At 35.9% G+C, this 81,471-nt stretch carries 71 protein-coding genes, 3 tRNA genes and 1 other annotated feature (2 of these 75 cut by a window edge); of the genes, 19 read left to right on the plus strand and 55 right to left on the minus strand.

Annotated elements, in window-relative coordinates:
* From AC6IWN_RS16585 to AC6IWN_RS16600, 4 genes are all read right to left on the minus strand, one after another.
* A protein-coding gene (locus AC6IWN_RS16585) for an ABC transporter permease (protein ID WP_497988890.1) crosses the window boundary here: on the minus strand, positions 1-948 show its beginning. Its footprint begins 1,152 nt before the window's first position; only the first 948 of its 2,100 coding nucleotides appear in the window; the start codon lies at positions 946-948; its stop codon lies off the left edge, out of view.
* Positions 949-1,426: 478 nt separating this feature from the next.
* The gene (gene glmS, locus AC6IWN_RS16590) at positions 1,427-3,247 is read right to left on the minus strand and encodes a glutamine--fructose-6-phosphate transaminase (isomerizing) (protein WP_497988891.1); all 1,821 of its coding nucleotides are present in this window, start codon (positions 3,245-3,247) and stop codon (positions 1,427-1,429) included.
* Between the two features lie 659 nt (positions 3,248-3,906).
* Positions 3,907-5,700, minus strand: coding sequence for a heme NO-binding domain-containing protein (locus AC6IWN_RS16595; RefSeq protein ID WP_497988893.1), 1,794 nt, complete (start codon positions 5,698-5,700; stop codon positions 3,907-3,909).
* Between the two features lie 209 nt (positions 5,701-5,909).
* Positions 5,910-6,056: a hypothetical protein gene (locus AC6IWN_RS16600; protein WP_497988895.1), complete on the minus strand. Its 147-nt coding sequence runs from the start codon at positions 6,054-6,056 to the stop codon at positions 5,910-5,912.
* A gap of 222 nt (positions 6,057-6,278) precedes the next feature.
* On the opposite strand from AC6IWN_RS16600, the gene AC6IWN_RS16605 reads away from it, so the two are divergent.
* From AC6IWN_RS16605 to AC6IWN_RS16620, 4 genes are read left to right on the plus strand one after another with little or no spacing between them, the layout of a single operon-like run.
* Positions 6,279-6,722: a LytTR family DNA-binding domain-containing protein gene (locus AC6IWN_RS16605; RefSeq protein WP_497988897.1), complete on the plus strand. Its 444-nt coding sequence runs from the start codon at positions 6,279-6,281 to the stop codon at positions 6,720-6,722.
* A complete protein-coding gene (locus tag AC6IWN_RS16610) occupies positions 6,719-7,213 on the plus strand; it encodes a hypothetical protein (protein ID WP_497988899.1) in 495 nt (164 codons plus the stop codon). Before AC6IWN_RS16605 ends, AC6IWN_RS16610 begins: the two co-directional genes overlap by 4 nt.
* The gene (locus AC6IWN_RS16615) at positions 7,200-8,048 is read left to right on the plus strand and encodes an ABC transporter ATP-binding protein (RefSeq protein ID WP_497988901.1); all 849 of its coding nucleotides are present in this window, start codon (positions 7,200-7,202) and stop codon (positions 8,046-8,048) included. Before AC6IWN_RS16610 ends, AC6IWN_RS16615 begins: the two co-directional genes overlap by 14 nt.
* Entirely contained in the window at positions 8,045-8,737 is a 693-nt protein-coding gene (locus AC6IWN_RS16620; RefSeq protein WP_497988902.1) for an ABC transporter permease, read from the plus strand. Before AC6IWN_RS16615 ends, AC6IWN_RS16620 begins: the two co-directional genes overlap by 4 nt.
* A gap of 108 nt (positions 8,738-8,845) precedes the next feature.
* Here AC6IWN_RS16620 and amrS read toward each other — a convergent pair whose 3' ends face one another.
* The 4 genes from amrS to AC6IWN_RS16640 all read right to left on the minus strand — a co-directional run bounded on the left by amrS (position 8,846) and on the right by AC6IWN_RS16640 (position 12,611).
* Positions 8,846-9,673: an AmmeMemoRadiSam system radical SAM enzyme gene (gene amrS, locus AC6IWN_RS16625; RefSeq protein WP_497988904.1), complete on the minus strand. Its 828-nt coding sequence runs from the start codon at positions 9,671-9,673 to the stop codon at positions 8,846-8,848.
* On the minus strand, positions 9,670-11,055 hold the full coding sequence (amrA, locus tag AC6IWN_RS16630) for an AmmeMemoRadiSam system protein A (RefSeq protein WP_497988906.1): 1,386 nt from the start codon (positions 11,053-11,055) through the stop codon (positions 9,670-9,672). The genes amrS and amrA overlap by 4 nt, the downstream gene beginning before the upstream one ends.
* Before the next feature lie 340 nt (positions 11,056-11,395).
* Entirely contained in the window at positions 11,396-11,923 is a 528-nt protein-coding gene (locus tag AC6IWN_RS16635) for a spore maturation protein (protein ID WP_497988908.1), read from the minus strand.
* Between the two features lie 82 nt (positions 11,924-12,005).
* Entirely contained in the window at positions 12,006-12,611 is a 606-nt protein-coding gene (locus AC6IWN_RS16640; RefSeq protein ID WP_497988910.1) for a nucleoside recognition protein, read from the minus strand.
* Between the two features lie 384 nt (positions 12,612-12,995).
* On the opposite strand from AC6IWN_RS16640, the gene AC6IWN_RS16645 reads away from it, so the two are divergent.
* Positions 12,996-13,253: an AbrB/MazE/SpoVT family DNA-binding domain-containing protein gene (locus AC6IWN_RS16645; protein ID WP_497988912.1), complete on the plus strand. Its 258-nt coding sequence runs from the start codon at positions 12,996-12,998 to the stop codon at positions 13,251-13,253.
* 110 nt (positions 13,254-13,363) lie between these two features.
* On the opposite strand, the gene rsmI is transcribed toward AC6IWN_RS16645, so the two are convergent.
* The 15 genes from rsmI to AC6IWN_RS16720 form a co-directional block, all read right to left on the minus strand.
* Positions 13,364-14,203 (minus strand): 16S rRNA (cytidine(1402)-2'-O)-methyltransferase, encoded by an 840-nt coding sequence (gene rsmI / locus AC6IWN_RS16650; RefSeq protein ID WP_497988914.1) that lies wholly within the window; start codon positions 14,201-14,203, stop codon positions 13,364-13,366.
* A gap of 38 nt (positions 14,204-14,241) precedes the next feature.
* Positions 14,242-15,000, minus strand: coding sequence for a tRNA1(Val) (adenine(37)-N6)-methyltransferase (locus AC6IWN_RS16655; RefSeq protein WP_497988916.1), 759 nt, complete (start codon positions 14,998-15,000; stop codon positions 14,242-14,244).
* Positions 14,990-15,904 carry a PSP1 domain-containing protein gene (locus tag AC6IWN_RS16660; protein WP_497988918.1) on the minus strand — a complete coding sequence of 305 codons (915 nt, stop codon included), beginning with the start codon at positions 15,902-15,904 and terminating at the stop codon, positions 14,990-14,992. The genes AC6IWN_RS16655 and AC6IWN_RS16660 overlap by 11 nt, the downstream gene beginning before the upstream one ends.
* The gene (holB, locus tag AC6IWN_RS16665; protein WP_497988920.1) at positions 15,897-16,892 is read right to left on the minus strand and encodes a DNA polymerase III subunit delta'; all 996 of its coding nucleotides are present in this window, start codon (positions 16,890-16,892) and stop codon (positions 15,897-15,899) included. The genes AC6IWN_RS16660 and holB overlap by 8 nt, the downstream gene beginning before the upstream one ends.
* A gap of 57 nt (positions 16,893-16,949) precedes the next feature.
* The gene (locus AC6IWN_RS16670) at positions 16,950-17,390 is read right to left on the minus strand and encodes a YaaR family protein (RefSeq protein ID WP_497988922.1); all 441 of its coding nucleotides are present in this window, start codon (positions 17,388-17,390) and stop codon (positions 16,950-16,952) included.
* A gap of 69 nt (positions 17,391-17,459) precedes the next feature.
* Complete coding sequence (locus AC6IWN_RS16675; RefSeq protein WP_497988924.1) at positions 17,460-18,047, minus strand: nucleoside/nucleotide kinase family protein; 588 nt, start codon at positions 18,045-18,047, stop codon at positions 17,460-17,462.
* Positions 18,048-18,069: 22 nt separating this feature from the next.
* Positions 18,070-19,500, minus strand: coding sequence for an aminotransferase class I/II-fold pyridoxal phosphate-dependent enzyme (locus tag AC6IWN_RS16680; protein WP_497988926.1), 1,431 nt, complete (start codon positions 19,498-19,500; stop codon positions 18,070-18,072).
* Between the two features lies 1 nt (position 19,501).
* Positions 19,502-21,415 (minus strand): substrate-binding and GGDEF domain-containing protein, encoded by a 1,914-nt coding sequence (locus AC6IWN_RS16685; RefSeq protein WP_497988928.1) that lies wholly within the window; start codon positions 21,413-21,415, stop codon positions 19,502-19,504.
* Positions 21,416-21,632: 217 nt separating this feature from the next.
* Positions 21,633-23,549 (minus strand): substrate-binding and GGDEF domain-containing protein, encoded by a 1,917-nt coding sequence (locus AC6IWN_RS16690; RefSeq protein WP_497988930.1) that lies wholly within the window; start codon positions 23,547-23,549, stop codon positions 21,633-21,635.
* 226 nt (positions 23,550-23,775) lie between these two features.
* Positions 23,776-24,330, minus strand: coding sequence for a hypothetical protein (locus tag AC6IWN_RS16695; RefSeq protein WP_497988932.1), 555 nt, complete (start codon positions 24,328-24,330; stop codon positions 23,776-23,778).
* Positions 24,317-24,538: a hypothetical protein gene (locus AC6IWN_RS16700; protein WP_497988934.1), complete on the minus strand. Its 222-nt coding sequence runs from the start codon at positions 24,536-24,538 to the stop codon at positions 24,317-24,319. The genes AC6IWN_RS16695 and AC6IWN_RS16700 overlap by 14 nt, the downstream gene beginning before the upstream one ends.
* A 45-nt stretch (positions 24,539-24,583) precedes the next feature.
* A complete protein-coding gene (locus AC6IWN_RS16705; protein WP_497988936.1) occupies positions 24,584-25,537 on the minus strand; it encodes a RelA/SpoT-related domain-containing protein in 954 nt (317 codons plus the stop codon).
* A gap of 135 nt (positions 25,538-25,672) precedes the next feature.
* Positions 25,673-26,164, minus strand: coding sequence for an acetolactate synthase small subunit (gene ilvN, locus AC6IWN_RS16710; RefSeq protein ID WP_497988938.1), 492 nt, complete (start codon positions 26,162-26,164; stop codon positions 25,673-25,675).
* Between the two features lie 38 nt (positions 26,165-26,202).
* On the minus strand, positions 26,203-27,927 hold the full coding sequence (ilvB, locus tag AC6IWN_RS16715) for a biosynthetic-type acetolactate synthase large subunit (RefSeq protein WP_497988940.1): 1,725 nt from the start codon (positions 27,925-27,927) through the stop codon (positions 26,203-26,205).
* Between the two features lie 66 nt (positions 27,928-27,993).
* Positions 27,994-28,297: a binding site (T-box leader), on the minus strand.
* Positions 28,298-28,358: 61 nt separating this feature from the next.
* Positions 28,359-30,386 (minus strand): YhgE/Pip family protein, encoded by a 2,028-nt coding sequence (locus AC6IWN_RS16720; RefSeq protein ID WP_497988942.1) that lies wholly within the window; start codon positions 30,384-30,386, stop codon positions 28,359-28,361.
* A 203-nt stretch (positions 30,387-30,589) separates the two neighbouring features.
* Between AC6IWN_RS16720 and AC6IWN_RS16725 the strand changes: the two genes are divergently transcribed.
* Positions 30,590-30,829, plus strand: coding sequence for a hypothetical protein (locus AC6IWN_RS16725; protein ID WP_497988944.1), 240 nt, complete (start codon positions 30,590-30,592; stop codon positions 30,827-30,829).
* Here AC6IWN_RS16725 and dhaS read toward each other — a convergent pair.
* The 8 genes from dhaS to trmB all read right to left on the minus strand — a co-directional run bounded on the left by dhaS (position 30,826) and on the right by trmB (position 41,610).
* The gene (dhaS, locus tag AC6IWN_RS16730) at positions 30,826-31,416 is read right to left on the minus strand and encodes a dihydroxyacetone kinase transcriptional activator DhaS (RefSeq protein ID WP_497988945.1); all 591 of its coding nucleotides are present in this window, start codon (positions 31,414-31,416) and stop codon (positions 30,826-30,828) included. The two genes, AC6IWN_RS16725 and dhaS, sit on opposite strands and share 4 nt — an antisense overlap.
* A 96-nt stretch (positions 31,417-31,512) precedes the next feature.
* On the minus strand, positions 31,513-32,805 hold the full coding sequence (locus AC6IWN_RS16735; RefSeq protein ID WP_497988947.1) for a LysM peptidoglycan-binding domain-containing protein: 1,293 nt from the start codon (positions 32,803-32,805) through the stop codon (positions 31,513-31,515).
* 154 nt (positions 32,806-32,959) lie between these two features.
* On the minus strand, positions 32,960-36,112 hold the full coding sequence (locus AC6IWN_RS16740) for a discoidin domain-containing protein (protein ID WP_497988949.1): 3,153 nt from the start codon (positions 36,110-36,112) through the stop codon (positions 32,960-32,962).
* A gap of 342 nt (positions 36,113-36,454) precedes the next feature.
* Positions 36,455-39,553, minus strand: a complete 3,099-nt coding sequence (locus AC6IWN_RS16745) for an Ig-like domain-containing protein (protein ID WP_497988951.1) — start codon at positions 39,551-39,553, stop codon at positions 36,455-36,457.
* Between the two features lie 390 nt (positions 39,554-39,943).
* Positions 39,944-40,016, minus strand: a tRNA-Lys gene (locus tag AC6IWN_RS16750).
* A 273-nt stretch (positions 40,017-40,289) separates the two neighbouring features.
* Positions 40,290-40,607: a thioredoxin gene (trxA, locus tag AC6IWN_RS16755; RefSeq protein WP_497988953.1), complete on the minus strand. Its 318-nt coding sequence runs from the start codon at positions 40,605-40,607 to the stop codon at positions 40,290-40,292.
* Positions 40,608-40,751: 144 nt separating this feature from the next.
* Positions 40,752-40,892, minus strand: coding sequence for a hypothetical protein (locus tag AC6IWN_RS16760; protein WP_497988955.1), 141 nt, complete (start codon positions 40,890-40,892; stop codon positions 40,752-40,754).
* A gap of 79 nt (positions 40,893-40,971) precedes the next feature.
* On the minus strand, positions 40,972-41,610 hold the full coding sequence (gene trmB / locus AC6IWN_RS16765; RefSeq protein ID WP_497988957.1) for a tRNA (guanosine(46)-N7)-methyltransferase TrmB: 639 nt from the start codon (positions 41,608-41,610) through the stop codon (positions 40,972-40,974).
* A gap of 273 nt (positions 41,611-41,883) precedes the next feature.
* On the opposite strand from trmB, the gene AC6IWN_RS16770 reads away from it, so the two are divergent.
* Entirely contained in the window at positions 41,884-42,501 is a 618-nt protein-coding gene (locus tag AC6IWN_RS16770; protein WP_497988959.1) for a flavodoxin family protein, read from the plus strand.
* Positions 42,502-42,661: 160 nt separating this feature from the next.
* Positions 42,662-44,068, plus strand: a complete 1,407-nt coding sequence (locus AC6IWN_RS16775; protein WP_497988961.1) for a D-alanyl-D-alanine carboxypeptidase family protein — start codon at positions 42,662-42,664, stop codon at positions 44,066-44,068.
* Here AC6IWN_RS16775 and AC6IWN_RS16780 read toward each other — a convergent pair whose 3' ends face one another.
* The 10 genes from AC6IWN_RS16780 to AC6IWN_RS16825 all read right to left on the minus strand — a co-directional run bounded on the left by AC6IWN_RS16780 (position 44,069) and on the right by AC6IWN_RS16825 (position 53,087).
* Positions 44,069-44,878 carry a hypothetical protein gene (locus tag AC6IWN_RS16780; protein ID WP_497988963.1) on the minus strand — a complete coding sequence of 270 codons (810 nt, stop codon included), beginning with the start codon at positions 44,876-44,878 and terminating at the stop codon, positions 44,069-44,071.
* A 127-nt stretch (positions 44,879-45,005) separates the two neighbouring features.
* On the minus strand, positions 45,006-46,421 hold the full coding sequence (locus tag AC6IWN_RS16785) for a sensor histidine kinase (protein ID WP_497988965.1): 1,416 nt from the start codon (positions 46,419-46,421) through the stop codon (positions 45,006-45,008).
* A 65-nt stretch (positions 46,422-46,486) separates the two neighbouring features.
* Positions 46,487-47,173 carry a response regulator transcription factor gene (locus AC6IWN_RS16790; protein ID WP_497988967.1) on the minus strand — a complete coding sequence of 229 codons (687 nt, stop codon included), beginning with the start codon at positions 47,171-47,173 and terminating at the stop codon, positions 46,487-46,489.
* A gap of 16 nt (positions 47,174-47,189) precedes the next feature.
* On the minus strand, positions 47,190-47,852 hold the full coding sequence (phoU, locus tag AC6IWN_RS16795; RefSeq protein WP_497988969.1) for a phosphate signaling complex protein PhoU: 663 nt from the start codon (positions 47,850-47,852) through the stop codon (positions 47,190-47,192).
* Positions 47,853-47,917: 65 nt separating this feature from the next.
* Complete coding sequence (gene pstB / locus AC6IWN_RS16800) at positions 47,918-48,676, minus strand: phosphate ABC transporter ATP-binding protein PstB (RefSeq protein ID WP_497988970.1); 759 nt, start codon at positions 48,674-48,676, stop codon at positions 47,918-47,920.
* A 56-nt stretch (positions 48,677-48,732) separates the two neighbouring features.
* Complete coding sequence (gene pstA / locus AC6IWN_RS16805) at positions 48,733-49,617, minus strand: phosphate ABC transporter permease PstA (protein ID WP_497988972.1); 885 nt, start codon at positions 49,615-49,617, stop codon at positions 48,733-48,735.
* Complete coding sequence (gene pstC / locus AC6IWN_RS16810; RefSeq protein ID WP_497988974.1) at positions 49,604-50,542, minus strand: phosphate ABC transporter permease subunit PstC; 939 nt, start codon at positions 50,540-50,542, stop codon at positions 49,604-49,606. The genes pstA and pstC overlap by 14 nt, the downstream gene beginning before the upstream one ends.
* 88 nt (positions 50,543-50,630) lie before the next feature.
* A complete protein-coding gene (locus AC6IWN_RS16815) occupies positions 50,631-51,521 on the minus strand; it encodes a phosphate ABC transporter substrate-binding protein (protein ID WP_497988976.1) in 891 nt (296 codons plus the stop codon).
* Between the two features lie 434 nt (positions 51,522-51,955).
* Positions 51,956-52,029: transfer RNA gene (locus tag AC6IWN_RS16820), tRNA-Arg, on the minus strand.
* A 167-nt stretch (positions 52,030-52,196) separates the two neighbouring features.
* Positions 52,197-53,087 (minus strand): DUF3881 family protein, encoded by an 891-nt coding sequence (locus AC6IWN_RS16825; RefSeq protein WP_497988978.1) that lies wholly within the window; start codon positions 53,085-53,087, stop codon positions 52,197-52,199.
* Between the two features lie 477 nt (positions 53,088-53,564).
* On the opposite strand from AC6IWN_RS16825, the gene adhE reads away from it, so the two are divergent.
* Positions 53,565-56,195, plus strand: coding sequence for a bifunctional acetaldehyde-CoA/alcohol dehydrogenase (adhE, locus tag AC6IWN_RS16830; protein ID WP_497988980.1), 2,631 nt, complete (start codon positions 53,565-53,567; stop codon positions 56,193-56,195).
* A gap of 343 nt (positions 56,196-56,538) precedes the next feature.
* Here the strand turns inward: adhE and AC6IWN_RS16835 are convergent, their stop codons facing one another.
* The 14 genes from AC6IWN_RS16835 to rpmH all read right to left on the minus strand — a co-directional run bounded on the left by AC6IWN_RS16835 (position 56,539) and on the right by rpmH (position 69,473).
* On the minus strand, positions 56,539-57,051 hold the full coding sequence (locus tag AC6IWN_RS16835; protein WP_497988982.1) for a DUF4446 family protein: 513 nt from the start codon (positions 57,049-57,051) through the stop codon (positions 56,539-56,541).
* 129 nt (positions 57,052-57,180) lie between these two features.
* Positions 57,181-58,059 (minus strand): ParB/RepB/Spo0J family partition protein, encoded by an 879-nt coding sequence (locus AC6IWN_RS16840; protein ID WP_497988984.1) that lies wholly within the window; start codon positions 58,057-58,059, stop codon positions 57,181-57,183.
* Between the two features lie 21 nt (positions 58,060-58,080).
* Entirely contained in the window at positions 58,081-58,917 is an 837-nt protein-coding gene (locus tag AC6IWN_RS16845; protein ID WP_497988986.1) for a ParA family protein, read from the minus strand.
* A gap of 474 nt (positions 58,918-59,391) precedes the next feature.
* Positions 59,392-60,039, minus strand: a complete 648-nt coding sequence (locus tag AC6IWN_RS16850) for a response regulator (RefSeq protein WP_497992219.1) — start codon at positions 60,037-60,039, stop codon at positions 59,392-59,394.
* Positions 60,029-61,141 (minus strand): sensor histidine kinase, encoded by a 1,113-nt coding sequence (locus tag AC6IWN_RS16855; protein ID WP_497988988.1) that lies wholly within the window; start codon positions 61,139-61,141, stop codon positions 60,029-60,031. Before AC6IWN_RS16855 ends, AC6IWN_RS16850 begins: the two co-directional genes overlap by 11 nt.
* 310 nt (positions 61,142-61,451) lie before the next feature.
* On the minus strand, positions 61,452-61,928 hold the full coding sequence (locus tag AC6IWN_RS16860; protein ID WP_497988990.1) for a GNAT family N-acetyltransferase: 477 nt from the start codon (positions 61,926-61,928) through the stop codon (positions 61,452-61,454).
* Between the two features lie 89 nt (positions 61,929-62,017).
* The gene (rsmG, locus tag AC6IWN_RS16865) at positions 62,018-62,746 is read right to left on the minus strand and encodes a 16S rRNA (guanine(527)-N(7))-methyltransferase RsmG (protein ID WP_497988992.1); all 729 of its coding nucleotides are present in this window, start codon (positions 62,744-62,746) and stop codon (positions 62,018-62,020) included.
* Between the two features lie 34 nt (positions 62,747-62,780).
* Positions 62,781-64,676: a tRNA uridine-5-carboxymethylaminomethyl(34) synthesis enzyme MnmG gene (gene mnmG / locus AC6IWN_RS16870; RefSeq protein WP_497988994.1), complete on the minus strand. Its 1,896-nt coding sequence runs from the start codon at positions 64,674-64,676 to the stop codon at positions 62,781-62,783.
* Positions 64,677-64,734: 58 nt separating this feature from the next.
* Positions 64,735-66,111, minus strand: a complete 1,377-nt coding sequence (gene mnmE / locus AC6IWN_RS16875) for a tRNA uridine-5-carboxymethylaminomethyl(34) synthesis GTPase MnmE (protein ID WP_497988995.1) — start codon at positions 66,109-66,111, stop codon at positions 64,735-64,737.
* Positions 66,112-66,313: 202 nt separating this feature from the next.
* Entirely contained in the window at positions 66,314-67,147 is an 834-nt protein-coding gene (gene jag / locus AC6IWN_RS16880) for an RNA-binding cell elongation regulator Jag/EloR (protein WP_497988997.1), read from the minus strand.
* 14 nt (positions 67,148-67,161) lie between these two features.
* Positions 67,162-68,367, minus strand: a complete 1,206-nt coding sequence (locus tag AC6IWN_RS16885) for a YidC/Oxa1 family membrane protein insertase (RefSeq protein WP_497988999.1) — start codon at positions 68,365-68,367, stop codon at positions 67,162-67,164.
* A gap of 76 nt (positions 68,368-68,443) precedes the next feature.
* Positions 68,444-68,656, minus strand: a complete 213-nt coding sequence (gene yidD / locus AC6IWN_RS16890) for a membrane protein insertion efficiency factor YidD (protein WP_497992220.1) — start codon at positions 68,654-68,656, stop codon at positions 68,444-68,446.
* Between the two features lie 32 nt (positions 68,657-68,688).
* Positions 68,689-69,042, minus strand: a complete 354-nt coding sequence (gene rnpA, locus AC6IWN_RS16895; protein ID WP_497989001.1) for a ribonuclease P protein component — start codon at positions 69,040-69,042, stop codon at positions 68,689-68,691.
* Positions 69,043-69,338: 296 nt separating this feature from the next.
* The gene (gene rpmH, locus AC6IWN_RS16900) at positions 69,339-69,473 is read right to left on the minus strand and encodes a 50S ribosomal protein L34 (protein WP_497989003.1); all 135 of its coding nucleotides are present in this window, start codon (positions 69,471-69,473) and stop codon (positions 69,339-69,341) included.
* Positions 69,474-69,985: 512 nt separating this feature from the next.
* Here rpmH and dnaA point away from each other — a divergent pair.
* From dnaA to AC6IWN_RS16950, 10 genes are all read left to right on the plus strand, one after another.
* Positions 69,986-71,335 (plus strand): chromosomal replication initiator protein DnaA, encoded by a 1,350-nt coding sequence (gene dnaA, locus AC6IWN_RS16905; protein ID WP_497989005.1) that lies wholly within the window; start codon positions 69,986-69,988, stop codon positions 71,333-71,335.
* Between the two features lie 264 nt (positions 71,336-71,599).
* Positions 71,600-72,709, plus strand: coding sequence for a DNA polymerase III subunit beta (gene dnaN, locus AC6IWN_RS16910; protein ID WP_497989007.1), 1,110 nt, complete (start codon positions 71,600-71,602; stop codon positions 72,707-72,709).
* Between the two features lie 28 nt (positions 72,710-72,737).
* Positions 72,738-72,947: an RNA-binding S4 domain-containing protein gene (locus AC6IWN_RS16915; RefSeq protein ID WP_497989009.1), complete on the plus strand. Its 210-nt coding sequence runs from the start codon at positions 72,738-72,740 to the stop codon at positions 72,945-72,947.
* 47 nt (positions 72,948-72,994) lie between these two features.
* A complete protein-coding gene (gene recF / locus AC6IWN_RS16920; RefSeq protein WP_497989011.1) occupies positions 72,995-74,083 on the plus strand; it encodes a DNA replication/repair protein RecF in 1,089 nt (362 codons plus the stop codon).
* A 150-nt stretch (positions 74,084-74,233) separates the two neighbouring features.
* Positions 74,234-76,144, plus strand: coding sequence for a DNA topoisomerase (ATP-hydrolyzing) subunit B (gene gyrB / locus AC6IWN_RS16925; protein WP_497989013.1), 1,911 nt, complete (start codon positions 74,234-74,236; stop codon positions 76,142-76,144).
* A gap of 118 nt (positions 76,145-76,262) precedes the next feature.
* Positions 76,263-78,884, plus strand: coding sequence for a DNA gyrase subunit A (gyrA, locus tag AC6IWN_RS16930; protein ID WP_497989015.1), 2,622 nt, complete (start codon positions 76,263-76,265; stop codon positions 78,882-78,884).
* Positions 78,885-78,938: 54 nt separating this feature from the next.
* Positions 78,939-79,781 (plus strand): fumarate hydratase, encoded by an 843-nt coding sequence (locus tag AC6IWN_RS16935; protein ID WP_497989017.1) that lies wholly within the window; start codon positions 78,939-78,941, stop codon positions 79,779-79,781.
* Positions 79,782-79,951: 170 nt separating this feature from the next.
* Complete coding sequence (locus tag AC6IWN_RS16940) at positions 79,952-80,494, plus strand: Fe-S-containing hydro-lyase (protein WP_497989018.1); 543 nt, start codon at positions 79,952-79,954, stop codon at positions 80,492-80,494.
* Between the two features lie 140 nt (positions 80,495-80,634).
* Positions 80,635-80,722: transfer RNA gene (locus AC6IWN_RS16945), tRNA-Ser, on the plus strand.
* Positions 80,723-80,961: 239 nt separating this feature from the next.
* A protein-coding gene (locus AC6IWN_RS16950) for a hypothetical protein (protein WP_497989020.1) crosses the window boundary here: on the plus strand, positions 80,962-81,471 show its 5' end (the start). 945 nt of this gene lie beyond the right edge of the window; only the first 510 of its 1,455 coding nucleotides appear in the window; its start codon is at positions 80,962-80,964; the stop codon falls past the right edge of the window.

Below are 81,471 nucleotides of genomic sequence, written 5' to 3' on the forward strand. Positions count from 1 at the left end.
ACGTCCATCCTTTATTGCCATATTCCCTTCTGCAAAGCGCATAATGGAGGACATATTATCCGTATAAACTACATCAAACGTATGTAGATCGGAATTCGTGAGTTCTATTATTTCATTTAGCGGCGTAAATTTCTTAGTCTCAAGATAGTTTTTAGGTTGACCTTTAACCGATTGAATCGCTTCACACCACTTATCTGTCAAAGGATCACTAATATATAACGATATGGAATCAGACAAAGGATCATAGCGCCCGACAAATACATATCGGTCGCCTAACGTAAGTTTTTTAATAAATTCAGTATCATACTTAAACCTATCATCATAGCACGCAATCATTCCATTATTTGAACCGATGCCAATCCCATTACCTCGCTCAATTTTATTGGCCCAGGCATGAATTATGATTTTTTTATCTTTAATGGAAGCTGGAATCTTTCCTGCCAGTAAATTGCCTCCTTCAAGTATTAAATCATTATAGCTAAAACCTTCAATTTTCACCCCATACTTAACTTCAGATAATGTACCTTCAATAATAAAACGTGAAGTATAGTTATAGTAATCTGTTCCCTCATTCATTCGATAATACTTATCGGAAACACCGGGTGTCATGTAGCGAGTACTTAACGAAGAAACATATGGGAGTTCTGATAATGAACTGATTTGTTCTTGTGATAATGGCTGATATAAATAACTAGAATTGCCTTTTGACAGATGAGAATACATGTATTTATCTTGTGGAAGTGCAGGATGTGATTCAGGAGCCGGTGCAATCTCTGCAGTGCCTATGCCACGGTATTCTTTCGTGACATTTTCGATTTCTTTGTTTGTAACTGAATACTCACTTACCCGAGAAAAGAGCACAAAGGTTACAGCCGCTAGCAATAAAAAGGTGAGGAACGTTTTAAATGGTGTTCGAAAAAGTGTTTTAATTAACTGTAAAGGTCTCATCACATACTCTCCATTATTATACTATAGTATTTTATTTGTTAATCGGTAATTGCCTCTGTGATACAAGTACATGTGCATATATAACTATGCATAACTACGCAAAACTTTTTATCTCATGTCACTTCTTGTATTATTCTGCTAATATTATACATTTAATATAATGTTATATCAATAGACGAGAAGGAATAATTTGTATAATCTGTATGCCTATGTTTTTCTATACTAATATTATTCATATAACATTTCTAGCAGTGCTTCCATATAGATGCAATGAGCGGTTCCTGCATGACGATGAATCTCAATAAAAGAAACAATTATTGTTAATAAAGTACAATAAATATCCTATACATTTATTGTACAAAAAAAGGAACACATGATTATGTATTCCTTTTTTTATATCGGTGTTTTAAGTTATCGAATAATTATTTGGTTTTGAAACTCTATTTTACAAACACAGTATTTATTTTATATACCAAACCTACTCAACCGTAACAGCCTTCGCTAAATGTCTCGGCTGATCTACATTGTAGCCACGGTGCACACAGGAGTAATATGCTAATAACTGTAGTACTATCGCTGCTGTAAATGGTGTGAAGTCATCCTCAATCTTAGGTAATACTACATGGTAATCATATACGGATGCTTCCACCTCAGCCTCACCATTCGTGATCATAATTACTAACGCATTTCTTGCCTTTACTTCACGAATGTTAGAAACCATCTTAGAGAATACCTTTGTCTGAGTAGCTATCGCTACAACCGGTACTCCTTCTGTGATTAAGGATAAGGTTCCATGCTTTAATTCTCCGGCTGCATATGCCTCGGAGTGGATATAGCTGATTTCCTTAAGCTTGATTGAACCCTCCCAGCATAAGGCGTAGTCAAGTCCTCTTCCGATAAAGAATAGATCCTCTTTATCAATCAAATTCTTACAGATATCCTCCATTACACCATCTAATTTTAATGTTTCTTCAATTGCTGTTGTTACATTCTTTAAGCCCTGTGTCCACTTTGCACATTCTTCCTCTGTTATAGTGTTACGAGCGATCGCAAATTTGAACGCGAACAGGTATAAACAGGAAAGCTGTGATGTGTATGCCTTGGTACTTGCAACTGCAATCTCAGGTCCCGCCTGTGTATAGAGCACATAATCACTTTCTCTGGCTATAGTGGATCCCTTCACATTTACGATAGAAAGAGTGGTTGCTCCTACTGACTTGGCAAGGCGAAGTGCTGCAAGCGTATCCGCAGTCTCACCGGATTGTGAGATTGTAATAACTAATGTATTCTGATCCATAATCGGATCTTGATAACGGAACTCGGATGCTATATCTACAATTACCGGAATACGAAGAAGCTTTTCAATCATTGCTTTCCCTACCAAACCAGCATGCATTGCAGTACCGCAAGCGGTGATAATCACACGATTTACATTCTCAAAGATGGAGTCCGGAATATTGTCACCGGTAAAATCCACAACACCGTTTTTCATAATTCTTGGTGTGATCGTGGAGCGGATGGCATCCGGTTGTTCATTTATTTCTTTCAGCATAAAGTGAGGGTAGCCGTTCTTTTGCGCTGCTGTAATATCCCAGCTTACATGAAGCATGGTAGGTTCTACAATTTCATCATCAAAGTTAGTTAAGGTAATTCCTTCCTTGGTTAATCTTGCAATATGCTTCTCCGGAAGTACAAAATAATCCTTAGAGAATCCGATCAATGCAACCATATCAGATGCAATTACGGAACCTTCCTTTGAATAACAAGCTACCAACGGGCTTGCGTTACGTAAGCAATAGATTACTTCCGGCTCATCTGCGAATAAAATACAGAATGCATATGCGCCTTCTAACTTTGCTTCTGCCGCTTTTATAGCCTCTATTGCATTTCCTTGATATAGACTGTCTAATAATAAAGCCACGATTTCCGTGTCGGTTTGAGACACAGGATATCTTCCTGTTGCTGCTAACTCTACTTCAAGCTCATGATAATTCTCTATAATTCCGTTATGAATTAATGTTACTTTTCCATGAGTATGTGGGTGCGCATTACCATCTGTCACTCCACCATGAGTTGCCCATCTTGTATGGCCGATACCGGAGGTTCCGGATATATCACTTTTTGAAGCCTTCTCCATCAATTCAGTTACCTTACCTGCCGCTTTAATGGTTCGAATATTTCCTTGATCGAACATAGCAATTCCTGCACTGTCATAACCACGATATTCCAAGGTCGCAAGTCCTTCTAATAGTATATTTTTAGCCTCGAGGTTACCTGTATAACCTATAATTCCGCACATAAATATCCTCCTTTTTGTCGCTATGAAACGACATAAATATTTTATTTTCAACGTTCTTTAATAGAAGAATTCGCAGTACAAGAAAGCTTCGTCATAATTACGAAGTCAGACTAATACCTAATTCTTTTTCCTGGTTATGCCGCTATTGTTCTACGGTTGCCCATAGATTTTCTCGACATATGACGTACCCTAGGTATACGAGAGAGCATCCGCCGAATACTTCGATAACTCTCTACCTCGTCGACCTCCAAATAACCTTGAGCATAATATGCTCCGTTCCCAATAGAGGTGCATGGCGCTAATACAAAACATTTCTGTTAGTCAGATCTTGGGTTGATCCTGTTAATAGTTACTATGATATCACATTAACATTCTATGCAGCGTTCCCCCTTCCTGCCATTCTTTCTTATCATTTTATCAAATAAGATCTGTTGACAATAAAATGTTCACGTGATGTTACTATGTTATCATTCAGGCCCATAAAAGTCAATGTAAACGGGTATGATTTCATTGGAAAAGCCACCAATCATAGTAAGAGAACTTCTCCCTCGTGGGATGAAGGTAAACTTATCATGATCGATGGCTTTTCCAGTTTAACTTATCTTTTATCTAAAATACTCTCTTTATCCTCAGTTAAATTACAACGTATCGATACTTTATTAAATCTTATATTTGCTCAGATCTTCCTGGAAATTCTTAATCATCAAATCAAATACATTAATCTGATGGGATAATTCATTAATCTGATCCATATATATTGCAACATTGGAGCTTGCTTCTTCCGTTGCTGCTGAATTCTCTTCTGCAATTGCTGCAAGGCTGTGCATATTATCAAAGATGGAGGAGATGTTATCCGCTTCCGTTTTTAGTTCCTGAGAAGTTTCAATCATTAAATCAGATACGGTCTTAAGGTTCTGATTTGCTTGACTCGATACATTAACCGCACCGGTAAGCTTAACGCCTTCCTTCTCTAAAACATTGTACTGTACATCAATATCGTTTACAACACCACCAATACTTGTTACAAATTCTGTTAAGTTATCATTTATTTCAGAAACTGCCTGGTTTGTTTCAACAGAAAGTCTTCTTACCTCTTCTGCAACTACAGCGAAGCCTTTTCCTGCATCCCCGGCTCTTGCTGCCTCAATTGAAGCATTTAGTGCCAATAGATTAATCTGCTTCGCGATTGCCGATACAATTGATACAATCTCGGTAATACCAGCTGCATTTTTCTGGAGTTCATTACTGTTTTCTTTAATCATTCTAAATTCATTCAAGACATTGTTGATTTCCATCGTAGTATTATGAACATTTGTAAAACTACTTTCCAGATTGGACATCGCAACTTCGATTTTATCCTTATTATCCTGACTTGCGTCGGATATTCTGGTAACATTCAAGATACTTTCGTTCAGTATAGATACGGAATTCTCTGTATCCTCCGCCTGAGTCGTAGCCGCTATTGCAACTTCATCAAGTACCGCAGTGATATCATTGGAGGTATCCTGCATCGTATGTGCAATCTCAGTAACAGACTGATTAAAGGTATACATCTCATCTACAATTGCATTGAATCCGATAAAGTCCTTTTGAACAGTTCGTTTAATATCATTCAAAGCATCAAAAAGTGCTTCATTCTCATCCTTCGATTGAACAACAAGATATTCCACAAAATCGCCGGAGCTAAGTCTTTTAAGCTCCTTCATTAATAACTTTTGAGGTCGATTTAACAAGGTGGTACTTGCCAATGTAACTAGCAGGGTTACTCCACCGAGTATCAATGCATCAATTTTATTGGATACAACTAATAATCCAATTAAAGTTACAATCGCTGTATTAACGATTGCTGCCTTTGCTGCTACATTTTTAAGAAATCCAAAGGAAAGCACTTTGTTTATGTGATATTTCTTTGTGAATTGAATCTCATTTTCAAAAGTCAGCTTAATCTGTACACCCTCTTGATTTTGTTCCACTAATTCCAGATCAATCTTCTCATTAAAATAAGCCGCCACGCCATTAATCAATCCGAATAAATAGTCTTGCATTCCACGATTGGAACGATAAGTAAATATTATCTCATGGGAAGAAATCGGCTTAACATCAAGTATTGGAGGTTTTGCTCCCGCAAATCTCTTCATAACAATTACATGTACATCGTTCATTGATTTTAAAAATTGATATGCTGATTCATGACGGAAAAATCCAGGGTAGTTTTTGCTGAAGGTTTTTATATTCTGCTCTCCCATAATACCCCAAATTTCTTTATGATCTTTACCTACTTGACTCCCCACATGATCAACAACTCCGGTTGCTACCTTATCGTCAACGTCCTGAAATGGTGTAAATATAACGTCATGAGACAGATTATTAGCAGCTAGTGCTTTATTAACCACTTCATTACCATATAAAATACGACAAGATTCTATCCAAGATGAAACTACAGTCCCCTTCATCCTTTACCTCCTTTGTTGATTTTTACAATATATTATCATATTATACCACATTTTAAAATTAATCAAGTCAATTAATAATAAGAACCATTACTAATTGAGGAATTATTATAATATATTGCAAATTATTTACTCGGTATGATAATAATGATAAATTGTCATTGGTTAAGGATGAATCTACTATGTTTCTTCTCAGTCTCAGTATTTACTATTTAGTATTTAGTATTTTGTCTTCCTGTTCCTTCTCTTTTTGCATTATGCTGTTGATTTTGATTCTCCGGCTTATGTGATTTGGTAATACTATTGAATTCATTCTCCTCTTTTTGTTCTCTTAATTTTTCTCTTTTATCTTGATCCATAGATTGCCACCTCTTTCACTTTCTAATTGTTCTGATATTTATATATCATCCATCATTATTATTTGAAATTGATTTAAAAATATGTACTCGTTACAACTCTATAAAAATTAATAAATTATTCTATTTTATGAAACTTAGTATGTGTTTTCTGCAGATTAGGTATCCTTTGTTGATAAATTCTGGAAGAATTAGTATAGTAAAATCATAAGGAGGTGCAGTAATTTGAGAATTCATATCAATGAAGATCCTAACGTGACAGAGCTTGAGATAACCATTACTTGTAATCGCATCAACAGCGATGTCGAAAGTATTATATCCAAGCTTCGCGTTATGGATTTGAAGTTAACCGGCAAGAACAATAACCGAACCTATATCCTGGATGCCGCAAAAGTTCTCTATATCGATACCGTAGATAAAAAGACCTTTTTTTACACAAAACAGGATGTGTACGAAACAGACCTTCGACTATTTGAACTGGAGGAGCAATTAGCTGCACTTGACTTTATCCGGGCAGGGAAATCCTGTATCATCAATTTTCATCATATTCAATCGATCAAAGCTGATATAGATGGCAAATTATTAGTGATGATGAGCAATTATGAAAAACTGTACGTGTCCAGACAATATGCACAAAATGTAAAAAAGAAGTTAGGGGTGAAATCATGAATTATAAAAATCATGAAAAATATAATTTTATTGCACAAGTAATGATACTATTTGCATTTGATATACTCTTTCTTATCATTATTGCTTCATTATTTGGTGAGGGAGCGAAAGAAATCTCTACGTTATATTCTTTGGGTTCGAAGGGGTTATCCATGTCCACCTTATTAGAGTTTTTATTAAACTCTTTTATCGTTATATTTTTTAAAACGATATTTTTCTCAGAATATATATTTAAGCACATGATGGCATTATGGCGGACAATACTTATGTTATTTAGTATTTTTTCCTCTAGCATAGTCTTTATCATTGTATTCGATTGGTTTACGCTAAATAATTTAGAGGCCTGGATTGGTTTTATATTATGTTTTATGCTTGGATTCTTCGGAAGTATGATCTTTATGATTATCAAGACAAGGATGGATAGTAATAAATACGATGAACTTTTATCGAATTATAAAAACGAGCATGGAGGGGTTGATGATGCAGAATAGTATTAACATTCAAAAGGTTTCAAAATCGTTTGGAGAAAAGAGAATTTTAAATGAGGTCACTTTACAGGTTGCCGAAGGAGAAATCTTTGGACTGTTAGGGCCCTCCGGCGCAGGTAAAACAACTTTAATCAAGATATTAACTGGTCAACTATCCTATGAGGGTATATCAGAAATTCTAGATCAGCGCTGTAATCGGCTAAACCGGACTATTTACTCAGAGATCGGAATGATGCTAGACAGTTCAGGAACCTACGATCGCTTGTCCTGCTATGATAATATGCTGCTGTTTGCTAAACTTCATGGGGTAAATAAGGCTATGATACATAAAGCTCTTAAACAGGTAGGGTTAACCGATAGTAAAATCCCCGCAGGCAAGCTGTCTAAAGGAATGAAGCAGCGATTGGTGCTGGCACGCTCAATTATGCATCACCCAAAGATCCTCTTTCTGGATGAACCAACCAGTGGTCTTGACCCTTCCACCGCTGAGGAAATCCATAAACTTTTATTAACGTTAAAGAATGAGGGCTCCACCATATTTTTGACCACACATAACATGGAGGAAGCCTATCAGCTCTGTAATCATATCGCTCTTCTTAATGACGGGAACATCGTAGAATTTGGTGTTCCTGAGGAGATATGCAGAAAGTATAACTCACGTAATAACGTGACTATATTAAGTAAAGATGGTAAACGAGTTACCTTAACCAATCATCCCGATTCCGCTGAGGCGATCGCTACCTACTTTTTAGAGAATAATGTGGAAGCAATTCATTCCTCTGAACCAACCTTAGGAACCGTCTTTATGACTTTAACCGGAAAGGAGTTAAACGTATGATTCGTATACAAAACATTCAAGCTCTTTTTATAAAGCAAATTAAAGATTTCTTAAAAAACACTCCAATTCTGGTACTGTTTCTCGTTTATCCCATCATTGCGATTATGATGACAAGCGCTATGGGAAAACAATCTGGAGCCGGAGAATTTATAACCATCTTTGCAACAATGCACTGCGTATTTTCCCCTGCTGTCTCAGCTGCATGCATTCTCGCTGAGGAGAAAGAGCAACATACACTACGCCTTTTGATTATGTCTAATGTAACACTTAGAGAATACTTTATCAGCATCGGTGGTTTTATTTTGATTGCCAATCTGATCACTGGGGTCAGCTTTCTATTTTTACTAAACTATGATTTAGTCTCATCGCTAATCTTCATGGGTTCTTTGTCAATGGGCAGCTTAATCTCCACAATACTCGGCTTTTGTATCGGTTTATATGCAAAAAATGCTTCCGCCGCCAATGGCTTGGCCGTTCCCTTCGGTATGATATTCGCTTTTTTACCTATGCTAGCAAGCTTCAATAAGGGCATCGAGTCAGCATCCCGCTTCACCTTTGGCCAGCAGATAACATATCTTCTAAAAAATAATCGAATAGATGTATTCGGAGTCATTATCATTACAGTCAACATAATGATACTAATCTGTTTAGCAACTGTACTATACAGAAAAAACTTAACTGAGGAGTAACTTATAGAAATAAGGATATATGTTTTGCATTTCTAATCAACACTTTAATCTATGAATATTAACAAAAAGATATTAACACCAGAGCTTCTACACTCGAATTATCAAGATTTAACAGTTACCTTCATAAACATACTTCAGATGCTTTCGAGCTACTTCTGCAAGACGATATACCTGATCGACCGGAGTTGCCTCCTTATCCGACATCTTCCACCGAGGAAAAAATCGGGAGATATGGAGCACAATATCCGGTCGTATTCCTGCAATCCAACCACTTAATCGTTCCATCTCCTCCTCCGAGTCATTCTCCTTAGGTACAATCAGTGTTGTAACCTCAACATGCGTTGCCTGAGCCGCCAGCGCAATTGTACGCTTTACGGTCTCTAAATCTCCACGAAGCTTATGATAATATTCTTCTGTAAACCCTTTAAGATCTATATTGAAGGCATCGACAATCGGTAATAGCTCCAACAAGGGCTCTTCACAGAGATAACCATTCGTAACCACAACATTCTTAAGACCTTGCTGTTTTGCAAGAACAGCACAGTCTCTGACAAATTCAAATCCAATTAACGGCTCATTATAAGTATAAGCGATTCCGATATTCCCAACACTCTGATAATACAAGGCTTTCTCCACTAATTGATCGCAGGAAAGAGCCGCACTTTCAACCCCCTCATTACCCACCATTGAGATATCACAATTTTGACAGAAGGGACAGTTCAGGTTACAGCCGTAGCTACCCACGGATAGAATTTTACTTCCCGGATGAAAGTGGTATAGTGGCTTCTTCTCAATCGGGTCCAGTGCCATGGCAGTAATCCTGCCATAGTTATCACAGATTATACACCCTCCTTGGTTTTTTCTACCCTTACATAGACCGGTATGACCTTCTTCTATCTTGCAGTGATGTGGACAGATATTACATTCCGTTCTCATTTATGTCTCACCACCTCAAAACGCTCCATCGTATACGCTTCATTATCATAGATGCCGGCCTTTTTTCTTGCAATATCAATCTGTTGATCGACGGAATCTACCCCCTCCAAGTTTGGTAAAAGCAATCCTCTCTTTCTTCCTGAAGTTACAATAACACCATAGCGGTGAACATCTAGCTCCTCTTTTGAATGGATCGGCTCCGGCTCTGCGAGCACATCCACGCTATATACCAGTTCGTCAAGTTCCTTTTCCGTTACTGGTGGAAATCTCGGATCCTCTAGGCCCGCACTGATTGCATTCCGAAAGATTTCATTAGCCACACTTGATGTAACCGGTGCAATCGTACCGATACACCCCCTAAGGCTTCCATGTTTCTTGAGGGATACAAACACTCCTGCCTTTTTATTCATCAGCTCCCCCGGTAAATCCTGTGGAAGCTTTGCATGTTCGCCGGTTACAATGTAAGTCTCTAAGGAAGTTCTAGCTAGATGCACGTAGATATCCTCTGTTCTTTGACGTTCTTTTGCTAGTGCTCTTTGCTTTTCTTCAAATATCTCATCGAAATTCCTGCTCTCTGCTTCCCCTGTTATCTTAAACTCACAGATCGCATAACCCACACCAAAGGTTCCTTCATAGGATAGAAAATCAGTGGTAACAGACTTTCCGGATAATGCCCCCGCCATAATAACAAAGGATCTCAAACCACACTCTGCTGCAGATTCACATACATCCGGGGACATCTCAAGGAACTTCAAAAAATCTCCCTCCTTCATCGCCTCTGTGACTTCTCTGTCAAATTCGGGCCCTTCTTTTGTGAATCCGTAAGGTCCCTCTTCTTTTAGCTTGTGTGATAGATCCCCGCTGGCAACAAATACAATTCTCCGGTTCAGTTTCATCGCAGTTTTTTCTATGCACTGACCCAATCGGTAATGCTCTGTTAAGGCTAGGCCCGAGAGTCCGATTCTTACCAGTTCATAATTGTTCAGATATTTATTGATAAAATATAATGGCACCATTGTTCCATGGTCAAGAGCAGCATCCTTTTCACCTAAAGTACCTGCCTCCACTCCTACACGTTCTGCACACCCCTCCAAAGCCTCCACAAATTCTTCATCGTATGTGACATTAAAGGAGATATCCTTAGCACCGAATCTTGCAAAATCTCCTTTTGCGCCATCTCCCGGTGAAATATGAAAATAATCCGAGTACATAATGGAATGTGGAGTGGTAACTATAATTGTATCCGGCTTTAGCTCTTTGATTCTTTTTGCAATTTCATGATAGCTATCGACCGTTTGACTTACCTTCTTCTCTTGGCCCTTGCCCACTTCAGAGATGATGAGGGGTGGATGTGGCACAATAAATGCACCTAATAGTGGCATATTACTACCTCCGATTCTTTTTAACTTTTGCTTGATTTTCTTAATTCTATTTTTAACAGAATCTCTGATATTATCATATCGATATACTTCTTGTCCTATTTTTAACTTAACTCATACTTTATATTATTCTTTATATTTCCATTATAATAGTTTTTCTATCTTTCGAAAAGAGAGGAAATCACATGACTCGTGTCAGGTTCAACTAATATAAAACAAATCGAGACAAGCTTGTAAATCAACATACTATAATTCAGTTTCAAATAGAAATCTCCAACGGAAAGATACTTCTACCCATAAGCAAGGGAACAAACATCCTTCAATTGGAGATTTTATTAATTAACTAAAATACCAGGTTTGTAATAATGGTGCTGGCTACCACACCGCTGATCATCGCTACCAAGCAGCCCACAAGCGTATATCTCGTCTTCTTAACCCCGGCAGCCATAAAATATACCGCTAATGTGTAGAAGATCGTCTCCGTGCTGCTCATGATGATACTTGCAAGTCTCCCAAGATAAGAATCCGGTCCATGCTCCTTGAATATATCCAGCAACAGGCTATTGGCCGCCGAGGAAGAAAACATTTTAATAATTACAAGCGGAACCAGCTCTGACGGAAAATGCAGAAAGCTTGTAACAGGCTGCAAGATTCCAGCCAACCCATTTAACACCCCGGATGCTCTGAGAATTCCGATTGCAACCATGAGTCCAATCAACGTAGGAAGAATATCAAGAACGATCTTAAATCCATCCTTTGCCCCTGTGATAAAATCATCATATACGTCCTGCTTCATCAGAAGCCCCATGCCAATAATATAAAATAATATGAACGGAATCATATAATCCGATATGTAGATGAGAAATCTCATAGTTCAGATTTCCTTTCTCCTATTTGTTCTATTGTATGAGCTCCCGTTTTTACATATGTCAGTTCGTATAAGGTATGCAACATTACTTTGAAGGCCGTGCCGCATCCTTTTTCTTCGCGATATTCCTTGCCGTCACTGCAAACAGCACACCCACTATGGTTGAACAGATTGTAGCAACAAGCCCAGCTCCCAGAATTTCTGCCGGGTTAACCGAACCATATTGACTGCGGAATGCAATAATATTAACCGGTATTAGCTGAAGAGATGAGATATTTACTATTAGCAGAGTGCACATATCATAACTCGCCACATCTGAGTTTTTATTTAATTCCTTAAGTTCCTTCATGGCCATGAGTCCCATTGGGGTGGCGGCCCAACCAAGGCCCAATATATTTGCAATCATATTAGAAGCAATATGTTCGTTCGCCACATGACCTTTGGGAACATCAGGATACAAAAACCGGATTATGGGCATAAGTCCTCTTGTCATTGCTCCAATTAACCCACTTTTTTTTGCTATCTGCATTACACCGGTCCACATGGACATAATACCAAGCATTGCGATACATAATAGTACCGCTTCTTTTGAAGAATTAATTGTTGCTTTACTGATCTCCCCGATGTTTCCGTTTATCACTCCGATCGTAACTCCGAGAACAATCATATATCCCCATAAATAATTAAGCATTACGCTTTCTCCTTCAATTTTCATATAAATATACTTAAAATAGTATACGTTTTTAACAAAATTTTATGACTATCTTTGTAATATATTTTACATGATAGTACATATTATCCCAAATTGGCTCATTTTCTTCCTGATTTATGGTATTATGTGCATCCCTTTTCCATATATTGCTTATATTGTGCTATCTTTTGACAATTATTTTAGTTGACTATAATCAAAAGCTATGATATCTTAAATAAGGTTTATACAAATAATGTAATAAAGTTATCATAATTAATATTGTTTATTAACATGATTAATTAATGGTATCTTTCTTTATTTGTAGGACTTATATGATACATATTCTATTTTATTCCCCAATACACTAGAAAAAGGAGGCATACCATGAAGAGCACTGGTATTGTTAGAAGACTCGACGAGCTTGGAAGAATTACACTTCCTATCGAGTTAAGAAGAACGTTAGACGTTAGCGAGAGAGATCCATTGGAGATTTTTGTTGATGAAGGTAGAATTATCCTTCAGAAATATGAGCCAACTGATATCTTTAACGGAAACAAAGATAACTTAATTGAATTCCAAGGAAAGAAAGTTTCCAAGGAGACAATTATTGAGCTTGCGAAGATTGTAGGACTTATTCAATAGTACTTCAACCAACTAAGGTTTAAAAAAGAGCTGTTGCCAAGCAGACATCCAAAGGATAGCATTTATGCATCCTATTCGGTTGACTGTTCGCAACAGCTCCTTTTATCTTGCTAATCCAGAAGGCTTTGATAGATGTCACGTTTACTCACGCCTCTGTCTTTTGCAACCGCTTTCATCGCCTCTTTTTTATCAAGTCCTTTATCAAGATATATTTTCATATGTTCATTGATGTCCAATCGTTCCCACTGTTCCTGCTTTTCCTCTTCCATCTCCTGAACGGATCTTCCCTCCATAACCAGAACGAATTCTCCCTTCGGCTCCTGAAGCCCGAATGTCTGACATGCTTCCTCTAGAGTTGTCACCAATGCCTTCTCATACTTTTTAGTCAGTTCCTTAATTACGGTAATCTTACGATTCCCCAAAGCGTTGTATAACTCCTTCAGTGTCTTATTTAGACGATGAGGTGCCTCATACAGGATAATGGTTCGGGTTTCCGTCTGGAGCTCCTCTAGGATACGTTGTAGTTCTTTCTTATCCTGTGGCAAAAATGCCTCAAAGCAAAATCTTCTCGTAGACAGTCCCGACAGAGTCAGAGCCGTAACTGCTGCACACGCTCCAGGTAATGAAGTAACCTCAATCCCTGCCGCGTAGGCTTGTTTGACAAGCTCTTCACCGGGATCAGAGATACCGGGGGTTCCCGCATCTGTAATCAAAGCGATATTTTGACCCTCTAATAGCTGTTCTACTAGATATCTTGCTTTCTCCACCTTGTTGAACTCATGATAGCTTGTCATCGGTGTTTTAATTTCAAAATGATTGAGTAGTTTGATGCTGTGTCTAGTGTCCTCCGCAGCAATCAAATCTACTTCCTTTAAAATCCGAACTACACGAAAAGTAATATCCTCTAAATTACCAATCGGTGTTGCACATAAATATAATATACCGGACATTCAAATCGCCCTTTCTAATTAGAGTAAATCAAAACCACTTAGTATCCGTAGATTTCATAAATCTCATCTGTATAGACATTCGGTTCTTTATATACGATTAAAGGTGACTCCACTTTTACCATGGATTTTGCACCCTTAATACATTCCAACAATACCATATTGGGTTCTTTATCCACGTAGGGATATACTAGTTTCATTCTCTTAGGCTCCAGCTTATAATCCGTCAGCGTCTTTATAATCTCCACCAGGCGAAACGGTCTGTGGACCAAATAGAATCTGCCGTTTGGCTTTAATAATCTACTTCCTTCCCGAACAACATCCTCCAGAGAACATAGGATTTCATGACGGGCAATTGCTTTCGCTTCACCGGGATTTACAATTCCATGATTATGATTCATATAAGGTGGGTTACTTGTAACAACATCAAAGGAAGCCGGCCCAAAGCGGGCCGAGGCTTCCTTAATATCACCTAACACTATGTCTACTTTATCTTCCAGCTTATTTAGCGCAACACTTCTTCTCGCCATGTCAGCACTTTCTTCTTGAATCTCCAACCCAGTAAAATGCTTTCCCTGGGTTTTTGCCTCCAAGAGAATGGGAATGATGCCGGTTCCCGTTCCCAAATCAATCACTCTTTCACCCTGATTTACCTTTGCAAAACCGGAGAGTAATACAGCATCCATACCAAAGCAGAACTTTTTGGTATTTTGAATAATTTTATATTGATTCCTATGAAGGTCATCCACCCTTTCATCAGGCTTTAATAGTCCCTCCATCTCCAAATCTTTATTCATCATCAAGCAGGGATTTCCCTTCCTTCTTCTCTAACAATTCGAGCACCCTTAATTCCTCATCATCAATTGGTGATACGCGCTCTTTTCTCTTCTTTTGTTTGAACTTAAGGTCGTCCACCTTATACTCACGAACTTCCTTTTCATCATTTTCTAATGTAACAATCACTTTAACCAATTGCTTTAGGACACTTACGCTTTGAACTTCACCCCTAAGGTTATCATTCGTTGTAACAAAGTCTCCTACGTTAGGAAGCTTGCTGTTAAGCTCCTCATAAGCCTCTTCCTCGTTCTTAAGGCAGCACATTAACCTTCCACAGACACCGGATATCTTTGTTGGATTTAAAGATAGATTTTGCTCTTTCGCCATCTTAATGGATACCGGGGCAAATTCTGATAAATGGGTATGGCAACAAAGCGGTCTTCCACATATACCAATACCACCCACAATTTTTGTCTCATCCCTGACACCGATTTGACGAAGTTCTATACGTGTTTTAAATACCGCAGCTAAGTCCTTAACCAACTCTCTAAAATCAATTCTTCCGTCTGCTGTAAAGTAGAATAACACCTTATTGTTATCAAAAGTATATTCGGAATCAATCAGCTTCATCTCTAGACCATGCTTCTTGATCTTCTCAAGGCAGATATTAAAAGCTTCCTTTTCCTTCTCTTTATTCTTCTTTTCAACCCCATCATCCTCATCAGTAGCCTGACGAATCACCGGTTTTAACGGTTGAATAATCTTATTATCCTCAACATCTCTAGGCCCTAAAACCACATGCCCATACTCTATTCCTCTGGCAGTTTCGACAATTACATTGTCCCCCTGCTTAATTTCATAACCTGCAGGATCAAAGAAATAAACTTTTCCTGCCTTACGGAATCTAACTCCAATTACATTAACCATTGCTATTCTCCTTTATTGACAGTAGCATAAGTTCGATTGCAATATCAAAATTAACATTTGCTTTCAATCTAATCTTTGCTTTCTCCATAGCTTTTAATATTTTTTCTACGCCTTCATAGCTACGTATGCTGGCTTGTTTATTAATATAGGACAATTCCTCTTTGTATAATAAGAGATCAGGATTCTTTGTTGCCTTAAACATCAACACATCCCTGTACCACATTATCATTAAGTCGATATAGTCCTCAATATTATTCTTGTTCGTTGTTAGGAATTTTAAACCTGATACAACCTCATATAGTTCCATCTCATCGATAAACTTGAGGATGTGTAATACATTGCTCTTCATCTGATCAAAGTCCTCTGATGAAGCATACTTTAAAGCTTTTCCAACATTCCCTCCAGAAAATCCGGCTGCTACTTCCGACATATAATCCGGTATCTGATATGATTTCATCAAAAGAGTCTGAATGGATTGTTTATCAACCGGCTTCAGATTTAATACAACACATCTGGATAGAATTGTAGGTAAGATGGAGCTGATGTTCTCAACCAACAGAAGGATCACTGCGTATTCGGGAGGCTCCTCCATGGTTTTTAATAGTGCATTCTGGGCCTGTTCCGTCAGCTTATCCGCATCATCGATGATATATATTTTGTAAGGGCTGCTATACGGTCTTACATGAATGTCACCATTCACCTGAACTCTGATATCGTCAACGCCTATGCTTGCTTTTTCATGGGTTACCCATATCACATCGGGATGGTTTCCAGAATCTATCTGCATACAGGATTTACATCGGTTACAGGATATAATTCCTGCCTCCTCACATAGTAGGGTCTTTGAGAATGCGGTTGCCAAAGATTTTTTTCCCATACCCTCTTCCCCATGAAATATATAGGCATGAGAAACCTTATTCGATATAATAGCGTTCTGTAAGTGCTGCTTGATACTTTCGTGTCCGATAATTTGTTCAAAGCCTTGCATTTTCATCACCTGAGCCTTTCGATTAAGAATAAATTTATAGCAAATATCTACTTGGGCTTATGTTAAAATATCTAGTAGCATCCCTCTGATCTCATCAATTTTATTAAGAATTGCTAAATGATCCTTTTCATCTTTTATCAATTCTTCTGCCAATTCGTCCAGATTTTTATCCACCAGTTTAATCATTGCATATACTCGATGCCTTCCCTTTTTATCTAGAAAGTTCTCTCTTGAAAATTTATGTGAGCGATTTACAATTTCATTCATAAACTCTCGTATTAATTCCCTATAATGCCTCATGTCCTTGACGTCCATGTGTTTGGCAATTTTCTTACCATGTGCTGATATCTCATTCAATATGGCTTTTAAGGTGTTTTGCAATTCCTGTTCCTCTATATGAGAAATTAACGTAAATTTAAAATTACCATCATTCTCCGGAACCGGAGCTTTCGGTTCCACTGGATTAATCGGCTGAGTTTGGTTTATTTTAATATCCATGTTTCCCCTCCAATCGCTTCCGTAACAATATCCGTGCTGATACTAATCATATCATACAATTTCCAAACATTACAGCAATTTTTTAACATCTCGGATAATCTCCTGCAAGCATTCTTCTATGTCAATGTTCTCATATCTTTTGATTATGCCGTTCCTCCTCAGATTATCTTCTGAAAAGTCTTCCTCATCAGCCAGGAATCGTCTGCACATTTCAGCATATTTGGGCTGTCCCTGTATTTGTTCTCTTTTTATGGCTCTCATTAAGCGAAGTCCGTCCTCAACTTCCACATAGATCGGCACCACTTTCTCTTGACCAAAATACTCACGAATCTGCTCATAGGTTTCTAATGTTCCTATCATAAGATAATTTGCTACTTCCAGATTGATTTGTCCGTCATTTACCGTAAAATAGTGCCATATTCCATGCACCGTATGATAGGAGCGATGTTCAATTATCTTCTTGTTATTATTAAGCTTTTGCAATGCCTCTTCATCCACAAAATGATATTCTACTCCATCGATTTCTCCCACCCGAATCGGTCTTGTTGTATACATTACGGCTGTTTTTAAATTAATATCGTCGCACTCTAGCAATCTCTTATATATGGTGTCTTTTCCTGTTGCACTCTTTCCCATTACAATAAAGATCTTTGACATATATTATCCTTTCTGTCCCTTATTATTCCCTGTCTTTATGCAAAACTTCAATCTCGTTATTTTTACCGAGTCCCGTAATATTTATGTTGTTTTGAATAATTGACTGAATATACTCCACCGTTTGTATATCAATTCTCTCCCCCGGTACTAAGATCGGTGAACCAGGCGGATACATACAGATAAAAGAAGCGCATATTCTTCCCACACTATCTATTAGCGGAATCCAATCACTCGGGGTCTCCATCGCTTCTGATATCAGCATCGCGCACTCCGGTTTTATGGCTTCCATTCTAGTCTTATTATTCGGTAATCCTATTGACATGTGTTCATCTACTGAAAGAAGCGCTTCAGATAATCGCTTAAATCCTTCCGGTTGATCCCCAATTGATGTCATGGCTAATATATATTCCGGTGTTTCCATCTCCATTACGATGTGATACCTGTTATATAGAATACTCTGTAATTGATGTCCGGTCATATTGGTATCACGAACAGAGATTGTAATCTTTGAAGGATCTACATCAAAAACTCCGTTTTGATCGATAAGATCACGTTTTAGAATGCTCAGATGTTTTAGCTGATTCATCTTTTGATAAAATTCAGTTAACTCAAGGTAGTACGTATTAAATAACTCATCTCTCTTTTCTTCTAATATATTAATGCATCGTTCAATACCTGCCATCAGGAGATAAGATGGGCTACTGCTTTGATAAACAGCAAGGTATTTTTGTATTCTAGGGTTTAACTGCTCCACATTGGAATGTAACACTGCCGTCTGAGTAAGGGAGGGAAGTGTTTTATGAAGACTTTGAATTACAACATCTGCTCCTAATTGAATAGCACTCTTTGGGAATTTCTTATGAAATCCAAAATGAGCACCATGTGCCTCATCCACCAACAGATATGCTCCATGCGTATGAACGATATCTGCAATCTCTTTAATATCCGACACGATTCCTTCATAGGTTGGAGAAGTAATAACCACTAACGAGATGTCCTTATGTTTTATCAACAACTCCTCTATGTCATGGGCCAGAATTCCACCGTACACTGACATACCTTCGATTTTAGGTGGATAATAATAAACCGGTTGTAATCCTCTTAACTCTATTGCATGATAGACTGACTTGTGGCAATTCCTTGCAACAATTACTCTAGCTCCATAATTCGTTAAAGCAGATATTCCAGACAGAATCCCGCAGGTACTCCCATTCACAAGGGGGTATGACTTCTTTGCACCGTATAAGGCAGCAATCCGAAATGATAAATCCTTTAGAATTCCCTCTGCCTGATGAAGGTTATCAAACCCTTCAATTTCAGTGATATCGATGGCATAAGGGTTGATCATCTGCATCAACTTCGTATTGCGCTTGTGACCCGGCATATGCATCGGATAATAATCCAGTTTGCTGTTCTCAACCAGTTGATCGTATAAATTATCCTTTGCTTTCATGCTATTCCTCACATTTATTTAATAATCGGTTTGGTCCCTTTTGATACTTTTGCTTATACATTTTTGAGTCCGCTATAATGATACAATCCTCAATTGTGATAGAATTGCTTGGCTTTATAATGCTTATGCCATAGCTGACTTTTACCTTAAAATCATAGCCGTTGGCTCGATTGAATTTATCGATATCCTCTTCAAATTTTTGAATAAATCGGTCTGCTTTATCCTGATCATAATTCTTACCGATAACCACAAACTCATCTCCGCCGACCCTCATGCAGATTTCACCTTCAGTCGCTGCATATCTTAATGCATCCGCAGCAACTTTAATTGCGATATCTCCTTTACCATGACCATAATTGTCATTAATGTGCTTTAATTTATCCATATCAGCAGTGAATACCATCAAGTTGTTTTCTTTTTTTATACATTGTTGAAGATACTTGTTTCCCAGAGTTTCAAGGGCTCTTCGATTATACAGATTAGTCAGCTCATCCTTAATAGACATATCCTCCAGCTTAGTCACCAACCGATTCAATTCGTTATGAATTCGGATGTTTTCTAACGTATTGCATATATTTATCAACCAGCCTTGGTAGGAGAATTGATATCCACCACCATCTTGAAAGCTGATAGCAGTATAACCAAAGCATACCTCCCGATAATGTATCATATTAAAAAAGAATATCTGCGGATCACTATCTCCATAAATCGGTGGGAGCAAATGGGGGCTTAAAAATTCCGTTTTCTCAAGCCACTTTCCGTTTTTTAGGCCCACTTCCATTATTATCTCTTTTCTATCGGATTGCTTAAGAGTTTCCCCTTTGGCATAAATATCCCAGTCCTTATAAAGCATCATATAAAAGCTGGAAAACCCTTCATTCATGTTCGTATAACTGGAAAGTCGCTTGTCCAATCTCTCTAAGGTAGTGATGCTGGTCAACTCTACTGACATCAATGCATTATTATAATTATCTTTTTCTAAATCTTCTATTTTACTTATTGTACGATTTCGCTTCGTTGTTTTTTTATAATTCTTAATATGTCTTTTACAACCACAGGATTCCCTGATGATTGGTGATGTATCCAGATAGGATATCTTATCCTGTGGGATTCCCTCGTTATGGTTATGTATTTTATTAACCGCCTCAACGCCCATATCATAATTTGGCATATTCACCGTGGTAATAGGTGGATAAAAATCTTTGGACAATAATATATTATCACAGCCTGAGATCGCAATATCATCCGGGATTGATATACCGCGCTTGGACAACTCCGTACCTAATGCGATGGCCATATAGTCATTACCACATATAATCGCCTCCGGAAGCTCCTCTTCTCCATCAATCCATTTCTCAACTGCCCGTTTGGGTGATGTTTTCCAAAAGTCTCCATAATAAACTCTTTTTTCTTCAAACGGTATATTATTTTCTTCTAAAATACATTTATAAGTATTTAATCTCTTACTGGATGGCGTATTATCTTTCGGCCCAGTTAAGAAATTAATTTTTTTGTAGCCATGATCTACAACAAAATGTCGAATGATATCTTCAAGTACGATATCGTCATCAATTAATATATTATAGTATTCATCCAGTTTTTGGCGTACACTAACCACAGGGCAACTACATTCCCTCCTGATATTCTCTACAATGCTGTTCAAAAACTTTGGTACATACATCGTATCAGGAAGTAATATAATACCATCTAACGTACTATATTTGGGTAGGTCAGCAATACTACGTTCTCCAATCTCGTATTGAAAATCGCCATATCCCAAAAAGTTTGTAAAGAACGCAACATTATAACCAAGTTCCACTGCTCGAGCGCATACCCCTCTGCAGACCTGATCCTGGTATTCCTGAAATTGTTGCGTAACAAAAACACCAATCGTTCTTCTTTTGTTCCCTAACATACACTTCTCCTAATGCCCATAATAGGTGACGCGATTTCATTGACGGGTTATACAAATACTATATTATTACTATATAACAATTTTCCAATAAAAACAAGTTTAACCCCTTATATTCATCCAAAACAACCCATATGGAACGTCGTTATCAGACAAAAAGAGAAAAGCGATGCGGCTCCTAATTTTACTGGGATACCTGCATCGCTTTTGTCCGATATTTTTAAGTAATATTCATGTTTATTTCTAATTTGTTTGAGGCTTTTTCATACTTTTGTTGATACATCAGACTATCAGCAACTCTCATACAGTTCTCTATGGTAGTATCGTGATCCGGTATAATCATGTAAAATCCATAGCTGACAAATACTCTTACATCATGTTGTTGTATTGTATTAAACCGATCAAGCTCATTAACAAAACGATTAATGAACTTATTAATCTTTCCATCATCATAATCAAAGCCGATTACCATGAATTCATCGCCGCCTAATCGAATACAGATCTCATCATCATCGGCTGCTTTTTGAAGAGCAACTGCAATTACCTTTAAAGAGATATCACCATAAAAATGTCCAAAGGTATCATTGATGTATTTTAATCGATCCATATCTGCAATAAAAACCATCAATTTCGATTGCCTGTCCACACATTGACTTAAGTACTTTTTTCCCATTGTTTCAAGCACTCTTCGATTATATAGCCCTGTCAGCTCGTCCCTAACTGACATATCCTCTAGCTTATATACAAGACGGTTTAACTCCGCATGAATTCTCACATTCTCCAGCGAATTGCTAACATTATTTAGCCAAGCAGGAAAAGTTCTCATAAAGGTTTGTATCCGGTTAAAGCTGATTCCTACGTATCCGAAGCAGTGTCCACCATGATGTAGTAATGCAAAGAAATAATTAAGTGGCCGGTCTTCAACGAACTCCTCCGGCAATAGTGCCTTTTTCTGTACTTTTAGTTTCGTATAATGAACATCATCCTTGATCCCTATCTCTGCAACAAATTCACTACCTAATAGAGCGGATTCGTCAACTTCATACGAATTATATTGATCCCAATTCTTATGCAGACACATAAAAAATCGATTGAAATTCAAATTACTGTTTACATAGATCCATAGTTTCTCTATAATATCATCTAATTTTGTCAAGCCTGTCAAATCTGTGGACATAAATGCATTCTGTGCAATTTCTGCCTGCAAAGTTTCACGTCCGTATATTAGGTTACTTCTTCTTGTATTGCTCTCTTGATACCAATTCTTTGTACATCCACAGGAATCCCGGTATAAGGTAATCGTATTCAAATAGGAGTCATGAGGTTGTGCCACACCCGTATTATGTTTATGAATTTTATTAACTGCTTCGATGCCCATCTCGAATATCGGCATCTTCGCTGTAGTGAGTGACGGGCTATAGTCAATCGCATCGTCGATATCATCACACCCGGAGACTGCTATCTGACCTGGTACAGCAATTCCACGCTCCTCAAGTGCTTTACATACCGAGATAGCCATGAAATCATTTGCACATATAATCGCCTGTGGCAACTCCTTATTACCGTCCAGCCAGCATTCTACTGCTTTCGCTCCAGAGTTCTTCCATAAGTCTCCATAATAAATCCTCTCGTCTTCAACCAGAATATTATGTTCTCTTAATACCCTTTTATAATTCTCCAACCTCTTGTTTGCAGCAATGTTATTCTTTGGACCGGATAAAAAATTTATTTTAGTAAATCCATGAACTTCTATAAAATGATGGATAATTTCATCTATTACTGTATCGTCATCAATCAATACACTATAATAATCTTCCATTTCCTTACGTACCGTTACAATAGGGCAATGGCACTTCTTGTGAATAGAATTTTTATATTTTTCTATCAATCCAGGAAGAATCATAATGTCAGGTGTAATAATAATCCCTTCAAGTTCCTCATAATTAGGAAGATCAACAACATGGATTTCACCTGCATCATAAGAAATCTGGCCAAAACCACCAGAGTTTGCAAAAAATGCCACATTATAATCAAGCTCGTTGGCTCTTTTCATAATCCCACGACTTAAGGTATCTTGATATTCTTCAAATATTTGGCAAATAAGTACGCCAATTGTTTTTTTATTATTTCCGAACATACCATCCCTCGATTCTTTAAGATCGTGCACATAAACAGAATTAATAGTATAATTATAAATATATATCATTTTTATCTTGATTTCAATAGAAGTGTGTGGTATACATCGCTATTTTGCTGTTTTTCTTCATCATTCGATAAATTTTGTCGCAAAATTAGGGCTATTACAAAATAATTGTTTATTATGTAACAGCCCTATGCGTTTACTTTTATAAATTTTTATCAGTTTAATCCTGATAATCTTCAGAATACTGGATCGCCTTCCCAGCTTTAAATGCGAACAGGATGGTTTCGATTGCCTGTGCCGTGATAACACGGTATTGAAGAAAGTACATCATATTATCTACAAAATCGATATAGTCTGATTTCTTTTCGTCCAGAATTAAAGTAGATATATTCTCATTATTTAAACATCTTAGCAAATATCCGGTAACAAACCGTTCGTTTGCAAAGGTTAAGTTATAATCCTCTAAATTATCCTTTACAATCATTAAAGGCTTTCTTTTAATTAGCCAGTACGCAGTATAAGAATAGATCTTCGTAGTACTAATTCTATCGATTCCATGAAATTGCTTTAACCGGTCAATATCTACAAAGTAATCAATAATCATCTGATTCAGTGCATTCTTAGAAATGGCCAAATAATCTTCATAATGATGACGCTTTATAAATTCAGTCATGTAATCCCATATTGTTGCATATCGATTCTGTATTCTCTCTTCACCAAAGGTATCAATTAAATACTGATATGTCTTGCTATTAAAGTTCTTATAATTGTCCATTGTAAGCCACCGTCCTAGTTTCAACATAGTTATAATATGACATCGTTTTAAGATACTTTGTGTAATTCCTAAAATCAATGTTTTCGCTCTCTAGCGTGTAGTCCTCATAATTATTCGGTAATACATGCTTTGATAACGTACCGTTCTTTATTGCAGAGATAAATTCACCGGCCGCGGCATCAGCTTCCTTACTATGATCAATAAACATATCTTCCCCTACCTTTCCGTTCTATTTCCTGATCTCTGTTTCATATTAATACAAATCATTGATATCCTTTACTGATTTTGAGGCGATACTTCGACTATGCAAATTATCATATTTTCTGCTTTCAATGAATTCATAAGTCGTCTTTTCTATACTTTTCTCAAGTGCTTTCTTATTATCCACCTTCTCATTCGGTACAGAAAATATTGATTCATCATAGTAGTCATGCATAAACATACTCAGCTCATCCGCCACCTCAGCGACCTTACTTAACAAATTAGAAGTACGATTTAGTACCAACTTCTTATTCCCTGCATAAAGCTTATAAACAAAGTCATGATCATTCTCACTCCAGGCCTCGTCAAACAACGTTCGAACCTGAAGCTCTATATAAGTACCAAGATAATTGATAATATAGTGATTACTACTATAGCCAGGGTTATTTTTTTCAAAATCAAAGATATCACGACCCTTCAACTCATAGCATTTGGTATTCTCCTCGTAACGGTAAAATACCTTCGGACGTTCTGCTAAAAAGGGGTAGTCGGCTTTTCCGATATAATCCTTCGCACGATTTTTAACGTACTTTTCTGTCCCTCTAAAGTAAAGATGCCAGATCAAATCATGAATTTCTTCCCATTGATAGCGATGACGAATTAAAATTCTGGCGCCTAATAGATCCATAATAACCTTTTGGTAAGTATCCTTAGTAATATTAGCATAATCCAGATCAGTGAAATCACTGCATTTTTTTTGAACAATCTTAACAATCAGACTCTCGGGACTTTTCATACGGTAACGCATGGAGTGCATCGCTGTCGGTGTTCCAAACTCTTCAATAAAGGAAGCGATAATCCTCTTTAAGCTTCCGTTTTGAATCTTCTGTTCATAATCCTCATAAATATCCTTGAGCGTATTCCACAGATTCGGATCCAATTTTTCAAGCTCGCAAAACTTGTCGGTTATCTTATTCTTTTGTAAAAACTGTTCTTTATTATCCACTCAATCACCACTTTTCCTTGAATATGCAAAAAAAGCAAGGATGGGTCTTCGTCGCTCCATCTTTGCTCGTCCATCGTATTATACCACAAAAGCTGGTAAATGTTAAGACGGAACATAAAAATGTGACAGGATTTTTCATTTTTTTAAGGTTTCTATTGCAACACTACCACCTCTAACGATTTCTATACGGTTGCAGTAATATTGATTCAACAACTTTATCAAATCATTATTCTTATCTTCGCTCTGTACACACTCTAATAATATACTGTTTCTTGCATAGTCCGTTATCGTAAGTCCATATATGTTTGCTATTCGAATAATCTCTTCCTTATCCGACTCGTTACAGTGCATTACCTTCACATATAATAATTCCTTCCTATGGGTTGGAATATCCGTATAGTCTACCACTTTAATAACCTCAACCATTCTGTTTAGCTGTTTTTTCATCTGCTCAAAGGTCATATCGTCACTGGTTAATCCAATCGTCATCCTCGATATCGTAGGATCCTCTGTCTCACCTACCGTTAAGCTGTCCAAATTATATGATTTGCCGGAGCATAGTCCGGATATCCTTGCTAGAACACCAATTTCATTTTCTACAAACAAACAAATCCATCTTTTCTTCATACATAACCTCCAACATGCAATATATTAATAAATATCTATTAACAATCCATAATCATATCCGTAAGCGGTTTCCCTCCCGGAACAATTGGTAATACATTTGCTTCTCTCTCAATCATAAATTCTATAATCGTTGGGCCAAATTTGTTCTGCTTTGCCTGGGCAAAAGCCTCTTCCATTTCTTCAATTCGTTCAACGCGAATACCTTTTGCATCGTAGCTCTCTGCCAATCGAATAAAATCCGGTGAGTACTTCGGACAACACTGATCCGGGTTCATACAATCTCTATTACACCGTCTTCGATATCTAAGGCAGGTACCAGAATATCGCTTATCAAAGAACATCTCCTGCCACTGACGTACATTTCCTAGGTAGGAATTATTAAAGATGCAAATAACAATCGGCAATTCTAATGCAACAGCTGTTGCCATCTCCTGAATATTCATCTGTATTCCGCCATCACCCGTTATACAGATAACGTGCTTTTCCGGATTGCCAAGCTTTGCTCCAATCGCCGAAGGTAGACCAAATCCCATCGTTCCCAGCCCACCGGAAGTAATCAGTTGTCTATTTTCATCTAGCTCAATATATTGTGTTGTCCAAAGCTGGTTTTGGCCCACATCCGTAGTTATAATGGACTTCTCATACATACGGTTGATACAAGTAATAATAGCTTCCGGAGTAAGCCCTTCATAGCGATTCATATGAATTGGATATTGTTCTTTCCATCCCTGAATTAATGAGCTCCACTGAGTTATATCACAGGGCTTCGCTTCTTTCAGCATTTGCTTCAATGCATTCTTCGCATCCGCAACCACTGGGTAATCCACCTTAATATTTCTTGAGATAGAAGCCGAATCAATATCAATATGGACAATTGTTGCATTTTTAGCAAATTCACTGATCTTACCAGTGATTCGATCATTAAACCGGGTGCCAATCGAAAACAGTACATCACATTCACTGATTGCATGATTGGAAGCATAGCTGCCATGCATTCCGATGTTGCCGATATAATTTGGATGACTAGTTGCAATTGCCCCCCTTCCCATAATTGTGGTGATAACCGGAATACCGGTAATTTCAGAAAATCTAGTTAATTCCTTTGAGGCTCCTGATATATTTACTCCTCCACCGATCAGCAATACCGGCCTTTTCGCCGAATGTAAAACTTCCATAACACGTCTTATTTGCCCTACATGAGCACTGCTGTTAGGCTTATATCCCCGAATCGTTACGTTTTCCGGGTATTCACTGTCACCGTATTCCTGCTGGATGTCCTTCGGAATATCAATAACTACGGGACCCGGTTTTCCGCTTCTTGCGATATAGAAGGCCTTTTTTATGATCATTCCTAAATCTTTTCGATCTCTAACAGTAACCGCGTATTTGCATATGCTTCTGGTTATCCCGACAATATCAACCTCCTGGAAGGCATCGTTGCCGATCAGGTTTGTATATACCTGGCCCGTAAAGCATACTAATGGTACGCTGTCAAAGTTAGCCGTAGCAATTCCGGTTACCAGATTCGTAGCCCCAGGCCCGCTGGTAACCAGACATACTCCGACCTTTCCGGTAGACCTTGCATAGCCATCTGCCTCATGAATCAGTGCCTGTTCGTGTCTCGGCAAAATCACATCGATATCCGGATCGTTGTACAGGGCATCAAAAAAATCAATTGCCATTCCTCCAGGATAACCGAATAGAGTGTTTACACCCTCTTCTTTTAATGCTTTTACAAATAATTCAGTGCCTCTCATTTCCATATGGAATCCTCCTTTTCTTAACCTTTATTTTAGTAAATAAAAAACGCCCTAAGCTAAATCACTTTAGCTTAGGGCGAATATGTCATCCGTGTTACCACCTAAATTCAGATCGAATACATGGTATTCTATCTGCACTCTGCCAGTACGGATATAAATGGGTACTGACTTGAATAATCCAATCAGTACGGATATTACTATCGATACCGTTTTCCTTGTAACGGTGGAAACTCCGTTGAAGTCTACTAAAGATTTCTCTCGTTCGGTTCACTGCTCAGAGGCTACTTCACTAATATCCGAATGAAGATTCACACCAACCATCTTCTCTCTGAAAATCAGAATACTAACTACTTCTCCTCGTCATTGCCTTTATCTATATTCATATTTTTTACAATTCTATCATTAGCCAACCATAAATGTCAACCTTTTTTTATCTATTCGAATTGCACTGGCATTGCAACAGAATTTTTTGCGCTTCTTCTGCTTTTTACAACGGATAAGATAATCGTTAAAGACATAAATACTACTAATATTGCAAATAGTATTCCACCATTTCGAAGTACTTCACTCGTATCTGGAGAAGTTATTGCCTGTTTAAATAGTGCAACCGAATAAGTCATAGGCATAAATGGGAAGAGCTTGTTGAATAACTTCGGAACCGTCTCCATTGGGAAGGTTCCTCCGCAGGAAGTTAACTGAAGGATTAATAATACGATTGAAAGCAACTTTCCAACATCCTTCAAATGAACCATTAAAAACTGAACGATTGATATAAATACCAAGGATACTAGGCAAAGAGAGCCATAATATAATCCAACATTATCCACCTTCAGGCCCAAACCGAATTGAATTACCATTGCTAATGCAATTGCCTGAACTAATCCGATTATGAGAAACAAAAAGCTTCTGGCAACCTTATGTCCGGAGTCTCTAGATAGTATTTTAAACTTTCCTTCTGTATCAAGATAGATGCCTACGAACAGAATTAAGGCTCCTACCCATAGTGATAACGACATAAAGTATGGAGAAAATGCTGTACCGTAATTATTAATTGTGGTTACATTGTTTTGATCTACTGAAATAGGTTTTTCTGCATATGAGGACAGTCCGTCCAGTTTACTTAATTCTTTATCAGAATCCGTAATCGCAGTATCTACGCCATCCTTTGCTGTTGTAATACCGTCTGATAACTTCTTAGATCCTTCATTTAAATCTGACGCACCTTTTGCGATGTCCCCCGCTGCATCAGAGATCTTTCCGGTTGCACTGTTAACTTTATTCATACCGTTGCTTAATGAGGATGCACCCTTTGATAATGCATCGGAGCCTTCCTTCGCCTGATTAACACCGTCCGATAAGGTTGCAAGTGCACTTTTTAATTCCGGAAGACTTTGGCTTCCCTGTGATAATTGCCCGGTCGCTAATTTTATTTGTGAAGAAGCTCCTTTTAATTTCGTGCTTGCATCTTGAAGTGCCTTGATATTTTGTGCATTTGATGGATCCGACATTTTGATTACAAAGGCACGGAATGTAGGGTCAGCCATAATAGCCGGATTTACTTTTGTTACATATTGAGTTAAAAAGCTTGCTGTATCGTTTGCGGATGATATAAGCGCATCCACTCCTGTTGTATACAGGGTAAGGCTGGTATCAAAAGTCTGTGCACCGGTAGCGAGTTTTTTCGCACCTTCGCTCAGTTGATTTATATTTGCTGTACTGTCTTTAATCTGTTTTGCACCCTGCTGTAATTGCGCTAATCCTTTATTTAAATCAGATGCGCCGCTTGACAGTTGATCCGCTCCTTTTTTCGCTGATGTTATCCCAGCGCTATAATCCTTGAACTTTGTGTTAAATGTATCCGTACCATCACTTAAAGTATTAGATCCGTCCTTTAAATCCTTTGATCCGTCTTCCAATTTCCCTAATCCACTCTGTAGATCAGTCAGCTGATTTGGTACATCTTTTAGCTTGTCGCTAAGATTCTGAACGATTTCCTTATTCACATTGGAACGGGTCTCTTCCTCGATCTGAAGTACCGCTCTGCTTAATATCTGGCTAGCTAAATAGTTACGTTTTTCATTTGGTGAGTAGATAATGTTTGCGGTATGCTTATCTTCTGTACTAGCTGATGCTATATTACTAGAAAAATTATCAGGAATTGTTAACATAGCATAGTACTTTGTTCCTTCCGTTCCTACTTTTGCTTGTTTTTCATCAGTAAAAACAAATTTTAGCGTCCCATCCTCTTTTAATCTATCACACATTTCTTTGCCCAGATTGCGTTGTTCCCCATTAATCAGGGCACCCTTGTCGTTGTTAACAACCGCTACGGGTAGGGAGTCCAGCTTAGAATATGGATCCCAAAAAGCTCCTAAATAGAAGTAACTATATAGAAGCGGTACGATTATGACTGCTAATATGACAGCCGCACTAAATATCCTTCTCTTTGTAAATATTTTCATCCTCTATACCTCCAATATTTCGTTGTTGGGAAGTATATCACGCCTTTATAGGAATGTAATTAGACAGTAAATTTATCATGTATAAATTTTAGACAAAAAAAGAAATCTGACGAATTTTTTGACAGATTCCTGGTTTTGTCTATAGGACATAGAATTTATTATGATTATACTTGTATTAGAAATAATTCTTCGTGGAGGTTATTATGCTACTGGATGGCAAAATCAAACGAGTGGTTCTTATCGCTGCTGTAGACATCTGCATACATCGAGAAAAAATTTCTCCAAAAAGATGTGCACGTAATATTATCGAGCTAGGTACCTCAGCTTATCCCGATAAGCTGACCTCAAAGGAAAAGAACGATTTATACAATCAGCTACTTCCTGCCCTAACAGGTAAGGATATAGGGGCAATCCACACCTTGTTTTCTGATGCATTTTTTTAATGATCACTCTCTTGATTTTTCTTTCTTTCAAAATATCTTGTTATTGCAAACTTACCGGTACCAAGTGCCAGATTTCTAAGTTGTGAAGCGATATATTCTGGGGTTTCCTTCATCCCCTTCGAGACCCACGATGTTATGGTTCCGGTTATTCCATAAGAATAAAATTCAGCTATAAACCGAATCTCATCTTCATCCAGTTTGACATTTCTCTTTGCTATTCTACCAATAATTTCACAGAAAAGCTCACTAGTAACTTTCAACAAATACTCCTCGAATTCATTTTTAACTGAGGCTTTCAACGTATTCACATAGAAATATTCTTCCTCCTTCATTCGTTGTAGCATCTGAAGTACCTTCTCAGTACAATTATCATAGGTCAATTGGTCAGTAACTAATAAAATTAATTCATTATAGTAAATCCAGTTGACTAGCTCAAATTTATCTTGAAAATGATAATAGAAAGTTTGACGATTTAAGCCACAAGCTTCTGTGATATCGGATACTGTTATTTTATCAAAACTCTTCTTCTTTGCTAGTTCCTTCATCCCTGCAGCAATTGCTTTCTTCGTTATTAATGATTCGGACATAGTAGCACTGCCTTTCTGTTGCTCATTGATTCTTAATTGTATTATTCTTAAAATTTTGCTTTAGTTATTATAACATAGTTTCGAAAAAATGTCAGTTTATAATAACGTCTCAATTAGATACTGAGAATTAATGACGCTCCAAAGCTGAGGGAAGTAATTCATGATATTCCAGATTGCTGCTCCTCTATTACTATTGCTATTAATTAAACTCATAATTGCGTCCACTGTTCTTGCATCTACAAACCATACAATATGCTTACGAAGAATACCATTCTTATTCTCGGTATAGCGAAAATATGGTGTTTGAGACACCTCATCAAATTGTATAACTGCACCTACATTGTTTGCCAGTGTAATTACCGATTGAATAGATAACGATTTTGTTTTCGTAACTCCGGATACATAAGGAAGTTCCCAATCATAACCAATAGTCGTAATACCGACTTCAGATTTTCTTGAGGGAATCTTTGTATTCACATAATCCACAAAGTCCGAAATATTTTCATAAGACTCAACGGGAGCCGGTGGGCCATAGGTATATCCCCAATTAAAGTTAAGTAAAGTAAATCCATCCACTGTCTTACCCAATTGAGTATAGTCTATTTGCTCAAACGTTATGAAATTTCCTTCATATACAAAATTCTCTGATAATGTGATAAATATTGTATATCCTTCCTCATGCAAACGTCTTGTAAATAACTTTGCCATATTTTCATAGTACGGGCGGCTATCTTCAGTTATGAATTGATTCGTCAAATTAATACCTTTGTAACCCTTGGTTTTTAATAGCCGTAATATATTATCAATTATTTTTTTGATATTAGCATCGCTATAAATCAAACCATAGGCTGCATCCACACTTCCGATGCCCTGCAAATTTAAGGTTGAAAGCATCATAATTGGTACAACACGATATTCTTTTGCTAAGTTTATAATTTCATCATCATCATTTATATCAGCAATTTCTCCATCGTCTAAAATTCGATAGCCAAATACCGTTAAATATGTGAGAAAGGGTAATGTTTTCTTTAATACATCCATATTAACAAAAGGATTTACGTATCCGTTTGTTGTAACCCTTCCCTTAAGACTACCATAACTTATTACCAGGGTTTCACCTGGATAGATGTATTTTCTATCATTCAAATATGGGTTATTTCTTAATAACTGTAGTAAGGTTATACCATTTTCCTCTGCTATCTTGGATATTGTATCCCCTTCCTGCACAGTATAAGTCCTAAGAGGATTAGCTATAACAAGTGCCTGCCCGTGGACCAAATTCGTGGTTTCTGCCAATCCGTTATCCTGAAGAATTCGGACTGCTGAGATATTATATTTTTGAGCAATAGTTGAAATCGTATCGCCAGGCTGGACTATATGTATTATCATAACTGACCTCAATATTATATTAATAATATTATTAATATAATATGTACAGAAAGTCCATTTATTCGAATCATTTAGCATGAAAAGCTTCCTCAAAAACGTTTAACCCACATAAACAATCATTGGTATTCCAAACATATCCGTTTAAATCATATTTTTATTTTACTGTAACTGTTATTGTATTGGAAGTGAATGATTTGCCGTTAAGAGTAACTTTTGCTTTGATTTTTACTTTTCCCTTTTTTTTCGCTTTTAGTTTGCCGGCTTTGTCTATTGTTGCAATCTTTTTATTCGAACTACTATATTTTACATTCGCTTTTGTGATATCCGCTAACGAACCATCTTTTAGTTTTCCTGTTATAATAAATTGTGTAGAGCTTCCTTTTTTTAGCGTCGTTTTGTTTGCTTTTAATCTCACTGAAGATGGAGCATTATAGCTAAACACGATTTGGTATGATTTTACTGTTTTTTTGTCTTCTGCTGTGACCGTTATTGTAGCAGTTCCAGGTAATTTCTTTGGCATTTTTACTGAAACAGTTGCTTTCTTATTTTTAGCTGCTACCTTTAAAGACGGTTTCTTTTTTGAATTAGAAGGTAATAAAACAGTATATTTCGTCTTCTTTCCGTCAAATATGGATAACGCTTTCTTATCAACCGAAATCCCCTTCAATGAAGTGTCATTACTGGGAACATATATTTTAACTGAGTTCGATAAAATCTTCTCTCCGCTAAGTGTTGCAAGTAAATTTATGGATGTAGTTCCTGCGTGCTTTGCTGTTATTAAGCCCGATTCATTTACTGTAGCAATACTGGGGTTTGCGCTGACATATTTTATTGAAACCGGCGATAAATTCGCTGTTTTTCCATTTTTTAAAATACCCCTATATGTAGTCTGAATCGATTTTCCTAAGAATAATTTAGAAGCGGTTGGAACCAAATTTATTTTTGATAGTCTTTCACCGCTTACCGTCACGGAGATACTAGTCGTTAGGGTCTTTCCATCCGGGTTTATAACATCCTTGGGTAATATTACAGTACCGCTTACGTTGAAGGTTTGTTCCCTTCTTACTTTAACATGATAGGAACTGCTTTTTACATTCCATACCACATCGGTTAAGACAACGCCATTACTTGTATTTATGAAAACTTTATTCGGTAATTTTAGCTCCTTAATAGTCTTTCCGGTGCCGTATGGTAGTCCGTTAATGGGAGAAGGATTAATGCAATTCTTAAATATATTAGCTCCGTATACCTCAAGTTCATAAAGGTTCGCAATCGAGGACGTCTTTTCATCATAATTGGAGGGTGTATTATAAAAAAGTTTAATGTATCTTACCCGTGTTCTATCAAAAAACCGGTCAGTGATATTGGATACATTACAAGGCACTGTATCTAAAGTAGTCCAACTACTCCCATCCATACTACCCATCAGCTGATAGCTTTTGGCATTCTTTGATATGGTCTCTCCGAATCCACCCGGATTCTTTACGATCCATCTGGATACATCAAATGCTGTACCAAGATCCACTTTAATCCATTCCTTGCCGGAAGCTGATGTAGAGGCCCACTTAGTCATATTTTTGCCATCAACGGCTTGTCCCGCAGTATAAGACTGTGCTGAAGTGCTGGCAGTAATACCTTGCTTTTTTAATACTAGGTTGGTAGGTGCATCATTGGTCATCAATGTTTTAACGATTAGATTATTACTTGATTTTGATTGATTACCTGCGATATCCTTTGCCTTTACTACAAATTGATAAGTCGTATTCGGCTTTAAGTTTTTAACTCTAAATTGATTGCTTCCATGGGTTCTTCCAATTAAGTTCCCATTATTATATACTTCATAACTCGTTACACCAACATTATTAAATATAGATGTGAAGTTATCCGTGGAGTCCTTCCATTCTAAATCAACTGATGTATTGGTCTTATGTAATAATACGAGATTTTGCGGAGTAGTCGGTGGTTGCTTATCAGTTGATATATTTGTAGCGGTAAAACTATGTATTGTAGTTGACCAAACTGTTGATTTTGTGGAAAAATCCCTACCGTTTATAACAATCCGGTTATTATAAACATCCAAAATAATTCCTTCCGGTTTTTCGCCATCGTTCTTTGCACCTTTTCCTGCACATCCGTTTTTTATCATGGTACAGCCTTTTGCATTATACAATACGCCCCCCACTGTAATTTCATTATGGATATGACCACTGATTAGAATACTTTGAGGATATTTACCTAAAACTTCTATTAGTTTTCGGTCTTGAACCTCATCGCTTATTGATACATTATTTATTTGTTTCTGTGTTAAGGTCTGACTAATGGGTTGATGAAGAAATAGAAAAATCGGCTTGCTTAGGTGAGCGTCCTCTTTTAGTTTTTCCGCCATCCAAGCTATTTGATTATCAGATATATAAGCATCATCCTTGTTACCACTTTCTGTTGTTAAATATAAGAAGTGATATCCGTTAATCCATTTGTCATAATAAGGTTTGCTTGCAGTGATACCCATTCCGGTTCCATTGTTAAAACGGTTAACTGCCGTAGAAAAGTCCTTATATTTAACATCATGATTACCCATTACATAATTAACAGGAATTTTTGTATTCGCGCTCATAATTGCTTTTAAATTAGCATACTCCGTATCACTGCCGTTATCTGTAATATCACCAACTACCGAGATCACGCTACATTGATTGTTATTTGCATCTTGTAACGCACGGATTAGGTTCTCCTTTTGAAAAGTGGAGGAAGTAATCGTTGAAGAAGATGTCAAATGCAAGTCAGACATGGACATAAAACTAAATTGAAACCCTTCTGCAGCTTTTGATATTACTTTTACGTGTGCAGTAAGTGGTATATTGTTCTTATTTTCAATATTCTGTGGCAGCAGTACTGTCCCCTCTACCTCAAATGCTTGTTCCGCTTTTACATTCGGCTCATAATTCACACCCGATAGAATCCATTCAATCTCCACATCTTGTTCTCCTAAAAGCGTGGATATTTTAACCGTTTTGGGTAAACCAAGTTCATTTGCATCCTTAGGGGTGCCGTTTTCAACTGTTATTACACCTTCCGGATTAATGATACTTAATAGATTGTCATTATTATCACCTGTATCCTCCGGAGTTTCAATCGTTTCCTCAGTCTTAGCTGCATTCGTTTCACTTCTAGTGACAATTATGTTATTTACATTAATTTCACTGGAGTTTGCTTTGGCTAGTGTTGGGGGTTGTGTTGACGTTATAATTATAGTTAAGCACAGGATGGTTACCCATATTCTCTTTATTCGTATTATTGTTTTATTCATTCTTAATATCCCTTTTTTTCTAGTTTTTCCATTTAATCCTTTATATAAAATTATAAAAAATTAATATCAAATGGTCAATTGTAGATATTGAATGAAATCGAACTGAGATTTATGTTAATTTTTGGTGTTAATTTTTCGTGTTTAATTGTGTCTCCTGTAAATCTATAAATTAATATTATGTGATTCTTATAATAATAAAAAGTGGCTTCGACATATTATTCGAATGAATATTTTCAACCGAACTAATATGGAAGCCACTCCTTATTATATCCTTTGTATATTTCTTTTGTTTAATTTACTAACCGTTTATACTTATTGATAAATGAACTATATTATCTAATATCATGATACCGTAATTTTAATTGCCTTTGATTTATAATTTGAACCGTTTAATTTTATCTTTACACTAATTTTGGTGATACCACATGCTTTTGCTTTAAGCTTTCCATTCTCATCCACACTTGCGATTTTGGAATTAGAAACAGAATATTTCAGCTTTGCATCAAACAGGCTCACTTTATTCTTCTTACTGTCAAGACCGTAGGCTGTTAATTTCATTGTTTTTCCCTTTTGAAGTGTGTCCGGATCTTGATCTGGTTGTAAAAACACCCCGGACAACTTAGTCTTAATAAAGTTAATTTTATAGTTCTTCGTTGTTATACCATCTTCTGCTATAACTGTTATCTTAACCATCTCTGAATTTGGTGGACCATTTATTTTTATTTTCGCTTTGTTACTATTTGGCTTTGCCTTAATCTCAGGATCCATTTTACGTTTTTGTGGTATCCAAACATTATATTTGGTGACCATTTTATCAAATCCTATAATCTTTTTCCCATTAATTGTTATATATTTTAATTTCGCATCATTACTCGGTACATGAACTTTGATATAATTTGATTTTACTTTTTCTCCATTTACCGTAACAATAACATTAATTGTGGTATTTCCTGCTTCCTTTGCAGTTATCATACCGTTATTATCAATTGATGCTACTTTTGAATTTGAACTTTTATATTGCATGGTAACAGGCGATAAACTTGCAATCTTGCCATTCTTTAGGGTTCCCTTTACGCTTATTTGCAAAGTTTTCCCTATTGTCACCTTATTCTCATTCTGATATAACGTGACTTTAGATAATTTTTCATTACTAACTGTTACGTTGATTTTCGTTTTTAGTGGAATTCCATCTGGATTGATGACACCAAGCGGTAGTTTGATTGTTCCGCTCACTGTAAATGTCTGCGTGGTAGATAAGTCGGCATTATAGCAAGCATCATTCACATTCCAATTTACATCCGCCACAAAATCACCGGCACTGGTCTTGATTGGTAACTTTAACGGTAAATTAAGATCCTTAGCTGTCTTTGCCGAACGACTGGGTAATTCTTTTATATCAAATGGATTACTATAACCTTTTAATATATTCGCACCATACACTTCAAGTTCATAAAGTTTCGCTGTTTCTTTTGAGGAAGCAGACTGTTTATAATTACAAGGCTCATCAAAATATACTTTAAGGTACCTCACTGCCGCTCTATCAAAGTATCGATCTGTTACGGTGGATACATTCTCATATACACCATCTAAATAAAACCACCCTGCTCCATCAATACTTCCCATCAGTCGATAGCTTTTCGGATTCTCGGATTGCGCTATTCCCTGTCCGTTCGAGTTTTTTACCACCCATCTGGATATATCATACACAGCTCCCAGATCCACCTTAATCCATTCAATGTCCTTTGCCTTTGTAGATGTCCACTTCGTTGTGTCATCCCCGTCTACGGCCTTATTGGGCCCACATCCCTTTTCTGATGTGCTGGCAGTTACCTTTTTATTCAATGCCAGGTTAATCGGAGCATCGTTACTATACAAGGTTTTCGCTTTTATCGGTTTTCCGGAATTTGATACGTTTCCCTTCACGTCTTTTGCCTTGATGGTAAATACATGCTTGGTGTTCGGTTTTAATCCTGTTACGGTAAAGCTATTTGATCCATTCGTCGATCCTACACAGATATTGTTATCATAAATATCATATCCGGCAATTCCGACATTATTGTTCATGGATGTGAAATTGTCCTTAGAGTCATCCCACTTCAGTGCAATTTTTGATTCTGTTCTATGGGTTATGGTTAAATCGGAAGGGATGGACGGCGGTTGCTTGTCCTTAGCTCGATTTGTCTTTGTGAAATTATTAATAGTCGTTCTCCAGATAGTTGAACTTTTACTGAAATCTCTTCCATTAATAACTACGGAGTTCTTATAAATATTTATGATAAAGCCTTCCGGATTTTTTCCGTCATTCCCCGCGCCAAGGCCCGCTGATCCGTCTCTTAGCATGGTACAGAATTTTGTATTATAAATGGTTACATCTGATCGTAATTCATTATGAATATGACCGCTGATTAGAATACTCTGCGGAAATTTACCTAGTATTTCAAGAATCTTACGGTCTTGTACAGCGTCACTTCCCGATACCTCATTCACATACTCTTGGGGCAAGGTTTGTCCTATCGGTTGATGAAGAAATATAAAAATGGGCTTTTCCAAACTCGATTTTTCATTTAGTTTCTCATTTAGCCACTCCAATTGTTTGTCAGAAATATATGCGATGTCCTGATTATCACTTTCGGTACATAGATATATAAAGTGATACCCATTAATCCACTTATCATAATACGGTTTATCGTATGTGAGTGGCATTCCGGTACCTATTGAAAACCGTTCAACTGCTGTCTGAAAGGATTCCTTCCACCTTGCATCATGATTACCCATGATATAATAAGAAGGTATGCTTGTATTTTCTTTTATTATACTTTGAAAATTACTATATTCCTTCTCATCCCCGCCATCCGTCAGGTCCCCTACAATCGAAATTGCACTGCATTTATTTGATTCCGCATCTTTTAACGCCTTTATAAAATTATTCTTTTGATATGTGTTTGATTCAAGTGTTGAGTCTTTGGTAATGTGCAGATCCGAGATTGACATAAAGCTAAACTTATATCCATCTCCTAAGACGGTTACATCAATTGTAGTCTTTAAGGATTTATCATACAAATTAATAACATTTTTCGGAAGCAGCACTGTTCCTGTTACGGTAAAGAATTGCTCCTCCTTCTTATCTGGATCATAGCTTACATTACCCATATCCCAAATCACCTCCGCATATTTATCTCCTCGGAAGGTGTCAATCTTAACATTCTTAGGTAGTCCAAGCGTATCAGCACGCTTTGGTGTTGCATTCTTTACCTGTGTGATTCCCTGAAGTTTAGGAATACCAATAAATATATCATCACTGCTTATTATGTTATCTGCCATCTGGGTTTGTTGGTTCTTATGATTACCGGTTGCAATTACCTTTGGCATAACTGTTAATATACTACTTAATGTCAAGGCTAATAATAATGGGATAATGATTTTTTTCGGTAGCTTAATCATTTTAATCATCCACCTTTTAAAATTTTCTAATTTCGCCGTTTATACGTATAGAAATAAAAAATCAGTTAATAATGTAGATTATATTAAAATTTTTACCGAATTTAGCTTTATTTATACTATCTAAAAAATGGAGAAGGGTTTAGCGACCTGCACCGCCACCTCGAGGGCTTTGTGAATGTGTATATCGCGACCTACACCGCAACCTCGAGGGCTTCGCCCTCTTCGGTCGCGTTGGCTTCGCCAATACAAGAAAAGGAAAGAGTACTCTCCTGAAAGCAAGCTTTCGGTGAGTATTCTTTCCTTTTCTTTGTGCAGGTCTCGCTTTTTACGCGCAAGAAAAAAGCACCGACCCCGCAGCTCTTGTGTCTGCAAAACCGATACCTTTGTTAGTGCGCCTCCAGGGGCTCGAACCCTGGACACCCTGATTAAGAGTCAGGTGCTCTACCAACTGAGCTAGAGGCGCGTTTTTTTTAATTCGTGAACGCAAAAGTTATTATATATAATTCAAAAACAAATTGCAAGCGTTTTTTTATAATTTTTTAAAAAATATATTCTTTTTATGAAAAAGGTAAGAAATACCGAGCTTTTGTGGTGTTTCTTACCTTTTATCACCATATTATTACATGGTGATTCCGATAATAGTCATTTTTATCCATGCATTTCCTTGGTTCTTTTTTTCTTTGTTTTTATCCTTATTATTCGGTCCCCCAAATAACCAAAAAACAAAATATTACTATTATAGATGAGCGTTTAATTTATCCTGAAGTGTTTTTTTAGGAACCGCTCCAACGATAGTATCTACCACTTCACCACTTTTAAGAATTAATAATGTCGGAATAGACATTACTCTGTATTTCTCTGCGGTTGCAGGATTTTCATCTACATTTAATTTACCAATCTTGAATTTGCCTTCTAATTCTACTGCTAACTCCGCTACGATTGGAGCCACCATTTTACAAGGTCCACACCAGTCTGCATAAAAATCTACCAGTACAGGGATGTCCGATTCTAACGCTTCTGTTTGAAAATTCGCATCTGTAAATTGTAAAGCCATAGTTATAATTCCTCCTATCTTTTTTCAAGCCAGATTATGCTATCATAGCTTATACTTATCCTATTGTATTAGTATCTCTGTTCTATCACTTATTATGTGATATGGTTACTATATTATAAGCCAATCATAAATACAAGCACCTTATTATCTTTTCTTCTTTTTTACTGAACTATTTAACATATTAGATACTTCATCCCAAGAGGATTTCAGCTGAAAGATTTTTTTATCTATGCTTCGATTCGCTCCTGTCATTTTTGCCACTTTGTATTTCCAATTTGGTTTCATGGGGCACCCTCTTCCCTCTTTTTATCATTTTATGATAATTAGTAGGTTTTAGCACCCTCATTTAATATTAATATTAGAATTACTTTCTATATGCTACTAACCGGTGAATAGGATTACCCAATGCTGTAAATCGTTCTTCATATTCAGTCATAACATTACCTTCCGCATATTCACTATTATGAAGGTCGAACGTAACGTCTTTAAGCTCCCAACCGGCTAGTTTGATATCCTCTAAGGAAAAGTCGAATAATGCTCGATTATCGGTCTTAAACATCACCTCTCCGTCATGTTTTAAACATAAATTATAGCGAGCCATGAACTCTTTTGAGGTTAATCTTCTTCTTGCATGACGATCCTTGGGCCATGGATCCGAAAAATTAAGATAAATTCTTGATAACTCTTCTTTCTCAAATATATTATTGATATACTCCGCATCAAAACGAATAAAATACAGATTATCTAGCTCTACTTCACTCCTTTTCTCTAATCCTCTCAGTAGGACACTCGAGTACTTTTCAATCCCTATATAGTTTACATTGGGATTCATAGAAGCAAGTTTCATAATGAATTTACCTTTTCCCATTCCAATCTCTACATGGATTGGATTATTGTTTTGGAACAGTGAATTCCACTTTCCTTTATATTGTTCCGGTTCCTGAACAACGTATTCATTTGCTGCAACACTTTCTCTGGAACCCTTTATATTTCTTAATCTCATGATATTTCTCCTTGCAATTATTCATTCAAATTTTATTATAGTGATAAAGCGTCTGTTCGTCAATTCTTGTATTTTCGCTTTCTTTTTATTTCGACAATTACTCTCTTTTCACTATTTAAATTTGGCTATTTTATATGTTATTAATGTCAGTTTTGTATTCCAAATCATGTTAGTATGTAGTATACTATAGGAAGCTCAAATGATATACGAATTCTATTAAGAAAAATTAAATTATTATAGACGGTAAGCAAATATAAAATGACGGAGGTTACTATGAAAATTATTGCAATTAACGGAAGCCCTAAACCACAGGGAAATACATATTTAGCATTGAAGACAGTTTGCGACGAGCTCGCAAATCAAAATATAGATTGTGAGATAATTCATGTAGGTAATATGGATCTGAAGGGATGTATCTCCTGCGGACAATGTAAGGATGGACATTGCCGTTTTTCAGATGACAAGATGAAGGAAATCGTAAATAAGATTTATGATGCAGATGGTTTAATAATCGGTAGTCCTGTTTATTATGCCGGTATCGCTGGTACCTTAAAATGTTTTTTAGATCGTTTATTTTACCCAACTCGTGGCCGTATGCGTCTTAAAGTTGGAGCAGCGATCGCTGTGCTGAGAAGATCAGGTGGTGTTGCTACCTTTGATCAGTTGAATCATTATTTCCTAATCTCTGATATGATGATTGCGCCTTCAAACTACTGGAATGTAGTTCATGGTGCTGTTCCGGGCGAGGTGCTCCAGGATGAGGAAGGAATAACAGTTATGAAGGATCTAGCTGCAAATATGGCGTGGATGCTTAAAATCAAGGACTACAGTAAGGAAGCATTTCCTGTTCCTGAACCGGGTCCCCGTGCCAGAACCAATTTTATAAGATAGTTGGATTTCATATCTGTTTATCTTATTACTAAATTAACGTTTATCTCTTGGAATAATCTGCATAAATATTACAAATATTATACCGAGAGTGTTTCTTTTATAATATTACGTCATTATTCGGTATTGGCTAAATATTGTTATAACAATTTAGGAGGTCTATATGAAGCGAAAATTAATTGCTATCTTTAGCATGATTACTATATTATCTATGAATCTAGTTTGGACAAGCCCTACTCCGGCGTCGGCAGATGAAAAATGGCCGAAAGGGCCTTCTGTATTTGCAGAATCTGCGATTGTTATGGATGCCTCAACGGGCCTGGTCTTATATCAAAAAAATATGAACGTACAACGTTATCCGGCAAGTATTACTAAAATCATGACTGTTCTATTAGCTCTTGAGAACTCCTCTCCTGGTGATACCATAACCGTTTCTCATAAGGCAGTATACGATGTTGAGGCGGATAGTAGCCGTATCTGGATCAATGAAGGCGAAAAGCTCACCATGCAGCAATGTCTATACGGTATCTTATTAGAATCCGCTAATGATTGCGCTTACGCAGTAGCAGAGCATGTATCAGGTAGTATAGAGAATTTTGCTAAGTTGATGAATGAAAAGGCAAAAAGCCTAGGCTGTAAAAACACTCATTTTACTAATCCACATGGTTTACAGAATGATCAACATTACACCACTGCCTATGATATGGCATTAATCACGCAAGAGGCGCTTAAGAATGAATCCTTCCGCAAAATATTCAGTACAAAAACCTATCAGATCCTTCCAACTAACAAGCAAAAAGAGACTAGATATTTAAGAAATCATCACAAGATATTAATGAATTACAGTTATCACTATGATGGCGTTGTGGGTGGCAAGACCGGATATACCTCCACCTCTAAATATACCCTCGTTACGGTTGCGAAAAGAGGTGACATGGAGTTAATCTGTGTCATCATGAAGGATGATACCGCACCTCATCAGTACAATGACACACAACGTCTATTAGATTTCGGCTTTAATAATTTTTCAACTTATTCTATCTCTGATACAGAAGGGATCTCTGCATTAAATGAATCACCGATGTTTACTAGGTATAATCCTCTTTTATCCGGTACTAACACACCGGTGGAAACAGATAAGAATGCCTTTGTTGTGCTACCGAAATCAGCCTCTATCTCTGATGCTAAAAAGGAAGTGACTTTTTTTACAGAGAGCCAAAACGATACATCATCAACCACTACAAAGAGTGATAGTAAGGTGATTGGTAAGATATCCTATACCTATAACGACAAATATGTAGGCGGAACAAATATCCTATATAAGGGTACAAATTTACCAACTTTAATAAAGAATGATACCATATCAAAAAATCCTACTAACCCAACTTCGAAATCCTCTTCAAAAAGCAGTTTCCGATTTATAATCATTGGATGTGTTGTAGGATTCATTGTAGCCTGTGCTGTGTTATATTATATATTTCTTGAACGTCCGCGATTAAAAAGAAGAAAGGCTTACTATAAAAAGAAAGCCTCTCGCCGATTTAAAAATAACAATTATTTAAATTTATAATTAATGACTGTATGATGCAAACAGAGCAGCTATCTCATCTGCAGATAGAGCTTTGTTTGGATCATCGTATAATGGCGTCACCGTGCTATTCTCTTCTTCCTGATGAACGTCTTCTGTAGTTGAAGTCTGTTCTAGTTCTTCGTGTGATTCTGTCAGTTCCTCACGGGTAACAGCAACCTCATCTTGAAAATCATTATTTTCTTCTATTAAATCGTATCTCTGACTTTCACTATGCGTTTTCTTTAATAACTCTTCATTTTGTTCCAATAGATTAAGAATTCGATTTATCTTACCATCGACATCCATCTTATCTCCTAAGGACTGCACCGCTGATATTAATTCCTTGGTATTCTCACGATTATAATGAAGTTGATAGTTAATAGCCTTCTTCTGTCCTTCTAATGATCTTCTTTGTAGCTCTGCAACCAAATATAAGGCAGAGGAATTATTGCTTTCTAACGTATCGATACGATTAGTAATTTCTTTTAAATGGCTATTTAATAATTCACTACTCTTTTTAGTCGCTGTATAAGTTGCCTTTTGAATATTGGTTAACTCCGTCATTCGGGACTTCCAATCATCCATCTCATTTGAAACAAGTTGATTTACGTATTGTGATAATTTTTCTTGCTTTCGTTCAATACTATCGCGTATTTCTGCAAAGAAAAGATAACCTGTTAATAAAGAAACCAGCCCAAAACCTATGAAATTTAATAATTCACCCTTTAAAACAAAAATACTATAAGCTTCAGCAAATAATGCCGCTAAAAAACATACTCCAAAGAATACACAATTTAATCTTCTTCTCATCTAGGATGCCCCCGTCTATGCATTTGATTTACTACCCCTAATGATCAATGCCTACAACGAATCGAATTAGGAATTTCGTCCTAACATTGATACTATAGTAGTATATCGGAATAAACTGAGTAAATATTTACACCTTATGCTCGCTATTATTCTGAATTAACGGTATTCTTACTGTGAATTTGGATCCCTCCATCAATTTGCTTTCCAATTCAATGCTTCCATTATAGTAACCAACGATATGTTTAACGATAGACAAACCTAATCCTGTGCCGCCCACTCTCTTGCTTCTACCCTTATCAACTCGGTAAAAGCGCTCAAATACTCTTTGCTGGGAATCTTCCGGTATACCCATTCCGGTATCCTCCACAATAATGATAACATCCTTTGTTTCTGAGGTTACAGTCACGCTAACCTTTCCATTAGGTTTGTTATACTTAATCGCGTTAGAAATCAAATTGGTAAAAAGCGCTCTAAGTTGTTGAACATTGGCATGCATGCTTATTGGTCTGCAATTCATCAATAATTCTACCTGATATTCTTTTGCAAGTGGTTCAAAGGATTTACATACCTCACGAACTAACGGGCATACCCTAACGTCGGATATCACAACTTCTGCTTCCTTTGTTTCTAGCCTTGATATCATAAGAATATCATTGATGAGATTTGTCATATTACCAGTTTCTTTTTTAATTCTGGATAAAAAGTCCCTTTTCATCTTCTCGTCCGCTACCATATTATTCTCTATTAGTTCCAAATATCCGCGAATCGAAGTAAGTGGGGTTTTTAGCTCATGTGAAGCATTTGAAAAGAATTCCTGCCTAATCAGTCTCTCGAACTCAATACGGTTCATGGATTCCTTCACTGCTTGAGACATCTGCATCGTAGTTGCAGCGATTACATTCATTTCATCATACTGATAATGCTTAAAATGAAAATCGGGCTTTTCTTCTTTGAGCTTTAGCATCTCCTCTGCAATTTCATGCAAGGGTTGTGTTACAGACTTTGCAAAGCGGTTTGCTAATATAAGTGATAAAAACAGGGTAACACCAATGCTGATTAATAATGCAGGAACCAATGCGCTTAAATATCGTTCAATTCCGGAAAAAGGAACTGCAATACGAATATAATAATTCTTATTATCCGATATGGCTGCCACATACAACATGGACTCTTTTAATGTTACGGAATCTCTAATGGCATAGCCCGTTCCTTTTCTTTTTGCTTTTTTAATTTCTTCACGATTTAAGTGATTTTCCATGTGAATGATATCTTTTACATCACTATCAGCCAACACTTTACCATTTAAATCAACAATTGTAAATCGTGTGGATTCATTCCCTTTGATTTTTTTAAGATCATTGATCTGTGCCTGTAAATCTCCGTTATAATCCATTCCATGATCTGCTATTCTCACGGAATACAACATATCTTCTTCTGTTTTATCCAGAAGAATATTGCTCAACACAATCTCCAATATACTTGCACTCAGCAAAAGTGCTAATAACAATATTAATATAAATCTTTTAAATATCGCCTTTTTCATGTAACCCCCTGTTTATATCTTAATGTAACAAATGCTGATGCAAAAACACTTACATCAGCACCCTTTTAATTATCTGCTTTTACAAATCGATAGCCAACACTACGCACTGTTTTGATACAGTCAGTGCCGACTCTTCCGAGCTTTTGGCGTAACGTACGGATATGACTGTCTAGTGTTCTGGTCTCTCCGTCATAATCATAGCCCCAGATCTGATTCAACAATTCATCCCTGTTTACCACTCTGGAATCATGTTCTATTAAGTATAATAATAGCTCATATTCTTTAAATGTCAATTCTACTAATTGACCATCATTTCTTACCTCACGGGTCTGTGTATTAATTGTAACGGAATTAATGTTTATATAAAAAGCACTTTCTTCCCTCACAGAACGACGGAGTAACGATCGAATTCTCGCTGCAAGCTCTAATACACCGAAGGGCTTCGTAATATAGTCATCCGCACCAACGTCCAATCCCATGACTTTATCCAATTCTTTGTCTTTTGCAGTCAAACAGATAACGGGTACATTTTTTAACTGTGGGTCTTGACGGAGCAAACGAATTGCGGATAAGCCATCCATTCCCGGCAGCATTAAATCAAACAATGCCAAATCAGGCTTATCCTCCTTCATATCAAGTAACGCAGGTTCTGCCGATTCATAAGCTTTAATCTTATAACCAAATCCTTCTAATGCTACCTTTAACAATTCCCGTATACTTTCATCATCCTCAATAACATATACTTTTTCCAAATGGAATCCCCCCATTTTATAATATTCTGATATTATTTACGGATCCTGTTTCATTAAATTCGGTCCATTCACAGATGTTTACGGCGTGGTCACCAATACGTTCAAAATATTTTGCTATCATTAATATGTCTACACATTGATCGACATGTTCATTCGAAGCACGAAGTAACAATGCTACTTCTTCCTTTACTTTATCAAAAAGATCATCTACAATATCATCCTTTTTAGCAATTTCTTTTGCTTTCTCCGTATCAAGACTTGTAAAAGCATGAACTGAATCATGCACCATCTGCTTTGCTGCTTTACCCATATCAGGAATATGCTGTACCAGATTAAATAATGGTTGTCTTTTATCTCGAATGATAAGCTCAGCAATATCAGCTGCATGATCACCGATACGTTCCATATCTGTTACTACTTTAAGAGCGGTAGTAACAACTCTTAAATCTCTTGCAACTGGCTGTTGCTTTAATATTAGGGATAGACATCTGGATTCGATTGTCTTTTCTATATCATTAATGGTTCGATCTTCTTGTATAATCTCATTTGCAACGGCTTCATCTTGAGATTCAAATGCAATTAAAGTTTTCTCAATTGCAGATTCAATCAGTTGTCCCATTTCATGTAAATTATCTTTTAGTAATTGTAGTTCATGTTCAAAACTCATTCTAGCGGTCATAAATAACCTCCTTAATACTAATTATAGTTGATGTTTCTTTTATAGTCAAATAGCAGACTACTGAATCAACCAAATCTACCGGTGATATAATCCTCTGTTCTCTTATCCGTAGGTCTGGTAAATAAGGTGTCAGTAGTTGCGAATTCAACAACTTCACCGACAAGGAAAAATGCCGTATAATCTGAAATACGAGCAGCCTGTTGCATGTTATGGGTAACGATAGCAACCGTATACTTTTCCTTGAGATCGGACATTAAGTCCTCTATCTTTAAGGTGGAGATTGGATCAAGCGCTGAAGTTGGCTCATCCATTAATAGTACCTCCGGCTCTACTGCAAGTGCTCTAGCGATACAGAGTCTTTGCTGCTGGCCACCGGATAAACTTAATGCTGATTTTTTTAATCGATCTTTTACTTCCTCAAACAGAGCTGCACCAATTAAACTCTCTTCCACAATCTTATCAAGTTTTGCCTTTGATTTGATTCCATGAATTCTTGGACCATAAGCAACATTATCATAGATAGACATCGGAAAAGGATTTGGCTGTTGGAACACCATACCTACTTTTTTTCTCAACAAAGTAGTATCTACCCCGCTATCATAGATATTTTCTCCATCCAATATAACAGAACCATCAATTGTAACATTAGGAATCAAATCATTCATTCGATTTAATGTTTTTAAAAAAGTAGATTTTCCACAACCGGAAGGACCAATAAAGGCAGTTATCGCTTTTTCTTTAATATTCATGTCAATATCTTTTAAAGCATGGTTTGTTCCGTAGTGCAAATTTAATGCTTGCGTTATGATTTTATCTTTATTCATATATCCTCCATCTAAACTCCACACGTATGCGCCGGGAATTTAATTATTTATATAGTCTATTGCTTATTCACGTTAAGTTTATGTGCTAAGAACTTCGTAAGCATATTGATACCAAATACGATGACCAGTAAAACCAATGCGATACCAAAGGCCTGTTCGTACTTTGCTTTCTCCATCCATAAGTATAACTGTATTGTAAGTGTACCACCCGGCTGTCCTACCTTATCAATCAAACCCTCACCGTAGTTTCCTAATCTCGGAAGAAGATAGCCACTACCAGCAGTGAATAATAAGGCTGCAGATTCACCTACAATACGTCCAACTGAAAGAATAATACCTGTTATAATACCCGGCATAGCGGAAGGAATTAAAATTGTTCGGATCATATACCATTTTGTAGCGCCGATACCGAGAGCGCCGCTACGATAACTGGAAGGTACGGTCTTTAAAGCTTCCTGTGTACTTCTTGTGATGAGCGGAAGCACCATAATTGCTAAGGTCAACGAACCGGTCAATATGGAGAATTTAAAACCTAATGTAGCACCAAAGAACACGAAACCGAATAGACCAAATATAATAGACGGAATACCTGCCAAAGTCTCAGTTGTGAATTCAATAAGTCGCACTAGTCTTCCCGGTTTAGCATATTCATTTAAGTAAATTGCTGCTCCGACACCAAATGGTACCGATATTAATAATGTAATTAATATGATATAAATTGTGTTAACTATATTACCTGCAATACCATAGGTCTGTCTTAAGCTACTCGTGACGGTGGTAAGAAATGACCAATTAACAGCTGAGACACCACGGAAAAATACATAACCTACAATTCCGGCAAGGATAAGGATCGATACTGATGCACATAAATAAATCATTACATGCGCTAATGTATCCAGTGTTCTTGAGCGCTTGTCAAATATACTTTTAGTTGTCGGCATCCTTCTTACCCCCTTTCATTATTTTATTAAGAATAAGATTAATGACCATAATGAATACGAATAAAACTAGACCGATTGTAAACAGTACTTGTTTGTGCGTACCGGATGCATATCCCATCTCACTAACAACTGCGGTTGTAAGAAATCGAACTGAACTAAATGGAAGCGGAATATTTACACCATTACCGGCTACCATGTTGATCGCCATAGCCTCACCGATTGCTCTTCCGACACCAAGTACGATTGCGGTTACAATACCGGATTTTGCTGCCGGAATAATCACCTTAAAAATCGTCTGAATATGGGATGCACCAAGCGCTAAAGAAGCATGTTTATAGTGACTGGGTACTGCTCTTAATGCCGTCTCACTGATATTAATAACAGTAGGAAGTATCATAATCGCTAAAACCAACACTGCAGATATCAGATTAGACCCTCCAGTAAATTGATGATCCGGTGAGTTTTTAAATATAGACATTTCTATTTTATAAATTAATGGGCTTAAAATCAAAATACCCAATAAGCCATATACAACAGAAGGGATGCCTGCTAATAATTCAACAGCAGGTTTAACGATATTAGCAAGACGTTTGGGTGCAGTTTCTGCCAAAAAAACTGCGGTCATAAGTCCAATTGGTACACCAATTGCTATCGCCATAGCAGTACCTACGATAGAAGTAAGTATTACATATAGAATACCGAAGCTTGGGTTCGCAGCCGTTGGTTTCCAAACGGTTCCGAATAATATGTCCTTTAATCCTACCTTAAATATAGCTGGCGTGCCACTAATAATCATATATAAAGTAATTGAAAATACTGCAACTACCGCTAATAATCCGCAGGCTACAAATATAACATGTGCGATTCTTTCTACGGTGTTCTTTGTTTTATAATTTCCTATAATAGAAAAGCTCTTATCGCTCATATAGTCTCCTTGTTATTTACTTTTGAACAACTGTAGGAAGAATTATCTTGAGTGATAATTCTTCCTTAAAGTATGCTTATATTAGATATTAGTCAATTGTTACTAATCCAACACTCTTTACAAGCTCCTGACCATCAGCTGATTTCATAAAGTCGAAGAATGCTTGAACTAATTCGCTCTGCTTAGCGATCTCACCTTTTGTTGCCATTACGAAAGGACGGCTTAATAAGTAAGTTCTTGATTTTACGTTTTCTTCAGTAGGTTTAACATTATCAACGCTAACCGCATTCACTGTATCATCAAGGACATCAAGTGATACATATCCAATTGCTCCCGGAGTTTTTAATACTTTTGAATAAACACCACCGGTGCTGTTGATTTCGTTAGAATACTTACAAGCATCTTTAATCTCAAGGAGTTCTTCAAATGCATCTCTTGTACCGGATCCTGCCTCTCTACCTATTACTACGATTGGCTGATCAGCTCCACCGATTTCTTTCCAGTTCTTAATTTCACCCTTATAAATTTTTGCTAACTGATCTTTTGTAAGATTTGCTACTTTGTTTGCTTTGTCTGTAATAACTGCAATACCATCAATCGCTACAATATTCTCAACTGCGCCTTTGCTCTTTTCCTCATCTTTTAAGCTTCTTGAGGAATCTCCGATATCAACGGATCCTGCTAGCAGTGCTTCAATTCCGGCGCTGGAACCGGTGAATTCAGCAGATACTTGTACATCAGGATTTTTCTCCATAAATGCTTCTGCGGCTGCGTTCGCCAATTTTTCCATTGAAGTGGATCCTGCTAAAGTAATTGATCCGCTTAAGTTTTTATCTGGACTCTTTGTTGCTTCTGTGCCTGGTGTATTATTATTATCTGATTTGTTTGAATCTTCACTTTTGTTCCCGCATGCAGCTAATGCTCCTGTAATCATAACTAGTGTCAAAAATAAAACTGCTATTTTTCTTAAATTCTTCATCTTAAATCTCCTTTTTCATTTACAATGTTCTCTCTGATTACAATACTAAGTTAACATGAATAAGCACACGTAAATACCACACTTTTGTATTGTTTCTGTGAAATCCATGTAAAGTGGTATAATTAAGTATACATTTGGTATTATAAATAGATTTAGAAGTTCTATTCGTAGAAAACAGAAAAGATGCAGCAAATTTATCGATATACAACGACTAAATTTACAGCATCTTTTCTATTTTCTAAAATATTGAAAAAAGTATCTTATGTCCTGATTCTAAGTTATTATACTTAACATACATAAAACAAATCTTTAATTATAACCATAACACAATCATATGCATATTATCATGAATAATTTGCGTGACAGGAATCTCAGGTTAATAAGGGCTTATAATACCCTAATTAAAGTTATCTTTCAAACCTCGATTCAAATAATGTGCTTGACGGGATTCGAACCCACGGCCTTCCGCTTAGGAGGCGGACGCTCTATCCTGCTGAGCTACAAGCACGTAAACAACATAGTTATTCTACTATTTCCTACCCGGTTAGTCAATGATTAAATGATAAACCAGAAATGCAAAAATGAGCTGATGTATAATATTAATTCCAAAACAAATTAAAATAATTTCAATCGGAATAAATACCTACAGCAGCTCTTTTATATTAAACATAATTATTATTTTTCATTTTCTGAAAAATCTATCTTACCCTGCATCCATATATTACCCTTAAATCTTCTTCCAACAGCAGGTTCCCCTAAAAGATCTTCCTTATTAATACATACACGAAAACTCAAATCATTACACATTAATTGCAAATCATATATTTCTTCTGTGGTGATCTGATTGGTAATCAAATTACTTTCCGTAATCGTTGCGATAATACTATAATTATCTGACTCTGATCCGAACGGAATAAATGATGTATCCACGATTGTATAGATGTCTTCTTTCTTAGCTCTTCGGGATACCATCGCATAAGTATCAATATCATCAATTGTTAAGCTATCAATTGCCTCCTGATTACCCTTTTTTGCTTCAGCAATCAGATTATTACGGTATTTCGTCTCGGCGGTTATGTTTCGTACCTGTATTTCATCCTTTTCTATAGGTAGAAGAATTCTTCCATCTAAAGACAATGCGGCCAAAGTAATTGAAAAAGGTGTTGTCAACGGCATATTCTGCTTTTTCTTCTCCAAAAACTCAATTACATTCTGCAGGTAAAAAATCAATGAAACCCCAAGTCGAAAATCATCACACATTCCGGTGTATGCCTCAGTATCTACTCTTTTATTAATACCAACCTCTTCCCTGGTGCTGACATTCTGACCATAAAGACACGGAAAATAATGTTCAATTTGAAACTTATTATTTTCATCCATCTCCCCACGGAGTGTTATGCCCATCCCCTCGGCATATTCCATTGTCAGCTCGGTGAGATTCTCCTTCTCTCCAATCTGAATTAGGCGCATTCGTGTGGGATGATCAATAATATCTTCAAATAGAACATTTAAATCCATTCTATTATTAATGTTGCTAAAACCTATTGCTCTCATAAAACTATGCATTGTTATCACTTCCAATCATTACTGAACAAACTCATTATATTTTACGTTCCCTATATCAATTTCATGTAATAATTATTTATATCATATTTTATTCATACTGGCAATAGATTCGTATGGTATTACTTTAATCCACCTACTAAATCATAAGTCTAAATATAATCCACAAAATTTTACAATTCATGCACATATGTTTATAACTTCTTTTCAATTTATTAATTCATACTCTTTTTTAATATATACCTGTTATTATATGGAAATTTAAACAAAAATTTATATATTACTCACATGATTTTTATGCATGATATGTTAACTTTTATCATACAACTAACAGTGTTGTATATCTTCGATATTTGTTTACAAATAAAATAGAAATATTTGATTGTTATATGTTTAACAATCTTATTTGTGAAATAATAATTGTACTTTATATTAAAATGATATTATGCTATGTATTTAACAATCTAGGGAGGAATGAACATGTCCAGTGAAAATCTGAAACAACCCACTCCTAAGGAGCATGTTGATAGTTTGGTAGCCAATGCAATTCAAGCTTTAAAAGACTTTCTAACTTTAGACCAGGAAACTATTGATAATATCGTTCATGAGATGGCGTTGGCGGGTCTTTCAAAGCAACAGATACTCGCAAAAATGGCCGTTGAAGAAACGGGAAGAGGTATTTACGAAGATAAGATAACAAAGAACATCTTTGCTACTGAATACGTATGGCACTCTATCAAGTATCAAAAGACTGTCGGTATAATTGAAGATAATGATGAAGAAGACTACATGATTGTGGCTGAACCTGTCGGAATTGTGGCAGGCGTAACTCCGGTTACAAATCCAACTTCAACCACTATGTTCAAATGCCTCACCTGTATAAAAACCAGAAACCCAATTATCTTCGGCTTCCATCCAAGTTCACAACAGTGTTCTAGGGAAGCAGCTAGGACATTATATGAAGCAGCAATAAAAGCAGGAGCTCCAAAGAACTGTATTCAATGGATTGAATATCCCTCCATCGATGCAACAAGAGAATTGATGAATCACCCTGATGTATCTATGATTTTAGCAACCGGTGGTTCCGGCATGGTTAAGCAAGCATATTCCTGTGGTAAGCCGGCTCTCGGTGTAGGCCCGGGTAATGTCCCTTGCTTTATTGAAAAAACAGCTAATCTAAAACGTGCTGTTAATGATTTAGTATTATCTAAATCTTTTGATAACGGTATGATATGTGCCTCAGAGCAGGCTGCTATTATTGATGCCCCTATTTATAAAGAAGTTATAGATTTAATGAAGAAAGCTGGCTGCTATTTTGCGACCAAGGAAGAGATTAAATTATTAGAGCCAATCGTAATAAACGAAAAGACTGGAGCTGTTAATCCTGCCATTGTTGGTCAACCTCCGGTGAAAATCGCTGCTTTGGCCGGTATAGAAATTCCTGCTCAGACTAAAATATTATGTACCGAACTAGACGGCGTTGGTCCGGAGTATCCATTAAGTAAAGAAAAATTATCTCCTGTACTAGCGATTATAAAAGCAGCAAGTGCGGAAAAGGGACTGGAACTCTGTGAAAAGATGGTTGAGCTTGGTGGTCTAGGACACTCTTCCGTTATACATTCTTCAGATGAAAATGTAATTAAAAACTTTTCAGCCAAGATGAGAACCGGTCGAATACTTGTAAACTCCCCATCTACGCATGGAGCGATCGGTGATCTCTATAATACAAACATGCCTTCCCTTACCTTGGGTTGCGGCTCCTACGGTGGCAATTCTACCACACATAATGTTTCCGCGGTTGACTTAGTAAATTATAAACGTGTTGCTAAGAGGAGGGTGAATATGCAATGGTTTAAGGTTCCGAGTAAAATATATTTCGAATCCGGATCAACTGCATATTTAGCAAAAATGCCAGGCATTACAAAAGCCTTCATAGTAACTGACCCATCCATGACTCAGTTAGGTTATGTAAATAAAATATTGTACCAATTAAGAAAACGTACAGATTATGTACATTGTGAGATATTCGATCAGGTTGAGCCGGATCCAAGTCTTGAAACCGTATTAAAGGGCGTAGATGAAATGAACAAGTATCATCCAGATGTTATAATTGCTCTCGGAGGTGGATCTGCTATCGATGCGGCTAAGGGTATGTGGCTCTTCTATGAGGATCCAGAGGCGGATTTTAAAAACATGTCCCTTAAATTCTTGGATATTCGTAAGCGTACCTATAAGTTTCCTGTGTTAGGTAAAAAAGCACAATTTGTTGCAATTCCGACAACCTCAGGAACTGGATCTGAAGTAACCTCATTCGCAGTTATATCGGATAAAAAGGAAAACAAAAAATATCCGTTGGCTGACTATGAGTTAACTCCTGACGTTGCAATTATTGACCCTGACTTTGTTATGAGTGTACCAAAGATATCTACTGCTTGGACCGGTATGGATGTATTAACACATGCAGTTGAATCCTATATCTCAATTGTTGCATCCGATTATACCGATGCTTTAGCAATCCATGCAATTGATTTGGTATTTAAATATTTAAAAGCTTCTTACGAGGAGGGTGCTGCTAACCCACTAGCCAGGGAGAAGATGCATAACGCCTCTACTATTGCAGGTATGGCTTTCACTAATGCCTTCTTAGGCATAAATCACTCCTTAGCACATAAGCTAGGTGGTGAATACCACGTTGCTCATGGTTGTGCTAACGCTATCTTATTACCTCATGTAATTCGATACAATGGTGTTGAATGTCCTACAAAGTTTACATCATTTCCGAAATACGAAAGCTACATCGTAGGCGATAAGATTTTTGAACTAATGAAGAAATTAGGAAAGAATCCGAAAACGAATAATGAGGCAGTCGAAATGTTGGCAAGTAATGTTGAGGAGCTAAATAAATGCTTAGGCATTCCTGCTACATTGATCGAACTTGGTGGGATTGATGAAAAAGACTATTTATCAAAAGTACCCGCCCTTGCGGATCTTGCTTTTAGTGATCAATGTACCACTGCTAATCCCAGACTTCCTCTAGTATCTGAACTTGAGGAACTTTATTTACTAGCCTATTATGGTAAAGGAAATGTTCCAAAACCGGTTAATAAATAAATATGTTTGTTGACTTGTTGTGTAATAGATTGTGTCCCTATATTCTTAACTTAAGACATCCAGTGAAGTGATGATCTTCCTATATAAGAAGGTGCAGTCATCATGGTTTTATTTTATCAATGAATAGAACAAGGCTGTTGCATATGATAATTAATACGAAAGATGTAGCATTGCCATAATGCACTGTTTGGTAGACTATGTTTATAATTATATTTTTCGAAAGCGAACTGTTATGTACGACTTTGAAACACATAATATGAACATTGTTTTATAACCTGTGCGTGAGGCAATACTACATCTTTCCTTAAAAAATTATTATATTACAATAGTAATTTCTTGAAAACTATGCCATAAAATTATTACTATTTAATGCTTGATCCAATGATTTTTTCTCATCCTCAGAAAGCTCCAGGAAGGACTCTCCCTTGATGATTTCTTTTATATAAGTATAGCATCCTTCTCTACTGCTATGTACTGAATTAAGCAGGATGCCATTGTTATTCTTATCAAGTAAACAAAGAACAAAGCTTAATTTACCACCCATTTCTTTGAATGCATCATATTTAACAACACCGATTTTTTGGAATGTAATAAGTAAATTATCATTTACCTTTTTCAGTTCTTGGTTCAATTGCTTCGCTTCATTCTTAAGCTTATCAATATCCGCAAATCGAGATAAAATTTGCTCTTCTAAGTTTTCTCCGCTTCCACCCATCATAAATTTCTTGTATTTTTTTTTCAACTTTCTTTGTTTTACTGCAATAACGATAAAAAAGATTAATAATAATAGTGAAAATGCTGCAAGTCCAATTGCCACATATGCTATATTATCGTTGATGAAATCTATTACGTTCATTTTACTTTCCTCCCAAGTGATTATATATTTTTACCCATATTATTTCTAAGCATTTGTGTAAGTTTGTCCAGAGGACATCACAGACACAATAGGTGAGAATGATGCCTTTGAATAATTTACACTAATCTTTTATGACAAAGCATCAAAAAGTTCAATGATTCTTTCTAATTCTTCGCTTGAATAATATTCAATTTCTATTGATCCTTTATTGTTATTCTTACGATGAATAGATACTTTAGTACCAACTTTATTTCTCATTTTATCTTCAATATCACGATAGATTAGGATGTCCTCATTAGTAGCAGCAATGTCCTTTTTTGGTTTGTCTTCTCCGATTTTCTTAACAAACTTTTCAACTTCTCTAACACTCATCTTTTCATCGAAAATCTTATTCGCTAAGCTATACTGTATCTCTTTATCTTCAATCGTAAGCAATGCCCTGGCATGACCACTGGTTATCATATCATCAATCAACATTTGTTGCACTCGATCATCCAGTTTAAGTAATCTCATCGAATTAGTAACGGCTGCACGGCTTTTCGATACACGTTCCGCAACTTCATCTTGTTTTAAATTAAACTCCTGAATCAACCTATGATATGTCTGTGCTTCTTCAATCGGATTGAGATCTTCTCTTTGAATGTTTTCAATTAATGCTACTTCAACAATTTCCTGAGGAGAATAATCTTTCACAATTGCGGGGATATCTTTCAGTCCTGCTAATCTTGCTGCTCTCCATCGTCTCTCGCCTGCAATTATTTCGTAATATTTGTCCTTCTTCTGCAAGATTAAAGGTTGTATTACCCCGTATTGCTTTATTGAGTCAGCTAGCTCTTGGAGTGCATCTTCATCAAATCTCTTTCTTGGCTGCGTACGATTTGGTTCAATATCACTTATACGGATAAATGTTTCACGTGAAACATTTTCCGTATTCTCCTTAGCATTCTCAATAATTTGCTCCGGAATCATAATATCTAAACCCTTGCCAAGTCCCTTTTTTACTGCCATATGAGACCTCCTTCATAGCATCTATTTTTTCTTTAATTTCGTTTTTTTCTTTTTTGATCTTTTATTATCAATCTCATCACTATCGTAATACTCAGCATTATCTTTTTCAATCACTTCCATGGCTAGTTGTCGATAACCTTCTGCTCCAGCAGACTTTGAATCATACAAGTTAATAGGCAAGCCGTGACTTGGTGCTTCTGCTAATCGAACATTTCTAGGAATAATTGTTTTATATATATTTTGCTTCAAATTACTCTTAACATTTTCAACAACCTGTAAAGAAAGATTTGTTCTAGCATCAAACATAGTAAATACTACGCCTTCCATCTCAAGCATAGGATTAAGTCTTTGTTTCACCAAATTAATTGTATGCATTAACTGTGTAAGACCTTCCAATGCGTAGAATTCACATTGTATTGGTACCAAAACTGTATCCGCTGTCGTCATAGCATTTACTGTTAATGTATTTAATGAAGGTGGACAATCTATGATAATGTAATCATACTCGTTCCTAATTTTTTCAACCTCTTTTTTTAATATGTATTCACGTCCTTCAACACCAATTAGCTCAATTTCTGCTCCTGCAAGATTAACATTTGAAGGTAATAAGTCAAGATATTTAATAGGAGTATTAATTCTGCAATCTTCTATGGAACACTCACCAATTATCATCTGATATATTGAATTCGTAATTTTTTTCTTATCAATTCCCAAACCGCTTGAAGTGTTTCCTTGAGGATCAATATCAATCGCCAGAACCTTTTTCTTCTTTTCGGCTAAACATGCAGATAAATTTATTGCAGTAGTTGTTTTACCGACTCCGCCTTTTTGGTTCGCGATAGCGATAATTCTTGCCATAATTTCTCCACCTCTCTTATCTTATCTTTAAGGCAATCAAACATATTTCATCCTGACTTACGCATCCCCTATTATATCATTAATTATTTATTATATCTAGTGCCTTTTCATAATCTAATCCATAATATCTATATTATATTTCTGTAATTGAATATAGAAATAACATTATTGATACTTCGGAAATTATATTCAATCTATATAGATTGATTTTAGAAATAATTGAATATATAAATATTCAGTGCAATCGGTATTCTAAAGTTAATTAATAATTTATAAATTGTATTGATGTTTATTCGTATAAATATTGTGAAACAACAATCCTTAATTATTTAACATACTATAGATAATGTTTCACGTGAAACATAGAGATATTACGAACTACAAATAATTATATTTGCTACATGTGAAACTGATAGACTATAAACGGTCAAAAAAATAGAATGTTTCACGTGAAACATTCTATCCCTATTCAAATTAAAATAATTCTACTATATTATTCTTTATTGCATAAACCGCAGCTTGTGTACGATCTGATACATCGATCTTTTTAAATATATTAGAAACATGATTTTTTACTGTCTTTTCACTGATGCTTAAGATGTAGGCAATCTCTTTGTTGAACAATCCTTCTGATATCAGTTTCAATACTTCAATCTCTCTTTTGGTCAGCGTTTCTTCTACAACCCCGATCTTATTGCTCTTTTCATCTAATTTCATTTTTAATAATGGAGCAAGCTCCGGTTGAATAAATACTTCTCCATTATGCACACTAAATATTGCTTTTTTTAGTACTGATGAATCAGAATCTTTTAACACATATCCATCAACACCAATTTCAACTGCACGCATTAAATATTCAACTTCGTTATGAATCGTTAATATTAATACCTTTACTTTTTTGTTATTATCCTTAAGATATTGAAGTACCTGTAGCCCGTTCATGATTGGCATATTGATATCAAGTAACAGAACATCTGTTTGTGTCTCGTTCAGTTCGTCAATACACATTTTCCCGTTACTAGCTTCGGCATTAACAATAATATCTCCATCCAATTCTAGCAATTGCTTTAATCCCTCTCTAACCATAGAATGATCATCTGCTATCATAATATTAATCGGCATGTTCATATATTTCCCCCTCATAAGTAGTTAGCGGTACTGTAATCGTAACTATCGATCCAATTCCCTTTTCTGATTTTATATCTAGCGTTCCTGATAATAACGAAATTCTTTCCTTCATAATTGATAGTCCAAAACTAGATGACGGTTCTGATGTGGTTTTGAGCATTTTCTTAGTATCAAATCCTACACCATCGTCTTTAATGATCACTTGAATACCTTTTTCATCATATCTAATATCAATATCGATCACTGATGCATTCGCATGTTTAATTACATTATTGCAGGTCTCCTGAATAATACGAAATAATGTCAGTCGAATAACAGGTAATATTTCAGTAGGCTCCTGATTAGAATTTACTATAACATGAATATTCTTTTGACTCATAAGTCGATTAGCAAAACGTTCTATTGTTATTGTTAATCCTAAATCATCTAAGGTCATTGGTTTTAAATTATAAATAATACCTCTCATGTCATTTATGATCAATTTTAGGGTATTAGACATAGTATTTAGTTCAAGTTTGGCACGAATACTATCGATATCAATCAATTTAACACAAAGTTCTGATTTATGTACTAAGCTGGTTAAATTTTGTACTGTAGTGTCATGGAGATCTCTCGCTATTCGTTGTCTTTCGTTCTCTTGCGCCTCCAATATGCCGAGACCATTATCTGATGTGTTTTTTTCTTCCTCTGTGGAATGTATCTGTTCCTCTTCCGGTTCTTTCGTATAAATTTCTTCAATTAACTGTGCGGCAATTTTCAATCCTTCAATTTTATCAGTCAATTCTAACATCTCTTCATTAATCTTTTCAATATTTCTCTGAATTTGATTTATCTGAGTTGCTAGTTCTTCATTATCATTTGTTTTTTCATAAATTGGAGAAAAGAAATCAATATTATGTGCTTTTGTACGATGATTCTCTGTTAATTCCTGTTCTTTCTCTTCCAGCAAATTAGTCTGATCTTTTAATTGCATTGAAATCGAAAAAAGTTTTTCCTCGTATTCAATAGCGATATCCTTGAGTAAATAATTTGTGTCTTTCTTTTCTTCAGTATTTACTTCTTCACTTTCAATTTTATTAATAGTCTTCTTGTCCATTTATTACAGGCTCCCTTTCATTACTGGGACGATTTAATCTGTCATTTAAAACGTCATTATTTATCGCTTTTCATCAGACTATATCGTAATTAATATAATTTATACGAATAACTAATTATATCATATAACATAATAACAAATATATAAAGGATTAAATTCGACCTATAAAATATTACTAATTTTATTATATGGGCCAAAAACTGATTAAATTGTTGATCTAATCCCATAAAATTTACCATACATACAAAAACGAATATAAAAGCTTTCCACCTTTACATTCGTTTTGATATATTTATCATATGGTCTCGAATTAATGCTTGCACTTACACATAGAACCCATATTAGTTAAATTTAATATCATCTTGATTTTTCCATCAATTTCTGATTCACTCTCTAAAACTGTAAACCCTACCCTCTCAAAGAATCCGACTACATTTCTTGGTGATACTAAGGATATCTCATCGATACCGGATAGTAAGGCCTTATTGATTAACATACGAATTGCAAAATCTCCATACTCCTTGTTCCTATAGTCCTTAAGAACTGATATATGTGCTACTTCACAGATATCACCATCATAAGTGATTCTTCCGGTTGCAACAGGAATCAGTTCTTCTGCCTGCTCTGATAACTTCTCTTCATATACCAGAACATGCATTGCATCCGGGTCATATCTATCAAATTCCTGCTCCTTTGGTACTCCAAGTTCTTCTACAAATACTTTAGTTCTTATATCATAAATTTCTGATAAATCATCACCATAGGACAACATCTTTCCTCGAATCATCTTTTTCACCTTTTCCTATCATAATCTTAAATTCATTTATTAAATGTGTTTTATAGTATTTCACAATCGACTAAAGTCGATATAATGTTCTATAGAGCTTCCTTGGTAGGCTTACCTGCACTTCTTGGATAATTTTTTGGTGTGTTTTTCGTCTTTTTAATCATAATTAAAGTTCTCTCAATATCTGTACCAGGTAATTGATATTCCTTTACAGACTCCAACTTGGCACCAAGTATTTTAAATGCATTTTCAGACTCTTTAATTTCATCGTCAACTTTACCAGACTTATAAGGAATAAAATATCCTTCCTTTTTAACAAAAGGCAGACAATACTCTGATAGGGATGAAAGCTTTGCCACTGCTCTTGATACGCATAGATCGAATTTTTCTCTATATATGGCTTCTCTACCATAATCCTCAGCTCTACCGTGAATTGCAGTTATCTTCTTTAAGTCTAGCTTCTCAATAACCTCATTTAAAAACGATATTCTCTTATTTAGAGAATCTAGTAACACAATATCGGTCTCGGGGTATACGATTTTTAGAGGAATACCCGGAAATCCTGCACCGGTACCAATATCGAGAATCTTCTGGTTTTTTAACTCAATCGCTTTTATTAAAGAAATGCTGTCAATAAAATGCTTTATGATTACTTCTTTAAAATCAGTAATCGTAGTTAAATTCATAACTTTATTCTTCTCTACCAAAAATTCATAGTAATCAATAAATTGTTGCTTCTGCTGAGCGGTTAACACAACACCTAAGTCATCCAATCCATTTTCAAATATAATCATATCAGGATAATTAGTATATACCATAATTGAGCTTCCTTACCTTCCTTTCGAATAACGATTAACTCTGATCTTCCTTCACGGGCCTAAGCTGTGATAAGTATACTAACAATACGGAGACATCTGCTGGAGACACCCCTGATATTCTGGAGGCTTGTCCAATCGATACAGGATGAAACATCTCCAGTTTTTGTCTTGCTTCAATTCTTAAGCTTGGAACATCCATATAATCGATATATTCAGGAATTTTTCTGTTCTCAAGTTTTTTAAACTGTTCTACTTGGCGTAACTGGCGGCTGATATAACCATCGTATTTGATGTTAATGTTAACCTGCTCAATTACATCCTCCGGTAATATACTTCTATCTTTATCAATATCTTCAAGTAACTCATAATTCAATTCGGGCCTACGGATTAACTCGGCCAATGTTGCAGCTGTATTCAGTTCAGAACTATTATGCTTCAATAACAATTCTTGAACTTCTTTATTTGCTCCAATATTGGTACGTTCCAGCCTTTTTATTTCCTTCTCTATAAGCTCTTCTTTCACTGTTAATTTCTGATAACGTTTTTCATCAATTAACCCAACTTCAAATCCCTTTTTGGTTAATCGGATATCTGCATTATCCTGTCTTAGTAACAGACGATATTCTGCTCTGGAGGTCATCATACGATAAGGCTCATGTGTTTCCTTTGTTACCAAATCATCAATTAAAACACCTATATAAGCCTCTGAACGATCCAATATTAACGGGTCTCTATTTAATAATTTCATCGCTGCATTAATTCCGGCTATCAAACCTTGGGCCGCAGCCTCTTCATATCCAGAGCTTCCGTTAAATTGTCCTCCCGCAAATAACCCTTCGACATTCTTAAATTCTAGAGAAGGTTTTAATTGCATCGGATTAATGCAATCATACTCGATTGCATAAGCATTTCTCGTTATATTTGCATTCTCAAGTCCTGGTACAGATCGATACATCTGATACTGGACATCTTCCGGTAGTGAACTGGACATACCTGCAATATACATTTCATTCGTATGATTTCCTTCCGGTTCAATGAAGACCTGATGACGATCCTTATCAGCAAATTTCATAACCTTATCTTCTATGGATGGACAATAGCGTGGGCCAGTACCCTTAATTGCACCACAATAAAGAGGAGATCGATCTATATTGTTGCGAATTATATCATGGGTATTCTCATTTGTATAAGTCAACCAACATGATATCTGTTCCTTATTTAAATCTTTAGGATCGGTTGTAAATGAGAATGGTACTACTTTCTCGTCGCCAAACTGCTCCTCCATTTTCGTAAAATCGATAGATCTACTATCAATACGAGCCGGTGTACCCGTTTTAAAACGATACATCTGTATCCCTAATTTCTTTAATGAATCCGTCAAATAGGTTGCTGATTGTAACCCATTTGGTCCTGTATGATTAACAACATCTCCATAGATACATCTTGCATTCAAATAAGTACCGGTACATAGTATTACTGCTTTACAAGGATATATTGCCCCTGAATATGTTTTGATTCCTGTGATTTTATTATCTTCTGCTATAATCTCTGTGACCTCAGCCTGCTTTAAAGTCAAATTTGGTGTGTTTTCCAAAATTAATCTCATTGATTTTGAGTATTCCGCTTTATCTGCCTGCGCTCTAAGTGAGTGAACAGCCGGGCCTTTTGATACATTTAACATCTTAGACTGAATATAGGTCTTGTCGATATTTTTACCCATCTCACCACCTAGTGCATCAATTTCACGGACTAGATGTCCCTTCGATGTTCCTCCAATATTCGGATTACAAGGCATCATCGCTATGCTTTCCATGCTAACTGTAAAAAGTAATGTATTTAAAGATAGTCGGGCCGAGGCTAATGCAGCTTCACAACCGGCATGACCGGCACCTACTACAATAACATCGTAGCTCTCATATACAAATGACATAAGTTCCTCCCATTCTAACCGTTTTTCACGGACTTTATATAGTAATCAAGTAGTTTGATTATTTACCCATGCAAAATTCTTTGAAAATCATATTTACCAGATCCTCTTCGACATTCTCTCCAATAATTCTTCCCAGCGCTTCATATGCATTCATCAAATCAATGGAGTAAAAATCCTCCGGCATTCCAGCTTCTATACTATTAAGAACCATCATTAAGCTCTGATTAGCCTCTAGAAATGCTTCCTTTTGCCTCTCATTTGTAATATATATTTCATCATTAAATGATATTTCGCCACCAAAGAACATCTCTTTTAACGTTTCTCCAAATAGAGAAAGACCGGTCTTGTCCTTAACTGACACATTAATCACCGTATGCGTTGTTTTTTCTTGTAGGTCTTTCATAGTAACCTTTGATTCAAGATCGGATTTATTTAATAATAGAATTGACTTTTTCTCTTTTATCATTTCAAGAATAACTTCATCATTTTGATCGAGTCCAGTTGAAGAATCCAAAACATAGACAATTAAGTCAGCATCCTCAGCAATTTTAAGAGCCTTTTCCACTCCAAGCTTTTCAATAATATCCTGTGTATCTCTAATACCTGCCGTATCGATAATATTCAGAATAATCCCGTCATAATTTATAGTCTCTTCCAATGTATCTCTTGTTGTTCCAGCAATATCGGTGACAATTGCTCTTTCTTCACCAACCAAGTAGTTCAATAAACTTGATTTACCAGCATTGGGCTTTCCAATAATTACTGTTTTTATTCCCTCTTTTATAATCTTACCGTTCCTAGACTCCTTCAGAATCTGTTCTATTACACTACGTTCCTTATGAATATGCTCCGTTAAATCTATATCAAAGCCATCTAAACTGATATGCTCCGGATCATCTAGCGCAGCCTCAATAAAAGCGATGTCCCTAAGGACATCTTCTCTAATATTTTTAATCAAATCAAGAACATTACCCCGTAATTGATTTAATGAATTTTTTAATGCCATTTCATTTTTTGCATGAATTATGTCACATACCGCTTCCGCCTGAGATAAATCAATTCGTCCGTTTAAAAAAGCTCTCTTCGTGAACTCACCGGGTTCTGCAATTCTTGCTCCATTTTTTAACACAACTTCTAATACTTTTCTTGTCACAACAATGCCGCCATGACAGTTTATCTCAACACTATCTTCTCTTGTATAAGTTGATGGTGCTCTCATGATAGCCACCATTACTTCATCAACCACTTTTTCTTCGTCGATAATAAAGCCATAATGAAGTGTATGGCTCTTTTCATTGGATAGCAGCTTATTTCCTGTTTTTGATTGATAGATACGATCAATAATTTGAAATGCTTCATCACCACTAATTCTAACTATGCTAATACCTGCATTGCTCAATCCTGTGGCAATTGCTGCAATTGTTTCTGTCTTCATGCCATACCTCCAATTCCGGTCTAATTCTTATTCATAATATATCATTATACAAAGATTCACAAGCAAAAAGTAAGAGGCTGTCGCAAAATGAATAATCCTTAAGAACAATGCTATATTCCCCTTATAATAAATGTGGTTAATTAGCAACATTGTATTTAATAGATTAACTTTTTGCAACAGCCCCTTACCGCATACATATGATTTAAACTGTTTCTACGCTTTCTTCTTTCTTTAACTTGCTTTCTTTGTACTTTTCATAATCCTTTTTATAATCAGTACTATAGTTCTTGTTATATCCGCTCTTGCTGGTGTTGTAAGGTTTTTTGTAACCACCCTTATTGCGATCACCATTGCTAAAATCTTTTTTATATCCTTGGGAAGGTCTATTGTTAGAATATTTGTTATCTCTTACTGACTTCTTAATATTAATAACCACTTTTCTAAAAGGCTCTTCTCCTTCAGAATAAGTTTCAACAAACTTATCATTCTGTAATGCGGAATGAATAATTCTTCTTTCATAAGGATTCATTGGTTCCAAAGATACCGGCTTTCTGGTTCTCTTCACTTTAAAAGCGATATTCTTTGCAAGATTTTCAAGTGTTTCTTTTCTTCTTGCTCTATAGTTCTCTGTATCCAATTTAACCTTAATATACTCTTCGTTATTCTTATTAATAACAAGACTTACAAGATATTGAAGGGAATCGAGAGTTTGTCCTCTTTTACCGATAAGAACACCCATCTCTTCTCCATTAATGTTAATCTCAACGGTTGCATTTTCTTTATCAAATTTAACTTGAATTGTTGCTGTAATGCCCATAGTCTTAAATACATCATCCAAGAATTTTTTAGCTGTATTTTCTAAAGTTGGTTTTACTCTTGCTTTAATTTTTGCAGGCTTACCAAACATGCCTAGAAATCCACTTGATTCTTTTTCAATGATTTCATATTCCATGTTATCTATTGTAGTGCCCAATTCCAGCATTGCATTAGTTAATGCTTCATCAACTGTTTTAGCGGTTATTTCTTTCCACTCCATACAATTGCCCCCCTTTACAGATTTTTATTTTTTAATAGATTTGCTATATCAGATATACTCTTCGGTGCATTTGAAGGTTGATCTTCGTCACTACTTTCAATGACTTCCTTATTATCAGTTTCAAGTTTATCTGTTACTGTATTCTCGATTGATTTTGTCTGTGTCTTAGCAATATCGCGTAATGAAACCCCATTTGCATTTGCTGCTTGACGACCTTTACCTTTTTTAGATGCTTTCGATACATTCTTCTGAATCAATTCATCAACATCAACTTTATCCAAATATTTATTTACAAAGTATTGTTGGATGATTGCAAATACACTACCAGCAATCCAGTATAAACCAATACCGATTGGGAATGAGATACAGAAGAACAATGACATAATTGGCATGATAACATTCATGGAATTCATAGCTGCAGCTGCAGGGTTATCCTTATTATCTGTGGTCGTTTTTGTTTGCATCTGTTTACCTTGGATAAACTGAAGCAAAGCTGCTAAAACTGGAATTATTAATGCAATTGAAGTAAATCCAGGGTGATTTGCTATATTCAAACCAAAGAATTCATTGGTATGATTAATTTTGTGTACATTTTGATTAATGGTATCTGTTAATTGAGGAATTTGTGATGATAAATCACTCCATTGTTTGTCCCCGTATTTTGCCAATATATTGATAATATGATTCGGATCACTCACATCCATCTTTACTGTAAGCTTTCCTGCTTTTGCAATTTCCTTCACCGTATTCGCATAATCAGCATGGGCAGCTACTTTTTCTGCGATTGGCTGATACATCGCTTTCACTTTACCAACATATGCCGGAATATTACTGATTACATAATATAATGAAAACATGATAGGCAACTGAATGATTACCGGTAGACATCCTGATGTAGGATTTGCACCATACTTTTCATAAACCGCCTGATTCTCTGCCTGCATTTTTCGAATGGATGCTTCGTCTTTTTTACCCTTATATTTTGCCTGAATTTTTTGAATCTCAGGGTTCATTCTAGATGATAATTTTGTAAATTTCTGTTGTCTGATGGTTAACGGAAGCATCGCTGCTCTCATTAAGAAAGTAAATATAAAAATACATAACGCGATATTCTGAATGCCAAATACATTAAAAAACGAATATATCGCATTCATGATAATACCTAATAGACTTATAATCGGTCCTAAAGGCCCACCTGTGGGTGTTAATAATGTAATCACGAATTTTTCCTCCTTAGAGCTATTGTCCAACTGACAATAGAATATACCTGAAGACTATTTTTATCTTCATTTTTAATTACGGTACTGGATCATATCCTCCCTTATGAAAGGGATGGCACCTCAATATTCTTCTTACAGCTAGATAAGATCCTTTAATTACTCCATACTTTTCCAATGCTTCAATGGCATACAAAGAGCAAGTAGGTACATAAATACAACTTGAAGTTCTCTTAAGAGGAGAAATATATTTTCGATAGAATTTAATTATCAAAATAAGAATTTTCTTTATAATCACTTCGATACCCCTACTATAACTATCTCTTATATGTTAATCTGTCCTTCTTTTCCAACTTTATGGAGCTTAATCAGGTGTAATAACGCACTTTTAATCTCACTGTAATCTTTTCCTTTTGCTCCTACTCGAGCAACAACGATAATGTCTAATCCACTTAATATACTATCCTCTGATAATCGATAGCTTTCCCTGATTAACCTGGTTATTCTGTGTCTCACAACACTATTGCCAACTTTTTTACTTACCGATATTCCAATTCGGTTGTAGTTGAATTCGTTTTTCTTTAAATACATAATCAAATACTTATTAGCATATGATTTTCCGGTACTATAAATTTCTCTAAATTCTTCATTCTTTTTTAACGATTCTGTATTATTCATTTCGCCTTGCCTTTTCCCTCTAATAAAACCTATTGCTTTATTAGTTTAATTCAATTTGGATAAACCGTACTCTATTCCATACATATATTAAAATAATAGATTCTCATATGCATAAAAATTGTACAACGAAAAATTACGTTGTCAAGAATTATAATACAAGTGAACTCGTCTAACATATTCATGTTACGAATTCACTTGTTATTAATTCACTGGTTAATATCCTGTCTTCTCAACACAAGACTGATAATTAAAATTCCTATTACTATGAATAGAAGAAAAGGTCACATAATTGCGACCTATGCTGAAAGCTTCTTTCTTCCTTTTGCTCTTCTAGCAGCTAAAACCTTTCTGCCGTTTGCTGTAGCCATTCTTGCTCTAAATCCGTGAACCTTAGAACGAGATCTCTTTTTCGGTTGGAATGTCATTTTCATTAATCTGCACCTCCTTTTAAACTGTACCGTGCATTTTGGTAAGCGAATTTTATCTTTTTATATTCAAAAATATCAGAGATAATCTTGAATTATATTATCATGACAAAATGAAAAGGCATACCTATTCACTTTGTATGCATATTGGAATATCACGTCTATTATAGTAGGAATACGCATTTCCGTCAAGTAAATATTTTGCTTAATAGTTATTCACACCCTGTGGAAATATGGATTTCTTCCTATATATATAGTAAAATGTTGATAATATTTAAACTTATGTGGATAATCTGTGTTTTTATATGATGTTTTATACTTGATTGCTTAGTTTTATACACATTGGACCCCTGTGTATAATGTGAAACTTTTTATCAACTTATTCACATTACAAAAAATCAATCTATTCTTAAAAATTGCATTTATCCACAGTATATAAGAAGAATGGCATATTCACCATTGAAAATTTAATAAATTTGTTATAAGATATAACTATGTGAGTATTAATGGAGGCTATAATGAAAAATTTAATTCAATCAAAATGGGATGAAATATTAAAATATTTGATATCCGAATATGGGATTACCGATGTTTCTTATACAACTTGGCTTAAACCGCTAAAAGTATATGATGTTGTAGATCATGTAATTACCATTCTTATAAACGATGAACGTATTGGGCCTCCGAGTCTTAATGTTATACGTAATAAATATGAACTTTTATTAAAGGTTTCTATTGAAGAAATAATGAATGAGCCTTATGAAATAAAATTCGTTCTTCAAAGTCAAATTGATACTGTTGAAAAAGCAGTGGAACCGGTTGTTAAGAAAAAGAGCAATGGTCCCACCTTTTTAAACCCAAGATATACCTTTGATACTTTTGTCGTAGGTGGGAATAATGAGTTTGCGCGGGCCGCAGCCTTGGCTGTTGCCGAAAACCCAGGCGAAATCTACAATCCTTTATTTATCTATGGTGGAGTTGGTCTTGGTAAGACCCACTTAATGCATTCCATTGCTCACTTTGTATTAGATCAAAACCCTGACACAAAGGTACTTTACGTTACCAGCGAAAAATTTACAAACGAATTAATAGATTCTATTCAAAGGAATACAACACATCAATTCAGAGAGAAGTACCGGTCCATCGATATTCTTCTGATTGATGATATTCAGTTTATTATAGGTAAGGAACGAACACAGGAAGAGTTCTTCCATACCTTCAATACCTTACATGAATCGAAAAGACAGATTATAATCTCCAGTGATCGCCCGCCGAAAGAGATGCTTACTCTGGAGGACAGGCTCCGTTCCCGTTTCGAGCATGGTTTACTGGCAGATATTCAATCCCCTGATTACGAAACAAGAATGGCAATCCTTCATAAAAAAGAAGAATTAGACGGATTAAAGATAGATGAAGAAGTAATAGGCTATATCGCTACGAATATTAAATCAAATATCCGTGAGCTAGAAGGAGCACTTACTAAGATTGTCGCTTTCTCCAGACTTAAGAAAAGAGAGCTTAATCTTATTTTAGCAGAAGAAGCATTGCAGGATATTATCTCTCCTAATGAGAAGAAAGTAATTACACCTGAATTAATTGTAGAAGTAGTATCAGAACATTACAATTTAACTCCCAATGAGATTTATTCGAAGGATAAGAGCCGTAATATATCTTATCCCAGACAAATTGTTATGTATTTATGCCGTAAATTAACTGATATGTCCGTTACTGAGATTGGTAAAGTACTCGGTAACCGTGACCATTCCACAGTTCTTCATGGTTGTGAAAAAGTATCTAATGATATTTCATCGGATTCCTCTTTACACAATACCATTGATGTATTAATAAAGAAGATTAACCCAGAATAATTAAGAAGTTGATAAGACGTTGATAATTGGTTGATAAATCGTTGATACTCTGTTAATGAATATTTTTTACATTTTATGTATATTAAACTATCCCGTGTTTTCCACATACTTTAACACGTATATTAGATTGGTTATCAATCCCGTTAGGCTCTTATTTTTAAGGCAAAAACACAGATATCAACATTTACACGACGCTTATTATTATGATTACTAAGAATCTTTTATATATTTATCTATTTAAACGCGAAGGGAGATTATACACAGATGAAAATCCAATGTCAAAAAGCGGATCTTTTAAACGGTGTTAATATTGTATTAAAAGCGGTACCCGTTAAATCAACAATGCCTATTTTAGAATGCCTGATTATAGAAGTAACGGATGAAAGTATTAAATTGATTGCAAATGATATGGAACTTGCAATTGAAACTATTATTAAAGGTACGATTATTGAAAAGGGTGTTGTAGCTTTAAATGCTAAGGTTTTTTCAGAGATTGTAAGAAGACTTCCAGAAAATGAAGTAAGTATTACTACCGATGAGAACTTTATTACAGAGATAATCTGTGAAAAAGCAAAATTCTCTATCTCTGGACGATCAGGAGAAGAATTTCCGGGACTCCCGAATATCGAAAAAGAAAATCCTGTTGTACTTTCACAATTTACATTAAAAGAAATTATCAGACAAACTGTATTCTCAATTTCGGATAATGAAAGTAATAAAATCATGACCGGTGAGTTATTTGAAATCAAAAAGAATGAATTAAGAGTAATATCTCTGGATGGTCATAGAATATCCATACGTAAAATCTTTATGAAGGATGACTATGAGGACCGAAAAGTTATTGTACCGGGAAAAACTTTAAATGAAATCAGTAAGATTTTATCAGGGGAAGCCTCTGCGACGGTACAGATTTTCTTCACCGATAAACATGCGTTATTTGAATTTGATCATACTGTTGTTTTAACCAGATTAATTGAAGGTGAATATTATCGTATCGATCAGATGCTTTCTAGCGATTATGAAACAAAGGTAACAATTAATAAAAAAGAATTACAAAGTTGTATTGAAAGAGCATCATTGTTAATTAGAGAGACCGATAAGAAACCAATCATCATAGATGTGAAAAATAACAACTTTGAATTGAAGATTAATACAGCAATCGGATCCATGAATGAAGAGATTGATATTACGCTGGAAGGTAAGGATGTTATTATTGGATTTAATCCTAAGTTTTTATTGGATGCATTGCGTGTTATTGATGATGAGAATGTAGATATTTATTTAATTAATGCAAAAGCACCTTGCTTTATCAGAGATAAGGATCAATCTTATATTTATTTGATCTTACCGGTTAATATTAATGTCGTAGCGTAATGTACACTGATAGGAGAAGAAAATTAATATGCAGCAAATTAAGTTAAGAGATGAGTTTATAAAATTGGGACAGGCTTTAAAGGCTGCGGGCCTAGTTGAATCCGGTGTAGTTGCAAAGATTGAAATTTTAGACGGTAATGTTAAAGTCAATGGAGCAGTAGAGATGCAAAGAGGAAAAAAACTCTATGACGGTGATATTGTTGAGTTTCAAGGAGAACAGGTTAAGATCGTTAAATAATTTTAGAAAAGACAGGAATACAAAGAAAAAGGAATGTTGGTGTTTATATGATCGTAAAGTCATTGGAGTTAAAGGATTATCGAAATTATAATGATCTTAACATACCTTTTTCCGGTGGTACCAATATATTGTATGGTGGAAATGCTCAGGGAAAGACAAATATTCTTGAAGCAATCTATCTATGTGGAACTACCAAATCCCATCGAGGAAGCAAGGATAAGGAAATTATAAAGTTTGATAGGGATGAGGCCCACATCAGGATATTTCTCGAAAAAAATCAAATAACCCATCGAATTGATTTACATCTAAAGAAGAATAGGGCTAAAGGTGTGGCCATAGACGGTATTCCGATTAAAAGACAAGGTGAACTATTTGGTATGCTTAACCTTGTGTTTTTTTCGCCGGAAGATCTTTACATCATAAAGGATGGCCCGGGCCAGAGAAGAAGATTTTTGGACCTAGAGCTGTGTCAATTAGATAAAATTTATCTAAGTGATTTGACTAGTTATAATAAAGTTCTAGAACAACGAAACAACTTATTAAAGCAAATTGGTTTCAATAGGGATTTATTGGATACACTTTATGTATGGGATAATAAGCTCCTAGAGTATGGGCTTAAACTCATCCAAACTAGGCAGGAATTTGTTATTAGGCTGAATGAATTGGTATATGGCATACATAAGAAGCTAACCGGAGATAAGGAAGAGTTACTAATTCAATATGAGCCGAATGTAAAAGCGGAAGATTTTGAGGAAAAATTAAAGAAGTCTTTGGACCGAGACTTAAATCTCAGGATGACGAATGTTGGTCCTCACAGAGATGATCTCAGTTTTATAATCAATAAAATTGATATACGCAAGTTCGGTTCGCAAGGCCAGCAGCGTACAGCTGCTTTATCATGCAAATTAGCTGAAATTGATTTAGTGAAAACAGTAATAAAAGATAATCCGATTCTATTATTAGACGATGTATTATCGGAATTAGATAGACAAAGACAAACTCATTTGTTAAACAGCATTGGAGATATTCAAACGATTATTACTTGTACCGGATTAGAGGAATTTGTAAGTCATCGATTTGATTATGATAGAATTTTTCATGTGGATCAGAGTGTTGTGACAAGTGAAAATAATTAAGTATGGCGAAACTTTATATAAAGGGGAGAATGATTAGTAACCGGAGGATTAACTTCAAGCTTAAGAAGGGAAGCTTCCACAAACAAAAGGAGAAATCCTTTTTAGAAACGGAGGAGAAATCCTCCCTAGAAACGGAGGATTGAATTAAGTATGAGTAATGAATACGGTGCAGAACAAATACAAATATTAGAGGGTCTGGAAGCGGTTAGAAAAAGACCTGGTATGTATATTGGTTCAACTTCATCGAAAGGATTACATCATTTGGTATATGAGATTGTCGATAATGCAATTGACGAGGCATTAGCAGGATATTGTGATACCATTACTGTAACCATTAATGAAGATAATTCAATAACAGTAGTAGATAACGGTAGGGGTATTCCGGTTGGTATTAACCAAAAGAAGGGAATTTCTACCGTTGAAGTCGTATTTACCATTTTACATGCAGGTGGAAAATTTGGTGGCGGAGGATATAAGGTATCCGGTGGTCTTCACGGTGTAGGAGCATCTGTAGTAAATGCTTTATCAGAGTGGCTGACTGTAGAGATTTGTGTTGACGGCAAGAAATATTCCCAGAGATATGAGAGGGGTAAGGCTCCTAAAAAGTTAGAAGAAATCGGTGATACCGATTGTAGAGGTACAACGGTTACATTTTTACCGGACAAAGAGATTTTTGAAGAAACGGTTTATGATTACGAAGTATTAAAGCAAAGACTTCGTGAGATGGCGTTTTTAACTAAGAATATTAAAATTGTTCTACAAGATAAAAGAGAAGAAGAATTAATAGAAAAGGAATTTCATTATGCCGGAGGTATCAAGGAATATGTAGAATACCTTAATCGTCATAAGGATCCTATTTATCCTGATATTATCTACTGTGAAGGACAAAAAGAAGATGTTTATGTAGAGGTTGCATTTCAGCATAATAATACTTATACCGAAAGTGTATATAGCTTTGTTAATAATATTACTACACCAGAAGGTGGTACACATCTGGCAGGATTTAAAAATGCCATTACAAAAACCTTTAATGATTATGCAAGATCAATGAAATTCTTAAAAGATAGTGATACAAACCTGTCCGGAGAGGATATTAGAGAGGGACTAACCGCAATCATTAGTATCAAGATACCGGAACCTCAGTTTGAAGGTCAGACAAAGCAAAAGCTTGGTAACAGCGAAGCGAGAGGCGCCGTAGATAGTACAGTCAGTGAGCAGTTAACCTATTATCTTGAACAAAATCCAAATGTCGCAAAGATGATATGTGAAAAATCAATTCTTGCGCAAAGAGCAAGGGATGCTGCTAGAAAAGCAAGAGATTTAACGAGAAGGAAAACTGCACTTGAAGGAATGAGCTTGCCAGGTAAATTAGCAGATTGCTCCGAAAAGGATCCTTCCAAGTGTGAAATTTATATCGTTGAGGGTGATTCAGCGGGTGGATCTGCAAAAACAGCTAGATCCCGAGCAACACAGGCAATATTGCCACTTCGTGGTAAGATTCTTAATGTTGAGAAGTCTAGACTTGATAAAATATTGGTGAATAATGAAATCAGAGCAATGATAACCGCATTTGGTACCGGTATCTCCGATGATTTTGATATTGCAAAACTACGTTATCATAAAATTATCATTATGACAGATGCGGATGTTGATGGTGCACATATCAGTACTTTGCTTTTAACTTTCTTCTATCGTTTTATGCCTGATTTAATTAAGCAAGGTTATGTATATATGGCCCAACCGCCGTTATACAAAGTGGAAAAGAACAAATTTCTTCGCTATGCATACAGTGATGAAGATTTAAATCAGATTTTAACCGAAGTTGGACGTGACGGTAATAATAAAATTCAGCGTTACAAAGGTTTGGGCGAGATGGATGCAGAGCAGTTATGGGAAACAACTATGGATCCGGAGAGAAGAGTTCTGCTTAGAGTAACAATGGATGAAGAAGAGTCTTCAGAAATTGATTTAACATTTACGACCTTAATGGGTGATAAAGTTGAACCAAGAAGAGAGTTCATAGAAGCAAATGCGAAATATGTTAAGAATTTAGATATCTAGTTTCGTGTGAATTAATAAAAAGCATAATTCATACTGTGAAGTTTGTGCCTGTATAATTCTTGGTATAAACTAATTCAAAGGAGATTTATGTAATGTAAGTTTGAACGGAGGAAAAGTAATGGATGAGAATATCTTCGACAAGGTGCATGATGTCGATCTGAGAAAGACGATGGAAACGTCTTACATTGATTATGCGATGTCAGTAATTGCAGCACGTGCACTACCCGATGTAAGGGACGGTTTAAAGCCGGTACAGAGAAGAATTTTATATGCAATGATAGAACTCAATAACGGGCCGGACAAGCCTCATCGTAAATGTGCTCGTATTGTCGGTGATACGATGGGTAAATATCACCCTCACGGCGATAGCTCTATTTATGAGGCACTTGTTAAGTTAGCTCAGGATTTCTCCACCAGATATCCATTAATAGACGGACATGGTAACTTTGGTTCCGTTGATGGTGATGGAGCAGCGGCGATGCGTTATACGGAGGCCCGTCTTAGTAAAATCTCGATGGAGATGCTTTCCGACATCAATAAAGATACGGTTGATTTCTCACCAAACTTTGATGAAACAGAAAAAGAACCAGTAGTATTGCCTTCTAGATATCCCAATCTATTAGTGAATGGAACATCAGGTATCGCGGTTGGTATGGCTACTAATATTCCTCCTCACAATCTGAGAGAGGTTATTAATGGTGTTCTTAAAATTATAGATAACCATATTGAAGAGGATAGAGAAACAGATATTGATGAGCTTTTAAAGATTATCAAAGGACCGGATTTCCCTACTGGAGCTGAAATTCTTGGAACTGCAGGCATAGAGGAAGCATATCGTACAGGTAGAGGAAAAGTCCGTGTTCGTGCAGTCACAGATATCGAAGCAATGTCTAACGGAAAAAATCGTATTGTAGTAACAGAGCTTCCATATATGGTTAACAAGGCTCGATTAATTGAAAAGATAGCAGAGTTAGTAAAAGATAAAAAAATAGATGGTATTACAGAACTTCGAGATGAATCTGACCGTACCGGTATGAGAATTGTAATTGAGCTTAGAAGAGATGTAAATGCGAATGTTTTATTAAATCATTTATATAAGCATACTCAATTACAGGATACTTTTGGTGTAATTATGCTTGCACTGGTTAATAACGAACCAAGAGTTTTAAACCTTTCTCAGATGTTAAATTATTATTTAAAACATCAAAAAGAAGTTGTAACCAGACGTACACAGTATGACTTAAACAAAGCAGAAGAAAGAGCTCATATTTTACAGGGATTATTAATTGCACTTGATAATATTGATGAGGTAATCTCAATTATTCGTTCCTCTCAAAACGGTGCGATTGCCAAAGAGCGATTAATAGAGCGTTTTGGATTATCCGAGGCTCAGGCTGGGGCTATTATTGACATGAGACTTCGTGCATTGACCGGTTTGGAACGTGAAAGACTGGAAAATGAATATGCAGAGCTTATGGCAAAAATAGCAGAGTATAAAGCAATCCTCGCAGATGAGAAGCTTTTACTTGGAGTAATTAAAGAAGAGATAACGTTTATCAGAGATAAATTTGGCGATGATCGAAGAACCTCTATTGGATTTGATGAATTTGATATCTCAATGGAGGATCTGATTCCGAATGAGAATACCGTAATTGCTATGACAAAACTCGGATATATCAAACGTATGACGGTTGATAACTTCAAGAGTCAGCATCGTGGCGGTAAAGGTATCAAAGGAATGCAAACCATAGATGAAGACTTTATTGAAGATTTATTGATGACAACCAATCACCACTACATCATGTTCTTCACGAACAAAGGTAGAGTATATCGTCTGAAAGCGTATGAGATTCCGGAATCCGGAAGAACAGCAAGAGGAACTGCAATAGTCAATCTCCTTCAGCTTTTACCGGAGGAAAGAATTACTGCAATTATCCCGATTAAGGAATATAAGAATGATCGTTTCCTCTTTATGGCGACAAAAGACGGAATCGTTAAAAAGACGCCGATGAAGGATTATGCAAATATTAGAAAATCAGGACTTCAGGCAATTAGTTTAAGAGAAGAAGATGAGTTGATTGAAGTAAAATCAACGAATCATCTGAAAGATATTATCTTGGTAACAAAGAACGGTATGTGTATCCGCTTTAATGAGCGTGATGTAAGACCAACCGGACGTACTTCAATGGGTGTAATTGGTATGACATTAACCGGCGATGATCAGATTGTGGGAATGCAGCTGAGTACCCAAGGAGAATACTTACTATTCGTATCAGAAAATGGTTTAGGAAAACGTACCTTTATGGATGAATTTACAGTGCAACGCCGTGGAGGTAAAGGTGTTAAATGTTATAAGATTACCGAGAAGACAGGTGAAGTAATTGGTGTTAAAGCAGTAAATACCGATAATGAAATTATGATGATCACAACAGAAGGTATCGTTATTCGATTAGCGATAAATGATATCTCCGTATTAGGCCGAATTACTTCTGGTGTGAAACTGATGGCAATTGATCAGGAAACTGATATTAAAGTTGCACGTTTTACAAAAGTTCGTGAAAGCGATGCAGCTTCTGAGGATGAACTAATTAAAGAGTTGGAAAAGGAACTGGATGAAGAGGATGTTGTTATTGATCCATCCCAGCTTCCGGAAGAAATCTATAGTGAAGAAGACGTGTCCTTAGAGAAGTTACTGGAACGAGCAAATTCAGAAGAACCTTCTGATAACAGTGAAGAATAATTAATTAGTTTAACACCAGGTAATAGAATAACCAAGCTTTGTGAAGGAGTTTACATGAGAAGCTTACACACGGATGAAATTATTAAAAATATAAAAGAAATGTGCATCGAAGCCAACTATAAGTTGGCTTCTGATGTAGAAGAACGAGTTAGAGGGGCAAAGGAAGCGGAAACCTCTACGCTCGGTAAGCAGATATTAGATCAATTAGCAGAAAATTTAGATATTGCAACCCAGGACCTAATTCCAATCTGTCAAGATACCGGTATGGCAATTATCTTTATGAAAATCGGTCAACAAGTCCATATTGAAGGAATGAATCTGGAGGATGCCATCAATGAAGGGATACGCCAGGGTTATAAAGAAGGATATCTAAGAAAATCTGTTGTGTCGGATCCGTTAATTAGAGAGAACACCAAAGATAATACTCCCGGTATCATTCATTATGAGATTGTTACAGGTAATAAGATTGAGATCACTGTTGCTCCAAAGGGGTTTGGCAGTGAGAACATGAGCCGTGTTTATATGTTGAAACCATCTGACGGTGTAGAGGGTGTTAAGAATGCAGTTATTGAGACGGTAAAACTGGCAGGCCCAAATGCGTGTCCACCGATTGTAGTTGGTGTTGGTATTGGAGGAAGCTTCGAAAAATGTACGCTATTAGCGAAGAAAGCACTTGCAAGAAGTATGAATCAACCTTCTCAACTGGAGCATATAAAAAATTTAGAAGAAGAACTGCTGAAGGAAATTAATCAGTTAGGAATTGGACCTGGAGGTCTAGGAGGTAAAACAACGGCACTGGGTGTAAACATTGAAACATACCCAACACATATAGCCGGATTACCTGTAGCGATTAATATATGTTGTCATGTCAATCGACATGTTAACAGGTCAATATAATACAATCTCATTAATATTATGGGTCAACTACTGTAAAACAATTAATTATAATTACATAATATCTGGGATGAAGGGAAGAATAAATATATTGTTTTTATTACTTCCTTGGATACATTATTAAGATGTGTATGAATTACGTATATAGAAAGCGGATGAAAGAGGAAGCTGATATGGATAAATACATTAATACACCCTTGACAACGGAAAAAGTGGAAGGATTAGAAGCTGGTGATTATGTTTATATTACCGGTACGATATATACAGCCAGAGATGCAGCTCATAAAAGGATGTTTGAAACAATGAAAGAGGGTAATAACATTCCTTTTGAGTTAAGTAATAACATCGTCTATTATCTTGGCCCTACACCAGAGAGAGAGGGGCAGGTTATTGGATCAGCAGGACCAACTACAAGTTCAAGAATGGATAATTACACTCCCTTATTATTAGATCAAGGATTAAAAGGTATGATTGGTAAAGGTAAGAGAAGTAAGGAAGTAATTGAATCAATGGTAAAAAACAAAGCAGTGTACTTTGCTGCGGTTGGTGGAGCAGGAGCTCTTCTATCGAAAAGAATTAAGGCGTCGAAAGTGATAGGCTACGATGACTTAGGAACAGAGGCAATTAGGGAGCTTTATGTAGAGGATTTTCCGGTAATTGTCGTTGTTGATTCAAAGGGTAATAATTTATACGAAATAGTAGTGCAAAATTGTTGACAAAATTAAGACTATTTGCTATACTAAGTCTTGCTTCTGTGTGAAATCACAAAGGTATATTTAAATTAAAAGAATTATTTCTTGATTATCGGGAATTTGTCTTTTAATAATTTAATATTTTAATATTAAGTTCTGTTTCTGGAGAAATACTCAAGAGGCCGAAGAGGCGCCCCTGCTAAGGGTGTAGGTCGGGTGACCGGCGCGAGGGTTCAAATCCCTCTTTCTCCGTATCAATTAACTGAATAATTTCAGTATCAAAAAACCTGCTAACCATGCAGGTTTTTTGATGTTCAATCATACTTCTGGATCAACTAAATCTATTCACTCATTCAATTTACATCCCAGTATATATAAATATTTACAAAATAATGAAAAATATAATATTTTATGGTAGTTTTTATGCTACAATATGTGAAAGTTAATTTTTAATATTTAGTGTAAGGTTTGATATTGAAGGGGGATTTAATGTGGGGGATAGTAAGGAAATAAATAATAACAGATCTATCAATAGTGTTTCATCTAAAATTATTTTGGGACTAATATTAACATTTTTTCATATTAATATATTTGATTTACATCTTGATACATATCTGCCATTTATTGGACTATGTCTATTAGTAACAGCTGCATGGCAATTACGTCATGAAACAAAACAATTTAAATATATGTTTATAACAGGAATCGTTCAACTGGCTATTATGGTAGCCGGATTTGTTATATCAGGAACTAAAATTAGCCAAGATTTATCAATTGTATTTTTGTTTACATTCGTAAGTAGCATTTTCGCAATTGCTACTTATTGTTGGTTATCAAACGGAATGGCTCAGTTAGTAAGGAAAATCAATAAAAATGAGAATAATAAAATTAATGAATTAGAAAGGGTTACATCTATTAGTAAGGTTATTGCGAATGATGTTATTGCTGAAAAGGTAAATAATTGCAGTTACATTTATATCACCATTTCTATTGCAATGTTG

This window comes from Variimorphobacter sp. HTMS_6 (genome assembly GCF_059717775.1).

Bases quoted from the DNA above. Each gene is read 5' to 3' on its own strand.
- glmS (WP_497988891.1), bottom strand. From the start codon at position 3,247: ATGTGCGGAATTATAGGTTATACAGGTAACCTCGAGGCTAAAAATATA.
- AC6IWN_RS16595 (WP_497988893.1), bottom strand. From the start codon at position 5,700: ATGAAGGGGACTGTAGTTTCATCTTGGATAGAATCTTGTCGTATTTTA.
- AC6IWN_RS16600 (WP_497988895.1), bottom strand. From the start codon at position 6,056: ATGGATCAAGATAAAAGAGAAAAATTAAGAGAACAAAAAGAGGAGAAT.
- AC6IWN_RS16610 (WP_497988899.1), top strand. From the start codon at position 6,719: ATGAATTATAAAAATCATGAAAAATATAATTTTATTGCACAAGTAATG.
- AC6IWN_RS16615 (WP_497988901.1), top strand. From the start codon at position 7,200: ATGATGCAGAATAGTATTAACATTCAAAAGGTTTCAAAATCGTTTGGA.
- AC6IWN_RS16620 (WP_497988902.1), top strand. From the start codon at position 8,045: ATGATTCGTATACAAAACATTCAAGCTCTTTTTATAAAGCAAATTAAA.
- amrS (WP_497988904.1), bottom strand. From the start codon at position 9,673: ATGAGAACGGAATGTAATATCTGTCCACATCACTGCAAGATAGAAGAA.
- amrA (WP_497988906.1), bottom strand. From the start codon at position 11,055: ATGCCACTATTAGGTGCATTTATTGTGCCACATCCACCCCTCATCATC.
- AC6IWN_RS16635 (WP_497988908.1), bottom strand. From the start codon at position 11,923: ATGAGATTTCTCATCTACATATCGGATTATATGATTCCGTTCATATTA.
- AC6IWN_RS16640 (WP_497988910.1), bottom strand. From the start codon at position 12,611: ATGCTTAATTATTTATGGGGATATATGATTGTTCTCGGAGTTACGATC.
- AC6IWN_RS16645 (WP_497988912.1), top strand. From the start codon at position 12,996: ATGAAGAGCACTGGTATTGTTAGAAGACTCGACGAGCTTGGAAGAATT.
- rsmI (WP_497988914.1), bottom strand. From the start codon at position 14,203: ATGTCCGGTATATTATATTTATGTGCAACACCGATTGGTAATTTAGAG.
- AC6IWN_RS16655 (WP_497988916.1), bottom strand. From the start codon at position 15,000: ATGATGAATAAAGATTTGGAGATGGAGGGACTATTAAAGCCTGATGAA.
- AC6IWN_RS16660 (WP_497988918.1), bottom strand. From the start codon at position 15,904: ATGGTTAATGTAATTGGAGTTAGATTCCGTAAGGCAGGAAAAGTTTAT.
- holB (WP_497988920.1), bottom strand. From the start codon at position 16,892: ATGCAAGGCTTTGAACAAATTATCGGACACGAAAGTATCAAGCAGCAC.
- AC6IWN_RS16670 (WP_497988922.1), bottom strand. From the start codon at position 17,390: ATGGATATTAAAATAAACCAAACTCAGCCGATTAATCCAGTGGAACCG.
- AC6IWN_RS16675 (WP_497988924.1), bottom strand. From the start codon at position 18,047: ATGTCAAAGATCTTTATTGTAATGGGAAAGAGTGCAACAGGAAAAGAC.
- AC6IWN_RS16680 (WP_497988926.1), bottom strand. From the start codon at position 19,500: ATGAAAGCAAAGGATAATTTATACGATCAACTGGTTGAGAACAGCAAA.
- AC6IWN_RS16685 (WP_497988928.1), bottom strand. From the start codon at position 21,415: ATGTTAGGGAACAAAAGAAGAACGATTGGTGTTTTTGTTACGCAACAA.
- AC6IWN_RS16690 (WP_497988930.1), bottom strand. From the start codon at position 23,549: ATGTTCGGAAATAATAAAAAAACAATTGGCGTACTTATTTGCCAAATA.
- AC6IWN_RS16695 (WP_497988932.1), bottom strand. From the start codon at position 24,330: ATGGACAATTATAAGAACTTTAATAGCAAGACATATCAGTATTTAATT.
- AC6IWN_RS16700 (WP_497988934.1), bottom strand. From the start codon at position 24,538: ATGTTTATTGATCATAGTAAGGAAGCTGATGCCGCGGCCGGTGAATTT.
- ilvN (WP_497988938.1), bottom strand. From the start codon at position 26,164: ATGAAGAAAAGATGGATTTGTTTGTTTGTAGAAAATGAAATTGGTGTT.
- ilvB (WP_497988940.1), bottom strand. From the start codon at position 27,927: ATGGAAATGAGAGGCACTGAATTATTTGTAAAAGCATTAAAAGAAGAG.
- AC6IWN_RS16720 (WP_497988942.1), bottom strand. From the start codon at position 30,386: ATGAAAATATTTACAAAGAGAAGGATATTTAGTGCGGCTGTCATATTA.
- AC6IWN_RS16725 (WP_497988944.1), top strand. From the start codon at position 30,590: ATGCTACTGGATGGCAAAATCAAACGAGTGGTTCTTATCGCTGCTGTA.
- dhaS (WP_497988945.1), bottom strand. From the start codon at position 31,416: ATGTCCGAATCATTAATAACGAAGAAAGCAATTGCTGCAGGGATGAAG.
- AC6IWN_RS16735 (WP_497988947.1), bottom strand. From the start codon at position 32,805: ATGATAATACATATAGTCCAGCCTGGCGATACGATTTCAACTATTGCT.
- AC6IWN_RS16740 (WP_497988949.1), bottom strand. From the start codon at position 36,112: ATGAATAAAACAATAATACGAATAAAGAGAATATGGGTAACCATCCTG.
- AC6IWN_RS16745 (WP_497988951.1), bottom strand. From the start codon at position 39,553: ATGATTAAGCTACCGAAAAAAATCATTATCCCATTATTATTAGCCTTG.
- trxA (WP_497988953.1), bottom strand. From the start codon at position 40,607: ATGGCTTTACAATTTACAGATGCGAATTTTCAAACAGAAGCGTTAGAA.
- AC6IWN_RS16760 (WP_497988955.1), bottom strand. From the start codon at position 40,892: ATGAAACCAAATTGGAAATACAAAGTGGCAAAAATGACAGGAGCGAAT.
- trmB (WP_497988957.1), bottom strand. From the start codon at position 41,610: ATGAGATTAAGAAATATAAAGGGTTCCAGAGAAAGTGTTGCAGCAAAT.
- AC6IWN_RS16770 (WP_497988959.1), top strand. From the start codon at position 41,884: ATGAAAATTATTGCAATTAACGGAAGCCCTAAACCACAGGGAAATACA.
- AC6IWN_RS16775 (WP_497988961.1), top strand. From the start codon at position 42,662: ATGAAGCGAAAATTAATTGCTATCTTTAGCATGATTACTATATTATCT.
- AC6IWN_RS16780 (WP_497988963.1), bottom strand. From the start codon at position 44,878: ATGAGAAGAAGATTAAATTGTGTATTCTTTGGAGTATGTTTTTTAGCG.
- AC6IWN_RS16785 (WP_497988965.1), bottom strand. From the start codon at position 46,421: ATGAAAAAGGCGATATTTAAAAGATTTATATTAATATTGTTATTAGCA.
- phoU (WP_497988969.1), bottom strand. From the start codon at position 47,852: ATGACCGCTAGAATGAGTTTTGAACATGAACTACAATTACTAAAAGAT.
- pstB (WP_497988970.1), bottom strand. From the start codon at position 48,676: ATGAATAAAGATAAAATCATAACGCAAGCATTAAATTTGCACTACGGA.
- pstA (WP_497988972.1), bottom strand. From the start codon at position 49,617: ATGCCGACAACTAAAAGTATATTTGACAAGCGCTCAAGAACACTGGAT.
- pstC (WP_497988974.1), bottom strand. From the start codon at position 50,542: ATGAGCGATAAGAGCTTTTCTATTATAGGAAATTATAAAACAAAGAAC.
- AC6IWN_RS16815 (WP_497988976.1), bottom strand. From the start codon at position 51,521: ATGAAGAATTTAAGAAAAATAGCAGTTTTATTTTTGACACTAGTTATG.
- AC6IWN_RS16825 (WP_497988978.1), bottom strand. From the start codon at position 53,087: ATGCATAGTTTTATGAGAGCAATAGGTTTTAGCAACATTAATAATAGA.
- adhE (WP_497988980.1), top strand. From the start codon at position 53,565: ATGTCCAGTGAAAATCTGAAACAACCCACTCCTAAGGAGCATGTTGAT.
- AC6IWN_RS16835 (WP_497988982.1), bottom strand. From the start codon at position 57,051: ATGAACGTAATAGATTTCATCAACGATAATATAGCATATGTGGCAATT.
- AC6IWN_RS16840 (WP_497988984.1), bottom strand. From the start codon at position 58,059: ATGGCAGTAAAAAAGGGACTTGGCAAGGGTTTAGATATTATGATTCCG.
- AC6IWN_RS16845 (WP_497988986.1), bottom strand. From the start codon at position 58,917: ATGGCAAGAATTATCGCTATCGCGAACCAAAAAGGCGGAGTCGGTAAA.
- AC6IWN_RS16850 (WP_497992219.1), bottom strand. From the start codon at position 60,039: ATGCCGATTAATATTATGATAGCAGATGATCATTCTATGGTTAGAGAG.
- AC6IWN_RS16855 (WP_497988988.1), bottom strand. From the start codon at position 61,141: ATGGACAAGAAGACTATTAATAAAATTGAAAGTGAAGAAGTAAATACT.
- AC6IWN_RS16860 (WP_497988990.1), bottom strand. From the start codon at position 61,928: ATGATTCGAGGAAAGATGTTGTCCTATGGTGATGATTTATCAGAAATT.
- rsmG (WP_497988992.1), bottom strand. From the start codon at position 62,746: ATGGTATATACTAATTATCCTGATATGATTATATTTGAAAATGGATTG.
- mnmG (WP_497988994.1), bottom strand. From the start codon at position 64,676: ATGTCATTTGTATATGAGAGCTACGATGTTATTGTAGTAGGTGCCGGT.
- mnmE (WP_497988995.1), bottom strand. From the start codon at position 66,111: ATGAAGACAGAAACAATTGCAGCAATTGCCACAGGATTGAGCAATGCA.
- jag (WP_497988997.1), bottom strand. From the start codon at position 67,147: ATGGAGTGGAAAGAAATAACCGCTAAAACAGTTGATGAAGCATTAACT.
- rnpA (WP_497989001.1), bottom strand. From the start codon at position 69,042: ATGAATAATACAGAATCGTTAAAAAAGAATGAAGAATTTAGAGAAATT.
- rpmH (WP_497989003.1), bottom strand. From the start codon at position 69,473: ATGAAAATGACATTCCAACCGAAAAAGAGATCTCGTTCTAAGGTTCAC.
- dnaA (WP_497989005.1), top strand. From the start codon at position 69,986: ATGAAAAATTTAATTCAATCAAAATGGGATGAAATATTAAAATATTTG.
- dnaN (WP_497989007.1), top strand. From the start codon at position 71,600: ATGAAAATCCAATGTCAAAAAGCGGATCTTTTAAACGGTGTTAATATT.
- AC6IWN_RS16915 (WP_497989009.1), top strand. From the start codon at position 72,738: ATGCAGCAAATTAAGTTAAGAGATGAGTTTATAAAATTGGGACAGGCT.
- recF (WP_497989011.1), top strand. From the start codon at position 72,995: ATGATCGTAAAGTCATTGGAGTTAAAGGATTATCGAAATTATAATGAT.
- gyrB (WP_497989013.1), top strand. From the start codon at position 74,234: ATGAGTAATGAATACGGTGCAGAACAAATACAAATATTAGAGGGTCTG.
- gyrA (WP_497989015.1), top strand. From the start codon at position 76,263: ATGGATGAGAATATCTTCGACAAGGTGCATGATGTCGATCTGAGAAAG.
- AC6IWN_RS16935 (WP_497989017.1), top strand. From the start codon at position 78,939: ATGAGAAGCTTACACACGGATGAAATTATTAAAAATATAAAAGAAATG.
- AC6IWN_RS16940 (WP_497989018.1), top strand. From the start codon at position 79,952: ATGGATAAATACATTAATACACCCTTGACAACGGAAAAAGTGGAAGGA.